The sequence below is a fragment of the Cytobacillus stercorigallinarum genome (assembly GCF_014836495.1).
GTDB classification, from domain to species: Bacteria; Bacillota; Bacilli; order Bacillales; family Cytobacillaceae; genus Cytobacillus; species Cytobacillus stercorigallinarum.
In genome coordinates, this window is sequence record NZ_JACSQT010000002.1 from 1 (window position 1) to 115,343 (window position 115,343).

The 115,343-nt window shown below is 35.9% G+C and carries 115 protein-coding genes, 4 pseudogenes and 2 riboswitches (1 of these 121 running past the window's edge); of the genes and pseudogenes, 91 read left to right on the forward strand and 28 right to left on the reverse strand.

Annotated elements, in window-relative coordinates; genetic code table 11:
- Positions 1-421: 421 nt before the first annotated feature.
- A complete protein-coding gene (locus tag H9655_RS04595) occupies positions 422-1,165 on the reverse strand; it encodes a 2-phosphosulfolactate phosphatase (protein WP_225230442.1) in 744 nt (247 codons plus the stop codon).
- A 556-nt stretch (positions 1,166-1,721) separates the two neighbouring features.
- Here H9655_RS04595 and H9655_RS04600 point away from each other — a divergent pair.
- Positions 1,722-2,120, forward strand: a complete 399-nt coding sequence (locus tag H9655_RS04600; RefSeq protein WP_191811410.1) for a sporulation protein — start codon at positions 1,722-1,724, stop codon at positions 2,118-2,120.
- Between the two features lie 103 nt (positions 2,121-2,223).
- On the opposite strand, the gene H9655_RS04605 is transcribed toward H9655_RS04600, so the two are convergent.
- Positions 2,224-2,577: a hypothetical protein gene (locus tag H9655_RS04605; RefSeq protein WP_191811412.1), complete on the reverse strand. Its 354-nt coding sequence runs from the start codon at positions 2,575-2,577 to the stop codon at positions 2,224-2,226.
- Positions 2,578-2,969: 392 nt separating this feature from the next.
- Between H9655_RS04605 and H9655_RS04610 the strand changes: the two are divergent.
- The 5 genes and pseudogenes from H9655_RS04610 to H9655_RS04630 form a co-directional block, all read left to right on the forward strand.
- Positions 2,970-3,122, forward strand: a pseudogene (locus H9655_RS04610) (GTP-binding protein); the annotation flags it as partial.
- Between the two features lie 204 nt (positions 3,123-3,326).
- Positions 3,327-4,649, forward strand: coding sequence for a hemolysin family protein (locus tag H9655_RS04615; RefSeq protein WP_191811416.1), 1,323 nt, complete (start codon positions 3,327-3,329; stop codon positions 4,647-4,649).
- Between the two features lie 2 nt (positions 4,650-4,651).
- On the forward strand, positions 4,652-5,698 hold the full coding sequence (locus H9655_RS04620; protein WP_191811418.1) for a hemolysin family protein: 1,047 nt from the start codon (positions 4,652-4,654) through the stop codon (positions 5,696-5,698).
- A gap of 191 nt (positions 5,699-5,889) precedes the next feature.
- Positions 5,890-6,291 carry an MFS transporter gene (locus H9655_RS04625; protein ID WP_191811420.1) on the forward strand — a complete coding sequence of 134 codons (402 nt, stop codon included), beginning with the start codon at positions 5,890-5,892 and terminating at the stop codon, positions 6,289-6,291.
- 330 nt (positions 6,292-6,621) lie between these two features.
- On the forward strand, positions 6,622-7,128 hold the full coding sequence (locus H9655_RS04630) for an MFS transporter (protein ID WP_191811422.1): 507 nt from the start codon (positions 6,622-6,624) through the stop codon (positions 7,126-7,128).
- Here the strand turns inward: H9655_RS04630 and H9655_RS22355 are convergent.
- The 3 genes from H9655_RS22355 to H9655_RS04645 are packed head-to-tail and all read right to left on the reverse strand — an operon-like array spanning position 7,059 to position 9,288.
- Positions 7,059-7,889 (reverse strand): helix-turn-helix transcriptional regulator, encoded by an 831-nt coding sequence (locus tag H9655_RS22355; RefSeq protein ID WP_225230443.1) that lies wholly within the window; start codon positions 7,887-7,889, stop codon positions 7,059-7,061. The genes H9655_RS04630 and H9655_RS22355 overlap by 70 nt on opposite strands.
- A 15-nt stretch (positions 7,890-7,904) precedes the next feature.
- A complete protein-coding gene (locus H9655_RS04640; RefSeq protein WP_191811423.1) occupies positions 7,905-8,822 on the reverse strand; it encodes a DUF2268 domain-containing putative Zn-dependent protease in 918 nt (305 codons plus the stop codon).
- 13 nt (positions 8,823-8,835) lie between these two features.
- Positions 8,836-9,288, reverse strand: coding sequence for a DinB family protein (locus tag H9655_RS04645; RefSeq protein ID WP_191811425.1), 453 nt, complete (start codon positions 9,286-9,288; stop codon positions 8,836-8,838).
- A 486-nt stretch (positions 9,289-9,774) separates the two neighbouring features.
- On the opposite strand from H9655_RS04645, the gene H9655_RS04650 reads away from it, so the two are divergent.
- The 6 genes and pseudogenes from H9655_RS04650 to H9655_RS04675 all read left to right on the forward strand — a co-directional run bounded on the left by H9655_RS04650 (position 9,775) and on the right by H9655_RS04675 (position 12,744).
- Positions 9,775-10,362, forward strand: a complete 588-nt coding sequence (locus H9655_RS04650) for a GNAT family N-acetyltransferase (protein ID WP_191811427.1) — start codon at positions 9,775-9,777, stop codon at positions 10,360-10,362.
- 103 nt (positions 10,363-10,465) lie between these two features.
- On the forward strand, positions 10,466-10,606 hold the full coding sequence (locus H9655_RS04655) for a hypothetical protein (RefSeq protein ID WP_191811429.1): 141 nt from the start codon (positions 10,466-10,468) through the stop codon (positions 10,604-10,606).
- Between the two features lie 57 nt (positions 10,607-10,663).
- Positions 10,664-10,852 carry a hypothetical protein gene (locus H9655_RS04660; RefSeq protein WP_191811431.1) on the forward strand — a complete coding sequence of 63 codons (189 nt, stop codon included), beginning with the start codon at positions 10,664-10,666 and terminating at the stop codon, positions 10,850-10,852.
- Positions 10,853-10,992: 140 nt separating this feature from the next.
- The gene (locus tag H9655_RS04665; protein WP_191811433.1) at positions 10,993-11,586 is read left to right on the forward strand and encodes a histidine phosphatase family protein; all 594 of its coding nucleotides are present in this window, start codon (positions 10,993-10,995) and stop codon (positions 11,584-11,586) included.
- Positions 11,570-12,043: an HAD-IIIA family hydrolase gene (locus tag H9655_RS04670; protein WP_225230444.1), complete on the forward strand. Its 474-nt coding sequence runs from the start codon at positions 11,570-11,572 to the stop codon at positions 12,041-12,043. The genes H9655_RS04665 and H9655_RS04670 overlap by 17 nt, the downstream gene beginning before the upstream one ends.
- A 56-nt stretch (positions 12,044-12,099) precedes the next feature.
- Positions 12,100-12,744: pseudogene (locus tag H9655_RS04675) on the forward strand (HAD hydrolase-like protein).
- 245 nt (positions 12,745-12,989) lie between these two features.
- Here H9655_RS04675 and H9655_RS04680 read toward each other — a convergent pair.
- Together H9655_RS04680 and H9655_RS04685 are read right to left on the reverse strand one after the other, a co-directional pair.
- Complete coding sequence (locus H9655_RS04680; protein ID WP_191811436.1) at positions 12,990-13,994, reverse strand: choloylglycine hydrolase family protein; 1,005 nt, start codon at positions 13,992-13,994, stop codon at positions 12,990-12,992.
- A 981-nt stretch (positions 13,995-14,975) separates the two neighbouring features.
- On the reverse strand, positions 14,976-15,680 hold the full coding sequence (locus H9655_RS04685; RefSeq protein ID WP_191811438.1) for a helix-turn-helix transcriptional regulator: 705 nt from the start codon (positions 15,678-15,680) through the stop codon (positions 14,976-14,978).
- A gap of 169 nt (positions 15,681-15,849) precedes the next feature.
- Between H9655_RS04685 and H9655_RS04690 the strand changes: the two genes are divergently transcribed.
- The 5 genes from H9655_RS04690 (at position 15,850) to H9655_RS04710 (ending at position 22,039) form a co-directional block, all read left to right on the forward strand.
- Complete coding sequence (locus H9655_RS04690; RefSeq protein ID WP_191811440.1) at positions 15,850-16,788, forward strand: alpha/beta hydrolase; 939 nt, start codon at positions 15,850-15,852, stop codon at positions 16,786-16,788.
- A gap of 85 nt (positions 16,789-16,873) precedes the next feature.
- Positions 16,874-18,487, forward strand: coding sequence for a flavin-containing monooxygenase (locus H9655_RS04695; RefSeq protein ID WP_191811442.1), 1,614 nt, complete (start codon positions 16,874-16,876; stop codon positions 18,485-18,487).
- 15 nt (positions 18,488-18,502) lie between these two features.
- Positions 18,503-19,999 (forward strand): aldehyde dehydrogenase family protein, encoded by a 1,497-nt coding sequence (locus H9655_RS04700; RefSeq protein WP_191811444.1) that lies wholly within the window; start codon positions 18,503-18,505, stop codon positions 19,997-19,999.
- 12 nt (positions 20,000-20,011) lie between these two features.
- Positions 20,012-21,064 (forward strand): zinc-binding dehydrogenase, encoded by a 1,053-nt coding sequence (locus tag H9655_RS04705; protein WP_191811447.1) that lies wholly within the window; start codon positions 20,012-20,014, stop codon positions 21,062-21,064.
- A gap of 222 nt (positions 21,065-21,286) precedes the next feature.
- On the forward strand, positions 21,287-22,039 hold the full coding sequence (locus H9655_RS04710) for a class I SAM-dependent methyltransferase (protein WP_191811449.1): 753 nt from the start codon (positions 21,287-21,289) through the stop codon (positions 22,037-22,039).
- Positions 22,040-22,115: 76 nt separating this feature from the next.
- On the opposite strand, the gene H9655_RS04715 is transcribed toward H9655_RS04710, so the two are convergent.
- Positions 22,116-23,069, reverse strand: coding sequence for a calcium/sodium antiporter (locus tag H9655_RS04715; protein WP_191812632.1), 954 nt, complete (start codon positions 23,067-23,069; stop codon positions 22,116-22,118).
- A 369-nt stretch (positions 23,070-23,438) separates the two neighbouring features.
- Between H9655_RS04715 and H9655_RS04720 the strand changes: the two genes are divergently transcribed.
- From H9655_RS04720 to H9655_RS04740, 5 genes are all read left to right on the forward strand, one after another.
- Complete coding sequence (locus H9655_RS04720; protein WP_191811451.1) at positions 23,439-24,104, forward strand: response regulator transcription factor; 666 nt, start codon at positions 23,439-23,441, stop codon at positions 24,102-24,104.
- On the forward strand, positions 24,092-25,000 hold the full coding sequence (locus tag H9655_RS04725) for a sensor histidine kinase (protein ID WP_191811454.1): 909 nt from the start codon (positions 24,092-24,094) through the stop codon (positions 24,998-25,000). Before H9655_RS04720 ends, H9655_RS04725 begins: the two co-directional genes overlap by 13 nt.
- Before the next feature lie 108 nt (positions 25,001-25,108).
- Entirely contained in the window at positions 25,109-25,798 is a 690-nt protein-coding gene (locus tag H9655_RS04730) for an ABC transporter ATP-binding protein (protein WP_191811456.1), read from the forward strand.
- On the forward strand, positions 25,782-28,148 hold the full coding sequence (locus H9655_RS04735) for an ABC transporter permease (protein WP_191811458.1): 2,367 nt from the start codon (positions 25,782-25,784) through the stop codon (positions 28,146-28,148). The genes H9655_RS04730 and H9655_RS04735 overlap by 17 nt, the downstream gene beginning before the upstream one ends.
- A gap of 481 nt (positions 28,149-28,629) precedes the next feature.
- Positions 28,630-29,373 carry an alpha/beta hydrolase gene (locus tag H9655_RS04740; protein WP_225230446.1) on the forward strand — a complete coding sequence of 248 codons (744 nt, stop codon included), beginning with the start codon at positions 28,630-28,632 and terminating at the stop codon, positions 29,371-29,373.
- Between the two features lie 299 nt (positions 29,374-29,672).
- On the opposite strand, the gene H9655_RS04745 is transcribed toward H9655_RS04740, so the two are convergent.
- Positions 29,673-30,008 carry a winged helix-turn-helix transcriptional regulator gene (locus tag H9655_RS04745; protein ID WP_191811460.1) on the reverse strand — a complete coding sequence of 112 codons (336 nt, stop codon included), beginning with the start codon at positions 30,006-30,008 and terminating at the stop codon, positions 29,673-29,675.
- A 137-nt stretch (positions 30,009-30,145) separates the two neighbouring features.
- On the opposite strand from H9655_RS04745, the gene H9655_RS04750 reads away from it, so the two are divergent.
- The 4 genes from H9655_RS04750 (at position 30,146) to H9655_RS04765 (ending at position 33,778) form a co-directional block, all read left to right on the forward strand.
- Positions 30,146-31,090, forward strand: coding sequence for an NADP-dependent oxidoreductase (locus tag H9655_RS04750; protein ID WP_191811462.1), 945 nt, complete (start codon positions 30,146-30,148; stop codon positions 31,088-31,090).
- 102 nt (positions 31,091-31,192) lie between these two features.
- Positions 31,193-31,639, forward strand: coding sequence for a VOC family protein (locus H9655_RS04755; protein ID WP_191811464.1), 447 nt, complete (start codon positions 31,193-31,195; stop codon positions 31,637-31,639).
- A gap of 229 nt (positions 31,640-31,868) precedes the next feature.
- Positions 31,869-32,615, forward strand: coding sequence for a dihydrofolate reductase family protein (locus tag H9655_RS04760; RefSeq protein WP_191811467.1), 747 nt, complete (start codon positions 31,869-31,871; stop codon positions 32,613-32,615).
- A gap of 617 nt (positions 32,616-33,232) precedes the next feature.
- Positions 33,233-33,778, forward strand: a complete 546-nt coding sequence (locus tag H9655_RS04765) for an NADPH-dependent FMN reductase (RefSeq protein WP_191811469.1) — start codon at positions 33,233-33,235, stop codon at positions 33,776-33,778.
- Between the two features lie 175 nt (positions 33,779-33,953).
- Here H9655_RS04765 and H9655_RS04770 read toward each other — a convergent pair whose 3' ends face one another.
- Both H9655_RS04770 and H9655_RS04775 read right to left on the reverse strand, forming a co-directional pair.
- On the reverse strand, positions 33,954-34,715 hold the full coding sequence (locus H9655_RS04770; protein WP_191811471.1) for a SurA N-terminal domain-containing protein: 762 nt from the start codon (positions 34,713-34,715) through the stop codon (positions 33,954-33,956).
- Between the two features lie 264 nt (positions 34,716-34,979).
- A complete protein-coding gene (locus H9655_RS04775) occupies positions 34,980-35,159 on the reverse strand; it encodes a hypothetical protein (protein ID WP_191811473.1) in 180 nt (59 codons plus the stop codon).
- A gap of 335 nt (positions 35,160-35,494) precedes the next feature.
- Between H9655_RS04775 and H9655_RS04780 the strand changes: the two genes are divergently transcribed.
- The 8 genes and pseudogenes from H9655_RS04780 to H9655_RS04815 form a co-directional block, all read left to right on the forward strand.
- Positions 35,495-35,977, forward strand: coding sequence for a GNAT family N-acetyltransferase (locus H9655_RS04780; RefSeq protein ID WP_191811475.1), 483 nt, complete (start codon positions 35,495-35,497; stop codon positions 35,975-35,977).
- 511 nt (positions 35,978-36,488) lie between these two features.
- The gene (locus H9655_RS04785) at positions 36,489-37,376 is read left to right on the forward strand and encodes a hypothetical protein (protein WP_191811477.1); all 888 of its coding nucleotides are present in this window, start codon (positions 36,489-36,491) and stop codon (positions 37,374-37,376) included.
- A gap of 27 nt (positions 37,377-37,403) precedes the next feature.
- Positions 37,404-38,180, forward strand: a complete 777-nt coding sequence (locus H9655_RS04790; protein WP_191811479.1) for a hypothetical protein — start codon at positions 37,404-37,406, stop codon at positions 38,178-38,180.
- A 7-nt stretch (positions 38,181-38,187) separates the two neighbouring features.
- Positions 38,188-38,706, forward strand: a complete 519-nt coding sequence (locus H9655_RS04795) for an NUDIX domain-containing protein (RefSeq protein ID WP_191811481.1) — start codon at positions 38,188-38,190, stop codon at positions 38,704-38,706.
- Positions 38,699-39,337 (forward strand): NUDIX hydrolase, encoded by a 639-nt coding sequence (locus H9655_RS04800; RefSeq protein ID WP_191811483.1) that lies wholly within the window; start codon positions 38,699-38,701, stop codon positions 39,335-39,337. Before H9655_RS04795 ends, H9655_RS04800 begins: the two co-directional genes overlap by 8 nt.
- Entirely contained in the window at positions 39,337-39,711 is a 375-nt protein-coding gene (locus tag H9655_RS04805) for a VOC family protein (RefSeq protein WP_191811485.1), read from the forward strand. The genes H9655_RS04800 and H9655_RS04805 overlap by 1 nt, the downstream gene beginning before the upstream one ends.
- Positions 39,712-39,755: 44 nt before the next feature.
- Positions 39,756-40,214 (forward strand): DinB family protein, encoded by a 459-nt coding sequence (locus H9655_RS04810; protein WP_191811487.1) that lies wholly within the window; start codon positions 39,756-39,758, stop codon positions 40,212-40,214.
- A 17-nt stretch (positions 40,215-40,231) separates the two neighbouring features.
- A pseudogene (locus H9655_RS04815) lies at positions 40,232-40,336 on the forward strand (BBE domain-containing protein); the annotation flags it as partial.
- Positions 40,337-40,434: 98 nt separating this feature from the next.
- On the opposite strand, the gene pdxT reads toward H9655_RS04815, so the two are convergent.
- Together pdxT and pdxS are read right to left on the reverse strand one after the other, a co-directional pair.
- Complete coding sequence (gene pdxT, locus H9655_RS04820; protein ID WP_318245458.1) at positions 40,435-41,025, reverse strand: pyridoxal 5'-phosphate synthase glutaminase subunit PdxT; 591 nt, start codon at positions 41,023-41,025, stop codon at positions 40,435-40,437.
- 2 nt (positions 41,026-41,027) lie between these two features.
- Positions 41,028-41,915 carry a pyridoxal 5'-phosphate synthase lyase subunit PdxS gene (pdxS, locus tag H9655_RS04825; protein WP_191811493.1) on the reverse strand — a complete coding sequence of 296 codons (888 nt, stop codon included), beginning with the start codon at positions 41,913-41,915 and terminating at the stop codon, positions 41,028-41,030.
- A gap of 114 nt (positions 41,916-42,029) precedes the next feature.
- On the opposite strand from pdxS, the gene pdxR reads away from it, so the two are divergent.
- Complete coding sequence (pdxR, locus tag H9655_RS04830; protein ID WP_191811495.1) at positions 42,030-43,445, forward strand: MocR-like pyridoxine biosynthesis transcription factor PdxR; 1,416 nt, start codon at positions 42,030-42,032, stop codon at positions 43,443-43,445.
- A 134-nt stretch (positions 43,446-43,579) separates the two neighbouring features.
- Here pdxR and H9655_RS04835 read toward each other — a convergent pair whose 3' ends face one another.
- The 4 genes from H9655_RS04835 to H9655_RS04850 are packed head-to-tail and all read right to left on the reverse strand — an operon-like array spanning position 43,580 to position 47,118.
- Positions 43,580-44,365: an energy-coupling factor transporter transmembrane component T family protein gene (locus H9655_RS04835; RefSeq protein WP_191811497.1), complete on the reverse strand. Its 786-nt coding sequence runs from the start codon at positions 44,363-44,365 to the stop codon at positions 43,580-43,582.
- Positions 44,362-45,927, reverse strand: a complete 1,566-nt coding sequence (locus tag H9655_RS04840; protein WP_191811499.1) for an ABC transporter ATP-binding protein — start codon at positions 45,925-45,927, stop codon at positions 44,362-44,364. Before H9655_RS04840 ends, H9655_RS04835 begins: the two co-directional genes overlap by 4 nt.
- Entirely contained in the window at positions 45,902-46,513 is a 612-nt protein-coding gene (locus H9655_RS04845) for an ECF transporter S component (RefSeq protein WP_191811501.1), read from the reverse strand. The genes H9655_RS04840 and H9655_RS04845 overlap by 26 nt, the downstream gene beginning before the upstream one ends.
- A complete protein-coding gene (locus H9655_RS04850) occupies positions 46,510-47,118 on the reverse strand; it encodes a YkoF family thiamine/hydroxymethylpyrimidine-binding protein (protein WP_191811503.1) in 609 nt (202 codons plus the stop codon). The genes H9655_RS04845 and H9655_RS04850 overlap by 4 nt, the downstream gene beginning before the upstream one ends.
- Positions 47,119-47,202: 84 nt before the next feature.
- A riboswitch (TPP riboswitch) is annotated at positions 47,203-47,306 on the reverse strand.
- A gap of 191 nt (positions 47,307-47,497) precedes the next feature.
- On the opposite strand from H9655_RS04850, the gene H9655_RS22360 reads away from it, so the two are divergent.
- The 8 genes from H9655_RS22360 (at position 47,498) to H9655_RS22630 (ending at position 54,362) form a co-directional block, all read left to right on the forward strand.
- Positions 47,498-47,704 (forward strand): hypothetical protein, encoded by a 207-nt coding sequence (locus H9655_RS22360; protein ID WP_225230447.1) that lies wholly within the window; start codon positions 47,498-47,500, stop codon positions 47,702-47,704.
- Between the two features lie 128 nt (positions 47,705-47,832).
- Positions 47,833-48,192: a hypothetical protein gene (locus H9655_RS04855; RefSeq protein WP_191811505.1), complete on the forward strand. Its 360-nt coding sequence runs from the start codon at positions 47,833-47,835 to the stop codon at positions 48,190-48,192.
- A gap of 155 nt (positions 48,193-48,347) precedes the next feature.
- Entirely contained in the window at positions 48,348-49,472 is a 1,125-nt protein-coding gene (locus H9655_RS04860; protein ID WP_225230448.1) for an NADH:flavin oxidoreductase, read from the forward strand.
- 438 nt (positions 49,473-49,910) lie between these two features.
- A complete protein-coding gene (locus H9655_RS04865; RefSeq protein WP_191811507.1) occupies positions 49,911-50,813 on the forward strand; it encodes a sulfurtransferase in 903 nt (300 codons plus the stop codon).
- A 120-nt stretch (positions 50,814-50,933) separates the two neighbouring features.
- Positions 50,934-51,608 carry a FadR/GntR family transcriptional regulator gene (locus H9655_RS04870; protein ID WP_191811509.1) on the forward strand — a complete coding sequence of 225 codons (675 nt, stop codon included), beginning with the start codon at positions 50,934-50,936 and terminating at the stop codon, positions 51,606-51,608.
- A 133-nt stretch (positions 51,609-51,741) separates the two neighbouring features.
- The gene (ilvD, locus tag H9655_RS04875; RefSeq protein ID WP_191811511.1) at positions 51,742-53,415 is read left to right on the forward strand and encodes a dihydroxy-acid dehydratase; all 1,674 of its coding nucleotides are present in this window, start codon (positions 51,742-51,744) and stop codon (positions 53,413-53,415) included.
- Positions 53,416-53,774: 359 nt separating this feature from the next.
- The gene (locus tag H9655_RS04880; protein ID WP_191811513.1) at positions 53,775-53,939 is read left to right on the forward strand and encodes a hypothetical protein; all 165 of its coding nucleotides are present in this window, start codon (positions 53,775-53,777) and stop codon (positions 53,937-53,939) included.
- Positions 53,940-54,236: 297 nt separating this feature from the next.
- Positions 54,237-54,362, forward strand: coding sequence for a hypothetical protein (locus tag H9655_RS22630; RefSeq protein ID WP_263600735.1), 126 nt, complete (start codon positions 54,237-54,239; stop codon positions 54,360-54,362).
- Between the two features lie 361 nt (positions 54,363-54,723).
- On the opposite strand, the gene H9655_RS04885 is transcribed toward H9655_RS22630, so the two are convergent.
- Positions 54,724-55,167, reverse strand: a complete 444-nt coding sequence (locus tag H9655_RS04885) for a RidA family protein (protein WP_191811515.1) — start codon at positions 55,165-55,167, stop codon at positions 54,724-54,726.
- A gap of 367 nt (positions 55,168-55,534) precedes the next feature.
- Here H9655_RS04885 and H9655_RS04890 point away from each other — a divergent pair, with 367 nt between their 5' ends.
- From H9655_RS04890 to H9655_RS04905, 4 genes are all read left to right on the forward strand, one after another.
- Positions 55,535-55,714 (forward strand): DUF6440 family protein, encoded by a 180-nt coding sequence (locus H9655_RS04890; RefSeq protein ID WP_191811516.1) that lies wholly within the window; start codon positions 55,535-55,537, stop codon positions 55,712-55,714.
- Between the two features lie 187 nt (positions 55,715-55,901).
- Complete coding sequence (locus tag H9655_RS04895) at positions 55,902-56,438, forward strand: GNAT family N-acetyltransferase (RefSeq protein ID WP_225230449.1); 537 nt, start codon at positions 55,902-55,904, stop codon at positions 56,436-56,438.
- A gap of 183 nt (positions 56,439-56,621) precedes the next feature.
- Positions 56,622-56,942, forward strand: a complete 321-nt coding sequence (locus H9655_RS04900) for a PadR family transcriptional regulator (RefSeq protein ID WP_191811518.1) — start codon at positions 56,622-56,624, stop codon at positions 56,940-56,942.
- A complete protein-coding gene (locus H9655_RS04905; RefSeq protein WP_191811521.1) occupies positions 56,935-57,651 on the forward strand; it encodes a DUF2812 domain-containing protein in 717 nt (238 codons plus the stop codon). Before H9655_RS04900 ends, H9655_RS04905 begins: the two co-directional genes overlap by 8 nt.
- Before the next feature lie 209 nt (positions 57,652-57,860).
- Here H9655_RS04905 and H9655_RS04910 read toward each other — a convergent pair whose 3' ends face one another.
- Entirely contained in the window at positions 57,861-59,045 is a 1,185-nt protein-coding gene (locus tag H9655_RS04910) for a NupC/NupG family nucleoside CNT transporter (RefSeq protein WP_191811523.1), read from the reverse strand.
- 938 nt (positions 59,046-59,983) lie between these two features.
- On the opposite strand from H9655_RS04910, the gene H9655_RS04915 reads away from it, so the two are divergent.
- From H9655_RS04915 to H9655_RS04980, 14 genes are all read left to right on the forward strand, one after another.
- Positions 59,984-60,400, forward strand: coding sequence for a PaaI family thioesterase (locus tag H9655_RS04915; protein WP_191811526.1), 417 nt, complete (start codon positions 59,984-59,986; stop codon positions 60,398-60,400).
- A 248-nt stretch (positions 60,401-60,648) separates the two neighbouring features.
- Positions 60,649-62,766, forward strand: coding sequence for an acetate--CoA ligase family protein (locus H9655_RS04920; protein WP_191811528.1), 2,118 nt, complete (start codon positions 60,649-60,651; stop codon positions 62,764-62,766).
- 28 nt (positions 62,767-62,794) lie between these two features.
- On the forward strand, positions 62,795-64,030 hold the full coding sequence (locus tag H9655_RS04925; RefSeq protein ID WP_191811530.1) for an acyl-CoA dehydrogenase family protein: 1,236 nt from the start codon (positions 62,795-62,797) through the stop codon (positions 64,028-64,030).
- An 18-nt stretch (positions 64,031-64,048) separates the two neighbouring features.
- The gene (locus tag H9655_RS04930) at positions 64,049-64,813 is read left to right on the forward strand and encodes an SDR family NAD(P)-dependent oxidoreductase (protein ID WP_191811532.1); all 765 of its coding nucleotides are present in this window, start codon (positions 64,049-64,051) and stop codon (positions 64,811-64,813) included.
- A 35-nt stretch (positions 64,814-64,848) separates the two neighbouring features.
- Complete coding sequence (locus tag H9655_RS04935) at positions 64,849-65,643, forward strand: enoyl-CoA hydratase-related protein (RefSeq protein WP_191811534.1); 795 nt, start codon at positions 64,849-64,851, stop codon at positions 65,641-65,643.
- 8 nt (positions 65,644-65,651) lie between these two features.
- Positions 65,652-66,413 (forward strand): SDR family NAD(P)-dependent oxidoreductase, encoded by a 762-nt coding sequence (locus tag H9655_RS04940; protein WP_191811536.1) that lies wholly within the window; start codon positions 65,652-65,654, stop codon positions 66,411-66,413.
- Between the two features lie 124 nt (positions 66,414-66,537).
- Positions 66,538-67,293, forward strand: a complete 756-nt coding sequence (locus tag H9655_RS04945; protein WP_191811538.1) for a carboxymuconolactone decarboxylase family protein — start codon at positions 66,538-66,540, stop codon at positions 67,291-67,293.
- Between the two features lie 146 nt (positions 67,294-67,439).
- The gene (locus tag H9655_RS04950; RefSeq protein ID WP_191811540.1) at positions 67,440-68,501 is read left to right on the forward strand and encodes an LLM class flavin-dependent oxidoreductase; all 1,062 of its coding nucleotides are present in this window, start codon (positions 67,440-67,442) and stop codon (positions 68,499-68,501) included.
- A gap of 42 nt (positions 68,502-68,543) precedes the next feature.
- Complete coding sequence (locus tag H9655_RS04955; protein WP_191811542.1) at positions 68,544-69,599, forward strand: TRAP transporter substrate-binding protein; 1,056 nt, start codon at positions 68,544-68,546, stop codon at positions 69,597-69,599.
- Positions 69,600-69,670: 71 nt separating this feature from the next.
- Positions 69,671-70,141, forward strand: coding sequence for a TRAP transporter small permease (locus tag H9655_RS04960; protein ID WP_191811544.1), 471 nt, complete (start codon positions 69,671-69,673; stop codon positions 70,139-70,141).
- 13 nt (positions 70,142-70,154) lie between these two features.
- Positions 70,155-71,462, forward strand: coding sequence for a TRAP transporter large permease (locus H9655_RS04965; RefSeq protein ID WP_191811546.1), 1,308 nt, complete (start codon positions 70,155-70,157; stop codon positions 71,460-71,462).
- Between the two features lie 149 nt (positions 71,463-71,611).
- Positions 71,612-72,553 carry a phosphotriesterase family protein gene (locus tag H9655_RS04970; protein ID WP_191811549.1) on the forward strand — a complete coding sequence of 314 codons (942 nt, stop codon included), beginning with the start codon at positions 71,612-71,614 and terminating at the stop codon, positions 72,551-72,553.
- 58 nt (positions 72,554-72,611) lie between these two features.
- Entirely contained in the window at positions 72,612-74,531 is a 1,920-nt protein-coding gene (locus H9655_RS04975; protein WP_191811551.1) for a sigma 54-interacting transcriptional regulator, read from the forward strand.
- Positions 74,532-74,701: 170 nt separating this feature from the next.
- Entirely contained in the window at positions 74,702-75,253 is a 552-nt protein-coding gene (locus tag H9655_RS04980; RefSeq protein ID WP_191811553.1) for an NADPH-dependent FMN reductase, read from the forward strand.
- A gap of 134 nt (positions 75,254-75,387) precedes the next feature.
- Here H9655_RS04980 and H9655_RS04985 read toward each other — a convergent pair whose 3' ends face one another.
- The 4 genes from H9655_RS04985 to H9655_RS05000 all read right to left on the reverse strand — a co-directional run bounded on the left by H9655_RS04985 (position 75,388) and on the right by H9655_RS05000 (position 79,705).
- Positions 75,388-76,482, reverse strand: a complete 1,095-nt coding sequence (locus tag H9655_RS04985) for a tyrosine-type recombinase/integrase (protein WP_191811555.1) — start codon at positions 76,480-76,482, stop codon at positions 75,388-75,390.
- A gap of 722 nt (positions 76,483-77,204) precedes the next feature.
- Positions 77,205-77,696 carry a 3-isopropylmalate dehydratase small subunit gene (locus H9655_RS04990; protein WP_191811557.1) on the reverse strand — a complete coding sequence of 164 codons (492 nt, stop codon included), beginning with the start codon at positions 77,694-77,696 and terminating at the stop codon, positions 77,205-77,207.
- The gene (locus H9655_RS04995; protein WP_191811559.1) at positions 77,693-78,937 is read right to left on the reverse strand and encodes a 3-isopropylmalate dehydratase large subunit; all 1,245 of its coding nucleotides are present in this window, start codon (positions 78,935-78,937) and stop codon (positions 77,693-77,695) included. Before H9655_RS04995 ends, H9655_RS04990 begins: the two co-directional genes overlap by 4 nt.
- Positions 78,938-78,943: 6 nt before the next feature.
- Positions 78,944-79,705 (reverse strand): IclR family transcriptional regulator, encoded by a 762-nt coding sequence (locus tag H9655_RS05000; RefSeq protein ID WP_191811561.1) that lies wholly within the window; start codon positions 79,703-79,705, stop codon positions 78,944-78,946.
- A 226-nt stretch (positions 79,706-79,931) separates the two neighbouring features.
- Between H9655_RS05000 and H9655_RS05005 the strand changes: the two genes are divergently transcribed.
- From H9655_RS05005 to H9655_RS05110, 22 genes are all read left to right on the forward strand, one after another.
- Positions 79,932-81,254, forward strand: a complete 1,323-nt coding sequence (locus H9655_RS05005) for an MmgE/PrpD family protein (RefSeq protein WP_191811563.1) — start codon at positions 79,932-79,934, stop codon at positions 81,252-81,254.
- A gap of 100 nt (positions 81,255-81,354) precedes the next feature.
- Positions 81,355-82,764: an FAD-dependent oxidoreductase gene (locus H9655_RS05010; protein ID WP_225230450.1), complete on the forward strand. Its 1,410-nt coding sequence runs from the start codon at positions 81,355-81,357 to the stop codon at positions 82,762-82,764.
- Positions 82,761-83,471 carry an isochorismatase family protein gene (locus H9655_RS05015; protein WP_191811567.1) on the forward strand — a complete coding sequence of 237 codons (711 nt, stop codon included), beginning with the start codon at positions 82,761-82,763 and terminating at the stop codon, positions 83,469-83,471. Before H9655_RS05010 ends, H9655_RS05015 begins: the two co-directional genes overlap by 4 nt.
- On the forward strand, positions 83,461-84,843 hold the full coding sequence (locus tag H9655_RS05020; RefSeq protein WP_191811569.1) for a dihydroorotase: 1,383 nt from the start codon (positions 83,461-83,463) through the stop codon (positions 84,841-84,843). The genes H9655_RS05015 and H9655_RS05020 overlap by 11 nt, the downstream gene beginning before the upstream one ends.
- A 21-nt stretch (positions 84,844-84,864) precedes the next feature.
- Complete coding sequence (locus H9655_RS05025; RefSeq protein WP_191811572.1) at positions 84,865-86,067, forward strand: ABC transporter substrate-binding protein; 1,203 nt, start codon at positions 84,865-84,867, stop codon at positions 86,065-86,067.
- A gap of 210 nt (positions 86,068-86,277) precedes the next feature.
- Positions 86,278-87,147 carry a branched-chain amino acid ABC transporter permease gene (locus H9655_RS05030; protein ID WP_191811574.1) on the forward strand — a complete coding sequence of 290 codons (870 nt, stop codon included), beginning with the start codon at positions 86,278-86,280 and terminating at the stop codon, positions 87,145-87,147.
- Complete coding sequence (locus H9655_RS05035; RefSeq protein WP_191811576.1) at positions 87,144-88,157, forward strand: branched-chain amino acid ABC transporter permease; 1,014 nt, start codon at positions 87,144-87,146, stop codon at positions 88,155-88,157. The genes H9655_RS05030 and H9655_RS05035 overlap by 4 nt, the downstream gene beginning before the upstream one ends.
- Positions 88,138-88,857 carry an ABC transporter ATP-binding protein gene (locus tag H9655_RS05040; protein WP_191811578.1) on the forward strand — a complete coding sequence of 240 codons (720 nt, stop codon included), beginning with the start codon at positions 88,138-88,140 and terminating at the stop codon, positions 88,855-88,857. Before H9655_RS05035 ends, H9655_RS05040 begins: the two co-directional genes overlap by 20 nt.
- Positions 88,857-89,567 carry an ABC transporter ATP-binding protein gene (locus tag H9655_RS05045; protein ID WP_225230481.1) on the forward strand — a complete coding sequence of 237 codons (711 nt, stop codon included), beginning with the start codon at positions 88,857-88,859 and terminating at the stop codon, positions 89,565-89,567. The genes H9655_RS05040 and H9655_RS05045 overlap by 1 nt, the downstream gene beginning before the upstream one ends.
- A gap of 46 nt (positions 89,568-89,613) precedes the next feature.
- Positions 89,614-90,351 carry an IclR family transcriptional regulator gene (locus H9655_RS05050; RefSeq protein ID WP_191811580.1) on the forward strand — a complete coding sequence of 246 codons (738 nt, stop codon included), beginning with the start codon at positions 89,614-89,616 and terminating at the stop codon, positions 90,349-90,351.
- 20 nt (positions 90,352-90,371) lie between these two features.
- Positions 90,372-91,700, forward strand: coding sequence for an MmgE/PrpD family protein (locus tag H9655_RS05055; protein ID WP_191811582.1), 1,329 nt, complete (start codon positions 90,372-90,374; stop codon positions 91,698-91,700).
- A 36-nt stretch (positions 91,701-91,736) separates the two neighbouring features.
- Positions 91,737-92,948, forward strand: a complete 1,212-nt coding sequence (locus tag H9655_RS05060; RefSeq protein ID WP_191811584.1) for a CaiB/BaiF CoA transferase family protein — start codon at positions 91,737-91,739, stop codon at positions 92,946-92,948.
- A gap of 12 nt (positions 92,949-92,960) precedes the next feature.
- Positions 92,961-93,899 (forward strand): hydroxymethylglutaryl-CoA lyase, encoded by a 939-nt coding sequence (locus H9655_RS05065; RefSeq protein WP_191811586.1) that lies wholly within the window; start codon positions 92,961-92,963, stop codon positions 93,897-93,899.
- 436 nt (positions 93,900-94,335) lie between these two features.
- Positions 94,336-94,440: riboswitch (SAM riboswitch) on the forward strand.
- A 164-nt stretch (positions 94,441-94,604) separates the two neighbouring features.
- Positions 94,605-95,324, forward strand: coding sequence for a phosphoadenylyl-sulfate reductase (locus H9655_RS05070; protein WP_191811588.1), 720 nt, complete (start codon positions 94,605-94,607; stop codon positions 95,322-95,324).
- A gap of 15 nt (positions 95,325-95,339) precedes the next feature.
- The gene (gene sat, locus H9655_RS05075; protein WP_191811591.1) at positions 95,340-96,485 is read left to right on the forward strand and encodes a sulfate adenylyltransferase; all 1,146 of its coding nucleotides are present in this window, start codon (positions 95,340-95,342) and stop codon (positions 96,483-96,485) included.
- Between the two features lie 14 nt (positions 96,486-96,499).
- Entirely contained in the window at positions 96,500-97,105 is a 606-nt protein-coding gene (cysC, locus tag H9655_RS05080; protein WP_191811593.1) for an adenylyl-sulfate kinase, read from the forward strand.
- Positions 97,106-97,108: 3 nt separating this feature from the next.
- Entirely contained in the window at positions 97,109-98,740 is a 1,632-nt protein-coding gene (locus H9655_RS05085) for a nitrite/sulfite reductase (RefSeq protein ID WP_191811595.1), read from the forward strand.
- Positions 98,724-98,927, forward strand: coding sequence for a DUF3906 family protein (locus tag H9655_RS05090; RefSeq protein WP_191811597.1), 204 nt, complete (start codon positions 98,724-98,726; stop codon positions 98,925-98,927). Before H9655_RS05085 ends, H9655_RS05090 begins: the two co-directional genes overlap by 17 nt.
- A gap of 13 nt (positions 98,928-98,940) precedes the next feature.
- Positions 98,941-99,717, forward strand: a complete 777-nt coding sequence (gene cobA, locus H9655_RS05095; RefSeq protein ID WP_191811599.1) for a uroporphyrinogen-III C-methyltransferase — start codon at positions 98,941-98,943, stop codon at positions 99,715-99,717.
- Positions 99,714-100,472, forward strand: coding sequence for a sirohydrochlorin chelatase (locus H9655_RS05100; protein ID WP_191811601.1), 759 nt, complete (start codon positions 99,714-99,716; stop codon positions 100,470-100,472). The genes cobA and H9655_RS05100 overlap by 4 nt, the downstream gene beginning before the upstream one ends.
- Complete coding sequence (locus H9655_RS05105; RefSeq protein WP_191811603.1) at positions 100,448-101,080, forward strand: NAD(P)-dependent oxidoreductase; 633 nt, start codon at positions 100,448-100,450, stop codon at positions 101,078-101,080. Before H9655_RS05100 ends, H9655_RS05105 begins: the two co-directional genes overlap by 25 nt.
- Before the next feature lie 44 nt (positions 101,081-101,124).
- Entirely contained in the window at positions 101,125-102,006 is an 882-nt protein-coding gene (locus H9655_RS05110; protein ID WP_191811606.1) for a sulfite exporter TauE/SafE family protein, read from the forward strand.
- A gap of 43 nt (positions 102,007-102,049) precedes the next feature.
- Here H9655_RS05110 and H9655_RS05115 read toward each other — a convergent pair whose 3' ends face one another.
- Both H9655_RS05115 and H9655_RS05120 read right to left on the reverse strand, forming a co-directional pair.
- Complete coding sequence (locus H9655_RS05115) at positions 102,050-102,337, reverse strand: SoxR reducing system RseC family protein (protein WP_191811608.1); 288 nt, start codon at positions 102,335-102,337, stop codon at positions 102,050-102,052.
- Positions 102,338-103,162: 825 nt separating this feature from the next.
- Positions 103,163-104,026: a LysR family transcriptional regulator gene (locus H9655_RS05120; RefSeq protein WP_191811611.1), complete on the reverse strand. Its 864-nt coding sequence runs from the start codon at positions 104,024-104,026 to the stop codon at positions 103,163-103,165.
- A 150-nt stretch (positions 104,027-104,176) separates the two neighbouring features.
- On the opposite strand from H9655_RS05120, the gene H9655_RS05125 reads away from it, so the two are divergent.
- On the forward strand, positions 104,177-105,220 hold the full coding sequence (locus tag H9655_RS05125) for an aspartate-semialdehyde dehydrogenase (RefSeq protein ID WP_191811613.1): 1,044 nt from the start codon (positions 104,177-104,179) through the stop codon (positions 105,218-105,220).
- Between the two features lie 186 nt (positions 105,221-105,406).
- Here the strand turns inward: H9655_RS05125 and H9655_RS22365 are convergent, their stop codons facing one another.
- Positions 105,407-105,583 carry a hypothetical protein gene (locus H9655_RS22365; RefSeq protein ID WP_404826069.1) on the reverse strand — a complete coding sequence of 59 codons (177 nt, stop codon included), beginning with the start codon at positions 105,581-105,583 and terminating at the stop codon, positions 105,407-105,409.
- 72 nt (positions 105,584-105,655) lie between these two features.
- On the opposite strand from H9655_RS22365, the pseudogene H9655_RS05130 reads away from it, so the two are divergent.
- The 3 genes and pseudogenes from H9655_RS05130 to H9655_RS05140 form a co-directional block, all read left to right on the forward strand.
- Positions 105,656-105,904: pseudogene (locus H9655_RS05130) on the forward strand (EamA family transporter); the annotation flags it as partial.
- Positions 105,905-106,287: 383 nt separating this feature from the next.
- Positions 106,288-106,470, forward strand: a complete 183-nt coding sequence (locus H9655_RS22880) for a recombinase family protein (protein WP_404826070.1) — start codon at positions 106,288-106,290, stop codon at positions 106,468-106,470.
- A 526-nt stretch (positions 106,471-106,996) separates the two neighbouring features.
- Positions 106,997-108,334 carry an FAD-dependent oxidoreductase gene (locus H9655_RS05140; RefSeq protein WP_191811615.1) on the forward strand — a complete coding sequence of 446 codons (1,338 nt, stop codon included), beginning with the start codon at positions 106,997-106,999 and terminating at the stop codon, positions 108,332-108,334.
- Positions 108,335-108,380: 46 nt separating this feature from the next.
- Here H9655_RS05140 and katG read toward each other — a convergent pair whose 3' ends face one another.
- The gene (gene katG, locus H9655_RS05145; protein ID WP_191811618.1) at positions 108,381-110,606 is read right to left on the reverse strand and encodes a catalase/peroxidase HPI; all 2,226 of its coding nucleotides are present in this window, start codon (positions 110,604-110,606) and stop codon (positions 108,381-108,383) included.
- Positions 110,607-111,030: 424 nt separating this feature from the next.
- Here katG and H9655_RS05150 point away from each other — a divergent pair, with 424 nt between their 5' ends.
- Positions 111,031-111,633 (forward strand): hypothetical protein, encoded by a 603-nt coding sequence (locus tag H9655_RS05150; RefSeq protein WP_191811620.1) that lies wholly within the window; start codon positions 111,031-111,033, stop codon positions 111,631-111,633.
- Between the two features lie 118 nt (positions 111,634-111,751).
- On the forward strand, positions 111,752-112,291 hold the full coding sequence (locus tag H9655_RS05155) for a Rossmann-fold NAD(P)-binding domain-containing protein (RefSeq protein WP_191811623.1): 540 nt from the start codon (positions 111,752-111,754) through the stop codon (positions 112,289-112,291).
- A 37-nt stretch (positions 112,292-112,328) separates the two neighbouring features.
- On the opposite strand, the gene H9655_RS05160 is transcribed toward H9655_RS05155, so the two are convergent.
- Positions 112,329-113,009, reverse strand: coding sequence for a YqjF family protein (locus H9655_RS05160; RefSeq protein WP_225230451.1), 681 nt, complete (start codon positions 113,007-113,009; stop codon positions 112,329-112,331).
- Positions 113,010-113,330: 321 nt separating this feature from the next.
- On the opposite strand from H9655_RS05160, the gene H9655_RS05165 reads away from it, so the two are divergent.
- Both H9655_RS05165 and H9655_RS05170 read left to right on the forward strand, forming a co-directional pair.
- Positions 113,331-114,743 (forward strand): FMN-binding glutamate synthase family protein, encoded by a 1,413-nt coding sequence (locus H9655_RS05165; RefSeq protein ID WP_191811626.1) that lies wholly within the window; start codon positions 113,331-113,333, stop codon positions 114,741-114,743.
- A gap of 566 nt (positions 114,744-115,309) precedes the next feature.
- Positions 115,310-115,343: the beginning of a Ger(x)C family spore germination protein gene (locus H9655_RS05170; protein ID WP_191811628.1), read on the forward strand. The gene runs 1,052 nt beyond the window's last position; the window shows 34 of its 1,086 coding nt (coding positions 1-34); the start codon lies at positions 115,310-115,312; its stop codon lies off the right edge, out of view.

Consider the following 115,343-nt stretch of genomic DNA (forward strand, 5'->3'; position numbering starts at 1 on the left):
AAGAACTAAAAAAATAGGATTTTATTACTTCTCCAAAGTTACTTTGCGGTCTACAGCAGGAACCCTGTCACTAGGCCCGGTAGGTGTGATAGATAGGCTCGTTGCCTGATGGAAAACATACTAAGCCTAAAGTATCAATTGTACCCACTGGGGGCTCAAGTCACGTCCTTAATACGTGTATCTATGACTACATGTAATCAACGATAAAAGGTGCATTCTTTCAACTTTTATGAGCTGATACTGTAGATAACTACCCAATCGTTGAATAATTAAATCCCAATTTCTCATTTAAATCACTGAGAGATTGGGATTTTTAATACTGGAATATCCTTAACGTTGTAAATCCGCGTTTTGCTGGCGGTACCCCTAAAAGCTCACGACATGGAGGAGCAACCGTAATAAACGATCGTTTATTGCTTCTTCATGTCCTTGTTGTATATTGACAAAAATGTTGGTTTTTTAATATAGGCACGGTTTGATAAATATTTAAACGGCTACAATGCTTCACATCTTCTTCAAACCCTCTTGCTCTTAATTCTACTCCACTTGTACAATCCCATATCAATCTACTAAGAGTAGACTTTGAATGCTGAAAAGCGCCAATACACACTTGCGCCTCAGCTGAATGCTTTCCTTCTATCCTGGAAAGAATGGCACCAGCCCCCAAGTAGTCTTCCATTGCAGGGCGGAGAGAGTCTTCAAATTCTTTCACACCATTCCATAATTCCCCACAAGGAACAACAGTAATATTAGCCTTTAAAGAAGCGGATAATTGATTTGCTACGGATGCTACTGCAGAAGCGTTTAATAAAGAGCCAATGAATAAGGCTGGTATATGGGAGGCAATCCAAGTACAAAAAGCACCGTTTAAGGAACTCAACACATATTTTTCGTTATTATGTGAGTGATTAAATGTCACAGGTGATAAAGTGGGTGAACCTAATCTCGCTGCTTCAGCTCTCCCAAGAATATATTGCGCCCCCAATGTTCGCGCGTATTCTTTGCCATTTAAATGAGGGGGATAAGGATAAATGATTGCTCCGTAGTTTAAACCGGTTACAACTGTAGAGGAAAAACTGAGGACATCAACAATAATCACAATATCTCCTCGAATAGCTGCTTCTCTTGCGCCACGTTTTCCCCATTCTAAATGACATTCAGGCAAGTATGAAATGATTATTCTCCTCTTTTCTAAAAGGCTTTATTTTGTGTTGCATTTTCCTGCTAAATCGTTAAGATGATGGTCGAAATGTGTTTCTGCTACATAGCTATCTACTCCTTCACTTTTTTCCTTGATAGCTGTTAGCAGATTTCTTGGCGAATGTTTTTTATGCAATGATCACCTAATGTAAAACCACAGTAAATTTTTTTAAAGCACACGCTTTTATCTTGTCAAAGGTAGTTGAGCATTATATAATTTAAATAACCATAACGTTGCACTTTTTCTTAAGGTTAATTAACTGAAGAAATGCTAAACAATTGTAACGTTTCACTTTCAAAAAGGGAGTTAATAATGAATCCGATTGATTAATTGTTTAGTAAATGGCGTTACTGTCTGAAAGCTTATGATACAAAGATTAATAGAAGGACAAATAATAAAAAAGATTATCATGTAAAAAAATTCTTTACCATTATTTATATCATATACTATTATAGGTTAGTACGATTACAATCAACAGTTATTAAACAATATATAAGAAGGTATAGGTGACATTGCTAGAATGCTTAAAAAATATGCTCTAAAAATGGGTATAGGAATGAAGAAAATTCATTTATCTACTAATGAAAAAGAATATAAAGAAGGCCATATTATTGAAGGTGGCATAAAATTTTTTGGTGGTCTCATCCCACAAAAGATTAGAAGATATGATATTGATCTGATTGCGTGCAACCAAGAAAATAATAAAGAAAAGATTGTGAGATCTCACTCTGTATTTTGTTCGATTCCTATCCAACCGAATGAGCAGAAAGAAACAACGTTTACTTTGGAAATTCCCTCAGCAAACGAGATGAATTCTAAAGATAATAATTACTATATCCAAGCTAACTTCATGCTCGATCATAAATTAGAGCAATCTGTGAGAGTAGCAGTGAAGATTAGTCCATTAACAACTATGTAAATTAAATAATCAAAGGATAGAGCGATCATACAATATGATGGCTCTTTTTTTATAAAGGAGTAAAAAACGTTTGTCAATCGTAGTAGTGTTTTATAATTTAATCTCATTCGGCTGACTTTAAATTTTTTTGCAGGGTATATAACAGTTCTTCGTTCATATCTGGTCGCTGCGCAATAATATATTCACTGTCTTGAATAGTTGAATATAGTTTAGTACCTTTTGGCAACTCATTAGAAGATAGGTGAGAATTAGGGATTTGTTCAATTGGAACCTTTCTTTCAATTTTTCCAATCTTTTTATCTCGATCATATTGGACATTTTCATTTTCAGGTTGAGTCAGAACATATTCAGTTCCATTTACCATAATAATAGATTGATAAGAACCAGGTGTAGTATCGTCACTACAACCAACTAAAAACATAATTGATAAAAGAATTGTATATACCAATACCTTCAATTAACTCACTCCTTTTAAAAACCACTTAAGTTAGTATAACCAATAATTAATGTTAGGAGATTTTTGGATATCATCAAATATCCAAACCAAATTACATTATAAAAATATCTTGAATCATCTTAAATCACACTCCTATTATTTAAAAAAGATATTTTATTTGGATAATTGTATGAATATTCCTTTTATTATAAGTATAAGAATGAAGCTACGGGAAAAGTCAACTTGCAAAGAAAAAATAGTTTAAATGAATGACTACCTTGAATATTTATACCTAAAATAATTTTTGGTTTATAAATAATATTATCTATTTTTTGTCATATCCAATTAATATTATATTGTTATTACTTGTAGTTAGAATAAGGTGAGGTTTTATAAGAAAACTCTAGGTTGTTGGTGATCGTCATACTAAACTTGTGTTTATAGGAATGGATATTGATGTAGATTTAATAACAAAAGAATTAGATGACTGCTTGTTATCACCAAGTGAGTATGATGCGAAGTGGGATGAACTGCCAGATCCATTTAGCTGGACAATCAATAGTTAGACATATCGGTCCAGTTATAATAGATGTAAATGCTGTCGAGGAGAGAAAAAGTATATTCTTTCCTCGTTTTTATTTTTTATTGGAGTTTTCATAGATCATTTAAACCTATGATATTAGATATTAACTAATCACTATAAAAGCATGAGTACATGATCAAAGAATGGACACATTAATATAAAACAAATTCTTTACTGGTGGTGCCCTATGGATCTTATTACAGTATTAAACTTACTGCTCCTTGCCTTCTTAATCTTCGCGACTGGTTTTTTTGTGGCAGCAGAATTTGCTGTTGTCAAACTAAGAATGTCACGGATTGATCAGCTTATTGATGAGGGAAATAAAAAAGCAATTACCGTCAAGAGGGTAGCTGATAACTTAGATTATAATTTATCAGCTTGCCAACTGGGTATTACCGTAACAGCTTTAGGACTTGGTTCCCTTGGTAAACCAACCGTCGAGAAAATATTATATCCTGTTTTTGATTGGTTAAATGTTTCACAATCATTAGCATCAGTTCTTTCATATGCCATTGCATTTATCTTAGTAACCATTCTACATGTAGTTGTCGGTGAAATGGCACCAAAAACATTAGCGATTCAATTTGCTGAAAAAATGAGTTTATTATTAGCGCCGCCTCTTTACTGGTTCGGAAAAATCATGTTTCCTTTCATTTGGTTACTCAATGGAACATCACGAGTGATATTACGTATGTTTGGCGTTCCAGCAAAAGCCGAAGAAGATTCCTATACGGAAGAAGAATTGAAAATCGTCATGACACAAAGTTATCAAGGCGGTGAAATAAACCAAACCGAACTCGAGTATATGGAAAATGTTTTCTCCTTTGATGAAAGGGTGGCCAAAGATATCATGGTTCCCAGAATTAATATGGCAGTGTTCGAGCAGAACATGACGAAGGAAGAAATTGCGCAAACTATGATAGAACATAACTTTACAAGATATCCTGTGATAGATGAAACAAAGGATCGAGTGATCGGCATCGTTAATGTTAAAAAAATGTTAGCAAAGATGGCAGGGAAAAGGGATTATCACTTGTCTGATTTTATTCAATCTATTCCGTTTATTTTAGAAACAACAAAAATATACGACGCATTCATCAAAATGCAAAAAACCGGTGTTCATATGGCGATCGTTGTAGATGAATACGGAGGTACTTCCGGTTTACTTACGATAGAAGATATTTTAGAAGAAATTGTTGGTGAAATCCGCGATGAATTTGACGAAGAGGAAGTCGAAGAAATTGAGTTCCGTGCACCTAACATATACTGCATCTCAGGACGTGTCTTATTGGATGATTTAGAAGAAAAATTCGGGATTACATTCGCAAATAGTGATCAAATTGATACGTTGGGCGGTTGGATTCACCAAAAATTATCAGGCATTGCAAAAAAGGGAGATGTCGTGGAAGAAAACGGTCTCACCTGGACAGTAATGAAAGTAAAACAACTGCAAATCCAAAGGGTACAATTGGAAGGACTTCATATTGGAGGTGAACCCAAAGGGGAGTGATGATGGACGGTATGATTATTTTAAATCTATTTCTTGTGGTTGTGTTTATTATTTTAACAGCATTTTTTGTTGGGGCAGAGTTCGCTATTCTTAAGGTGCGCATGTCACGACTTGACCAACTGATTGAAGAAGGAAATAAAAAGGCTATAATATCGAAAAAAGTGGTTGTCGGGCTCGATTATCATTTATCGGCGTGTCAATTAGGAATTACTGTTACAGCCCTCGTACTCGGTGCATTGGGAGAGCCAACAGTAGAAAAAATTTTACATCCCGTTTTCGAACGATTCGAACTTTCTCAAGCAACAGCCACTTTATTGTCGTATTTCATTGCTTTAGCTATTGTCACGTTTTTCCACGTTGTCTTTGGCGAATTAGCACCAAAGACATTAGCGATCCAATATTCAGAGAAGATGACATTATTACTTGCTCCTCCATTATATTGGTTTGGAAAAATAACAAAACCGATTATAAAATTTTTAAATGGTGCTTCACAAAGGCTTTTAAAATTGTTTGGAGTCGAGCCGTCAAAACACGAAACAGCACATACAGAAGAAGAGATTAAGTTGATTGCAACACAAAGCTTCGAAAGTGGTGAGATTAACCAAGCAGAACTTACTTATTTAGAAAATATTTTTAGTTTTGATGAACGACAACTAAAAGATATCATGATTCCTAAAGCAAGTATCATTACACTTGAAAAAAACATGACTCTTACAGTATTATTAGACATTTTAGAAAAACACACTTTTACTCGATATCCAGTTAAAGACAAGATAGATGGAAGGATTATAGGTTATATAAATGCAAAGGAATTATTAACAAAAAGTCTAGTGGATCAAGATGTATCTATCAGTGATTTTATTCATGAAATTCCCAACTTTCTAGAGAGTTCCCCAATTAAGGAAGCCTTACTAACGATGCAAAAAACAAGAATGCATATGGCACTTATTCATAATGAAGAAAAGCAAGCCATTGGTATTGTCACAATGGAGGATGTTTTAGAAGAAATTGTTGGTGAAATTGGTGAGGAAGGCTATAGCGTGACCTAAATAATATGATTTTATTTTATGTGAGAGAACCACCAATCTTAGGGTTTGTGTTGAAACGTTATTATCATTAAATCACCTTCCGTATTTCTGATCTTAATGCACTTAATGGTACGATATTGTGCAAAACATATGCAATATCATAGCAGAAAAATCCCTCGCTTGACTATAAGCTAGTAGGTGAGGTGATCGAGATGTATCAATCTATCCTGCGAAAAAACCGGGCATTCAGATTTTATTTACTAAGTAAGAGTTTCACCAGTTTAGGTAATATGATGATAAATATGGCTTTTTTGTTTTTTGCTTTCTCATTAACAGGTTCATCTAGTTATACTACTGCTATGGTGGCCGCTCAGGTGTTGCCATATTTGCTATTTGGATTAATAGGGGGCGTATTAGCGGATTGGATTCCAATTAAGAAATGGCTTATTCGAATGGAAATTATTAAAATACCGATAATCATGGTAGTGATTGTTTTATTTTATACTCAGCAATTACAGTATTGGCAACTAATTTTTCTCTGTTTATCTATACATACAATAGGTTGCTTATATGACCCTGCGAGTAGAGCGTTATTGATGAAAGTGACGGTTTAAGAAGAGAGAACAACGGCCAACAGCTTAGTTGACTCTATTACAAGAGGCGTTGTTATAGTAGGACCCGTTGGAAACCTCATCATTTTAGCTACGATTGGTAAAATACATTTTTTTACAGTTTCGATAATTAGCTATCTTGTTAGTGCAATATTCCTTTCATTTGTGCCGGTTTACATTCATAGTGACATCAAAAAGAATAACTTAAAAATTTACAGGTCCTTAAAGGAATTTTTTCGCTGGTTAATACAGCACCATATTCTTAGGAAAGTCATTTTCATCACTGTTGTGATTGTGTTTTTCCATACTTGGGTCTGGCAAGTAGGATTATTTTTGTTAGTAGAACAAATGGTTACAAAGGGAGAAGAATGGTACAGTATTTTAACCAGTTGGTATGGCCTATTTGTCATTGTTGTTAATGTAATCATTCCTTTATTTATCAAAAGGTTCACGATGATGCAATATGTAATTGGTTCTTTTATTTGGGGAGCTGGCATTAGTATCGTCGGTTTAATTAATGGGCACCCGTTTTTGTTTATTGGTGTGTCGATCGCAGCGATTGGTCTACCGATTTCGGGGCTTGCTAGAGTGTATTTGTTACAAAAACACCTACCAGACGAGATGTTGGGCCGAGGCTTTAGTTTTAGCGCATTTACTTTATATTGTGCGAATGCCTTTTCCTTATTATTATTTGGTTTATTCTCACATATTGTACCAGTAAGATTTCTCTTTACAATATGTGGCCTATTTATATGTCTCTTCACACTTTATTACTTCGTGAAGTTGTTTCGAAATGTCCGGGGTGAAATGCCATATACTCTTTTAAAAAGACGATTATAGACAGAAATAGATGAAAAACCTGCGTCAAGAGCCGTATCGAGAATAGTCGTATCATTCTGTTTCAATGAAAACAAACTTCGTTGCAGACGATAAATTTGTAACCACGAATAAGGTGAAACACCGACAACTTCTTTAAAATAATGAGAGAAATGATAGACATCCCAATCAATAATTGCCGCCATATCATTGAGTGACCATGGTGATTGATAGGCTTCTTTTAAAGAGGAAGTGACTTTGTAAATAGCAGGTGCTCCGGTTTGAAAATGTTCAGTTGGTAGCTGATGGTTATTCGTATGTATCGTGTGTTTTAAAAGAAGAATCGCTAACTGGGTATAGCTGTTCTCAAGGAATAACCGAAACATCGGCTGTTGATGATCTTCTTCTAGTGTCATCATTTCAATGACCAGCTCAATCCATTTCGTAATCATTGGATTGAGCTGAATGACCGCAGCAAACGCAATATCAGCAGGGTGATTACCAAAAGATTCATTGACATCTTTTAAAAAAGATGGATTGATTTCAATGAGAAATTTTTGCTTTTCAACAAATAATTGCTGATGAGGTGTAAAAGGATCAACTATAAGAAATTGATTAATCGTTAGTTTTTCTCTTTTTTTTGATAGATGATAATGGGTGGATCCATTTAACGCATATAACAATTTATACGAAGCATCTGAACGCCATAAGCTTTCTTGTTGAAAGGTGTTTTTATAGAGAAACAGTCCCTTCTTTGAAGGAATTAGTACATTTCCATGTTGCATAAATGCTCTCCTATCTTAATCATAGTTTTCCTCATGACTACCTTCTTTAAAAATAGTGGCAGCGTCTTGTTCTGTCCACTCTGGAATACTCAAATTCGGATTTTCCTCAAGGTAATTTTTCACCATTCGATAGCCTTCAGAATAGCCATACAATGATGGCAGTGGATCAAATCCGCCATAAAGAATCTGATTAGAGTGCTCGAGTGTTTCTTTTTCGAAATGAGGTGATGCATAATCCCATGCCTCTTGGTCATAAATCTCATTTGTATTTATCATTTGCTGGTGTGGATATATGATTTCTTGGAACATCACTGCCTTGCCTTCAAAGACCATATTATCAAGGACAGTCCATTTCTCAGAAGGCTTTCGATACTCAGCCTCCCAGGCACTATGATGATATTCATGAGCGAGTGTGACCTTAAAATGATCGATGGAAAAATACTCGTCAAACAAAATGAGAATCTTATCTGATCCTACTGCCATTCCAATACCAGGATAGGAAACAGGAAGTAAGCAGACATTGATTTCCTTTTCTATCGGTAAGGCAGTAGCAGAAAGCTCTAGTGCTTCGGACAAGCTATCTTTTACTTCCTTACTATTCATCCGTTCGATGGTTCTCATTAGTTTGTCGAAATTCTCTGGTTTTTGTGACAATACACCTTCAGCGATAGGAAGAAATTCACCGTCAAGAAAGCAATCATTATAAATAGGTTCAATGACCGCTTCTTTGTAATCTGCGAATACAACATCCTCTTCATCAATACCTTTTATGTAACTTTCCATTAAATGTTGGATTTCTACAATATTAAAAGATTGTCCGTTTTCAGTTTGGAACGACCAGTTCGTTTCTACTTCTTCTTTACTGCTCATTTCAGAACATCCGAATAATAAAAACGACATTGCTAAGCTAAGACAAACATAAGTGAAACGCATACATACCTCCGCATTAAAATTTTCGATCAATGTAGCTAGCTGAGACAGGATGTAAATTCAATTCTCTTGCCCAAATAGACAGCTGACCAATATGATGGATTTCATGGGCAATTATATGATGGAGAATCGCATTCACATTTTGGTAACTAGAGTCCCAAGGAATAAATACTTGTTGATCTAAAGGTACATCATGAGGAAAGTTTTCGATTATTTCAGTTCTTCGTTCATTTGAAAGATTTCGAATACGATCAAGTGTCTGATAGTCACTATAATCAAATAGGACATCTTCTCTTCCATTGATACAGCGTAGCCAGCTATACTCCACATCAATGATATGGAAGAAGGTATAAAGAATACTCCCGACACCACCGACTCTCTCCTTTAATAATTCATCAGGAGGGAGGTCTTTCAACAATGTCAACCATTCATCTCTCACTTGCCAATTGTATTGAAAGAAATGGAACAAAATCATTTCACTCCTTTTATAAAAATACATTTTTTCCAAAATATGATACTATTAATTATAGCAAAAAAAGTAAAAGGAAGTAGATTAATTGTAGAGGAAAATAAAATAGGGGATACATTAAATAAAGTAGTCTAACTATTTTTTAAAAAACGAAGTAGCCGATTACTATTGTTTTGATAGAAAATAAAGAGAGAATCCCTATGTAAGCTCCACGCTTCTCTTGGAAGTTAGAGTCAACATGTCGATTTCAAATTTGATAAAAATGATTATTAGATAAACACATGTTTCTCGTTAATCTTGTTCCATAGAATGGGGTAAAAGGCTGTTTAGCAAGTTAGTTCTAAACTCATGATGGCTGGACTTCTTGTTCGATTATTATTATCTTATATATTCTTTAATCATGAATGACTCTTATATAGAAATGTTTACAATGAATCAAACAAAAATTGCATGTAGGTGGTTATGGGCTTCTTTTAATTAAGGAGGATGAAAGTGGAAATTAGAGCATATAAACCGGAGGATGAAATAGGTTGGGTGCGATGTCGAGTACTTGCCTTTTTGGATTCAGCTTATTATGACAATGTTTTAACTGCAAAAGAGCGTTACGAAAATCAGGCGATAGAACTCGTAGCTATATTGGATCAAACAGTAGTCGGCTTGATTGATGTAGAATATGAAAATGAGGAAAGAAGTGTTTGTTCTCGTGGTACTGGACTCGGTGGCATGATATGGCATATTGCTGTCCATCCCGATTACCGAAGACAAGGGATTGCGCGCACATTATTGGCAGAAGCAGAGCGAATGGCTAGGCAAAAAAACCTCAACCGGTTTGAAGCGTGGACGAGAGACGATAAAGGTGTGAACAGATGGTACCAACAAAACGGATTCTCTAGTGATTATTCGTATCTTCATCTTTATATCAATGAAGAAGATTCTAGTGAGGTCATTCATAGCCAAGATAAAAATATCCTGCCAATGACAACCTTCGCGCATTATGTCGGTGATAACAAAGAAGAAGTGAAGTCACAGTATAAGCGGGCTTATGAATGTTTTTGTTATGAGAAGGTTCTATAATATTAAATTCACTACAAGTACGATAAAAATTGAATAATGATAACGGAAGGAATCATCTTGAAAGAAGATGGAATGTTGAAAAAATAAAAAAGAAGCTGCTGACTTGTTAGCCCTTGGTCCAGCTTTATGGGATTCAAGTACGATTGAAATGAAACGCTACTTTTTAACAGATGTATTAGACGATATATCTGGTGGCAATGATAGAGCAGAGGGGTTATTCATTGTGCAGACATTAGTTGAATGAATAGGAGAATTCTATTTACGAACGAAAGGGCAATAGATAGGCGATGCCAAATGGCTATTGCGCGCATTAAAAACATATGATTCTCATTTTGCTAATAAACTGACCGACTGTTTAGAAGAATATTATAAGAAAAATAGCAAAGCAGGTTTAATCGCACTTACTGATGAAGTATTGCTTCCATATGGGGGGAGATTGTTTGCAGGCTTTTCACGAGGGAAAGACAAACATGAGGGAAGAGTAGAGTAAAAAATGTCATTGTGATTTTGCGTAAAAAGGAGAGTGGCATTTTATTAAAAACGGTTTTATGAGGATTACCATCAACTTTAACACTCAAAATGATTGGAAAATATTTTGAGACTTATAGAGAAAGATAGAGGGGAATAGCTATGTTAACGACAATTTATATGGTTAGACATGCGGAATCGCCGTTTATATTTGGTGAGGAGAAAAAGAGAGGTTTATCGCCAGAGGGAAGAGAGGCAGCAAATAAAGTCACAAAAGTTTTAAAGGATAAAAAGATTGATAGAGTCATTTCTAGTCCATATACGCGTGCAATCGAGACTGTTCGAGAGGTTGCAGAAAATAGGCAACTACAAATCACAACATATGAAAATCTAAGAGAAAGACCAATTAAGGGACTCGATTACCATGCAGAAGAAAAGGAATTATTATCAGCGATTGAGCAGTCATTTAAAGACGAAAAATACTGTTTAGTTGGAGGAGAATCCACATTTGCCGCACAAGAACGTTCCATCCCAGTCATAAAAGAGATTTTGAACCATTACAAGGGAGAGTCCATTGTCATTGGGACACACGGAAATATTATGACGATTATAATGAATTACTTTCAAAAACAGTATGATTATCAATTTTTCCAACAAACGACTAAACCTGATATTTATGAGATGATTTTTGCTGAAGAGCAACTGCTAACGGTTAATCGCCTATGGGAGAACAATCACAATGAAGGAAAACAATAGATTACAAGCCGTTTTTTTAGATCGCGATGGCACAATTGGTGGCGATGACACCATCCACTATCCTGGAGAATTTACTCTGTTTGCCGGTGTAAAAGAAAATATAAGCAAGTTGCAGGAGAAGGGAATCAAGGTGTTTGCTTTCACGAACCAACCAGGAATTGGGAAAGGGTTAACGACAAAAACGGCATTTATGGACGAATTACTTTCTTTCGGATTTGATCAAGTGTATATTTGCCCTCATGCCCCCGAAGAGAGTTGTAAGTGTCGCAAACCAAATACTGAAATGCTCCAGCAAGCAGCAGATGAGTATAAGCTTTCACTCGCGCGAACTGTCGTAATTGGCGACCGCTGGAGTGATATGATCGCCGCATCAAAAGTAGGGGCAAGGAAAATATTAGTCAAAACTGGTGCAGGAGAGCAAACATTAAATGAGCACTGGGAGTGTCAAAGACATTGAGTTGGATGAGGTGGTTGAAGGGATAGCCGAGGCCATGAACATTATACATAAGGAGTATACATAAAGCGGTTATTTTCGATATGGATGGGACTTTATTTCAAACAGAGAGAATTCTAGAGAAGTCACTAGACGGTACATTTAATTACTTGAGGTCTCAGCAAAAGTGGCATGAGATCACACCGATTGAAAAATATCGTGAAATAATGGGTGTGCCTCTTCCTCAAGTATGGCAAACATTACTTCCGACATTTTCTCCATTCGATCATGGAGAAGTCGATGAATACTTCTTAAAGTGTTTAATCGCCAATATAAAAGAAGGAAATGGTGAACTTTACCCACATGCCATCGAAACGCTAACTTTGTTAAAGGAAAAGGGCTACGACATCTTTATCGCAAGTAATGGTCGAGCGAAATATTTACAAGCGATCGTCGATTTTTATGATTTCGCACATTTTCTAACAGAGGTATACAGTATTGAACAAATCGACTCATTAAATAAAACGGATTTAGTAAGAGAAATTGTTCAGACTCATCACATTGAAACAGGGCTAGTAGTTGGGGATCACCTATAAGATATTTTAGCAGCAAAGGAAAATGATTTGCTAGCAGTAGGCTGCCGCTTTGACTTTTCCCAGCCTGAAGAACTACAGCAGGCAGATAAAGTGATTGATGATTTACTTGAACTTGCCGACTTTCAATAATCTGTTAGGTAAATAGGGCCCTTGCAAGAAGTAATACACTGTAGATACGATTCACTATCTTATCAATCGAAGAATAAGCAGGTGTTCAGATCGTATAGAATACAAGATAAATCTATATGAAAATTATTTGTCATGGCGACAGACTATGGTCTTTTCGGATTAGACCTTCATCATAATGAATTTCACATATAACCATCTTTATCGAATCAAGGGCCCTTTAGATTGGTAGTTGATTTGATTTGATTTTATTTTGTTCTGTTTTGATAAAAGATAGATTGTTCTTGTGAAATAGGAAAATGTTTTACATCTTGGGCATCTAAATCTTCATTAGACAATTGAACAGCATTAATTTGCATATTATTATAAGTTTGATAATAATAAGTTTCTGATTCGCTACACATGGCACTTGTGTAAAGTGTATAAGATGGCTGATTGTCTTCAAGCTCTGCACCTCTAGCTACAGCACAATATTCTAGGACTTTCATAGCGTTGCGTAAACCGTCTAACTCTGTTTCAGCTTCTTCAATGTGATTTCGAAGGTAAGCAGCACGAACAAATCGGGAAGGCGAAGAATAATCACCAGGTATCCCATATACACCACTTACCATCTCAGGAGAGCGAACTAGATTATAGTCTCCCCAAATGGTTTCACCTGGATCAGAAGGGCTCAATGAAGTGTAAAGGTTTAAGTTAATTAAATGCCAGCGAAAATCTGGGCTGTTTGAAAAAGCACCTATTGGATTATTATAAACATTTACTCCATCTTTTGTGCTTTCTATAACAATTGTATTGTATTGGCGATCAGTAAAGATCCAATGAATGGGAGGTACCGTTCCGAGGAATTCTATTTCTTGTGCAATTAAATTAATATTTCTTATCTGCTGAGTGATTTGAGAAGTGGACGTAAACTGTGACAATATAAAAAGTAATAAATCATTAGCTGCTAAATTAAGTCGATTTCTTTGTTTCTCGGTCTGAAACTCTGCAAAGCCCTCAAAATAATGAATCACTCCCATTAAACCGTGTTCATTCATTCCATCAAATAAGCCAATATGAGTATTCTCCCCCTCAACCCCCATACCAATAATGCCATATCGGTTAGTTATATAACGATTTTCTTGTTGATTTAACCACCTGTACCTCCTTGGCAAAACCACAACATCATAATCAATAGGAAGGTCTACAAAATCCATATTTCTTGCTAAAAAATGGTGTTGGTTTGTCGTATGCATTGTCACTGTTGTACACATGTAAACGTCACTCCTTTATATTTTTCTGATCTATACAATATATATATCAAAAAAATTATATATACCTGAATTAGCACGTCATATATTCAGGATATCTTGTTCGTTTTTTATGAAAATTAGAAAAATTTAGCACTCTTTATATTTTTGTTAAAAGAATGAATCTAACTTCCATGATGCATACACTTGCACTTGGCCAAGTTCAATGCTTCTTTTGCTTTTACATATGTGGGGTAAAATAAAACAGATCGGCAAGAATTTCTTTAAACCAATATAAAAGAAAATTTATTTCGATAGACAATTTAAAGGGACATCAAGGATTAATACCTTTTTTTACAATCTTCCTTATGTTTGTAAAAAGTGGCTAATATGTACGGGAAATTTGAGATTTTCATACAAAACTATGCTTCTTAGAATAAAAAGGAGGGATTGGTATGAATATTCATACAACAAAAGGATAGCGAGCTTTTATCCATATTGCAGTCGATAAGAGCTTGCTCTAAGTAAAACGATTCAGTGAAACTATGAATAGATGGTTAAAAAGACAAGGATGAATAATTGTTTATACTAATAAAATTTAGTTAAAAGATTTTAGCATGATTGGAAATGAATGACACGAGGAAAAAATTCATTATGGAATTTAGCGCAAAATCTATGTTTGTTTCGTTTTCAATCCATTTCAAACTTGTAAAGAAAATTATAAACGTTTTACTTTAAAAATGACTTCTATACATCCACCTACATTAATTTAGCTATAGGCACATTAAATCCACCTCTTTTCCATACTAACTTGTCATAACTATAGTAAAAAAGCGAGTTAAGATAAATATAATACTAGAAACAAATATTAGGTTTCAATAATTTATTCTCCCTTTTAGATAGAATAAAAGTTTTAAACATAAAATTTTATTCTAAAATATAAAAATAACCTTTAATCAAAGGATTTTTTTACATGAATACAAAGTAATTCAAACGAAACTCCTCTTATTTAAGAATATTTTTTTGAATTAAAAACGCTACAGCATGTGTTCGATTTAATGTATTGGTTTTTGCCATGACACTTTTGATATATTGTTTAATCGTCGTTTCACTAATCTCTAATATATGGGCAATTTGTTTCGTACTATAACCGCTTGCAGTACATTTCATTACTTCGTATTCACGTTTCGATAGTTTAATTTCTGCCTCCTCGATAAAATTAAATTGATTGAATAAAATTTCTCCAATGTCCTTGCTAAACAAACTTGCTTCTATTAATAGTTTAAGGTCAAATGGCTTCTTAAATTGAGATCCTAGAAAATAGCCAATGACAACTTGGTTAAATATGATAGGAACGACCAATAAAGCATCTTGGTTATCTGCAATAATATATTTTTTTGATATATTTAAATGGAAATTATTTCCTTCATAATATTGTGGTGTTCTCATTTTAATAGCTTTGAATATGGCTGGAATGGAAGTGATATCATCCCGTATAGACGAAATATGTTTGAACTCTGACTTAGTAGCAGAAAGTATCCCTTCCGCTAAGTGGTCTATCGGAGAATATCGAAATAACATCGCTTCATTTAATGAAAAATCAGTAAGAAAGCTTTCCAATATTATTTTAATTTTATGCTCTTGATTGATAGCTGCCTTTATTTTATCTATGTTACTTTCCCAATTATCTAATTTAACCAATAAATACACTCTCCTTTTTTAATTTAGGCTTATATATTCATTACCTAATGGCATATTTGTATTTTGACTTAAAGTATGTACTGTTTTATCAAAAAGTAGGAATAGTTGTTAGAATATTTAGATTATACAATATCATTGTAAGCGATTACAATTTTCTAAGTAAAAAGGAGGAGATCATTTGGCAAGTTTATCTGAAAGGGCAAAATTGTATTTAGAGAGCTTTTATTCTGGTCCGAAAATCGAATCATTTGATCCAATTGAATTAAAGGAAATTCAGAAAAATGCCCCAATACCTGAACAAAATATTTTACCACATATTCATCTAAGAGAAGAGCGCTTAATTAAAGTCAATGATGGAGCAGAAATACGATTATGTATTTATTCACCGGAAGGAGAAGGGCCTTTTCCAGCACTAGTTTATTATCATGGAGGCGGTTGGGTCATTGGTTCTGTTGAAATGTTTGAAGCTGCCAATCGATTAGTAGCGACAGAAGCAAAAACGGTTGTTATCTCTGTGGATTATCGTCTTGCTCCGGAAAATCAATTTCCCATTCCAATGAATGATTGCTATGCAGCACTAGAATGGGTAGCTAATCATGCAGACGAGCTTAAAGTAGATTTAACGAAAATTTCTGTTGGTGGAGATAGTGCTGGTGGGAACTTATCTACGGTTATTGCCAAGAAAGCTTTAAACAATGGCCCATCCATTCAATCACAAGTTCTTATTTACCCAGTTACAAACTTAGAATTTAATACAGATTCCTATAACGAATTTGCTGAAGGATTTGGTCTCGATCGAGATTTGATGAAATGGTTTGGTATCCATTATGTAGGAGATGAAAAACTGTATAATCATCCCGATGTATCACCATTAAAATACGATTCCGTTCAAGGGTTACCTCCAACGCTTATTATCGCAGCGGAAAATGATGTTTTAAAAGATGAAGGAGTTGCTTATGCAGAAAAGTTAAGACGGGACGGTGTACCTGTTCAATATGAAGTGATCTCAGGCGCAATCCATGGTTATTACGGTAATATGGATTTCTTTGAAGAAGAAACAAAAGAGTCCGTTCAACATATTGTGAGATTTTTAAACAAAGTCGAACAAGGCGTATAAAAAGTGGTAATCAAGTAAATTAAGTTCAAATCTTACATTCTCTTTTTTTAAAAATTATCTATTACAGTACAAAGGAGGATAAGAAATGACTCAATATTTTGACGCGGTAGTGATTGGCGCTGGCTTTTCTGGAATCTATATGACGTATAAGTTACGTAAAGAAGGTTTTTCTGTGAAAACATTTGAAAAAGCAGCTGGAGTTGGTGGCGTGTGGAATGTCGCTAGATATCCTGGTGCCCGGTGTGATTCAGATAGTTTTTACTATAATTTTATGTTTTCAGAGGATTTATATAAAAAATGGTCATGGTCTAAAAGGTTTGCTGGCCAAGATGAGATTTTGAGCTATTTAAATTTTGCGGCTGATGAATTAGATGTTAAGAAATATATGCAATTTAATACTGAAGTAAAATCGGCAGTTTGGGTTGAAGAACATGCAGTTTGGCACATTACAACGGGAAACGGTGAAGAGTTCACAGCAACTTACCTAATTTCAGGTGTCGGCTGCCTATCCACCTCGAGTATTCCTAATTTTAAAGGAATTGAAAATTTCCAAGGTGAAAGCTATCATACTGGCGAATGGCCAAATACAACTGTTGATTTTAGAGATAAGCGTGTTGGAGTGATTGGCACAGGCTCTAGTGGTGTTCAATCAATTCCCGTCATTGCAGAATCAGCGAAAGAAGTCTATGTTTTTCAACGAACACCTCAATATTCTGTACCTGCACGGAATCGTTCATTTACAAAAGAAGAAGTTGATCAATTTAAAGATGAGTTTCATTCAGCACGAAGCGTCATGTTAACCTCACCTTCAGGGTTGCCCATTCCTAAACCAACGAAATCTGTAGTAGAGACGCCAGAAGAGGAACGTAATGAAATCTTAGAAATGGCTTGGGAAAAAGGCGGGATGATTTTAAATAATGCATTTAATGATATAACAACTGATGAGAAATCAAATGAGTTAATTTCAGAGTTTCTCAGAAATAAAATTCGTGCAAATATCAATAAACCTGAAGTGGCTGCCCATCTCCTCCCATATTATTACTACGCAACAAAACGGCCCATCTTAGATACAAACTATCATGATACGTATAACCAAGAACATGTAATGTTAGTGAATTTACAACAAGAACCGATTGAAGGTATTACTACAAATGGGATTCAAACAAAGGAACAAGAATACCCATTAGACATCATTATTTTTGCAACTGGTTATGATGCAATGACAGGAACGCTATTGAAAATAGATATAAGAGGGCGTGAGGGATTATCACTTAGAAACAAGTGGAAAAGTGGAAAAAAAGTTGAGACGTATTTAGGACTTGGCTTAGCAGGATTCCCAAATTTCTTTATGATTACTGGACCACAAAGCCCTTCTGTTTTAACGAATGTACCAACAGCCATTGAACAACATGTAGAGTGGATATCAGATTGCTTAAAGTATATGCGTGATCATCATGTAAAAACGATTGAGCCAACCGAGGGTGCGGAAAGGGAATGGAGCATGAAATGTCAAGAGATTGCCGATAACACTCTGTTTACGAAAACAGCATCCTGGTATACAGGGTCTAATATCGATGGAAAGTCCCAGGATTTCTTAATTTATTTAGGTGGATTAGACAATTATCGCCAAATATGTAACGAAGTATCACAACAAGATTACAGAGGATATGCTTTTGAGTTTAATAAAATTGAAGCTTAATTAGGAGGAATGAACATGGCTAATACTATTTTACAGATTAATCCGATTGTTCAAGAGTTTTTAAGAGGAACAAAGAAAATGTTTTTAAATGGAAAATGGGTTCCGGCAAATAAGGGAAAAGTGTATGAGTCCATTAACCCAACAACGAATGAAGTTTTGGCGAAAATTTATGAAGGTGATGAGGGAGATCTTGATATAGCAGTTAAGGCTGCCAGACGAGCTTTCGAAAGTAGCTGGAAAAACACAGCTCCAAGAGAGAGAGCAAGATTATTAAATAAGCTAGCGGACTTATTAGAAGAAAATTTAGAAGTTATTACGCAACTGGATGCCCTTGATTATGGGGGGACACTTGCAGTAGCAGGTGGCTTTGCTGAGAATGCTGTACATCATGTTCGATACTATGCTGGTTGGGCAACGAAGCTTTATGGAAATACGCTCGACCTTACTAGTGGTGGAAAGATCCATGCTTTTACTAAACGTGAACCTCTAGGTGTTTGTGGTCAAATCACATCTTGGAACTTTCCTGCTTTAGTTGCATGTTGGAAGATTGCCGCTCCACTTGCGGCTGGGAATACTGTTGTGATAAAACCTTCGCAACAAACATCTCTATCGACTTTATATATTGGTAAATTAATAGAGGAAGCTGGTTTTCCTCCTGGGGTTGTTAATATTGTTACAGGTGCAGGAGGGAAGCTTGGGGAAGCGATTACATCACACCCAGATATCGATAAAATTGGTTTCACAGGCTCAACAAGTGTAGGAAGACGGATTATGGAAAAAGCGTCGAAATCTTTGAAAAAAATCACGCTTGAACTAGGAGGGAAGTCGCCAAACATTATCTTTGCAGACGCTAATTTAAACAAAGCGATTCCTGGTGCAATTCAAGCGATCCTAATGAATACAGGACAAGTGTGTGCGGCAGGCTCACGTTTATATATTGAACGTTCTGTATATGATACTGTGAAAGCTAAGCTCGTTGAAATAGCGGAAAGCTTTATTTTAGGTGATCCCCTTGATCCAAACGCGCAAATGGGGCCACTCATTTCTAAAACACAAATAGCTACTGTTGAAAAGTATGTTGAACTAGCCAAAAAAGATGGAGCTACCATTCTTACTGGAGGCAAACGACCTACTAGTCCAAACCTTCAACAAGGGAACTTCTATTTACCAACAATTATCGAAGGACTTGATGAAAATTGTCAGTCTGTCTATGAGGAGATTTTTGGTCCTGTCCTTTGTATTATACCTTTCGATTCAATCGAAGAAGTCATAGAAAGAGCCAATGCAACAGAATATGGGCTAGCTGCAGGTGTGTGGACGACAAACATAGAGACAACGCATAAAATGGTTGATTCATTAAATGCGGGTTCTGTTTGGGTCAACGAATATTTTTTAACTGATGACAATATCCCATTAACTGGATTTAAGCAAAGTGGAATGGGATCGGAATTAGGTTTAGCAGGTATCGAAGCCTATACAAAAGTAAAAAGTGTTGCCATTAAACATGGATAGGGAGCTGATGTTATGAAGGCATTAGTAATTGAAGGAATAAAAAATGCAATTGTTCAAGAAGTACCTGATCCTACAATTGATGAAAATGGGGTGATTGTAAAAGTAAAAGCAAATGGCGTTTGCCGTAGTGATTGGCATTACTGGGCAGGAGATATACCGATTACCCAAAAAATATTAGGTCACGAATTTACCGGAGTTGTCGAAGAAGTAGGGAAAAATGTAAAAAACTATAAAAAAGGAGACCGCGTTATCGTTCCTTTCTCAGGTAGTGATGGTACATGCCCATATTGTCTACAGGGCCACTCTAACCTCTGTCATTCTTCTTATATTCCTGGATCGACTTATAATGGTGGATATGCGGAGTATGTAGGTGTTCCATTGGGTGACCGTAATATTATTCCTTTAGCAGAGGAAATTAGTTTTTTAGATGGTGCAGCATTAGGTTGTCGTTTAATGACAGCTTTTCATGGAGTAGTCGATCGAGCAAAAGTGGAACCAGGTGAGTGGGTTGTTATCTATGGATGTGGAGGAGTGGGCTTAAATGCCATTAATATTGCTGCTTCCATTGGTGCAACCGTCATTGGTGTCGATATTAATCCAAAGAATCTAGAGTTGGCTAAGCAAATGGGCGCACATGTAGTGATTAATAGTAAAGAAGTAGATCCGGTTCATGCAGTGAAGGAAATCACTGGTGGTGGGGCGAATGTATCTATTGACGCCCTTGGTATTGCAGATACATGTTTAAATGGGATTCATAGTTTAGCCAAACGTGGTCGCCACTTACAAGTTGGCGTGACAACAAAAGTTGAAGATGGAAAAATTGCCTTACCTATTGATCAAATGGTTATGCAAGAAATCCAATTTATCGGAACTTTAGGGATGCCGAATCACCGTTTTGATTCATTACTTCCTTTAGTATTGCAAGGGAAAATAACACCAGGTAAGATGGTAACAGCAGAAATCAGTTTATCTGAAGTAACAAAAATCTTTGAAGAAATGAGCAATTATAATACATCAGGAACCTACATTGTCACAGAATTTGAGAAAAGCACTGTAACTGCATAAAGTAATGGAGCGTCCTTTTTTAGGATGCTCTTTTTTGTTTTTTTTAGAAAAATTTTATATCTAACAACATAATCGAATGAATATGGCAATAGTAGGTGTAGAGAAATGAAAGGAATAAAAGAATAATAAAAAAGGATGTAGATTTCGCTTAAGGAAAAATACGAATAATTTGCAGGGTTTCACCACTTTAAGGTCGAATGTATGTTCTTAAGAGGTGAAAGAATGAATAATGAAACGTTAATACAAAACAAAAAAAGTTGGGATCAAGCTGCAGAGAGATTTTTTGCTAGAAACCCGCTGCCTGAATATGGTCCGTTCGCACCTACTGAAGAAGATTTACAGTTATTCGGTGAGGTGAAAGGAAAGAGGATATTGGAATTAGGATGCGGGAGTGGTCATTCAATCAAATATCTAGATGGAAAATCTCCTAGTGAATTATGGGGGCTTGATTTATCTCATGTACAAATTCAAACAGCTAAGCACTTATTAGCAGAAAGTAATACATTGATTCAATTATTTGAGTCTCCAATGGAAGCGAATCCTGGTATTCCGAGTGCATATTTTGATATCGTCTTCTCAATATACGCGATTGGATGGTCGACGAATTTAAGCAAAACGTTGGCCAATGTCTTTCAATATTTAAATGATGGTGGTTTATTTATCTTTAGTTGGGAACATCCACTATATAATAGAATGAGCCATCAAAATGGACAACTCGTTATGACTAAAAGCTATCATGAGGAAGGTGCATATGATCATCATGCATGGCAGGAACCAGCAACAATGCAACAATATAAATTAAGTACATATATCAATTTACTAATTACTTCAGGGTTTCATATTGAGCAAATAATCGAAGAGGTCTGTATATCAGAAGAAGATAAAGATAGACATAGTAATGGCTGGTATTCACCTGATAAAGCTAGTCTATTACCGACTAGTTTTATTATCAAATGTCGTAAGCCAACTATATAGGGCATACTAACAAAGACTTTCAAACTAGAAATGAAAGTCTTTTTTTATCATTCACATTTAATGATTTCATCGATTTTTAATTCCGAATAATAATATAAACCAAATAAATAATGTACGCGAAAACGAGTATTAATCCTTCTCTTTTGCCGATTTTAAAACGGGTCCGCGAGAATATAAATAGGACAACCGTCAGGATTATCATTAGAATGACGTCAATAAAGACTTTATCATTCACGGCTAATGGTGAGATGGTTGCCGATGCACCAAGTACAAATAAAATATTAAAAATATTACTGCCTACAATATTACCCAATGCGATTTCGCTTTCTTTTTTTAACGCTGCAGTAATCGAAGTTACTAGTTCTGGTAGAGAGGTACCTATTGCAACAATTGTTAATCCTACTAATGTTTCACTCATACCAAGGGAGTACGCAATTTCTGTACCATTGTTAACTACTAAATTCCCCCCAAAAATAATGGCGGCCAGACCTAAAGTCGAAATGAATATATTTTTACCCCAGGTAAGGTCTTGAGGAGTAGATGTAGTTTCTATATTTTGCCGACTTTTTAGGCCAATTTCAATGACATAATACATAAATATAGATAAAAATAATAAAAAGACAAGTCCGTCACTACGAGTCAGTAGATTACTGTCAAAACCCTGCAAAGTTATATCACTCATCAGAATGAGCAAAGTAACACTTGCAAGAAATGTGAAAGGGATTTCTTTTTTTATTGTCTCACTTTGTACTTTCAATGGATATAAAAAGGCAGTAGCCCCTACCACAAGTGTGATGTTAAAGATATTGCTCCCGAGCACATTTCCTAGTGAAACATCTGCACTTCCTTCAAGTGCGGCAATAATACTGACAGTAGCCTCAGGTGAACTTGTTCCAAATGCAACGATCGTTAACCCAATTAACATGGGTGGGACCCTTAGCAACCTAGCAATATTGGAAGAACCGTCAACAAAAAGATCGGCTCCTTTAATCAATAAAGCGAATCCAACAATTAATAAAATATAAGTCATCATCCGCACTCCCCTTTACATATATACATATCTTCTATTATTTTCTTCCTACACCTGTATATACTATGTAGTTGTTAAGGATGTATATTAAGTTTAGAAAAATAAAGCGCTTATCAATTACTCATAGGAAATTCCAAAGTTATGTTAAACAGTCATGATAGTTGTTTGCAGAAATTATGAGAAGTACTTAATATGTAAAGAAGATGAATCTACCTAATTGAGTGGCCAACTTGTAGTTTTCAATTAAAACCTTAAGAGATAGTGGATTAATTTTTGCTAACATCTTATAAAAGGCTAGTTAATCGTACCAAAAGGAATAATAAGAGGGGACAGATTGGTGTCAATAGTCTCTAGGAAGGAAGCGTAAGTATGAAAAAAATTCTAGTAATAGAGGATGATATCGCGCTGAATCAGGGCATTACTTTGAGTTTGAAACAAGATAATTATTCGTTTACTCAAGTATATACATTAGAAGATGCGACGGCTGCTTTACATAAGGAAATATTTGATTTAATGCTGGTAGATATTAATTTGCCAGACGGAAATGGTGTTGAATGGATTCAAGCTATGATGAAAAATGACTTGTGTCCTTTTATTTTTCTTACAGCTAATGATCTTGAAGTCGATATTGTGAGAGGGTTAGAACTTGGGGCAGATGACTATATAACGAAACCATTCAGTTTAATGATCTTACGGGCAAGAGTCTCGGCAGTGTTTCGTAGACAACAATCTCAACAGAATACAGATATTTATCAAATAGGAAATTTTTATTTTAACTTCGAAAAAATGCAATTTATGAATCAATCAAAGCCTATAGAATTAAGCAAAACGGAACAGAAATTGTTGCGCTTATTAATCGTCAATAAAGGGCAAACACTACAACGAGAACTGTTGATAGACAAAGTATGGTTGGATGAATCAGCATTTGTTGAAAAGAATGCACTTTCAGTTGCTATTAAAAGGTTAAGAGATAAGTTAGGGAAAGAGAATAGAATTGAAACAGTGTACGGGATAGGCTACTCATGGAAAAAATAGCTATTTTGTTAGTTGTAATTGTAGCCATTATAAGTACATGGCTAATTGGAAAATGGTATTATGAGCGAAAAATTAGCCGTATTTTAAATCGCTTATCTGAGATGATTGAATCAGCGAAGAACGGACAATTTAGAGAATCGACGTATGATGAGTCTAAATTATCAGCGGTAGAATCAAAGATGAGGCAGTATCTCTTAGAAAGTGGAACATCTAAAGAACAGCTTTCAAAAGAACGTGACGAAATAAAGACATTAATATCTGATATAGCACATCAAACAAAAACACCCATTGCCAATATTATGCTCTATGGGCAACTGTTAGATGAGGAAGGCTTATCAATGAATGGAAAAACATACATTAATCAATTAAACCATCAAACGACAAAATTAAGTTTTTTAGTACAAGCATTAGTTAATTCCTCTCGATTAGAAACCGGAATCATACATGTGACGCCAAAACAGCAGTTACTGAAACCTTTGCTACAAGATATTATTCAAGATTTGCGGCCAATATTTAACGAGAAGCAACAAAGGATTGATCTTCAATGTGGAATAGAACAAGCTAGTTTTGATTATAAATGGACAAAAGAGGCGTTATTAAATATTGTTGATAATGCTAATAAATATACGAAAGAAGCAGGAAAAATAACAATTAAGGTACTTGAATATGATAGCTTCTGTAGGATAGATATCCAGGACTCAGGCATTGGTATAAAAGAATCTGAAATTAACAAGATTTTTATACGTTTTTTCCGCTCTAAAGAGGTGTATCATATGGAAGGTGTAGGGATTGGCTTGTTTTTAACAAGAGAAATTATTATGCGCCAAGGTGGTTATATTAAAGTTGCCTCTAAACCAAATCAAGGATCGTTATTTTCCGTTTTTCTTCCAAAATAATAAATACTTTTCATTTCTTTCAATTGTGATAGATTTCAGAAAGAACATAGAAAGATTTAATTTTTACAATCACATTGTTAACGAACAAGTATTTTGGAGGAGAGACATATGAACATAGTTACGGCAAACGCTTTAAAAAAATACTATGGTAGTGGAACGAATATAGTAAAAGCATTAGATCATACTACCTTACAAATTGAGCATGGAGAATTTGTAACGATTATTGGGACATCAGGTAGTGGGAAATCCACTTTACTCCATATGCTCGGTGGTTTGGATTATCCAGATTCAGGTGAAGTCATTATTGATGGACAATCGTTATTTACCTTAAGTGCTGATGAATTAACCATTTTTCGTAGACGTAAAATCGGTTTTATTTTTCAACAATTTAACTTAATCCCCGTTCTGAATGTATATGAAAATATTGTTTTGCCAATAGAACTAGATGGTAACCAGGTGGATGAGGAATATGTCAAGGAGATCATTACACTATTAGGATTGAAGGAAAAAGTATACAATCTGCCTCATCAATTGTCAGGTGGACAACAGCAGCGTGTGGCTATAGCAAGAGCACTGGCTACAAAGCCGTCAATTATACTTGCAGATGAGCCTACAGGAAATTTAGATAGTAAAACGAGCTTAGATGTAATTGGTTTATTAAAAGTAACAAGTGATCGTTTTAAGCAGACGGTTATTATGATTACACATAATGAAGAAATCGCGCAAATGGCCGATCGCACCATTCGAATTGAGGATGGGCAGATCGTAGGTGGTAATGGTTATGCTGAAGGTCAATAATCAAAAGGTCATTAAAACATTATCCAAACGTTTACTTAAAGAAAATAAGTCTAGGAATAAAGTAGCTTTACTGGCGATTGTTTTAACAAGTTTTATGTTGAGTGCATTGATTCTTTTTGGCATGAATGCTAATCGGTTTATTGAAGTCAATTGGATTCAATCTGCGGGAACAGCAGCTGATGCGTATTTAACAAATCCGACTGAGTTACAGTTATCCACTTTAGATAAAGCATCTTCGGTTGAACGAATAGGACAAATCACACAAGCAGCAAGTAGTGAAATTGGTGATGACCGTATTGAATTAAGTTATTTATCAAAAGAAGCCTATCATATGAAACAAGATGCATTATATCCAATTAACGGAGAATACCCTAAAAAGCAAGATGAAATCATGCTCTCGAAGGAAGCAGTTGATTATTTAACTGGTTCAACACCGAAAAAGGGAATGGAAATTGAGTTGCCGATTTTGGATGAGCACGGGAAACAAGTGATGCAGGAATTTACTCTCACAGGGTGGTTTACTGATCCACTTTTTTCAAAGGATCCTTTTGCCAGTATGGGGTTTGTTTCAAAAGCCTACTTAGAAAGCACCAATCACACATTAGAAAATAACGGATATGCAGATATTCAGTTTAAAAGAGGAATTACCCCATTAGATGAAGTAGAACGGTTAGAACAGCAAGTGAATGTATTTGATTCGCAGCAATTCGCAACATATTTTAACTTATCTGGATCAAGTGATCAGATGATGATGCTTGCAGGTATTGGAGTGGTTGTTCTTCTTATTATGTTTAGCGGATACCTACTTATATATAATATCTTCTATCTATCGATTTCACACGATATTCAGTCATATGGATTATTGAAAACAATTGGTACTACTGCTAAACAGCTTCAACAGATTATTAGAGGACAAGCATTGAGACTTTCTGTCATTGGTATCCCAATTGGTAGTGCCCTAGCTATTGCTTTAGCTTTTGGTTTTGCTTTATATGGCGGTCTACCGAATTTCTTTAGATATTGGCAAGTACAGTTAGTACTTATTTTGTTAAGTAGTTTATTCTCATTTATGACTGTCTTTATTAGTGTATGGAAGCCGGCCCGAAAGGTTGGGAAGATATCACCAGTAGAAGCGACTCGTTATACAGATATAAAAGTTCAAAGTAAAAAAACGAAGGCAACAACCAATGGTGGAAAAATAGGGAAAATGGCATGGAGAAACATTTTCCGACATGGAAAAAGAACAACGGTGGTTTTTATGTCCTTATTCTTTGGATTGACAACATTTTTATCGGTTTTTACAATTGTTGAAAGCTTAGATATTGAGAATTATGTATCCAATTCAATGATAAGTGATATTGAAATTCGTAATGGCTATATGATGGATGATGAAGGAAATTATGAACCAGTTTACAATTTATCGCACAAACTAATTAAGGAGTTTGAAACAGTTTCTGGAGTGACAGACGTTAGTCCACAGTATGAATCAAAATATAAAGCGGAATTTTCGGATGCATTTTCCTCTTATTATCATTGGGCTAAGGATAGTATTTCAAAAGCAGAACTAGCAAAGCGATTTGAGGGTGAAATCATTAGCTTGAAAAATGAGGATTTTGAACGTTTATTGAGTCTTCATCCTGCTAAAGTAAATAGCAATAACGATTTATCAAGGGAAAAGACGGTGTATTTACGGCAATCACTTGAGGGAATCTATGAACTTCCGAGCAATTTTGTTATCACACATCCGATAACAGGTGAACAATTTAGAGTCAATTTTGGCGGCTACTTACCACTCAATCTAGATTCATCCGGACTCAATAACTGGGCCCCAACATTAATCGTACCGGAAAAATTCATGGAGAACTTCAATGGTAAATATCAACCCGAGATCGGTTCGGTCTATGTGTCTGTCGAAAAAGGAAAAGACAAGGAAGTCCAACAACAAATCCAACAGATATCCGAGGAATACGGTGTTTTCCAATTCGAAACAAAAGAAGCCATACGTGATAGTTTGCAGCTATCAAAAATTGCGATCTCACTTATTGGCGGCGGATTTTCTGTTCTTCTTGCCTTGATAGGCATTGTCAATTTTATTAATATCATGTTTACGGGAATCATTAATCGAAAACAAGAATTATCTGTATTAGAAAGTATTGGTATGACAAGAAAGCAAGTGAAAAAGATGGTTGCGACTGAAGGCGTATATTATGCTATGATCTCCTTGGGATTAGTATGGACAATAGGGAATGGAATAGCCTATGGATTATTCGTCTTATTTAATTCAGTCTCAAAATATGCAGTCTATCAGTTTCCACTCATACCAATGGTGGTTGTGTCAATAGTAAATTAATTATTTGTATAACAGTTCCATTGCTAACTTTCAAAAAAATGACAAAACAATCAATCACTGAGCGATTGAAGGAGAATATGTATTAAATGCGGATATGATACTAAGAATCGGACCGCTGAAACTGCCATGCAATAGCAAATTAGATTACAAATTCATTAATGCAAGAAAAATTGATAACCAGAACTCTCGATGATAGTAAATCTGTAGTAATTGTAGAATCTGCCGATTATACAATCTATCCTTTTTTTGCGAGCGAGTGGATGAATACATTACGGTTTCTGCTCTTGAAAAGATTGTAATTATGTTAGGGCAGATAAGAAACTCCATTAATAAAGTAATAGGAAAAAGAGCAAAAAATATCGAATAAAATCATAACACGTAAAAAATCGAGCTTCCTAGCCAAGAAAGCTCGATTTTTTGCTTCTAGAATATCGCTATTAGGTTTCTTCTTTCAAAAGTATTAAGGGAGGTGCAGTTAGAATTGCATAAAGTTTTTTCATTTCAATCAACAATTATGAATCAAACAAGAACGATTCGCATGTATATACCGAAACATTACTTTAATACAAATAAACGGTTACCAGTGCTTTACATGCATGATGGACAAAATATCTTTCGAGATGAGGATGCGATTGGTGGCGTCTCTTTATCTTTAGAAAAAGTGTTTAATGAACAAGATTGTCAAATGATTGTTGTCGGGATTGATTGTATCCAAGCACAAAGAATAGAAGACTATTGTCCGTGGCAAGGGGGTGAGTATAGTCAGCAATTTCACATCGATGACAGTTGGCAACCAGATGGACAAAGATATATTGAGTTTGTAACAAATGAACTGAAACCATTTATAGATAAACATTATCGTACAAAGTCTGATAAGACAGCTATAGCAGGTATCTCTTTAGGTGGACTTATATCTCCTTATGCGGTTTGTGTTTATCCGACTATCTATAATAGTATGGCAGTTTTCTCTTCCTCATTTTATCGAAATCAAGAAAAAATAGAAGACTTAATTAGAAAGTCAGATATCTCACATGTAAATAAAATTTATATGGATTGTGGTAGTTTAGAAAGTGATGATAATAAAGTCAATCAGGCTTTTATTCACTCTAACGAAGAAGTTGCGAAGGCATTTCAGACAGAATTAACCATTATCAATGGTGCTAAACATGATTATTCACATTTTAGGCATCGTGTAGGCAACGTATTAATAAATTTGTTTTCTTAAAAGGGAGAAAATTGTAATTTAATTGAATAGAGGGTTATGGTTTGTAAACTTACTATTTTTCTATAGGGGTTCTACCAACAAAAAACGCGGAAAACATACGCTAAGCAACTTTCATACTAAAAAAGTCACTTCATACTTAAGGATTCGACTTGTTTATGTTTGACAAAGTTAATGGAGCTCCGTTAGAAAAATAAGCTGTACAATTTCAAGGAAATATAAACCAAAAACAAGAGCATACTCAACTCTACATGTTGTGCTGCTCTTGTTTTATTTAATTATCCACTAGTTATAATAATGTATTATTTTTCTAATTTTTGATAATCCGTTGCCCACTCCTCTAGTGCTGTAAGAACTGGTAAAAAGTTAACTCCAATCTCTGTTAATGAATATTCAACTTTGGGTGGGACTTGTTTATAAACTTCTCGGTGAATCAATTTATATTCTTCTAATGCCCTTAATTGTTTTGTTAGTGCTGCTTGAGTAACATTAGGTAGTTTTTTTTGTAATTCGCCAAAACGCAGTACTCCTTGGCTCAAAAAATACAATATAACCATATTCCACTTTCCACTTATTATTTTTTGCACTGGTGCTATCGGACATTGTGTTATGTCTATTTCATCATTCTTAACTTTCATGTAATCACCCCATAGTATACTTTTTGATAGTATATATATTTTTTTATCGTACTTTTATTTTATTATTATACTAATTATACTATGAATAAGCAAAAAACATTATTCTTATAAAATGAAAAGAGAGGAATGTTTATACTATGAAAAAAATTCTAATGCGTGAGTACGGCTCTGAAGATGTTCTATTTGAGGCGAATGAAAACATACCATCTATTACTGCAAACCAAATATTAATAAGAATGGTGGCAGCAAGTATAAATAATATTGATACAGTGATTCGAAAACAGGGGCTACCAGCGTCAGTGCCCACAGGATTGCAACCTAAATTTCCCCATTTGCTAGGTCAGGACTTTTCTGGAATCGTTACGCAAATTGGTGAAAATGTCACAGAATTTCAAGTTGGAGATCACGTTATAGGTATCACTTTTACGGGGACATATTCAGAATATATTGCTGTAGATGAAGCTAGCTATGTTGCTAAAGTACCAAATGATCTCGATTTGATACCTCTTGGGGGCTTAGGGGTAGTTTCTAGCACAGCGTGGAGGTCTGTTATCGGTCATGGTCAAGTTAAGCCTAATCAAAGAGTCTTGATACATGGTGGAGCAGGGGGTGTGGGTAGTATGGCTATACAACTTGCAAAAAATGCAGGTGCCTATGTGATTACGACAGCAACCGAAAGTAACAAGGATTTCCTAAAAGAACTTGGTGCCGATGAAATAATTGATTATACAACAGTAAATTTCGAAGAAGTCATTCATGATATTGATCTGGTAATAGACACAGTCGGCGGGATAACTCAGGATAAAAGCTATAGAGTAATGAAATCTTCTGGTAAGATGTTTTCTACTGCTCAAGTACCTGACCAAAAGAAAGCTGTTGAATATGGCGTCGAAGCTCAATATATAAGCAGTGACATCAGAACAGAAACATTACATTCAATTATTAACTTATATACTGAAAAGAAGCTAATCGTTCGTGTTAATAAAATATATCCTTTTACATTAGATGGTATCAAAACTTCACACAAAGATTTCGAAAATGGCCCAAATAATGGAAAGAGAATTATTTCTTTTAATAAATAAAAATAAATTTACTTTACGAAGAAAATAATTATCTAATCTGTGATTTGACTATTCTACTTCTATATAGGTAGCAGAATGTTATAAGGAAATGGGGCGGTGGAATTGAAAAATGAACTTTTCCAAGGAACGATTGATCACACTGGGATCGTAGTACCTAACCTTAGGGAAGCAGTTACATTTTTTACAGAAGTTTTAAATTTCGAAGTATTATTTCAGGCTCAACCTATGAAGTTTGAGGACGACCGATTAAAACAAAGCTTTGGTGTTCATGAAAAAGCATTTGTTGAAGGTGCAGCATTCCTCCAATATGGTGGGAAGAAAATAGAGCTTGTTCAATGGACTGACCCTGAACAAAATAGTGGACCAAAGCCTGCAGATATCGGCACAGCACATTTAGCCATTTCAGTAACGGACCTCAAAAAAGCTTACACTTATTTTGAAAATACTCCTGGTGTATCAGTTAGAGTATTTAGTCCAATAGGATTCTTCTATATTACTAGCCCATGGGGCCTTGAAATTCAAATTGTAGGTACAGAGCAATCAAAATAGTATTAGTCTTATTTTTTTAAGTGAGATTCATCCAAATGAATTTTTATCAAGCTCATGTTGGATCCCAAAGTATTAAACGAATTGTACATTTATGTGGAATCATTCAAAGTTCACAAAATGGTTTACAGTCGCTGTTAATGATTTAAGAAATAAAGTAAGCACGAAGTGAATATTACCACATTCAAGAATCACTTGAAAGAACACATCAAATAATCAGGAGGAAACCATTATGACTAGACCCCATATTGTATGCCAGATACTCGCTACCATCGACGGAAGGACCAAGTACGATTTTTTAAGCCTTGAGGATGTATATCCTGTATCAAAAGTCTTTAACAGCAAGTTTACAGAATACAAGCCGGATGCATTTGCCGCCGGTCGCGTTAGTTTGGATGGCAGTTTTGCTTCCAACGACCCGATTGATTTAGCACCTTTTCATGGCAAGGAAATAAACCGCAACGATTTTATCGCAAATGCCGATGCAGGATTATATCTAATTGCTATTGATGCAAAGGGCAAGCTGAAATGGAAAACCAATATGACGAGTGCAGACTATGGCGTGAGCGGTAATGCCCATGTGGTGGCGGTGCTTTCCGAAAATGTAGATAACGCTTATCTCGCCTACTTGCAGAGTATTGGCGTATCGTATATTTTTGCAGGGGCAGAAGCGCTCAACTTTACTGCCGCAGCCGAAAAGCTGTACAAATACTTTGGTATCAAAAAAATGATTGTGGAGGGCGGACCGATGGTGAACGGCTCCTTTGCTTATGAAGGCCTGATAGATGAGTTGAGTCTCATTGTCGCTCCTATTGTGGACGACTCAGTGGAGAAATCATCTCTGTTTGAAAAAAGCCCTTCCCTTACCGGGAATATCCCTCCTATGGAGTTTTCCTTTGAAAAGATGGAACAAGTGGAACAGGATATTATTTGGCTGAATTACAAGAAAAAAGGTGTATCCTATTCATCCAAAGATTGAAAGTAGGCAACTCCAACATTCTTTATGTAGGGACAAGAGTTCAGACAAAAAAGAAGCTTAAATAGCCCATCCTTTTGTACAGTTTGTTTGATTTAAATTGAAAGCCGATAAGGAAAAAAGGAAGAAAGGATTGTAAAAAGCTACTTAATCCCTGGTAATATAGACAGGCTCAATCGAGGCAAAAGAGCCTGTCCTTCCTAATCAACGTTTCTACAAGCAGAAGTATATGTATATACAACAGGGTCAGAACGTAATACTTAGTTTTTAAAACAACTAGGAGGAGACGAAGTCATTAACTATAAAACCTCTGACAATAAAGCGCGACGATTTTATCGCAAATGCCAATGTAACATTATAACTAATTGCTATTGATACAAAGGGCAAGCTGAATGAAAAACCAATATGACGAGTGTAGACTATGGCGTGTACAGTTATGGTAAGGATGCTCATGCGGATATTTAAGAATTGAAACATTTAAAAAATTTTTTATAGCCTGAGAAGGATGAGCGAATATTTAAAGGTACCAGTCAGCAAATAAGCTTGGTCCGTTATCACATTATTATAATATGGGTAGCATGACATAAACAAAAGTTGACTAGAAATTAGGAGGATTTATTATGTCAGTAAATATCGGAATTATTTTAGGTAGCACACGAGTAGGTCGTTATAGTCCAGCAGTAGGCGAATGGGTTAAGCAAATTGCCGATAACCGTGAAGATGCAACGTTTGAAATAATAGATATCGCAGAATTTGATTTACCATTCTTTTGCGTGACATTAATGGAAGATGAGCGTGTGCTTCGTTGGAATGAAGCGATTGCGAAATGCGATGGATTCATTTTCATTGCACAAGAATATAATCACTCGATTACAGGTGCATTAAAAAATGCGTTAGATTTCGGCCGTGAACCTTGGAATAACAAAGCGGCAGGTATTGTATCTTACGGCGCACTTGGTGGAGCGCGTGCAGCAGAACACTTACGAGGTATTTTAGGGGAGCTTGCAATTGCGGATGTTCGTACACATCCAGGTCTTTCAATTTTCACAGATTGGGAAGAACGTACAACATTCAATCCAGCAGACTTACATGTACCAGTCGTAGAAAAAATGATGGATGAAGTCGTTTCTTGGAGTGCAGCACTGAAAACAGTACGTGAAAAATAGATGATGCCAAGACAAGGATTAAGGAATATTGATAGTATGATTCTTGTAGCGAAATAAATAGATTACAGACGTCTAGGAAGTCCTAGGCGTTTTTTAAAACAAAATAAAACTGCACCTCCACTGTTAGATCATGTCTAACAGATAGGGTACAGTTCAAAGTGGTTAGCGTTTAGTTTTAAATTTTAATATCAACTTTCCCTTTTTCTTTCAATTCATCAACATGTTGAGCAAGTACTTCTTGTTGTTTTTGTTGTTGGATAGATGCTTTAATTTGTTCTTTTACATCTTCAAGTTTAGGCACTTCTTGATCGGCACCTTCACTTTGTGTTTTTACTTCTTCATAAGCTTTTTTGATTTCATCTTCTGATACTTCGCCAGTAGGTACTTCTTTTTCAACGTATTGGTTGAATTGAATGCTATTAGCGATTTGTGCTTTTAGTTCTTTTTCATCTAATTGAGATTGCTCTAGGGCAGCAGCAAAGGCTTTTTCATCTTCAAATTGACCTTTTGTCTGCTCAAACTGTTCATTGATATCTTCTTCAGAAGCTTTAATCCCTTTTTTATCGGCTTCTTGAAGGATAAGTGTTTGTCCTACAAGGCTATCAATTACTTGAGTCTTCATTTGTTCAGATGTTTCTTTAGTCGTTGGGTCTTGACCCATTTGTTGCATTTGCCCTTGTAGTGTAGTAAGTGTCAAATTATAATCAACACCTAAGATTTTTTCATCATTAACTACAGCAACAGTTGAATCATCCTCAACCATTTGTTCGTCTAATTTCTTCTGCATTTCTTCTTGTTTTTTCTTATCTTCAGCAGATAGTTCAGTGTTTTGTCCTTCGTCCTTCTTCTCAGCATCTTTTGCTTCTTCGTCTCCTCCACAAGCAGCTAAGAATAGCACCATCAAACTTGTCATTAATAAAACTGTCCATTTCTTCATAATCAATCTCCTTCCTGCAAGCAGAATGATTTTTTGATTAAAATCATCTAGTGCGCATTATATAGTATGTTTGGCTAAAAAGAAACCAATAGACCCTCCAATTATGAGATGTAATCAAATTGAAAAATCAATAAAAATTTTTACTATTTACATATGATACCAGCAAAACGGGAGATTAGCCATTCTTTTTATACTAAAGAGGAGAAATTGCCTGTTCTTTTATTACAAAAGTAACAAGAATTATAAGAATTTTCAGAGGTAATATCACATACTTAAACCTAGATAAGTTATGATAGAAAGGAGAAGGATAGAGGATATGCAAATGGCTTTCTTTGCGCGACTTGCACCTTTCAACCAACCCCATCTTTTTCTATCCCTATCAAAGTAACAATAATCAACAGCTATAATTAAAAAGAGAAAAGTAATCATACCTAACAAATTCATTGGTAATAGACCTCCTAAAGTTAGAATGTAGTCTTCTATAATTATATGGAAGGTTTCTACTATCTATGAAGCTTAAGCAGAAAAATGAGTGATAAGAAGCAAAATGATATCCATTATTAGTGATTCTTTCATCATTCATGATATTTTGCTGACGCGACTTGTACTTTTCTACCAATCACATCTCTTTTCTATCCAAAGCCAAGTAAAAAATAATCAATCACAATGATTAATATTAGAAGAGTGATCATTCCATTAGAATATAAATTCTTTTCATATTGTACGGAAAGATTCCTTCTATCATGACATTAAGCAAAAGAGTATAAAGGAGCCAGATTATGTTAATAAAACCCGCAACGAGCGATGATGCTGCCATCATTACCGAAATTATGCAAGTTGCATTTAGAGAATATAATAATCCCCCAGCTAGTGCTTTAATAGAAACAACGGAAGAAGTAAGGAGTGCACTAGAGAATGGTGAACAAAGTTTAATTTGCTATGATCAAGATATTCCAGTGGCGATGGTCCGGTTAAAATTCACAAATAAGGAGCTCTATTTTTATCGCCTCTCTGTACTGCCAACCTATCAACGAAAAGGGATTGCAAAGCTATTGTTAAAGGAATTAGAATCCTATGCAGGTAATTATGTAGTTACCCAGCTTGTTTGCAAAGTTCGAATGACTGCCCCTAAAAATATCTTATTATATCAATCAGTTGGTTATGAGATCTTTGATCAAGTAATAGTCCGGAAAGCAAATGGCGTTGAAATCCCTGTTGTTCACATGAAAAAACAAATCCAACTAGTCAAGATAACGGGTTAAAGATGACGACGGTAACAGTCAATTGGGATGGAGAAATACAATTATCATGGAAAAAGAGTCAAACACTTCCTAATATAGAATACATCACAAGTACTTATGGGTTTTGTTTTAGAAACAGCAGTTATTACTTGTACATGTACAAAATCGGGGCTGGGATATTCCTGACAGTCATCCAGAAGTAGGGGATGTGAAAGAAAAATCTTTCTCTCTAGGATATAAACAATCTTAAGTGGACTGAAGAGAGTCTTTTTTCTTATGAACGTGGCCGAAGAACTACCATTAAAGGGGGAGATGAGTCTGTTCAACGAAAAGGGTAAATTTCAGATATCGCCATTGAAAGGTATTAGAAATTAGATAAGACAGATTGAACGATTGACCTTAGGAATATCTCAAAGTCTATTGTTTAGTTTTCGTTTTATCTTTGATGAGCAAAAAAATCAGGTGAAAAAATGGATGAACCACACGCAAATCGTATATACATTCAAGACACTATGATTAAGGAGGAAACAGAATGAATAATAAAACGAAGACCTGGATGCAGCGTAATGCTCGCCCACTTGAATTGGCGCGATGGGAATACCTATTTGAGGGAGGGTCGCGAGAAAGGGTCATTCAGTATTTAGCGTCCTATCAAAATGAAGATGGAGGCTTCGGTAATGGATTGGAATCGGATTTCTGGCTGCCAGCTTCTTCGGCTATCGCGACATGGTCAGCGTGCCAACAATTGCTAGAAGTACATGCCACTAAGGATGAAAAGATAGTAAGGAATCTCATAAACTATTTAGTACTCTCTTATAATAAAGAGGCGGAATTTTGGCTCACAGTAACACCCGAACATAACCTTTACCCTCATGCCCCTCATTGGCACTATACAAAAGATGTTCAGTCTATGTGGATGTATAATCCATCAGTTGAATTAGCCGCCTATCTGATACATTGGTCTAGCGAGGAGAGTGAAGCAAATAAGTTGGGGTGGCATGTAATCGAAAAAGCCTTTACCTATCTGCAACAAGTGGAAGACATGGGGTTTCATGAGATTAATAATTTTCAGAAGGCCGCCCTCTTATTACAGGACAAAATGGGTGAAGCCAAAAAGGTGCTCGCTAAAATCCATCAACTAGCAGAGAAAGCGATAAACAAAATACCAGATACATGGGGGAAAAGTTATGGTGCACTGCCACTAGATTTAATTCATAATAAAGAGGACCTTTTATATCATCAATATCGCGCTCTTGTTGAAGAAAATATTGTTTACTTACATAAAACAGTCACAACGGAAGGCATATGGAACCCTAATTGGGATTGGGGAGAAGATGAGCTAAACTTTGCTGTAGCCAAACAACAATGGATAGGCATTATTGCCATTAATAATCAGCGGAAATTGCAGATTTTCCAATAATTATTTGGCTTTTTAGGAGTTGACCATATGAACAAGGATAAAATCCAATCCATTCTATCCTATATAATGAATCTATTAACTACACTTACTTGCTTACTTATGCTACTTCATGTCTTCCTTCTAACTAGTGTTGGGTTTGATTTATATGAATGGAAGCAGTCATATCAGTCATGGGTTTATCTTTATTGCATCATTTATGCTCTACTTGTTGCTGTGATCATTGATGAGTTTTCAGCTAAGTTTTCTATATCCTTGGAAGCTCAGACTATTTTTTATACAGTTGCTGGTTTTGGCGCTTTCTTTCCTCTAACGGGTTTTACCGTTTTTACGGTTCTCGCTGGAATGGCAGCTGCCATTGTGGCTGGAATCTTTTTCATATGCTACAGGGTTGTGAAACATTACCATAAAAAGTTATGGGCAATTGTTCTTCTTCTGCCCGTGTTATTTGCATTATCCACCATCGATTATACAGAGAAGAAAGACTGGCATGAACAAACGTCAGAAAACTCATTTTCTGCACAATTTGCTCATTTTAACGGCATGCATTCGATTCCTATTACACTTGCTCGTGGTGAAAAAGTCAACATGACCATACACTTTTCACCTGAAAATGAGGGCGGCTATGGTTATTATATTTTAGACGGAAAAGGTCAAGATGTGTTTTTTCAAGTTATTGAAGCAAATGATCAAGACATGCACAATAGTTTACTCTCTTTTAAAGCGGATACAATAGGTGATTATCGTGTTATAGTAACGGGTTCAGATGTAAAGGGGAGAATAAAAGTTAATTGGGAAGTGGAGTGATTCCTGAGTGAGATTAAGACAAATGGCCGTTGCGTTTTTAATCAATCAAAATGATGAAGTTTTATTATTACAAAAACCTTCCTCTCACGCATTTCTTCCGGGGAAACTCGTACCAATCGGTGGTCATATGGAGCCAGAAGAGTTAAATGACCCAGAACGAACAATTATAAGAGAAGTGAAGGAAGAGACTGGTCTTATTTTAGATAAATTACAGTTAAAGTATATTGTTCATAGATTAAGAGCAGATGAAAATGAGGTAAGGGTTCAATATGTTTTCTTTGCAAAATTAAAGGAGGATGTAGCATTCATTTCAAGTGATGAAGGAGAATTGTGCTGGATCAGGATGAAGGATATCGAAAAAGAAAACGTATCTGAAACGTCGCGGGCTATTGCTAGTCATTATAATGAACATCCGGAAAATGAAAAGATCTATACCGGCACAATGAAATCAGACAACGGAAAAGCCACTATGACTTGGAGTGTACTAGAAGATTGGTTGAAAGGAAAGGACTGTATTCATGACTAAAGAATACTTGAAAATCTTTGATGAACAATACCAGGAAATTGGTATAGCAACAAGAGACGAAGCGCATCACAAAGGGTATTGGCATGAGGTCTTTCATTGTTGGCTACTAAGTCAAGAAGGAGAAACAGACTATCTCATTTTACAAATCAGAAGTGCGCAAAAGAAAGATTATCCCAACTTGCTAGATATTACTGCTGCCGGGCATTTATTAGTGGATGAGACAATTGAAGATGGTGTTAGGGAAGTAGAGGAAGAGCTAGGCATCAATGTCTCTATAAAACAACTTACCTCTGTTGGTATGCTTCACTATGCCATAGAAACGGAAAAGATGAAAGATAGAGAGCATGCACATGTTTTTTTACATAGCGGAGTATTCCACTTAGAACAATTTTCACTTCAAGAAGAAGAAGTAGCTGGTTTGGTAAAAGTAAAATGGGGTGACTTTTGTCAGTTATGGGCAGGAGAACTAGATAGCATTCCTATTATAGAACAAACTATCATAAAGCCATTACAAAAAGGTCAGTTGAAAGCTACTGTGACCAAAGAGCATTTTGTACCACACCCACCATCATTTTATCAAGATGTCATTAAAATGATTGCACCATTCGTAGTGAATAAAGGAGGCATGTGATGGCTTTCAAAATTGAACTCTTTGTAGAAGATTTGCACCAGTCGGTTCGTTTTTACAAAGAAATAGTAGCTTGCAGTCTTGTTAAACAGAGTGAGAGTAGTGCCTTGTTTAAGAATGAAGATACTTTCCTCTTACTCACAGCAGACTCCATCCTAGACGAGGACCATTACTTTAGAAAAAGGAATTTGGCAAATAAGGGCGTGGGCGTAGAGTTGATTTTAAGTGTGGAGGATGTCAATTATCACTACAAACAAATCACAAATGTCACACCAGAAGTCATAGAATCACCTATTAAACACCAAAGTTGGGGGGCAACTGATTTTAGAGTCATTGACCCAGATGGATATTATATACGGATAACTTCAAAAGGATAGACTCCAGTACAGTTGAATAAAAAAATTTTAGGGGGAAGAGCAATATGCAAAAGGTTGTTGAGGGGATAAATCATTGGATAAAAACATTACCAGATGCGTACCATTCTATGTCAGAATTAGAAATTTCTAATCGACCAATACCAAATAAATGGTCTAAAAAAGAAATTTTAGGACATTTATGTGACTCTGCGATAAATAATATTGAAAGGTTTATAAAAATTCAGTATGAAGAACAAGTGTATGTTATTCAATCATATAATCAAGATCAATGGGTAAAGGTTCAGAATTATCAAGATAGACCGCTGGGTGAAATAATAAACCTTTTTCAGTCATTAAATAAGCAAATTGTCATTATTGTTAAAAATGTTCCTAGCGAAAGCCTATCTAAACTTTGTGACATAGGAAATAATCAACATAAGACACTCGAGTGGCTTATTCAAGATTATCTTTCGCATATGGAACACCATATTCACAATCAAATTTTAATTAAAAATAACGATTGATAAATTTAGTTCTTATTGAAGCATATTACGGTAATAATTTTGAAAAGATACGAGAAGTAAAAACGAAATACAATCCAGAAAACTTGTTTCATTTTCCACAGAGTATACCCCCCTATGATTAATAGGGATGACTAAAATCACCCGGAAAAATTCCTTTTAGAATACAGCTCTTTTCCGGGCATTTCTTTTTAGATTATCTGTAGCACGGCTCTTTTTTTGATTAATGAATGGTAGTCTTTTGATGTGCTTGCTTTACCATCTCGATAAATAAATTCATCCAACGATTATCTTCTGTCAACTCAGGGTGGAAAGAGGTAACGAGTAAATGCCCTTGTTTGGCAGCTACAATTTGGTTATCATGTGTAGCTAATACTTCCACATTTTCTTGTACTTCTGTAATAATTGGTGCACGAATAAATACTGCCGGTACATTGTCTGTAAATCCTTTTACTTTTAACTTTGTTTCAAAACTATCCTTTTGTCGACCGAATGCATTTCGCTTTACCGTTATATTCATTAACCGTAAATGTGCTTCACTATCATCGGATAATTCATTAGCTAGTAATACTAATCCCGCACAAGTGCCAAAAATCGGTTTCTTTTCTGCTGAAAACTGTTGAATTGGTGATTTGAACTCATAATAATCAATCAGTTTTCTTATCGCCGTACTTTCTCCACCAGGAATAATCAAACCGTCAAGGGTGTGTAGTTCACTTGCTTTTTTTACAGCTACTGCGACTAGCCCGGCTGACTCGATTTGTTTGATGTGCTCAGAAACGGCTCCTTGCAAGGCGAGTACGCCAATTTTCAACATTACCAACCACGCTCCTGCATTCTTTCCTCTAAGGATAATTTAGAAATATCTAATCCTTTCATTGCAGCACCGAGTTCCTGCGAAAGCTTCCCGATTAAATCGTAGTCCTTATAATGCGTCGTTGCTTGCACAATGCTATGAGCAAACTTTTCTGGATTTTCAGATTTAAAAATACCGGATCCTACAAAGACACCATCAGAACCAAGTTCCATCATAAGAGCAGCGTCTGCTGGTGTTGCAATCCCACCTGCAGCAAAGTTTACAACTGGTAATTTGCCATTTTTCTTAATTTCACGAAGGATTTCATATGGTGCACCTAAGAGTTTCGCTTCTGTCATGAGTTCATCATCATTCATCAAAGTGATTTTCCGAATTTGTGCTTGAACTTTTCTCATATGTCTTACCGCTTCAACGATATTACCTGTGCCCGGTTCACCTTTCGTTCTTAACATGGATGCACCTTCACCAATTCTTCTGGCTGCTTCACCTAAATCACGACATCCACACACAAATGGAACTGTAAACTCACTTTTTAAAATATGGTATTCTTCATCTGCAGGGGTTAATACTTCACTCTCATCTATGTAATCAACACCCATTGCTTCTAACACTCGTGCCTCAACGATATGTCCAATTCTAGCTTTGGCCATGACAGGAATAGACACTGCCTGCATCACTTCTTCTACAATTCTTGGGTCCGCCATACGGGCAACTCCTCCAGCAGCACGAATATCTGACGGCACGCGTTCTAATGCCATCACAGCAACTGCGCCTGCTGCTTCAGCGACCTTTGCTTGTTCAGCATTAACGACATCCATAATGACCCCGCCTTTTTGCATTTGTGCCATCCCGCGTTTTACTGTTTCTGTACCTACTAATTGACTCATTTTCATTCCTCCATTGCATTTTTCAGATTTGTTTATTAGTATAAAAAGGAACTGATATGATTGTAAGTATCAGTTTTTGATAATTTTATGGTATCAGTTAGAGGGGGGATTTAGATGGATTACTTAGCTTGTGAGTTGTTAAGAGACAGTGAAGTACCGTTATACGAACAATTATATGACTATATTAAAGGCGAAATAACAGAGGGAAGATTACTAGAAGGCGATAAGCTTCCATCTAAACGGAAATTAGCTTCCTTACTAAAAATAAGTCAAAACACCATTCAAACAGCGTATGAACAGCTGGAAGCGGAAGGTTATATTGAGGTCCAAGCGCGCAGAGGCTACTTTATATTGCCTCTAACAGACTTAGAATATATTGAAAGTAAAATGAAGAATGAAAGTTCAGCAGTTGGCGTTTATCATAAAGAACAAACGGTCATCTATGATTTTCACCCGAGTCAAATTGATACAACTCACTTTCCGTATGATAAATGGCGAAAATATGTGAAACAACATATTGAACCCGTCCATCAGTCCTCATTGCTGCTTGGTGATAATCAGGGGGAACTTGAATTAAGGAAAGAAATTGCGCAATATTTATATCATTCCCGTGGGGTAACTTGTAAGCCTGAACAAATAGTTATTGGCGCAGGTGTAGAAGTTCTGTTACAACAGCTCATTTTTCTATTTAATAAAGATACGGTCTATGGGGTGGAAGACCCAGGCTACCATTTAATGATGAAGATATTACATAATTACGGATATGAAGTGTATCCATTGTTAGTGGATAGACAAGGAGTCGACATTCACGCCATAAAAAAATCACCTATAGATATCCTATATACAACACCTTCACACCATTTTCCTTATGGAACTGTTCTCCCGATTCAACGAAGACAACAATTGTTGAATTGGGCAATAGAGAAGAATGATCGCTATATTATTGAAGATGATTATGACAGTGAGTTTCGCTATAACGGAAAAACGATACCGTCTCTGCAAAGTATGGACAGAGGGGAGAAAGTGATTTATTTAGGCTCCTTTTCTAAATCTTTTATTCCATCATTGCGAATTAGTTATATGGTTTTGCCGAACACCCTTGTTAAATCTTATAAAGAAAAATTCTCTTTTTATCATTGTACAGTTTCGAGAATAGACCAAAATGCCTTAAGTGGATTTATGAAAGACGGAGAGTTTGAAAAGCATTTAAACCGAATGAAAAAGGTTTATAGAAGAAAGGTCGAAATAGTTCTAAACGTACTCAAGTACTTTCCACAATTAGAAGTGATAGGAGAGAGTTCTGGATTGCATGTCGTATTGATAGTCAAGAACGGTATGAATGAAAGCGAACTCGTCACCCGCGCAAAGCGAGAGAATTTGAAAATTTATCCATTATCTAATTACTCCATTATTCGAAGAGACGATAAAGAACCACAAATCATATTAGGCTTTGCAGGCATTCGCGAAGAGGAATTGGAACATAGCTTGAAAGCTTTGTTCAAAGCATGGGGGATGGATGATATTGATTAGATATATTTTTGTGTTATTCAAGAAATAAATACTATCAAGTACATTCAGGTAATTAACAACGAACAAATTCTCAATCATCAAACTGAACTTGTTCGTTGTTAACCTTACTTAGAAAGATTTCTAGCAAGGAAAAGTTAGGGCGTAATCCGATGACCGAATATGTTAAGTGTACCCAATCGATAGGAGACGTAATAGGCGATTATTAATATGATGAGCATGATCGATAAAAATAGGTAGTCTGTAAACTTTATTTTCATTACTGTATAATAGGTTCGTTCTTTTGATCCTGTAAAACCTTTTGATTCCATTGCAATTGCGACTCTTTCAGCCTTCCGAATCGCACCAGCTAATAGGGGAATAAAATATTGTTTCATTTGTTCTACAAGATTTCTCCATCCTTTTGCATGACCAAAGCCGCGAATACGATGAGCTTTCTTTAACATATCTAATTCGTGCCTGAAGGTTGGAACAAAGCGATAGCCAGCCAAAATACCGTAAGTCAACTTAGGTGAAAGGCGAGCTTGTTGCATTAAACTTAACATAAACTTTGTCGGATCAGTTGTAAAAGCAAAGAGTAAAGATAAACCTATAAAACACAATGACCTTAGCGCTAAACTTATACTAACTATAATGCTACCCATCCTGATATCAAAAGAAAGGAAGGAAAAGATAATAGGACCAGTTGCATATCTACCATCAGTATAAAGCATTGTCATCCAAGCAAGTCCGAGCGCAAAAAAGGACATAGGTATAAAGTAAAACAACCATTTCTTTATGTTCAATTTACTGAAGAAAAATGTAAGTATCAGGATATAAATAAACATAATCGCTGGTGTAATAATATCAAAGGAAAAGCTCAACAGAATAGCAGGCATAATAATCGTAATAGCTTTCATAGTTGGATTTAATGAGTGTATCATACTGTCATCTCTTCATTCATCGACCGTAAACGGTAAGGGATCCTTAATCTGGCTCTTTCTAAAAGCTCAGTTCTTCGCCAAAGTTCTTTAGGTGTACCGTTATAAACGATGTTTCCTTCTTGCATGACCAAGACATGATTACAATATGAATCAACTAAATCCATGTCATGGGTAACGAAAACGATGGTTGTCCCTTTTTCATTTAGTTGCATGACTATACGCATAAATTGAGATATTGTATAGGCATCTTGTCCAAATGTGGGTTCATCGAATAAGAGTAAATCAGGTGTGGAATGTAACATCGTTGCTACACTTAACCTTCTTTTTTGTCCACCACTTAATGAAAATGGATTTTTCCACTTATCAGATAAAAGATCAAAATCGGTTAATAACTGATGAGCCATTCTTTCTGTTTCTACTCTAGAATAGCCACTTAGTTTCATACCAAAACACACTTCATCGTATACAGTTTGGTTAATAAACTGATGCTCAGGATTTTGAAATACATAGCCTATCTTCTTATATAACTCATTTTCATGCCAGTCACTTAATGGGATGTTTAAAAAATCGATTGAACCTGATACAGGCTTATTTAATTTGGCTATTAATTGTAATAAGGTAGATTTACCAGCACCATTTTCGCCAACGATCGCACAAAACCTTCCTTTTTTGATCAAGAAAGAAAGTTCATTAAGGATTTGCTTATTTTTATAGTTAAATTGTATGTTTTTAAGATTTACAATTACTTCTTTATTTTCTTTTTCACTTGATGGTGGTCTTGCGATTTCCCTATTTACATATCTTTTAGGTACTCTTATACGATTACTTCTTAACTCCTGTAAATGATTGATAAAACCTTCCTTTGGCGTACTATCTAAAAGAATTTCTCCTTTTTTATTAAGTGCAATCAACCGATGAGCGTACGTTTCCCAATCATCGATTTCGTGTTCAATTACAAGCAGACCAAATCTTCGTTCTTTTTGAATCCTCATAATTGTCTCGATAAACTCAATGCTAGATATAGGATCTAAATTTGCTGTAGGTTCATCTAAAATTAAATATTGAGGGTCCATTAAAAGGATGGAAGCTAGAGCAACCTTTTGTTTTTGTCCTCCTGAAAGCTGGTGAATGTTATGTTTCTTATATTGTGATAATCCTACAATGTCTAGCACATGTTCTATTCTTTGTTTCATTTGGCTTCTGGGAATAGACAAGTTTTCTAAAACAAATGCTAATTCATCTTCTACACGAACCATACAAAACTGGCTTTCCGGATCTTGAAAGACAATACCTATTTCTTGGTTGATTACTCCTTTGGGATAGGAAGAGATCGATCTCCCTTTATATAAAAGATCCCCTGAAGTAAAACCATCAATCGCCTCAGGATATAGACCATTTAAACATAATGTAAGTGTACTTTTGCCAGAACCACTTGCTCCAAGTAATAAAGTCACTTCCTCTGCATATAAGCTAAAGCTAACATTATTTAAAGAAGGTTCATCGTGTTTATCAAAGGAAAAAGAGAAAGAGTCTAGTTCAAAAATTGGTTGATGATTTTTCATGCCTTGCTATTATCTCCTTCCCAATAGGATACCCATTTAACACACCTGTTTTCGCTAATTGATCCGCTAATATTTTTCCAAAATAACCAGCAATGATGGCTCCACTTAAGAGACGTATAACAAACATTGTCATAATAAGCCAGGATTCATAAGCATGAAAACCAGATACAAAGAAATGGTAAGGAAAACTAATAAATGCTGCACTAACACCGGAAAAAACGAGAATACGAGGTTGGTAATTTTTCCATTTTGTAACAGCGAAAGCGATTTCTGCACCTAACCCTTGCACCATTCCTGAAAGAATTAAAGCTGGACCAGATGTTGAACCGACAAGTACTTCGGTAATAGCAGCAATGGTTTCTGCTGTAAAAGCAACGCCTGGCTTTCTGATAATGTAAGCAGCTATGATTGATACAATAAACCATATGCCATAAATCAATTCATAACCAATGGGTCCAAGTCCAAACGGGGTAAGGATGGCAACAAGAACTTTACCGACCCCAAAAAAACCTAAATAAATGAAGCCAAATACTACCCCGAGGACTGACATGAGAACAATATCTTTCAAACGCCAAGATTTTCTCATGATACTTTCACTTCTTTAGCAGTTCCAGTAGGGCTGTTAGCTGACAATGTGAATGTCATTGTCACATGAGAAACCTCTTGCTTGGTCTGATCGAAAACGTTATGTAACAAGTTAAAAATATCATTCACATCTCCATCAAGCCTTGTGGCATAATGGCTATGGCTTACCTTTACTTCTGACTCCTTGGACCAATCAATTTGTTCATAAATTTTTTCCATATAATCTTCCCTCCCTAAGGGATAGAGGGCAAATTTGCAACCTGCTAACTGCTCTATTTCTTTTGTATAATCCTTGTTCAAAGCAATGTCAGTTTCGTCCATGTATACGTCTGCTGCTGAATCTCCTGGACAACCAATCGAAAAAGTGCCACTCATAGCAATGTGTTCTCCTGTTTTAGCCGCGTGTAAAAATATTGCTCTCACTACATCAAAAACATGAATTTGCTTCCCACGTATACAAGTAGAAACATCATCAGTATGAGACCACACCTTTGACATGTTCACTTCTTTAAGGGCAAATAAGATAATGTCCACATACCTTTCACTCATTACAGAAAGCGTAAACTGACAACCGACGATTCTACTTTTTCCACATAATTGATTCATATAAATATCCCCTTTAAACATTTTTTGAACAAAAAAACTGCACCCCGATGGAATGCAGTTTGGCTATGCAAAAAAAAGAGAATACACTGACCAACTGCACTTCCCCACGCTAGTATTATCTAGATCGGGTTATAAGGGTCAGGCAATTGCCTTCTCAGCCATTAAACATAGCTCCCCTAGCGCATTCGAAATATTTTGTTTGTTCATCTATCTAATCATAAGCAAAAAATCATCCCCTGTAAACCAAAACTTGTCAATCCATACTTGAAATAGAGAAAAATATATATTGATATATCAATTCATATGAAAGGCAATTAAAAATCTCAATATAGTAGAGGTGAGTAATTTCGAAATTCTAACATTAACATACTATTTTTGAATGAAAAATAACCGATTACTACTCTCAGTATTGATAATAGTCATTTCTTCTGGCGATTCTTTCACCCCATTCATTAACCATTTTTCAATGAGGGGAGAGCGTCTTGAAATGTGGTTATCTACCGTCCCCCTAATTGATATTTATTATGAAAGAAATTATACTTATATAAGTAATTTATGGCTAATAGGTAAAGAGATTGCCTATTAATATATAATAATAGGTGAATGGCGGGCTTATTGTATACATAGTAAAATATATACTTTAAGTTGTTCTGATTGGTGGAAGAACCGAATGGTTTAAGGACTCTCAACTCGTAAAGATAATAAAAAAAATAGGTGATTAAAATCGATATAAAAGAAATGTTAAATCAAGTTCCTGTTGTAAATGAAGAAGAAGGACGTTTATTATTAGCTAACTTACATCCACAAATGATTAAACTATTTCAGGAAAAGGAAATCGCAATCTATTATTCACTATTAGAGGATGTTTTGAAGGTTGCAAAACATTTAAATTTAGATACGGTAATTAAGTATTTCGGCATAACGCCTGTAGTGAAGGCAAGTGAAAGCATGCAGTTCCAAGAAATCTTTCGTTGCCTTCACACAAAAGAAAATAATAATAATTGGTTTTTAGATTTCTTTTCTTTGTATTTAGGTGTTTCTGTTATTTATGGCTTTAAACCTGAAGAAATGTAAAGAGCTGATTCTTAATAAAGAGAAAACATTTCAAATTCCTTTTTTGAAATGTTTTTTTTATGAAGCGGTAAGTGAATAAAATATTCTGTCAATTAAATGCTTTTTACTTGTATTTGCTATCATTCTTTGTAAAATGAAAGCAAGGAGTGATAAAGATGGTAGAAAAAATGGCAGGGCATAGTCTATTAGAAAAGGTTCCGTTTGGAAATGAGCAATTGAAAAGCAGGGTAGTAATGGCACCAATGACTAGAGGATTCTCACCAAATGGTGTACCGGATGAAAAGGTAGCACAATATTATCGTAGGAGAGCAGAAAATGGTGTAGGCCTTATTATTACTGAAGGCACAGCGATTAATCATCCGTCAGCGGTTGTTGGTGAAACAATTCCTCTTTTTTATGGTGAGGATGCACTAAAAGGTTGGGCAAATGTAGTAGCTCAAGTACATGAGGCTGGCGGTAAAATTATTCCACAATTATGGCATGTTGGTGCAGCAAGAAAAGCTGGAAGTTTACCAAACATCGATTCACCGCCTGTCAGTCCTTCGGGAATCACGTTAAAAGGAAAGAAAATTGATCAAATCAAGGTACTTTCCGATGAAGAAATACATGACCTAGTCGATGCATATGCAGAAGCTGCTAAATCTGCCAAAGAGATTGGATTTGATGGTATCGAATTACACGGGGCTCATGGATATTTAATTGACCAATTTTTCTGGGAACTGACGAATAAACGGACCGATCAGTATGGTGGAGACTTACAAGCACGCTCTACATTTGCAGCAGAGATCGTTAAAGCTTGCAGACAAAGAGTCGGTCCTGATTTTCCAATTGTGTTCCGCTATTCTCAGTGGAAAGGGACAGATTACAAAGCAAAGTTAGCGAATAATAGTAAGGAACTTGCCACCATATTAACACCTTTAGTTGAAGCGGGTGTCGATATTTTTCATTGTTCAACAAGACGCATATGGGAACCAGAGTTTGTTGAAGAACACCCTACATATAACTTAGCTGCTTGGACAAAGAAAATTACACAGAAACCAACCATTGCAGTTGGATCCATTGGCATTAATCGCGCCTATTTAAGTAGTGAAGATAATGCACAAATCACCATCGAAAAAAATCTTAAAATTGTCGATGAAAAGATGAATGCTGGTGAATATGATTACGTTGCTATCGGTCGTGCCCTACTTGCAGATCCAGAATGGGTTACTAAGTTAAAAGATGGGGCACTTGATCAGGCGAAAATTTACACAAAAGAAGAAGAAGGCATCCTCTATTAAGGGCAAATTATTTTAAAAACCGATTGATAAGAATCGGTTTTTTCCCGTTGTTTGTTCCCACTATAGAGGAGGGCCTTATGTAGCAAGATTGAATTGTAATGAGGAAGACGAATCGAAAAGTTATTTTTATGATTATTGGTCTGAATGTCGGATGCCTTTACTCTATTTCATTCTCTCTATTCAATGAAAAGGTTTGGGGAAGGTGTTTTTTTGCCCGAAAGCTTTCATTAGATAATGTTTTTATTGTTTGTGATTGTTATATGTTGACCTGATAATGATTTCTATGGTTGCGCTATTAACAATGTTTCTACCTTCAGAAAGATGGAATATGAAAGTGTAATGGTTGGGTCATGAAAATGAACATCACAAACCTAATTCCTTGTAAACAGATGGGTATAATGTTATATTAATCAAAAATCGATAGAGGAGAGAAAAGTAATGACCAAAACGATTCCATCAATTGTTTCAACCCAATGGTTAGAGGAACATTTAAATGATGAAAATATCCGCATATTAGACGCAACAACTTTTTTAAAGTTACCAGATGGTGATGGACTTTACTCTGTAACGAACGGACGAGACGCTTATAAAGAAGAGCATATTCCGGGCGCTGTGCATGCAGATGTAGTAAACGAATTAGCAAACCCAGATGATCCAAAAGCATTTACATTGCCATCTCGAGAAAGGTTCATAGAAGGCATTGAAAAATTGGGTGTCGGTGATGGTACACATGTGATTATTTATGACAAAATCGCTGAAGTCGGCTCACCGAATGCTGCGTCTGATTGGGCATCCCGTGTTTGGTGGCAACTTCGTTTCGAAGGATTTGATAATGTCTCTATCTTAAACGGCGGCTTTAGAAAATGGAAAGAAGAAGGTAGAGAAGTTAAGTCAGGGATTGAATATTATCCGAAAGCGACTTTTAATGGTAGAAGAAGAAGGGAATTATTGGCTACAAAAGAAGATGTCAAAAATGCAATCGATGATCCTAACATAATCATTATGAATTGTCTATCACCAGACGTCTTTAGTGGTAAGAAAAACACTTACGGCCGTCCCGGTCATATCCCTAATAGTAAAAATGTCTTCTTTGCTGACTTATCAGATGATGAATCTCTTCTCATTAAAGAGGAAGAAAAATTACGTGAAATTTTCGAGCCGACCGGTGTATTTGATCCATCTAAAAAAGTCATCACTTATTGTGGCGGTGGGATTGCTGCTACATGGAATGCTTTCATTCTATATACACTAGGCCGTAAAGATGTCGCTGTATACGATGGTTCCATGACAGAATGGGTGCAAGACGAAAACGCGCCACTAGTAACAACCAATAATGAATAAATTCTCTCCACGAATGTTCTCGCATTCGTGGTTTTTTCATATCGTTAAAAATAAGGATTTACATAAATGATCGTTTCCACTATATTCTATATTAATACTAAATAAGGTGTGGACAAATATATGACTCAAAAAAGATTATCCGATTCCATCGCTGATGATATTATCTCTATGATTGTCATTGAGAAACGTTTTCAACCTGGAGATAAGCTACCTAACGAAAATGAATTATCGGAAGAATTGAATATTAGTCGAACGACTTTAAGAGAAGCGATTAGAATCCTCGTTACAAATGGCATTGTCGAAATCAAAAGAGGTAGAGGGACCTTTATAAAAGAAGATTTGGATATTGACCATATGCAACATTTCGGATTGCTTACAGATGCAAAAATTAATGCGAAAGATTTGTATGAAATGCGCTTAATTTTTGAGCCAGAAGCCGCATACTATGCGACCATTCGTGCAAGTGATCAAGAAATGAAAAGAATCATCGATTATGGGTTGCAAATTGAAGAAAAGATTAAAAAGAAGCAAGACCGAACAGCTGAAGAGCAGAAATTCCATCAATCAATCGTTAAAGCGACCCATAATGAATTTATGGAAAAGCTCATGCCTGTCATTTATCAAGCCATCGATAAAGGTGTGATTTTATCAGTCGAAAAAGAAGTTGCAATTAAAGATACATTGAATGATCATCAAATGATTATGGATTTTATGAAGAATCGTAACCCTGAGGGAGCAAGAAGTGCGATGAAAATTCATATATTACATGCAATGAGTGAATTAGGAATTGAATAAAAAAGCAAAAAAGAGCATCTTTTTATAAAAGATGCTTTTTTTGTCTAACAACGTTATTGACAGCAGACAACATACGTTTTACAATACATTATACAAATAATCAAAATAATGAAAATTGAAGGTGTGGTTGTAAATGAGAAGAAGCGATACGATTAAACTTGGAGTAGATAGAGCTCCTCACCGTAGTCTTTTATATGCGACAGGAAAAGTAAAAGCAAAAGATTTAGAGAAACCATTTATTGGTGTATGTAATTCATATATTGATATTATTCCTGGACATGTTCATTTACGAGAATTTGCAGATGTGGTTAAAGAAGCAATCATTGAAGCAGGTGGCATTCCCTTTGAATTTAATACAATCGGTGTTGATGATGGAATAGCCATGGGGCATATTGGTATGCGTTATTCCTTACCTAGCAGAGAGTTAATTGCTGATAGTGCAGAAACCGTTATTAATGCCCACTGGTTTGATGGCGTCTTTTATATTCCAAACTGTGACAAGATCACTCCTGGTATGTTAATGGCAGCTGCACGTACAAATGTTCCTTCCGTCTTTGTTTCAGGTGGTCCGATGGAAGCAGGAACGAGTGCCAGCGGAAAACAACTTTCATTAACATCCGTTTTCGAAGGCGTAGGCGCCTTCAAGTCAGGAAAAATGACAGAAGAAGAGTTCAATGATATTGAAAACAATGCGTGTCCAACATGTGGGTCTTGCTCAGGTATGTTTACTGCTAATTCAATGAACTGCTTAATGGAAATGCTAGGTGTCGCTCTTCCTGGGAACGGATCGATTGTCGCTACAAGTGCGAAACGGAAAGAGTTAATCTATGAAGCTGCTAAACATTTAGTTCGGATGATTGAAGAAGATGTGAAACCACGTGACATTATTACGAAAGAAGCCATTGATGATGCCTTTGCTTTAGATATGGCGATGGGTGGTTCGACGAATACGGTGCTTCACACTTTAGCAATCGCAAATGAAGCTGGCATTGATTATAATCTAGAAGATATTAATAATATCGCTGCTCGTGTTCCATATTTAGCAAAAATTATGCCAGCATCAGATTATTCAATGGATGATATTAATAAAGCTGGGGGCATTAGTGCAATCATTAATGAACTAACGAAGATTCCAAATGCCATTCACCCAGAGAGAATAACGATTACCGGTAAAACAATGGGTGAGTTGGTAAGTGGACATGACATTACTAATGAACAGGTCATTCGTCCAAAAGATAATCCCTATAGCCCAGTTGGTGGACTTTCCATTTTATATGGAAATATCGCCCCTGAAGGTGCTGTCATCAAAGTCGGTGCAGTGGACCCAACTATTCAAGAATTCGAAGGAGAAGCGATTGTTTTTGAATCACAAGAAGAAGCACAACAAGCAATCGATAATGGAGCTGTAAGAGAAGGTCATGTTGTTGTCATCAGGTATGAGGGACCAAAAGGTGGGCCAGGAATGCCGGAAATGCTCGCGCCGACTTCAGCCATTATGGGTCGAGGGTTAGGCAGTTCAGTTGCTTTACTAACAGACGGCCGTTTTTCCGGAGCATCACGTGGGATTTCCATTGGTCATATTTCTCCAGAAGCTGCTGAGGGTGGGCCAATCGCACTTATTGAGAATGGAGATATCATTGTGATTGACTTACCTAACAGAACGATGAACGTAAAATTATCTGATGAAGAATTAGCTGAGCGAAAAAAATCATTACAACCATTTGAACCAAAGATTAAAAATGGCTGGTTAGGAAGATACTCTAAACTGGTTACAAATGCATCAAAAGGTGGCGTAATGAGCATTTAATTATAGTAAAGTAAGAAACTTCATTTGAGCTAATGAGGTTTCTTACTTATTATTTTTTAAGGCAATTACTACATTGATTTGGTTATGGGCGAACAAAGTAACTGGCAAGCCCAATATTCTGGAAATATTACAACATATCAGAGATTGGAGGGTGAGATTCCACAGAGTTATTTATTTCCGTATACTTTAATTTTGCTGAAAATCCCATCAGCACTCTCAAACTTGAGGGAATATGTTTTCTCTTTGTTTAAATATATATAACAATACGTTTAAATGTTTGGGCTGAATCTACACAAGAACATAAAAAATTTTTAAAAGTCTCATCTAAAAAGGGAGAACTCTTATAGTAAGGAGGACATATGGAAAAAGAGTATCTTGGTAAATGTAGCCGTTGTGGTGAAGGGATTTATTGTCATGGTGGATTTTTAGGTGGAGTTCTTGAAGAAGATGGTAAAATGACTTGTTTTTCTTGCATTGAGGAAGAAAAAGTTGGCTATCATTCAAAAGAAAAAATAGATCAATAATGCCATATTAGGCTAGAAGTTCTTTCATTAACTAGAAACGGGAACAAGATTAGAAAACGAACGAAAAAACTCCGGACTTCCACACCAATGGAAACTATTTTAATAAACGGATTCATAAAAACCACGAGTCTCGGAAGCTAATTTTAACAATTAATGACTTTACATCATCGTACATTTGACGTTAGTCACCTCGTGATTTGATAAGAGGAAAACTCGAGAGTGACTGTACTCTTTTTTCTTGTATAGAATTTTCTCGAACGGTCCACAATACTCCTTAATAGAAGGGAGTGAAGCAGTTTGACAAAAGTACCTAATAACGGCAGTAAGAACCAAAGTTCACCGCGAGGAAATCAAAGCGCAATAAGTGGTGATAATAGTAAGGGAAATAAACGAAATAAAGATCAAAAAAGCAAAACAGAATAGGATAATTTTTGGCTTGTTAGCTTTTGAAGTTAACAAGCTTAGTTTCACTCAATACGGACGTTTGATTGGCAGTCGGCATTTGGATGGTGAAAAGCTTAGAGTCAGCTAAATCTCGTAGTGTTGGTGCAAAAAGAAAATCCTACTAAATGACTCAATCCCAATACTGAGTCGGCATAGTTTAGAGTAATTAACTTACCATTTAGTATGATTGCCTCTCTTAATACATTGCATCCATTTGTTGAAGCTGAATATTTGTGCTCAGACGAAAATATAATTTAAGACATGGTAAGTAATTTATTTAATGAAATGCCATTGAGGAGTTGCTCCTCAATGGCATCTTTCTTATTCTCATTGGGCTTCTTTAGCTCTCACTACTATCAATTATCGCAGTTACTTCGATTTCTACAAGCATTTCTGGAACGGCGAGGGAGGAAACTTCTAGAAATGTGTGTGGTGGTCGTGGGGCGCCCTCTAGTTCCTCTCCTTGCACTTCAAAGTATGTATACATATTATTTCGATCAGTGACATACCCCGTCATTCGTACGACGTCGGCAAGTGTTGCCCCATGTGCGGCGAGTATGCTCTTAATCTTTCGAAATGCAATTTGCGTTTGTTTGCGGAAGTCGTTTTCTCCTAAGATTGTGACTGAATGAAGATCTGTAGCTTCTGGGTCTTCAGAAGAAACACCTGAGAGGAAAAGGAATTTTGTGCCATTGTTCTCAACAATAACAACGTCACTGAACAAATCACGCGCCCACCCCTTATTGTGATTAATATTCTTCTTAATTACGTTCTTTTGGCTCATAATGATCTCTCCTTTTCAGTTTGGTAGATACGAAATATCTCTGTACCCACCACAAATATAAAATAAATATCAAAACCTGAGTAAATGAACATTCTGTGAATTTTTCTGATGTTGTTTAATAAATAATCGAATATAATATGAAGCCAATAGTAATTGATTAGGAGTAGAACAAGGTAGCATAAATCAAGTAAGGGTTTACGCCACCTTTTCATTACTTATATCTGAAAACTGTCTATGTCGAAATATTCTTTGAAATGTGCATTGTTCAATAAGTTGTTTTATGGTAAAAATAAGTTAATGAAACTCATATACAGCTACATTACCTTAAGTGATACTTCATTAAAAAAAATGTAGGGAGCGGTGAGTTATGGAGAATAAACGTTTTGAAACAATATATACTCAAGGGAAAATAGAAACTTTTAAGATCATTCGGGATAATGAAACCGGAGTCATGTATATGTTCCATTATGCAGGTCCGACAAGTGGATTAACGGTCATGGTTGATCCAGAAGGTAAACCTTTAGTAGATAAGGACTTTAAGAAATAGTGTGTAATTTATTATGTGAAAATTCAGTTCATTTTTGTAGATAAGTGTATGGTTGAACATGCGAATAAATGAAAAGGAATTTCAGTTGTTCCCCTTTGAAACTGTTAAAATTCGGTAGGATTGCTCCGATTTATCTGCTTTTATACGTGCGAGATTTCACGCTATGTATTGAATAGGAGAGTTCGTGTTGAAAGAAAATGATTTATATATAAGGAAAATGACTAAACATGACTATCAGTATATGAGTAAATGGTTAAGTACTAAAGAAGTGTTGACATTCTACGGAGATGTTAATGAACCTTTTTCTTTAGAAATGGTGAAACAGAAATATGGTCCTCGTATAGACGGCGAAATCAATGTCCCTCCATTTATCGTAGAACTCAAAGATCAACCGATTGGATTTATGCAGTATTATCCTGTAGATAATGAGTATTTTGGTTTTGAGGGCAATGAAATTATCTATGGAATCGATCAGTTTATCGGTGAACCAATGCTTTTCGGAAAAGGTATTGGGACGAGAATGGTGAAACTATTTGTGGCATACATTGCGCAAAGAACAGAAGCAAAAATGGTTATTTTAGATCCTGCGACAAACAATCATCGTGCTATTGCTTGTTATGAAAAAGTTGGCTTTACGAAAGTGAGAAAAATGAATAATGATAGTAATTGGTTAATGGCATATTCTTTGATGTGTAGTGAACAATGTAATAGTAAAAGAAATTAAAATTATGTTCGATTACTTTAAGCGATCATATTGACTAAGCTTCTTCATGTTGAAGGAAGCTTTTTTTGTGAAAAGTTATATCACTTTATGATATAACTATAGACACTTATATCATAAAGTGATACATTAATAATATATCCATTTATGATATATCAAAAAAAGATACAATAAGGATGATGAAAATTGAAATCAGAAGGGCAGATAACCGATTCTATGTTTTATATAATGACGGCACTAACCCGTCCAAGGCATGGATATGCAATTATGTCTTTGATCGAAGAGACTACACAAGGAAGAATAGCCATTGGACCAGCCTCGATGTATACGATTATAAAGAAGCTCTTAAAACAAGAATGGATCTATTTGCAGGACGGTTCAGACTCAAGAAGAAAAGTATATGGACTGACCCAACAAGGTAAATTGGCTTTAAAAGAGGAAGTGGATGTGAGAAAGCTAATGCTTCAATTAGCAGAAGAGGGATTAGGAGGAATAGACAATGAGTAAAACAAAGTATATGATGTCAGGTGGATTGGCATTTGCAGAAAGTACCGATATGGAGAAACTGAGACAACAGTCTCTTAAAGGATGGCATGTTAAAAAGCTCAGTTTCATGGGATATACATTGGTGAAAGGTGAGAAAAAAGAGTATATATATAGCATAGATTACCGTACAGTGGAAGAAACTGAGGAAGAGGAATACTTAAGTTATTTTGAAGACGCAGGCTGGAAGCATGTTTTCTCAGAAGCAGGTATTCATTTATTTCGTGCCGCTCCTGGTACTGAACCAATTTATTCAGATAAAGAAACACTTGCCCAAAAACACGAGGAGTCTTTAAGTAACACGGCAAGATGGGTAGGAGCATTAGTGGTGTTTGCAATAAGTTATTGGACGGGTACAATACTTACAACAGGAATGATCGCAAATATATTAACGGTTGTAGCAGTAATATTAACGATTCTGGCAATACCAGCTGTTTGGACAGCGATGAAAATTCAATCAAATAAATGGAAAGTACAAGGGAAACAAAAAAGTGTATTTTTGATGAATACAATGATGATTTTAATTTTTGCTACATTGACAATTTCTCTGCTATATGTAAACGGACCAAATGATGCAATTAAAACGCTCGCTTATATGCTTATAGGAGCCACTTTACTACCAACACTTATCTGGTTTGTATTTTCTTTATACTATAAAGTTGCTGGGAGATAAGACTAAATTTTTCGTTAATTACAACTGAAGATCTCATCCATTTCTAAAGGAAAGTTATTTAGAAGAGGCACCCACCAGTTTATGTATTAATATTCATCTTTCAAGGTAGATTATTATGTAAAATAGGTTATTGAAAAGATCAATACCTCTTCAATAGTATTTCTTAGATCACGAAAAAAAGGCATACATGGATGCCTTTTTTTTCGTGGTTAACTAAATAATCCAACCATAATCGCGGTTAAAATTGATGCCATTGTCGCTGCTAATAAAATCTTTAAACCTGATTTGGCAACAACAGCCGCTTTCTCACCATTAATAGCTTGAATCGAACCACTAATAATACCAATTGAACTAAAGTTAGCGAAAGAGATTAAGAATGTTGAAATAATCGCAACTGTTTTCTCTGAAAGATCTCCAATTAGTGGTTGGAATTGTAACATTGCAACAAATTCGTTTGTAGCAAGCTTTGTTCCCATAATTGAGCCAGCTGTAATAATTTCATTTGATGGTATACCCATCAACCAGGCAACAGGAGCAAATATATAACCTAGTATCGTTGTTAGATCCATACCGAATATTCCATCAAACATCGCATTAAGTAAAGCCATTAACGCAATGTAGGCAACGAGCATAGCTGCAACGATTAAAGCCACTTTACCGCCGTCAAGTGCACCATTTGAAATCGCTTCAAATAATGATTTAGACCCGGTCACATCTTTTACATCAATTTCTTCTTTTTCGTTGTTTTTAATTGGAGCGATCATTGTCGCGATAATTAAGCCTGAAAGCGAATTCAAAATCATTGCAATTAAAACGTATTGAGGAGGAACCATTGTCATGTAAGAGCCCATAATACTAGCTGATACACTCCCCATTGCTGATGTACTAATAATGAATAATTTGTTATCACTCATTTTTGCCAAATGCGATTTAATCGCCAATAATGCTTCACTTTGACCAAAGAAAATAGAGTTAATACTATTGAATGTAACTACTGTTGATAGACCAGTGATTTTTGCTAAAAACCCACCAATGTACTTAATAGCTAGAGGTAAAACTCTAATATAAGTAAGAATGGATAATAGCGCTGAAGTGAAAATAATGAGCATGAGTACATTCATAAAGAAGACTGTTTGTCCTTCTTGTACCAAGCCACCTAATACAAAATCAATACCTTCATAACCAAAATTTAAAACAGTTGTTACGCCGTTAGAAACCCATTCAACTAACTTTAAACCAATGGTTGTTTGGAACATGAATAAAGTAATGATAATCTGTAAGCCAACCATAATAGCAATCGCTTTATAGTTGATATTTTTCTTATCATTGGAAATGAGGTATGCTAAGCCGAGAACGAGAAAAAAGCCTAAAATCCCAATTAAAATATTTACCATGATGTCTCCCCTTAAAAATTTTACTCCAATAGTATTGATGATAAGGTAGTATGACATCTGATGTCAAATGAATATTAGAAAACTAGAGAAATTTAAATATTCAATGTTTTGTATAATAAACCTACTTATTAGTATCCATAAAGTAGGTAATTAAAAATATTGCATGCTATTCACTTACCTTTCCTTCATCATTTATTAAAATTCAAAGTACAAAAGGTGAGAGTATTCCACATAGAAAAATAACCATCAAAGAAAAATTGCTCATATAAAATGGTAATTTAACAAACATAATGGATGTAAACAGACCAGCTGACCTTAGTTTATTAACATCTAACTCAAAGAAGACTACAATGAAACTTAAAGTAAGAGTATCCTTAAAGAGATATAGCATGTTTAATGTCAATTATTTAATGATCGAACTAGCATAAAGCTATGAAAAATAAATCTTTGAATTATAGCCAACCCCCATAATTTGATACACTTTTTTGCACGAACATCTAAAGAACTAGGCTATGAAGCAAGGAAAAATTAAGCCTATTTTACAAAAATTAGACGTTTATCCTTGTCCACTTCGTCTGCTTGTACATATAGTATAGTAATCCTTCTGAAAATTGATTCACCTCAAACGGAGAAAAAGGCAGCTCGCCCAGGCTGCCTTTTTCATTTACAACGTTTAAAGTTCAGTATCTGGTATTTTCCTTATTATAAAGGAATAGTGTTTTCCAGAAAAATACACCTGGATATCAGACTGCAAATATGGCCAATCTTCCTCATTATAGGAAGATTGGCTTTTTTTATATCCATTCATAAATGCAACCTGCTTTTTATCAGTTACATAGTTAAAAAATCTAATGCAATAATCTTAACTCAATAAGATAGGCATATAAATTGCATGCTACATAATTGTTTTTATAACTATGTGGGAAGGTGAGATTTCGATGAAGAAAGAGCTTTGGGATAAAGAAATAAATAGGATGAAAAACAACCATTTTCGTGAACTAATAGGGGTAAGGTTGGAACAAATTGACGATGGAAAGGCGACGCTAATTCTTCCAATAAGCCAAAAGTTACTACAAGCGAATCAAGTTGTTCATGGAGGAGTAATATCAGTTCTAATTGATTCCGTTGTTGGGACAGCTGTTAGAACCATTCTCGCAGATCATTTTAATGCCATGACAGCTGAAATGAATATTAATTATTTTCGCCCTGTTTCTTCAGGTGTAATTAAAGCAGAAGGTAAGATTATTAATAAAGGAAGGACACTAGTAGTTGGCGTAGCAGATATATTGGATGAAGAAGGTAAGCTATTAGCAACAGGGAGAGCAACTTATGTGTTAAAAAGAAAGAAACATTAAACTTAATAATATTCATTAATTAATGTAAATATTGGTCAAAATTACAGCGCTAAAAATTGTATCTGTTTCATTTTAAAAACCAAATATACTATTTTGAAACACAATTATCATTTTTTATTTGAAATTCAATTGCGAATCTTAAGGTCCCCTATAATAAGAGCAGTTATCTGTATTATTTTATTATTAAAAATGGTTTTGGCATAGCACTTGCAATAAGATTAATTATTACTTCATGAAAGGAGTCTTATATGCAAAATGAATTAAAATCAATATTTGAGCCAGAAAGTATTGCCATTATTGGCTGTTCTCCTGACAAAAAGAAAATTGGTGGCAGACCGTTAGATTATTTAATGAAGTATGGATACTTAGGAAGTATTTATCCAGTTAACCCTAATTATGAAATAATTGAAGATATGAAATGTTACGAGACCATTTTGCATGTCCCAAGTGATATTGATCTAGCAATTATTGCTTTGCCACAAAAATTAGTTCTCCCCACATTTCTAGCATGTATCAAAAAGAGTGTGAAGTCTGTTGTGATTTTTAGTGCTGGTTTCTCGGAAATAGGAGAAGAGGGAAAAAAAGACCAAGAAAAAATTACTGCCCTTGCAAAAAAACATCATATCAGAGTATTAGGGCCGAATTGTTTAGGGTTATTTAATGTAAGTAAAAGAATGTATGCTACATTTTCCACAATTTTAGAAAACGAAGAACCATTACCAGAAGGGAAAATTGGTTTTGTAAGTCAAAGCGGAGCGTTTGGATCACATGTTTTCACTTTAGCAAGACAACATCAAATCGGTTTCAGTAAGTTTGTTGCAACTGGAAATGAAAGTGATATCGATGTGGCAGATTGTATCGAGTATTTAATACATGATGAAAAAACAAGTGTAATTGCCTGTTATCTTGAAGGAGCAAAAGATGGAAATAAATTAATCAATATGTTTAAGTTAGCTGCGCAAAAGAAAAAGCCAATCGTCTTACTAAAAGTAGGCAGGTCAGATGTAGGTATGCATGCTGCAATGTCACACACAGGTTCTATGGTCGGTTCTGATTCGGTATATGACACAATCTTTAAACAATACGGTGTGTATAGGGCAGAGACGATTGATGAGTTTATTGATGTAGCTAACGCATATGCGGAATTACCGAGGATGAAAGGGGATCGAGTAGCAATCTTTACAGTCTCTGGCGGCGTAGGGATTATGCTTTCCGACCAAGTAATAGAAAATGGGCTTACTTTACCCGAGACTCCTCAAGATGTTCAAAATCATTTAAAATCCATTATACCTATCGCTGGAGTGAAAAACCCCTTAGATACTACAGCACAAGTATCTTACATGCCGACATTGTTAGAAGATTTTATGAAAGCGGTCTTAAAGAGTAGGCAATATGATGCAGCAATCGTATTTTTAGGGTTTTCTGGATTGAAACCGGATTCATTGTCAACAAAGCTTACATCGCTGATTCATATTAAGCAACAATTTCCTGATATTCCTTGTGTGATAGTTACATTAAGTAATCCTGAAGCAAAAAAAATAATCCACGATTCGGGATTAGTATCAAATGAAGACCCAACTAGAGCTGTAAAGATTCTTTCAGCTATGAATGAATTAAGAAAGTCAAAAATACATCTAGAAAAAGCTTGTGCTAATGAGGAAATGGAGGTGCCACTTGTTCAAATCAATCAACTCATGTCAAATCACAGAAAAGCGTTAACGGAATTTCAAAGCAAAGAAATAGTTCGTAATTACAAGATTCCTATAACAGTAGAAAAATTAGCACTAACCCCAACTGAAGCGGTGGAATGGGCAAATTCAATAGGCTATCCCGTGGTATTAAAGGGGATGTCACCGCAAATATTACATAAAACGGAAAAGGGACTAGTGCAGTTAAATATTAACAATGATCAAGAAGTAAAAGATGTTTTCAATCAACTTAAAACTATTATTGTTAATGAAGAAGAGGCAGCATTTGATGGAGTGTTAATACAGGAAATGATAAAGGATCATTCCATAGAAATGTATGTGGGTGCAAAGAGAGACCCCATTTTCGGGCAAATGATACTTGTCGGTTTAGGCGGAATTTTTATAGAGGTTTTTAAAGATGTCTCTATGAGAAAAGCGCCGGTATCGCCAATGGTTGCAAAAGAAATGGTAGAGGAATTAAAAGCAAGTATGATTTTAAAGGGTTTTAGAGGAAAAACTCGGTACGATATTGACTCATTATGTAACCTCATCTCACAGTTTAGTTTTGTGATTAGCATGCAAGAAGAGCTTTTAGAGGAAGTTGACCTCAATCCTATTATGGTGTTTGAAGGGAGTAAAGGTGTAAAGGTTGCAGACGCATTGATGAAATTAAGTTAAATAAATAACAAAGGAGGAGTCAGTGTTCATGAATTTTACCGTACCAGAAGAAACTTTAGAAATTATAAACGGCTTAAAACAATTTATTGATAAAAGGGTAATCCCTTTAGAAGAAGAAAACGCTGAATTACTCTACAATGAAAGAAATTATTATCTAGAAAATGGCAGACGTCATCCAAAAGTTGAGAGATTAAGAAAAGAAGTAAGAATGGCTTCAGCAGAAGCAGGTTTTTATACAATGTTCGGGGACAAAGAATTAGGTGGTGAGGAACTTGGACCTATTACTGCTTTATTAACGCAAGAAGCGATTGCAAAAAGCTATCCTAATCGAAAACTAATTGACCCTGTGGTTATTCCCTCTCCTTTTACCAATGGAATTACACCAGTGTTGAGAGGGCTAAAACAAGAACTAAAAGATTATTATCTGGATGGGATAAGAAAAGGAGAAAAAACATTATGTTTTGGATTAACGGAACCAGATGCCGGTTCTGATGTTTGGGGGATCAAAACAAAAGCTGTTAAAGTGAACAATGAATGGGTAATAAATGGAACGAAGCAGTGGATAACGAATGCACCTTATGCGGATTACTGTATGTTATTTGCAGTGACAAATCCCGAATTACATGAGAAGAGAAAAGGTGGTATTACTTGTTTCTTTGTTGAAACAAATAGCGAAGGCTTCAATGTAGATTCAGTAATTCCGGTTATGGGGGAATTAGGAGGGGATGCTGGAATTATTAGCATCGATCAATTAAGAGTCCCAGAAGAAAATATTATTGGAGAACTAGATCAAGGGTTTACAAAGGCAATGCACGGGATTAATAATGGAAGGTTAGGGATGAGTGGTAAATGTATTGGATCTGCTCAATGGGCATTGAAACAGGCAATAGACTATGCGAATATGCGAAAAACGTTTGGAAAAACAATAGGAGAGCACCAAACTATACAAAATATGTTGGCGGAATCTGCCATGGATATCTATGCGGCTAGAAATATGGCTTTACATTGCGCATGGAAAATTGAAAACACGAAAAAGCAACCGGTCAAAGAGATCTCGATGGTAAAGGCTTACTGTACGGAAATGTTAGGGCGTGTATATGATAAAGTCATCCAGATTCATGGAGGAGTTGGCGTTTCAAATGAACTAAAACTTGAAGCAGGATACCGTTATGCCAGAATTCTTCGAATCCCTGATGGTACCTCAGAAATCCATAGACGAACAATAGCTAGAAGCCTATTAAGAGGTGACCTGAACTTTAATTAAACAGAAGGAGGAGCTGAAATGGGTAAGCTAAATAACAAGATCGCGCTCGTCACTGGAGGAGGATCGGGAATTGGCAGATCAATTGTCGAGCGTTTTGTTCAAGAAGGAGCTTATGTCATTGTTTTAGATATAGACGAACAATCTTTAAATGAAGCTTGTAATGAAATCAATCACCAGTTTCCAAGCTCCTGTCTTCCGAAGATTTGTGACGTCACATCAAGTAATGAAGTGAACAATGTCATCAAAGATTGTTGGAAAAAACTAGGTACAATCGATATTTTAGTAAATAATGCAGGTGGAGGTTGCATGGAACACCCCATTCACTTATTGGAATTAACAGAGGACATGTGGAATCGTGTATTTGATTTAAATACAAAAAGTATTTTTATAGTATCGCAATCGTTTATTAGGAATCATGTCGAAAAAGGGACACAAGGAACAATCGTCAATATGGCTTCACAAGCAGGAATCAACCCAAATGAGTCGATGAGGCCACATTATAGTGCGGCGAAGGCTGCTGTTATAGGTTTAACCAAGCATATGTCAAAAGAGTTTTCTCCATCAGGATTTAGGGTTAACGCAGTTGCTCCAGGCTATTGTATTAGTGGGGATAGAATGCAGGAAATATGGAAGAATCGAGATATTGAATCTACATTAAGAAATGTTCCAATCGGGAGAGCATCAGTACCTCATGAGCAAGCAGCTGCTGTAACATTCTTAAGCTCAGACGATTCATCTTATATTACAGGTGTAACATTGGATGTTAGTGGTGGTGGATTTTAATAAAAAGATAATAGTAATTCATTGGAGGTTTTTAAATGTCAGAATTATCAGTATTAATGGAAAAGAAAGGAAAAATCGCCTATATCATATTGAATCGTCCAGAAAAATTAAATGCCTTAAATAAGCAGCTGTTAACAGAGCTTGATCAAGCGCTAACCGAAATTGAACAAGATGATTCTATTAGTGTAGTTATCATAAAAGGAAGTGGGCGAGCATTTAGTGTAGGGTACGATGTCGGTAAATACAATCATTCCACTGTCACTGAAGACCGAGATAAATTAGAGGAATTTACGAAAAGATGGTTAAGAATATGGGCGTTTCCAAAACCAATCATTGCGCAAGTACATGGTTTTGCATTGGCAGGGGGTACACAGCTGTTAGCTTCATGTGACTTTGTTATCACAGCTGAGAATGCACAGTTTGGCTTTCCTTCACTGCCTCTTGGAGGAGGGTTTGTAGGAATTTATTGGGGATGGCATATTGGGCACCAACGAGCAAAATTACTAGATTTAACAGCTGGGAGTAGAATTACAGGTATCGAAGCGACAGAATATGGGTTTGCCGCCCGTTGCTTTAACGAAGCAGAGTTAGAAGAAAAAACATTAGAAATTGCTAAAGGAATTGCAAAAACACCTCTTGATATTTTGAAGTTAAAGAAGCAAGCACATAATCGAGTAATGGATATTCAAGGATTTAGAACAAGTGTGATGTTCGGACCAGAGCAAGATGCAATTATCCATACGACCGAAGGGATTCAATCGATTAGAGACAAAATAAATGAGTTGGGTCTCAAGTCAACCATTCAATGGTTTAATGAACAAGAAATTTAAAAGGAGGAATGAGACATATCGGGACGTTCAGAGGGAAAGTAGCAATTATCACAGGCGGTGCAGGGGGAATAGGCGAAGCAACGGTGAAGAAATTGTTGTTTGAGAAAGCAAAGATAGTTGTTTTTGATTTACTACAAGGAAAATGGCAGGACTATTCAGACGATGTATATGAAATGAAAGTAGATATAAGTAATAGAAGAGAAGTTGAAGATGCTGTAAATTGTGTTTTTAAAAAGTTTAATCGAATTGATATTTTAATCAATTGTGCTGGAATATTAAAAGATCATTTAATTGATGATATGTTGGATGATGAGTGGGATACAGTGATAGATGTTAATTTGAAAGGTTCCTTTAATTGTTGTAAAGCGGTTACACCATTCATGAAGAGACAGCAACAAGGAAAGATGATCTTAATTTCATCCGTTGCGGCTTTAGGTGCAAAAGGAAGAGTCAACTATGCTGCTGCAAAAGCAGGAATTCAAGGACTGACAAAATCTTTAGCTATTGAACTTGGTCCCCATGGCATACATGTTAATGCAGTTGCCCCTGGTTATATCGAAACACAGATGAGTAAAGTGTCTGAAGCCGATGCACATAAGAGAGGAATTGATAATTTCAATCAAATGAAGGAGGCGATTCTTAATCGTAATCCAATAAGAAGAATTGGCAAACCAGAAGATGTCGCAAATGTAATCGAATTTTTAGCCACAGAAAAATCTGATTATGTTACAGGGCAAATCATCTATGTATCTGGATCACCGAGTAATTAAAAGACTATTTATCTTATTCGAAGTCTAACTAAAAATGGGAAGAAAAATGAATAAACCCCATTTTTTATTATAGAACCAGTTTTGCTAAATGAATCAATTTGATCTTAGGAAGGAGGATTTATCAATGGAAGCTAACAGCAATACTAATAAAACAATTTCTAATGCTCAATTAAAAGAAATGGGTTATTGGGATTCGACTATGGAATATTTATCGACTATCGATTCTAGTTTTTATACCATATACAAAGACTTCTTGTTAACCCCTTATACGAATAATATATTTGATGCAAAAACAATTGAGCTCATTCATATCGCAATAAACGCTTCTCCGACAAACCTCTGCCAAAGTAAACTAGAAATGCATATTAAAAACGCAATTATTCACGGGGCAACAATAGAGGAAATCTTCGAAGTTCTTAAACTAGTTAGTGTTCTAGGCATGCATACTTGTGCAGTAGGAATCCCGATTTTAGAAGATGAATACAATGCGTACTCGAACCATTCTATGTCAGTATGTTTGAATGAAAAGCAAACAGAGCAAAAAAATCAGTTTATAAAGAAAATGGGCTATTGGAACCGTTTTCGTGACATACTTCTAGTAAATGATGGTCAATTTTTTGAAAGTTATCTTAAATATTTAACAAACCCTTGGGAAAAAGACATAATAAGTGAAAAACTAAAAGAATTTATCTATATTGCTATCGATAGCTCCACTACACACTTATTTGAGAAAGGGTTGCGGATTCATATTAGAAATGCATTGAAGTATGGAGCTACATTTGAAGAGATAATGGAAATTTTTAAAATAGTCAGTACACAAGGAAGTAGTACTTTTCATATAAGCTTGCCTATTTTAGAAGAAGCGATTTCAGAAATATAATTATCAAACTTGATAGTTAAAGTAAGTCAGTTATTGGACTTAAGGAATGCTAACGACACAATAAATAACCTTTATTTAAATTTTTGTAATATTCAGTTAAGATTTTGTTTTTATGCCTGTAAATTAAAGAAATGGAGTGTTGGATAATGCCTATTTTAGGAAAAGATATGACATTTGGACTTTTCTTCTTGAATTCGGTTGCTCCTTGGAAAACTGATGCGGAAGAGTTACGTGATGGTTTAGAACAGATAAAGATTGCTGATCAATTGGGCTTTCATTCCGCATGGATTGCTGAACATAATGCTCGTGCTTATGGTGTTGTTAGTTCTACGTCTGTTTATTTGGCAGCCGCAGCCGCACAAACGAATACGATTATGCTAGGCTCTGCCGTTTCTAGATTACCTCTTCATCATCCATTACAATTGGCTGAAGATATGGCTTTAGTAGATATCATTAGTAATGGAAGATTGTATTTAGGCGTGGGTAAAGGATACGATGCATTAGAATATGAAGCATACAATATTGACTTTGATCAACGCCATGAAAAATACTTAGAATCATTAGATATTCTTACAACTGCATTGAAAAACGATAAGGTTACTTATTCAGGAAAATTCTATGATATCAAAGACATTCCTGTTTATCCGAGACCTGTGCATCGTTCAGGACCGCCGATATTTGTAATGGTTTCTGGTAATGATTCTTCAATCATTAATGCAGCCAAACAGGGGCATTCATTTGTTCTAGGAGGAATAACCAATGAAGATACGAATCACAAAATCGAATTGTATAAAAAGTCTGCACTTGCATCCGGATTATCATCTGAATATGTAGAAGATGCTGTTGCTAGATCAGGAAAGTTACTTTTCTGCTATGTTGCAGAAACGACTGAAGAAGCACAAGCGGAATATAGAGAAGGGCTTGAATGGTATATGAATGAAAGAGATAATCGACCGACGTTTGGTGTGATCGATAGAGAAAGAAATATAGATTACCAACGATTTTTACAATCGGAAAATACATTAGTTGGGTCACCAGAAAAAGTAATACAGGATATACAAGAATACAAGAGAATTACAGGATTAAATAATATTATTCTTTGGATGAATATTGGTGGTCAACCACAACAGAAAGTGTTAAAGTCTATGAAATTGTTTGCTGAAAAAGTGATGCCGTATTTTTCGAAGACGGAAAATTTCATTCGATAATACTTCATAATGAAAACGTTTACTAAAAAGGGGGGTACTTTTATGAGGTACAAGGCAGTAATAATCACGCTGATTATTTCACTCTTATTTATATCAGCCTGTTCTTCTCAAAAAACAGCTTCTGGGGAAAAAATATATGAATTAAACTTAAATGTTTCAGCCGGACCTGTACATCCTTTTACCAAACAAGTAGCAGAGCCATGGGCAAAAATGGTTGAAGAAGAAACGAATGGAATTGTTCAAGTTAACATTTTTCCAAGTGCTGCTTTAGGAGAGCTTTCTTCTGCCTATGAGGATATAAAATCGGGCCTTTATGAAGCTGGCATTGTATCACCTGGTAGACATATAGATACAGATCTTTTCCCGTTAACTATTGGTGATTTGCCTTTTCTAATTGATGACCCCGCAATCGCAGAATCCGTACTTACACAATTCAAAGATAAATATATGAAAGATACTTTTAAAGAAGGACAATTTATGTCTATTTCTTCTACTGACGCTTATCAATTATATAGTACACAACCAATTCGTACGATGGAGGATATGAAGAAACTGAAGATAGCCGATTCGGTTCTTGAAAGAATCGAATTATTCAAAGAGTTAGGAGCTATACCAGTATCTTTAAATAATACTGAATTATATGAATCTGTTGAAAAAGGTATAGTGGACTCCGTTGCCTACACTGCAGTCGGTGCCAATGGATTCAAATTAGAAGAAGTGAGCCCTTATATGACGAAATTGGATATTGGTGTGGCAACACAAATGTTAATGATGAATAATGATTTTTTAGAGAGCTTACCTGAAGAGATAAAAGAGATGTTTTATAAGAAATTTGGTCCGGCATACGCCAGCTTGATTACAGACCTTTATACACAAAGTGCAGAAGAGGCGATAGATATTTTTGAAGTTAATGTAAAAGGAGATGGAGGCGAAGTTATTGTTCCTACTGAAGAAGAACTAGCTACGTTTAGAGAACCTGCAAAAATCGTGATGGATGAGTGGATAGAAATTGCGAATAAGAGAGGATATCCTGGCGAAGAAATGATGGCGTATTTTACAAGTCTACTTGAAGAAGAAGGGATTATCATTCCAGAATAATGAAAAGGGGCTACTAAGTGAGCCCCGATAAATTTTAATAGTAATGATCATTTGTGATTGGAGGGTTAAAGATGTGGGCGAAAATAATTTCCAAATGTACTCAAATCAATAAATGGTTGGCATTCCTCTCATTGATAGTCATGATGATAATTGTTGCCTTTTCAGCTATATCAAGAGGTTTAGGCAGTCCGATTGTCGGAGATGTGGAGCTTGTCCAATTAACAATGGTTACATTGATCGTCGGTGCCCTTTCGTATACTGAAAATCAAAGAGCTCATATTTCGGTAGGGATCCTAGCAGATCATTTCCCAATCAAAGTTCAGTATGTGATTGATTTAATTTCTTCTATATTAATTACGATTTTTGCTTTTTTAGTTGCTTATGTTTTTGTCATCAAATTTGATCTCGCCGAAGCCTCTATCATTCTCAGGATACCTTTTTTCTACTTTAAAGCCCTATTAATATTTGGTTTCATCGGCTGGGGATTTGAATCAATCAAGCAAATAGTTGGTAACTTTAGGTTGCTCACACAAGGAAAGTAGGGAGGGGATTCGTTTGGATGTAACTGCTATAGGTGTGATTGTTTTAGTTTTTGTGTTTATTTTAATGTTTTTAAGAATTCCGATTGTAGTAGCAATGGCGGTACCTGCCTGTATAGGTATTTTATTCTTAAAAAGTGAAAATGCACTGTTTACTGCTATTGAAAGCATCATTTGGCACCATAGTTATAGCTATACATTGAGTACAATTCCTCTATTTGTATTAATGGGACAATTTTTATATGTTGCTGGATTTAGTGACGAATTATACACCGCATTCAAGAATTGGTTTGGAAAGCTTAAAGGCGGATTAGGTATAGCAACTATTGGGGCTTCGGCTATGTTTGCCGCTTCTTCAGGTTCTAGTTTAGCTACAACAGGTACAATTGGGGTAGTCGCATCAAAAGAAATGCTCAAAGCGGGCTATTCTAAAAGCTTAACTGGTGGATCTATTGTAGCAGGAGGAACATTAGGAATACTTATTCCTCCAAGTACCATGTTCATTCTTTATGGCATGATGACAGAGCAATCTATAGGTAAGTTACTTATGGCTGGCATTGTACCTGGGATTCTATTAACCCTTTTTTTTATGTTAACGATATGGATTAGTATATTGATAAAGCCTAGTTTAGTGTCTGGTACTTATGAGAACAATGTACCTTGGAGTGAAAAAGTTAAATCTTTAAAAACGAATGTATGGATTATTTTACTATTTATATTGGTTATGGGTGGAATATATATCGGATTTTTCACCGCTACAGAAGCAGCTGGTTTTGGTGCATTAGGGGCTTTTCTTGTAGCCTTATTAAGAAAAAAACTGACATTTGCCAGATTTCGTGAAGCGATTTTTAGTACAGTAAAAACGACTGGTTTTATTTTCGCTATTGTGATGGGGGCATTTCTCTTAAACTTTATTTTGACGATTACGAGAGTACCGAATCTATTAGCCGACTTTTTATTTAGTAAAGAATTATCACCAACAATGATTTTTTTACTCATTGTGCTTATGTATTTAATTTTAGGAGCCATTATGGATACAATGGCAATGATTGTCGTCACTATCCCGATCATCATGCCAATTATTCAAGCGCTTGAATTTGATTTGATTTGGTTTGGCGTCATTATTGTACTTCTCGTAGAGATGGCCTTAATTTCACCACCAGTTGGGATGAATTGTTTTGTGTTGAAGGGCGTCGTGGACGACCTTGACCTTCAATCCATTTTTAAAGGTGCGCTATTGTTCATGATTCCAATTCTATCATTAATCATATTGTTATATATTTTTCCTGAAATCGCTCTGTTTCTACCGAATTATGTAAGGTGATTTAATTTCCCCAAACATTAGATACAACTTGTTTCCAACAAGGGAGAAAGTTAAAAATGAAAACGTTTACTATAAAACGCCTCTCCCTTCTTTTATATTCAAATTTATAAATTTGTGAAATAATTTAAAAAAATGAATGGAGGTTGAATATGAAAGTAATTAATTCGGTTACGGGGCCAATTGAAATCAACAAGCTAGGTAAAACACTTATACATGAACATTTAAGAACAAGAGCAGAAGAAGTCGCTGTTCAATTCCCCCATTTATACAATCATGATGAAGAATATCAATTTGCTTTAGAACAAGTGCTTGGTGTTAAGAAACAAGGGGTTCAGACTATTTTTGACCCGAGTGTAATGGGACTAGATCGTGACGTCAGATTTATGCAAAGGGTTTCTATGGCATCAGGGGTAAATATCATTGCTGCTACAGGTATCTTTACATTTCATTATTTACCGACACGCTTTATGTTTAATAATACCGACTTTATGGTAGAGCAATTTGTACGGGACATTGAAATTGGGGTTCAAAATAGTGAGATTAAAGCTGGCTTTTTAAAATGTGCAACAGATATCCCAGGGCTTACTCCTCAAGTCGAAAAAGTTTTAAGGGCAGTTGCTCGAGCACACCTGCGTACAGGAGTTCCTATTATGACTCATTCAGTACCCTCCAAAGAAAATGGACTAAATCAAATTGAAATTTTTGAAGAGGAAGGAGTTCAATTGAATAAAGTCCTAATTGGCCATTGTGGGGACACCGATAATCTCGATTATCTTGAAAGATTGTTAGATAAAGGGGTTTATATCGGGATGGACCGCTACGGTCTTACTTCTACATTATCAACAGAGAGACGAAATGCAACAGTAATCGCTCTTGTTCAAAAAGGATATACTAATAGAATGTTTTTATCACAAGATTATTGTTGTACGACAGATAGATATAAACCTGAGAGTTTAAAAAAGGAAGTATACCCAGATTGGTCAATGACTTTTTTATTAGATAAAGTTGTTCCTATGTTGTTAGCCAATGGATTGAGTGAAGAACAAATCAATATTATGCTCTATGAAAATGTGAAAACATGGTTAAATTGATAGAAAATCAACATACCCACATGTTTTAATAAATATTCTTATATAAGGGGGGATGAGGATGAAGTTATTTGTAACCGGTTTTTCACCATTGGATGTATTTGTCGAAGAAGAAATCTCAATAAGAAAACGAAATTTCCAAGAATTAGTAGTGCAAAAATTAGAAGCAAAAGATATTTTAAAAAATCCTACCTATATACAAAATGATGATGTATTAATTTGTGGTGCTACTATATATGAAGAGTTTAAGCGGCGTCAGGTTAGAGGACATTTAATACCATTCCGTGTACAAACAAATGAATTTCTAAAAGCACTAAATCAAGCCGTAAGACTTGGAAATGAAATCAATATTATTAATTATAAAGAAAAATTTTTTAAGGAAGATTTATCGGATTTAGAAAATTTGCTAAATATAAAGATTAACCAATACTCTTATCCGAATGTAGAATCAATTGATGATTTAATAGATGAACTTGTTGCGAAAAAACAAAAAAGTGTTATTGGTTCTGGTTTAATTGTTTCTAAAGCTATAAAAAAAGGATTAAGTGGGTTCATTTGGTATGGAAGAGAAAGTGTAAAACAGGCAATCGATATTGCATTTAATGTATTAACTGGAAGGTTTGAAGAGCAAAGTAACTTAAAACGTCAAGAGTATATATTAGAACATTTTAATGAAGGAGTCATCAGTTTAAACGTAACAAACAGAATCCTCCAAATCAATCAAAAAGCAATTGAATTGTTATCTCTACAAAAATATCGGGATTTAAAGGGGATTTCTATTAATGAAATTGGTGAGTTTGGTTTTATTTCTAAAAGTTCAAAACAAAACGTTCCTTTAAAGGGGAAATTATTTGATTATAAAAATAAAACTTTATTTTTAAACTCATTCCCAATCTATGTTAAAGATATTTTTGATGGAACGGTTATCATTATATCGGATACCGACGAGATCCAAAAGCACGAAAAGAGTATAAGAAAAAAGTTATATGACCAATCCAATCGAGCAATTTACGATTTTCATGACATTGTCGGTAAAAGCACGCCGATTCAAAAGACAAAATTAAAAGCCAAAAAGTTTGCGAAAACCGATGCAAATGTTTTAATCATTGGAGAATCAGGCACTGGGAAAGAGCTATTTGCACAAAGTATACATAATGACAGCTCTCGCGCATCTGAACCTTTTATTGCTATCAATTGTGCAGCTATTCCAGAAAACTTAATTGAATCAGAGTTTTTCGGATATACAGAAGGTGCTTTTACAGGCGCAAAAAGGGGTGGAAAAGCAGGATTATTCGAACTTGCTCATAAAGGTACTGTATTTTTAGATGAATTAGGTGAAATCTCATTAAGCATGCAGTCAAAATTATTAAGAATTCTTCAAGAGAAAGTAGTTAGACGAGTGGGAAGTGCATCGATTATACCAATAGATGTTAGAATTATTGCGGCAACAAATGTAAACCTTCTGGATAAAGTAAAAGAAGGTGATTTTCGCTTAGACCTATTTTATCGTATAAGTGTATTAAACCTTATTTTACCTACATTAAATCAGCGCAAAGAAGATTTGGAAGATTTGGTATTATCTTATACATTTAAGAGATATCCTCATTTTTTTAATACTATAAATGAGCACATCCATGAAATGACAGAAATATTAGCTGAGTACAAATGGCAGGGGAATATTAGGGAATTGGAAAATAATCTCGAACGATTATTTGCCTACTTAGAATCACCAATAAAAGTGACTAGAAAAGAGTTGATTACTAATTTAATTGAAACATTAGAGGATAATGACTTTTCGCAATTAAATTCTGAAATTTATGCAGAAAATACATCATCTCAGGATCTGATAAAAAAGGCAGAGATGAATACAATTAAAGATGTTCTAAATAAAACAAACGGGAACAAAAGTGAAGCGGCGAAATTATTAGGAATTAGTAGAAGTACATTATGGAGGAAGTTAAATGAAGAAGAATTAATTTAAATATAATCATCCCCAATCTAAACACTCTTCAATGTTGCAAAAATCATCGTTTAGGTTCAAATTTGATACATATTAAATATGCTGTTTCATCTAATCACTAGGTTTTTGATTGGCATAGATATTGCATCTTTAATCTTATATTACCAATGATAAAAAAGGAGAGATTAAGCATGCGATTATTAGGTATTTCTGGAACAATAACAGGCTCGAAAACTTTAGTCGTAGTAAATAAAGTGTTAGATGAGATTCAAACCATTCATCCTGAAATTGAGGTAGAGTTACTAGACTTAAAGAATTTTGACATTCAATTTTGTGATGGAAGACATCCTTCTGAATACAATGATGATACAAAGCAACTTATTGAAACCATTTCTTCAGCTGACTTTTATGTTATCGGATCACCTATTTTTCAAGGATCGATAACAGGAGTACTTAAAAATTTGTTTGATTTAGTTCCTCCCGATGTATTTCGCAATAAAGTAATGGGATTTATTGCGACAGGAGGAACTTATCAGCATTATCTTGTAATAGAAAATCAATTAAAACCAATTGCAGGCTATTTTCGTGCATATGTAGCTCCAAGCTATGTGTATGCCCATATTGATCATTTCAATCATAAGAACGAATTGTTTGATAAAGATGTTTTATCAAGAGTGAAAAACTTAGCCAATGAATTGGTTTATATGAATCAAGCATTATACAAAGTTCCTTTTATTAAATAGTGGAGAGACTCATTAATTGCATGTGACCATAAATCCACCTGGGTATATCTGACTGTCCACAACGCTAAATAGGTGAACAGCCAAACGTTAACAAAAGCCATTGTATAAAATACAAAACAAAAATTTATGAATTTTTATTGAAATATAGATACTTTTTGTAAATGTTTAAATGAATCATCTTGATTAATCCTTTCCAAATAAATATTGGTTGTAGATATATCTGCATGGCCAGCCCAATCTTTGACAACGGCAAGCGGCACATCGTTTTCTAGTAACATCGTAACAAATGTATGCCTGAACCAATGGGGAGAGACATTTGATTGTTTTCCTGCTAAGGCAACTGCTTCCTTAACAATTTTATACAAGGCAGGATAAGATAATCTCTTTGGGTCTGTCTCAATATCATTCTTGTTGTATATGGAGAAGAAGAGAGGTGCAGTATCATTTGTATTCCATTCTGTGGGAGCAGAGATACTTTCTCTATAAGTGAATAGAACTGCTTTTACTTCTTCACGAATCGGTATGGAACGGTTTTTTTTCCCTTTTCCTATGACGTCTGCATAAAGAGCTCCGCGACGGTTGATACGAAAACTTCCCCAGTTTAAACTTAATAACTCACTAGCGCGCATGCCAGTTGTATAAAGTAAATAACCGATTAATAAATTGCGAGTTTGCAGTGCTTCACGATTTTTATTCGTTTTTACAATTTTAGGGAAGCAGGATATCAGATGTTCAGCATCATTGGGAGTTAACTCTCTTACCTGACTCCCATCTTGTTTTGTAATATGCCCCTTTTTACTAGATGGTTTTGAAACCCATGTAGATAAATGCGCAGCGTAAAATTGCGTCTCGTATCCAAAATCTAAAATTCGACGAAAGAATTCCAGTTTTCTAATTGCGGATTTCGGGGCGTATTTTTCATTAATATAATGATTATATGCTTTCACTTCAAGAAAACCGATCTCTTTAAACTTCAGCTGATGTTCATTCATAAATATTAACAATGTTTTAGCATCAGTCCGATAAGCTTTCAAAGTATGGGGAGATAACTCTTTATTACTTGTAAAAACCTTTACGACAAAAAACATTTCAAGTAATTCTTGATCACTGGCATTTTTCAAGTTGAGATTTCGATTTGAATCTAAGAAGTTACTATCCTTTAATCGATTTCGTAATTGAAGTAAATAAGCTTCATTTGAAAGTGTATGTAATAAAACTAATTCATCCATAAGAAGGACTCCTTTTTAATTAACAATAATATTATTATGTATAGTAAAGATAATGCGTAATTATCTTTACTTATATATTATCATACGAATCTAAGAAAATAAAATAATACTTTTCCATTAATTAGGATGCTTGAGAATCGCTCTCTGACGAAATTATCTTTTTTTATGTAGGTAATTGTTCATTCGCTTTCTATAAAATATATCTTGGTATATAGGGATATTATTCAGATAAATTTAGGAGTTAGATTTCAAAATTGTTTTTAGTAAATGTAACAAAAATACCTTATAATTAATGAGATTTAACTAAAAACCACAAGGGAGGGATGGAAAGGAAATGGAGAATGTGATTTGTGCTAGGTATGGATTCGGAAGGGGGCTATTCCTATTCTCCGAAGAAGAGTTTTTTGTTCATCAATTGTACAAATTAAAGTCAGTAATTAGTTGGCGATTTTCTATGAGTTCATTTTCATCATGTATTTTGATTTTAAAAAAGAGCTGAACCGTAAAATCATAATTCATTGCTTTTCGGATAGCAGTTTTTTAAGCTTAAAGTAAAAAAGCAATGTTTCTGCACAAATAGCTTGCGATTCGAGCAAGTGCATCTACGGGATTCTGATTCCAAAGGCCAATGCAATCTGCCTTAAAGACAAACAGAAAAAGGCATGATATATCTATGCCTCTAATCTCTTTTATACTTGTCAATCAAAAGTGATAAAATGGGATTAAGAATAAGTTTTATGTTCCTTCAAATAAGGAACTAACCCACCTTCATTTAGTATCTTTACCATTACCTCAGGGATTTGTGTCCCCTCATATACTTCATTTTTTGATAAGTTTATCACTTTTCCGTTCTTTAAATCTGCTTCTACTTCATCATTCATATTAATAGAGTGATTTTTCACCTCAATAACAGGTAAGCCGATGTTAATTGCGTTACGGAAGAATATACGCGCAAAGGATTGGGCAACAACGGCAGAGATCCCTGCTTTTTTTAACGCAAGAGGGGCCTGTTCTCTTGATGAGCCACAGCCAAAGTTGCTTCCTCCAACGATGATATCACCTTGTTTTACTCTTGAGCGAAACTCAGGATCTAAATCTTCAAGGACATGATCGGCTAAGTCTTGTAGATTTAGTGTTTTAGTATATTTGCCAGGTATAATCCGGTCAGTATCGATATTATCTCCGTATACATGTGTTTTGCCTTTAATAATCATGAAAACGCCTCCTTTAGTGTTGTAGGGTCAGTGATTTTACCATTCAAGGCGGAGGCTGCAACAGTTGCTGGAGATGCTAAGTATACATTGGAATGGCGATTTCCCATTCTTCCTTGGAAGTTACGATTTGTCGCAGAGATAACGTTTTCTCCGTTCCCAGGTACCCCTTGGTGCGTACCAACACATGGCCCGCAGCCTGAAGATATGAAAGATGCGCCTGCTGCAGTTAAGATCTCCACAGTCCCATCCTTTAGTGCATCTAGTAATACCTTTTGCGATGCGGGAGCAATGATTAGGCGGACATCTGGGTGAATGCGCTTTCCTTTTAGAATCTCAGCTGCCGCATGTAAATCTTGCAATCTGCCATTTGTGCAACTTCCGATAAAAGCCATTTGGATAGGTGTGTTAATGGCTTCAGCAATATCTCTTACATTATCTGGAGAATGAGGGGTGGCAATTTCAGGATTAATTTGGCTGACATTAAATAAATATTCTTTTTCATATGCTGCATCCTCATCACCATATATATGATCGAAATCGTATGGAAGCTCTAATCCTGTAGTATCAACAAAGCAAGCTTTAGCCCCCATTTCAATGGCCATATTGGAAAGAGTCATCCGGTCATCAAGTGAAAGTAATTCGACTGCAGGGCCTGTGAATTCGATTGCTTTATAGGTTGCACCTTCAATTCCTAGCTGACCGACGATATATAAAATTAAGTCTTTAGCAGACACACCTCGTTGCAGCTTTCCATTCAAAGTGATTTTGAATGAAGCAGGTACTTTTAGCCAAGTTTGCCCTGTCAACATGACTCCTGCCAAATCGGTTGAACCCACACCTGTAGCAAAGGCACCCAATGCACCATATGTACAAGTATGGGAGTCCGCACCTAAAAATAATTGACCTGGCTTCACATGATGATTTTCTACCATCAGCTGATGACATATGCCTTCACCGATGTCGTAAAGCTTTATATTCTGAGCTTTCGCAAACTCTCTCATGAATGTATGAAGATTTGCGATTTTTTCGTTAGGCGCTGGTGCAGCATGGTCAATAATAAGGAAAACCTTTTTTGCATCCCATACCTTCCATCCACCCATATCCTGAAAGGCCTTAATTGTAAGAGGGGCAGTTGTGTCGGTAGCCATCACACCATCGACATTGACAATTGCAATTTCATTTTGCTTAACTTGTTTATTTGCATGTGCTGATACGATTTTTTCAATAATGGTTTGTCCCATAATGAATCATCCTCCTAATTTTTGATAACCCATCATAGCTGATAATTTTTCTGCTGACTGTATGGCTGCTTTTATAAATAACTGTTTATTATTATCTAGCCTTGCTGATAGCCCTGAGATAGAGAGTCCGCCAATTAGCTGCTGCTGGCTATTTAAAATGGGGGTGGAAATCGCAAATGCTCCGATAATTCGTTCATCCATGCTGAAGGCAAATCCCTGCTCCTGGAAAAGTAAGAGGTCCTTTTTTAATTCTGCTGTTTCATTCTTCGTCAATCCGGATCCTTCAATAACTTCTTCAATTAGTTCGTCTTTAGAAAAGGCAAGCAGCAGTTTACCTGAAGCCCCTTTATAAAGAGGGTAAGGAATGCCTAAGTTGATAAACTGTCGAATATCTTCCTTTCCCTCTAATTTCTCAATACATATTCTCGAAGCTCCTTGTATGATATTCAAACTTATTGTTTCTTTCGTAATCTCATTAAGCTCATTCATGATAGGCAGGGCCATTTTTCTTAAATCTAGATTTTCAGTAACAATCTGGGCGAAATGTATAAAAGGTAGACCAAGTCGGTAAGTATTCATAGCTGCATTTTTATTAATCAGTTCTTTTTTCATCAAAGAAGAGAGTAATCGAAAGACCGTTGTCCGATTCAGCCCTGTGCGTTTGACGATATCATTGAGTGAAAGCTCCGGTGTTCGTGTTGTGAAGCAATATAATAGTTCAATCGCTCTTTCAACAGATTGAACCGTTTCAGTTTCATTTGTTTTCAAATTTTAATCCCCTTATTACATATTATGAACAACATGTTCACGATACGAACATACAAACATCGTAAGGGAAGTATTAGGAGAAGTCAATACAATTATCAGATTTATTAAAATTTAAAATTAATTCAAAACTTTTTAATGAAATTCATTGACTTAAAAATTTAAATAGTGATAGAATTTATAAAAAATAGAACACGTTTCATAATATGGAACAATAGAAGGTGGCTGAATGGAATATCAACAAGTATTAAGTGAGTACGCAACCAATTTTCAACTTCATGATGCATCAGAAGAAGTAAAACGGAGAGCGAAATTAATCATTCTTGATTCAATAACTGCCATTATCCATGGAAATCAGTCTTCACATATGCTCAAGCTACAAGAGGATATCAGTCAGAATGAAGCCAATAAAGGCTACGCAACTATTGTAGGCAGACAAGCTTCTATTAACCTTCAGATGGCAGCCTTTATTAATGGGATTGCAATGGTGAGTGAGGAGATGGATGAAGGTAATCCGATAGCAAAAGGGCATCCAAGTTGTCACTTCTTTCCTACTTTATTGGCCTATGCTGAAACGAGTCACTGCAATGGAAGGGATTTTCTAAAAAGCTTTATACTCGGCTATGAGATTGCAGCTAGAGCAGGGGCAGCTATCACCTTGCGAGACGACATACATCCCCATGGAAACTGGGGAGTAATTGGGGCTATTTTTGCTTTAGGTAAAATGAAAAACTATCATGCACATGATTATGAGCGAGGGTTTTATTTAAGTAGCTCATTGCCTAATGTCTCTTTATGGCAGCCGGTGTTAGAAGGTCATCGGTTAAGGGATGTATACGTTGGTTTGAATAATATGCATTCATTTTTAATTGACCATCTTATTACAGCTGGTTTTTCGAGCAGTCCTAACGCTATGAAGCAAATTTATGGTGGTGGAATATTAGGAAAGCGTTTTCAAAGCGAAAAAATAATTGAAAAGCTGGGCGATGAATACTACTTGCTGAAAACATATTTCAAATTCTATGACTTTTGCCGTTTTTGCCACTCTCCTATGGATGGAGTAAATAAACTATTAAAAATGGAAACAATTGTCCCTGAAGATGTGGAGAGAGTAGATATCTTTACCTATTCAATGGCAGCTATGCTGAATAATCAAAATGTGAAAAATGCATATGCAGGCAAATTTTCTATACCATATGCTGTGGCAAGCTTATTTTATCCAAAGAGAAATCAGAACGAAGAGAGGCTCAATTTTGCCGAGAAAGTATTTGTTCATGAAGATGTTAATATGACACAATTGCTTCCTGACCAACGGAATTCACGTGTTGTACTGAAAATGGTAGATCAAAGGCAATTTAATATGGCTGTTAGTGGAGCTAGCGGAGATGCCTATGAGGAAGGACTTGAAGAAAGAGTAATAGAAAAAAGCGAAAGAACTTTAGCAAAGGTGCTTAGCTGTCAGCGTGCGAAGAAACTTATAGAAGAAATCTTATCTATAGAAGATTCTGATGATATCGCAACAATCACAGAACTGATGCGACCGACTAATTAATTATCTAAAAATAAAAAATTTTGTAAATAAATATGACATCTTAGTTGTCATTATTTTATAAAGTGTTACCATGATAATTAAATGAAACAAGTTTCACAATATGGAACAAATTGGAGGATTTGAAATTATGTGGGATGCTGAGTTAGATGTAGCTGTAGCAGGTGCTGGTGGCTGTGGCTTGGTGGCTGCATTAGCAGCAGCTGAAAAAGGCTTAGAGGTAGGAGTTTTTGAAAAAACAGATTTTGTTTTGGGCAATACAGCTGCTAGTGCCGGAATGATTCCTGCAGCGAATACAAGATTTCAGAAAGAGGAAGGAATTTTTGAGACAGCAGAAGAGATGACAGAGGATATCTTAAGGAAAAATCATCATGAAAGTGACTATGATTTAACCTTAGCTTTATGTAAAGAGTCGGGGCCATTAATTGAGTGGATGGCAGATAAGCTGCAAATTCAGCTTTCATTAGTAAAAGAGTTTAAATATCCTGGGCAAAGGAATTTCCGAATGCATGCACCGCCCTCAAGATCTGGACTGGAACTAATAAAAAAGCTTAAACAAGCTGTTGCAAAGAGTGACAAAATATACTTGCTATTACAATCAGAGGTAAGCGAATTAATAACAAATGAAAACAATGAAGTAATTGGAATTGAAGTAAAAACAGATGATGGTGTCCAGCGAATTAAAGCGAAAAAAGTCATACTAGCAACAAATGGGTTTGGAGCAAATAAAGAGATGGTAAGTAAATATATTCCTGAAATAGCAGATGCGCTCTATTTTGGCTATGAAGCAAATACAGGTGATGCTATTAGAATGGGCGAGAAAGTGGGAGCATCATATGCCTCCTTAACAAGTTATCAAGGGCACTCTGCTGTTGCAAAGTCACAAGGTATTTTAGTTACATGGGGAACGATAATGATGGGCGGATTTATGGTCAATCAAAATGGCGAGCGATTTGGAGATGAATCTCATGGATACTCAGAATTCGCTGTTCAAGTATTAAATCAGCCAGGGCAATGCGGATATATTATTTTCGATCAGCACATATATGATCAGTTGATTAGCATTGAGGATTTTAAACAACTAGTTGAGATGAAGGCTTTTAAAACAAGTGATTCGATTGATAAGTTAGCGAAGATGTTAGACTTACCTACGGAAAATCTACAAAAAACCTTCAAATTAGTTGATGTAGCTGTTGAAAAAGGCATAGATGCATATGGAAGAACAGTATGGCCGAAGAAGCTTACTCCAACTTATTATGCGATCAAGGTATCGCCTGCTCTTTTCCATACACAAGGAGGTTTGCAAATAAATTCCAATGCTCAGGTGATAAATAAGAATGGTAATTCCATTAAAAATTTATATGCTGGCGGAGGTGCCGCGGTTGGAATTTCAGGTAACCATTCTTATGGTTATATGTCAGGAAACGGCCTCTTAGCTGCATTAGGTTTCGGGAAAATTGCCGGAAACCATGCGGCACTAACAATTTTAAATGAAGGGATAGAAATATTATGACTAGACCATGGGAAGATATGTTGACTGAGGTAGATAGAATGGTAATTCAAAAAGGAGGATATGGAAAAAAGAGAGGATTAGGGAAAAAGCCTGCTCTTGTTATTATAGATATTCAACATAACTATGTAGGGGCAAACCTCCCGATAGCAGATCAGCTTGAAACATGGCCAAGTGGGGGAGGTGCAAAGGCATGGGAATCGATCGAGAAAATAAAGAAAATGAAAAAGCTGACAGATCAATTAAATATACCAACAATCTATACAAGGAATGTGCAGAAGAAAACCATCAATTTTGATTCATTTGCGGTTAAAGCTGAACGAGATAATTCTAAGTACATTGACGGAAGACCTGAGGCGCAAATTGTTTCTGAACTAGAGCCAGAAAGCAAGGATCTTGTTGTTGATAAAAGCTATGCAAGCGCCTTTTTCGGTACGCCACTGATTAGTTATCTAGTAAAAATGGGCGTCGATACATTGATTATTGTAGGTGGTTCGACGAGTGGATGTGTCCGTGCGACAGCCGTAGATGCAGTCACGCATAATTTCAATGTGGCTGTTGTGGAGGACTGTGTTTATGATCGGATCGAACTGTCTCATAAAGCCGGTCTACTTGACCTATGGATGAAGTATTGCGACGTATCACCGTCAGAAGAAATTTACGATTATCTAAAACAATTTCAAGAAGGAGGAGTTAAAGTTGAAGGTTAATCAACTGATTAAAAATGGGTTAGTCGTCTTCCCTAAAGAAGGAGTTAAGGCGGTTGATATCGGTGTCATTAATGGTAAAATTGCTGGTATTTATAATCAGAACACAGAGATAGAAGCTGATGAAGTAATTGATGCAAACCGTTTACATGTGTTCCCTGGAGTGATCGATGCCCACCAGCATCTAGGAATCTATAACTCAATTGAAAAAGATTTTCTTGATACGAAACAGCATGCCGTTGGAGGTATTACAACGATTGTCAATTATGATCGGCAACCAGTTAGCTATTTGGATTTTTTTCCTAAAGTACAAGATATCGGTGAAAAACATAGTTATATTGACTTTACATATAGCTTAGGTATTTTGACAGAACAGCATATTGATGAGCTTGAAGAGACGGTTAAACGTTTCGGGCTGACATCATTTAAGTTTTTTAGGAATTATGAACGACAATTAAATGATAAATTCAAAATATCCAATGGCATTAACTTATCTTCTTATGATTTAATGCGTCTTCTGGAGAAGTTTAAATCTATCTCTCCTAAACTGCTATTAGCGATTCATTGCGAGAATATGGATATTAATCGCAGTTTGATTAAGAAGTATAAAGAAGAAGGTGCGGAAGAAGGATTAAAAACATGGTCTCTTACAAGCCCTGGTTTTGCGGAAGCAGAATCATTACTAAGCACATTGTATATTAATTCCATTGTTGGTGGAAATGTTTTTATTGTGCATTTGACTTCAGGTGCTAGTATCGATGTGCTTGAAAAGATGCCTTGGCTACTTGAAAAAGGGGTAAAGGTAGAAACTTGTCCCCATTATTTGAACTTAACAGAAGAATCTTCAACTGGATTAAAAGCAAAAGTAGGTCCACCTATTCATGGTCAATACGATTCAGATCGTTTATGGGAGGGGATTAAGGAAGGAATTGTGAATGCAATTGGAACAGACCATGTGCCTGGATCACTTGCAACCAAATTTTCTAAAGGGAATGGAGTATTTGAAGCAGAGTACGGATTCCCAAGTGCTGGTGCACTATTGCCAATGATGATTACTGAAGGTCATATGAAAAGAGGAATTCCGCTTGAAAGAATTGCTGATATCACTTCCTATCAAGTAGCTGAATCGTTTAATTTGGAAAATAAGGGGCGAATTGAAATAGGAGCAGATGCTGATTTCGCCATTGTGGATTTAGCTAAAGCCAAAACGATTTCGCCAGAAGTACTTCATTCGAATTCAGATTATTCTATATTTGATGGATTTGAGACCGTAGGATGGCCAGTGTATACCATCAGTAGAGGAGAAGTAATCGTAAACAATGGAATACCAACAAAGGAAAGTGGTAGAGGTAAATTTGTTAGAAGGTCCATTTAATGATAAAAGTGGGGGATGGAATTGAAAAAAATCGTTTTTCTTATGCTGGCGACGCTGTTCATATTGACAGGTTGTACTGGAGAAGCACAATCAGGCGATGAGAATATTGTGAAAATCGGCGCACTTCATCCATTAAGCGGTGCATTGGCTAATGAAGGTCAGGAAATGCGTGATGCAGCAAGACTTGCAGTTGAAGAAATTAATGAAGCAGGCGGAATCGAGTCTTTAGGCGGTGCAAAGGTCGAATTAATAGAAGCTGATCATGAAGGTGCACCAGAAAAAGGGATGTCTGAAATTCAAAGGTTAGATCGTGAAAAAGTAGTTGGTGTTATTGGTGCCTATTCAAGTGGTGTTACATTACCAGCAACCCAAGAAGCTGAAAGAGCAGGGATCCCATTCGTTGTCGATATTGCTACAGTCGAAGAAGTTACAAAGAGAGGCTTTAAATACACCTTCAGAGTTCAGCCGCCAGCATCGACTATGGCAGCGAACTTTTTAGACTATTTTAATGTGCTTAATGAAATGAGTGATTCCCCTTTAGAGACAGTTGTTCTTGTTCATGAGGACTCAGTGTTTGGGACCAGTATTGCTAGTTTGATAGAGAAAGGGGCAGCAGATCACGGAATTGAAGTGCTGGATAACATCCCTCACGCTGCAACAACAGCAGATTTATCATCGACAATCAATAAAATTAATCGGCTCAAGCCTGACGCAGTGATTGCAACAACCTATTTGCGTGATGGCACGCTACTGGTAAATGGCTTAAATCAATCTAACTTTCAGCCTAAAGCAATAATCGGTGTTGCTAATGGAGCATTTAGCAATACGTCATTTATTAATGATGAAACAGAAATCAATCAATATATTATGGATGTCAACTATTCTATCAATCCTCAAAGTAACCTGGCAATTGAAGTTTCGAAAAGATACGAAGACCAATTTAATAAACATATGGGGCCGAATGCAGCTTATTCTTATACTGCCACGAAAGTCCTAATTGATGCAGTAGAGAGAGCTGGTTCAACCGATCGGGCCAAAATTCAGAAGGCTTTATCCGAAACAAATTTAACAGAGCATATCCTTCCCCAGGATTCAATTATTTTTGATGAAAGTGGACAAAATGCAAATGCCCAGGCTGTTTTAAATCAAATTATCAACGGTGAAACTAAAGTTATTTACCCTGATGAATACAAGAATGCCGACGCTGTATTACCAACAAAGTAATAAAAAGAGGGAACGAAGAGAGGGTACTATGTATAGACAATGTTAAAATTTGAGGCCTTCAGTTGTGTTTGTAGCCGCTTGTAAGCTCACCTCATTTGGAAGCGTGCATCATACATAGGAAAACTCCACCCCAACTTTCAAAATTAGAATGATTGAGGGAACGAAATGGGTTCTCTTTTATAAAAAACACTAGGTATAGGAGGGAAGTTGATGCTCACTTTGATATTACAGTCCTTGGTGGACGGTATTTTAATGGGAGGTATTTATGGACTGGTAGCTATAGGCCTCACCTTAATCTTTGGGGTAATGAAAATTATTAATTTTGCTCAAGGGGCATTATTAATGTTAGGTATGTATATTTCATACTGGTCGTTTAGCCTTCTTGGACTTAATCCATACTTATCGATACCATTAAGCGCCATTTCCTTATTTTTCATTGGTGCGATCATTCAGAAGACAATCTTATCTAAAATGTTAAATGCGCCAGAGCATAATCAATTGCTTGTAACACTTGGAATTATGCTTGTTATTGAAAACCTTGCGTTAATATTATGGAGTCCTGATTTTCGCAGCGTAAAATTAGAAGGTTTTATTCAAACGTTTAATATAGGTGAAGTAGGAGTAAATGTCCCGAAATTAATTGCTTTTATTGCAGCGATTGTATTATCAATAGGCCTGTTTTTATTTCTTAAAAAAACGATGCTTGGGAAGGCGATACGCGCAACTTCAATCAATCGCAACGGCGCAATGCTATCAGGAATCAACACGAACCGCATAAACTATATTGCCTTTGGATTAGGCGCTTCTCTTGCAGCAATCGCTGGTTCGCTCATTACGCCATTTTTCTATACTTCGCCGACAGTAGGTGCCACTTTTATATTAAAGGGATTTGTTGTGGTAGTTCTTGGCGGATTGGGCAACTTTATTGGTGCAATAATAGGTGGGCTCATTATTGGCATTTCTGAAGCGTTAGGAGGAGCTTTTTTACCTGGTAGTTTAAAAGAACTCATGACCTATATTATTTTTGTCATTGTCCTTATGGCAAAACCTAATGGTTTATTTGGGGGGAAAGCACGATGAGAAAATTTCCTATTCTAATCAGCTTAGCATTACTTATTTTTACGTTCTTTCCTCTTATTGTCAAAGACCAGTACTACATGCACATTGCCATTCTCATTTTATATTATGCATTGGTGAGCCAAGCATGGAATATATTGAGCGGTTACTCAGGCCAGTTTTCATTTGGGCATGCAGCTTTTTTTGGAACAGGTGCTTATACATCAAGTATATTATTCACGAAGCTTGGTGTATCGCCTTGGATTGGACTTTTTGCAGGGGCCCTAATTGCAGCCTTAATTGGTCTATTCATTGGATATCTGTCGTTCAGATTCAAATTGAGAGGTGTGTTCTTTTCGCTTGGAACACTAGCATTTGCGGAAATTCTGCGAATCATCATTCAGAATTTTGACATTTTCAATAAAACACTTGGTGTACTTATTCCATATAAACCAGATCCCCTTATGTTTCAATTTAGCTCGCGTACCACTTATTATTACATCATTCTATTATTTGCGTTCGCAGTCACTGTTTTAGTTTATTATATTAGTCGTTCTAAGTTGGGCTATAACTTGGTTGCCATCCGCGAAAATGAAGATGCGGCCCAATCACTAGGTGTAAATACGTATAAAAATAAAATGATTGCTATTGCAATAAGTGCAAGCTTAACAGCAATAGGGGGAACATTTTATGCACAATATATGCTTTTTATTGAACCTGCGACGACTTTTTCTAATGATGTATCGATTAATATTTTGTTACCGGCTATCATTGGCGGGGCAGGAACGGTTTTAGGTCCGATTGTAGGTTCACTCATTATTATTCCAATTGGGGAGCTTACAACCACTTTATTCGGAAACTTTGTCGGAGCGAATTTAATGGCTTACGGGGTCATTTTAATTCTTGTCATGCTGTACTTGCCTGAAGGAATTGTTGGGTGGTTCCAAAATAAATTTGGGAAGGAAAAAAATGCAAAGAAAAAGAAAGATAACAGCATAAATGGGGGTGAAGACGTTGGAACTTTTAAAAATTAAAGGATTGACAAAACGCTTTGCTGGCCTAGTAGCAGTAAACAATGTCAACTTAACGCTCAATAAAGGAGAAATTGTTGGGCTAGTTGGTCCGAATGGAGCAGGAAAGACAACTTTATTCCATTCTGTATGTGGATTTCACACACCGGAGGAAGGATCTGTTAAGTATAATGGTAAAGAGATAATTGGAAATAAACCAGAGCATATATGTAAAGAAGGGATTGCGAGAACATTTCAGATTGTGCAGCCTTTTGGCAATCTGACAGTGTTAGAAAATGTCATTGTTGGCGCATTTAATCGAGAAAAAAGTTATAAAGAAGCAGAAAGATTGGCTTTGGAAAACTTAGATTTAATTGGTATTTCATCTCTTGCCTATTCCAGAATGAAAGACCTAACCTTTCCAAATCAAAAGAAAGTAGAAGTAGCCAGAGCTCTTGCTACAAGCCCTGAAGTTCTTTTTTTAGATGAAGTAATGTCAGGGCTTAATCCATCTGAGGTGAATGAATTCATTGAGCTTATTAAGAATATTAGAGATAGCGGAATTTCCATCTTCTTCATTGAACATCTTATGTCTGCGGTGATGGCACTATCTGATCGCCTAGCTGTTATGCATCTGGGAGAAAAAATAGCTGATGGAGACCCGCAGGAAGTAATGAAAATTCCAACTGTAGTAGAGGCGTATTTAGGAGAGGAAGTATCATGATGTTAAGAGTATCGAACCTGGATGCAGGTTATGGAAATTTACAGGTGTTAAGAAATATCACTTTTGAAGTGAACTCCGGTGAATTAGTCAGTATACTAGGAACGAACGGTGCAGGGAAAACTACTTTGTTGAGGACCTTATCTGGATTAATTTCTACTACCAATGGACAAATAGAGTTCAATGGAAAGCATATACAAAAAATGCAACCAGAAAATATTGTCAAGGAAGGATTAATACAGGTGCCAGAAGGCAGAATGTTATTTACTGAAATGACAATACGTGAAAACTTAGAGTTAGGTGCTTATTCTTCAGCGGCACGTAAAAATATGAAGAAAAATATCGAGTACTGCTTTAAGCTATTTCCGATTTTAAAGGAAAGGGAAAACCAGATGGCAGGAAGCTTCAGTGGAGGCCAGCAACAAATGCTTGCAATAGGTAGAGCGCTGATGGCTCAACCTAAGATTCTATTATTAGATGAGCCTTCTACAGGGTTATCGCCTTTATTAACAAAACAAGTATTTGACATTATTAAGGAGATTAAGCAACAGGGTGTCACTGTCCTATTAGTTGAACAGAATGCACATCAAGCATTATCCATGTCTGATAGGGGATATGTGATTGAAAATGGAGAGATAGTGATGTCAGGTACAGCAGAATCTTTGCTGCAGGATAATAAACTTAGAGAATCTTATTTAGGTCTAGCCAATTAAGACCCTTGCACCGAATAGTTTTTTGATAGACTGGAGAGTTCACAAAATGAAAATAATTGAAAAAATGGCTAAAATATTATCTTTGTACTCTATGAATAGAACAAGCTTATCTATTAGTGAGGTACAAGAGGAGTTGGGATATCCTAAAAGCACCGTCTTTCGTATCCTCAACGCACTAGAAGAATTTGATTATATTGAAAGGAACAAAGATACGCATAGATACTCTTTAGGTGTTAATTTTTTTAGGCTGGGTAGCATTGTTCAAAGCCAATTGGATTTTAGGCATGTCGCCATACCGATAATGAAAAAAATGGTAGAAGAAACGAGCGAAACAGTGGAACTTAATATTAAGGACGACCTTAATCGAGTATGCGTAGAAAAGGTTGATAGTCCACAGGATGTCCGAAACTTTGTAAGAATTGGAGAACGAAAGCCACTTCATTTAGGTGCTTCAGGTAAGGTATTGATTGCATTCGAGAAGGAAACCGACAGAGAAAAAACACTCGATAATCTAGCTATGCAAAACAGTCATATCCCTGTTCAAGCACTACAAGAAGAACTCAAACAAATCAACCAACGTGGTTTCTGTGTTACGAAAGGTGAAAGGGTTCCTGGGAGCTTTGCTATTGCTGCACCTATATTTGATCAAAACAAAGAGATGGTCGCAAGCTTAACGATTGCAGGTCCTATCCAGAGACTTACGCCAGAACATGAGGAGGAATTGATTGCAAAAATAAAGGAGGGAGCTAGACAAATCAGCAACAACCTAGGTTATTTTGAATAAGAGAAGGAGGAGAAGGCCGATTGATCAAGAAAGCTTCAGCAATATATGATGCAGTTTGGTCAGACTTTAATGAAGAAACAATTGATTCAGCTAAATGGATCTTCTTAGATACATTAGGGGCTTTGATTGCTGGCATGCAGCAACAAGATACGCTCGAATTAGCTAAGCAATTTTCTGGAACGGGTAGCTATCAGCTCCTTGGTACTACCCTCCATGCAGATATGTATAGTTCTGGACTTGTACATGGTACGGCATGTGTGGCTACAGAGATGGATGAAGGAAACCAATATAGTAAAGGCCACCCTGCGGCTCATGTGATTCCTGTTATTCTCACGATGCTGCAGAGAAGCAAAAATGTTTCTGGACAAGAACTGATTAGTATAATTATTAAAGGCTATGAATACTGCTCAAGATTTGGTCGAGCGACTACTCTATTACCAGAAGCACATGCTCATGGAACATGGGGAGTAATGGGGGCTGCAGCAACTGCGCTCATGATTGATGGAGCAGATGAAGCAACATTTCAAGAAGGTGTGAACCTAAGCGCTAGCTTCTCATTGCCAACCTTATGGACATCGGCATTAGAAGGTAAATTAATTAGAAATATTTACGCTGGCCATGCGATTGAAATGGGAATGAAGAGTGTGATATTTGCCCGTACCAATCATTTGGCACCGAAAAATAATGTTTCAACTGTGTTTTCCACTATTCTCGGCAGTGGATTTAATTGGACTGATTTAGAGAGGGGTAAGAATGTGCCCTGGGATATTGAACTCAATTATTTTAAACCCTATGCTTTTTGTCGTTATGTACATTCACCTATTGATGCCTTTAAGTCTATTATTGACAAACAGCAACTTGGTCCAGATCAGATAGAAAAAATAAACGTATATACCTATGCAAGAGCATCCTCTTTATCACATCAGGATTATGAAAATATACTGTCATCGAAGTTTAGCATACCTTTTGCTATTGCTGTACAGCTCTATTATCAAAAAGCGAATCAATCTGTTTTCATAGAACAGCTACACAAGGATAAAGAGATAAAAGAGTTCGCTAAAAAGGTATTTGTTCAATATTCTGCTGAGCTCGAAAAGGACTATCCTCTTCAAATGCCCGCTCGAGTGGAAATTATAGATTCATATGGAAATATATATAGCGAACGTGTAGACATTGCAAAGGGCGGGCCGGGTAAAAAACTATCTGAAAGCGAATTGATAGAAAAATTTAAGACCTTGACATCTGCCGTCTACAGCAGCAATCAACAGGATAAAATAATTGATTTTATTACCCATTTAGAAACGGAAACAAATATTGAGAAACTATTTGTTTTATTGGAGTTGAAATAAAAGTATATTTTTTAGACAGAAGAGAGGTTAAAAGTAATGGATAATAAACAGAAATATGGCCCTCTAACTGGTAAGAGAGTGCTAGATTTGTCTACAATGATTGCGGCACCTTTTGGCGCTACATTACTAGGGGATTTTGGAGCTGAGGTTATTAAAGTAGAGATTCCCGGTAAAGGGGATACATTAAGAGGCATGGGTCCTTTTCGTGAGGATGAACCATTAAGGTGGCCAGCTTTAGCAAGAAATAAAAAATCACTTACTTTAGATTTGCATAAAGAAGAAGGGAAAGAAATTTTAAGAAAGCTTGTTAGAGTGTCAGATGTAGTTATAGAAAACTTCAGACCAGGTACGTTGGAAAAATGGGGGGTTGGATATGAAGATTTAAAGAAAGAGAATCCGAACTTAATCATGACAAGGGTTACAGGGTATGGTCAGACAGGTCCCAATGCCAGTAAAGCAGGATTTGGTACACCGGCGACTGCCTATAGTGGATTTACTTATTTACATGGATACACGGATCGACCTCCCATTAGTCCGTCTTTTTCATTAACAGATTATGTAACGGGTATTTACGTTGCTTTTGCAACGGTTACAGGACTATATCATCGTGATACAGCAGAACAAGGGGAAGGACAATATATTGATATCGGATTATATGAATCTATGTTTAGAATGATGGAATTTCTTATTGCGGAATATGATCAAAAGCAAATCGTGAAAGAGCGTACGCCAGGTTTGAGCGGACACTCCAGTCCGGCAGGAACATTTCAAACAAAAGATGGTCACTGGATGTCTCTTGTCACTAGCTCTGATCGTACATTTGAACGTTTAGCAGCTGCAATGGGCAGGGAAGATATGCTTGAAGATGAGCGATATCATAATAATGCCGCCCGCCTTAGCCGTTTTGAGGAAACAAACGGAATTGTTGCCGATTGGGTGAAACAATTTAATAGAGAAGAATTGCAGAATCTGCTAGATGACTATGGGGTCCCAATTAGTCCAATATATAGTATTAAAGATATCTTCGAAGACACTCACTATAAAGAACGACAAAATATCATAGAGGTTAGCCACCCTCGTCTAGGAAAAATAAAAATGCCTGGTATCATCCCTAAATTCTCTGAGACACCTGGGGCTGTTCGTAATGTAGGCCCAGATTTGGGAGAGAACAATGAGGAAATCCTTTCTGGCATTCTTAATTATAATCATGAAGAAATTGAGATTCTAAAAGAGAATAATGTAATCTAAGGAGGGAAAAACATGAATTTGAAAGAAGAGGTCATTATTTCTGAAGTTTGCCCCCGCGATGGCTTTCAAAGTCTGGCAGAAATCATTCCTACAGAAGAAAAGGTCGAATGGATTAATTCAATGATTAACTGCGGTTTCAAGCAAATTGAGGTCACATCTTTTGTTCACCCAAAAGCGATTCCTCAGCTGTCGGACGCTGCTGAAGTACTGCAAAAAATTAAGCGCAAGCAAGGGGTAAAACTACGTGCGCTTGTCCCGAATTTACGAGGATTAGAAAGAGCGATTCAAGCAGAAGTAGATAAAGTAAAACTAATGCTTTCAGCAACAGATTCCCACAGTATCAGTAACGCTAATAGCAAAACGTTCGATGCAATGAAAGGTTTTGAACCTCTAGTAAAACGCGCAACAGAAGCTTCTATGGGTGTATCAGGCAGCATTTCTGTCATATTTGGATGCCCTTACGAAGGGGATGTACCTTTGGTAAGAATTGAAGAGATTTGCAAAAGATATATAGATATGGGAATATATCAGTTATCGTTAGCTGATACAACAGGGATGGCGAATCCAGTAAAAGTTAAGCGCATTATTGGGCATCTCACTAATAAATTCCCAAAATTATCCTTTTCCTTACATTTGCATAATACGAGAGGTATGGCTTTTGCCAATGCCGTAGCAGGCTATGAAATGGGTGTTCGAGATTTTGATAGCTCGATTGCTGGACTAGGTGGATGCCCTTATGCACCAAACGCCACTGGGAATATCTCCTCTGAAGACCTTATTCATGGTTTTGAAGAGATGAATATTTCAACAGGTGTAGATTTAGATAAAGTCATTAAACTAGGAAAAAAATTAGAGGTTAAATATCCCGAATATTCTGATAGTTTTATTTTGAAGGCTGGCAAATGTTCTGATTTACACCTGGCTCCAAAAACACAAGAAAAGTTGGGATAAAGCTTCTATTCTTATTAATTCTCCTTTAAGAGAATGAAGGTAGTTGAAATTTTACTTTTAGCTAAGTGAGAAGTATTATGTCTTTAATTTTTCTAGGGCAGCTTTTGGAGGAAATCTTTTAGTTGTAAATGCAGTATATGATTCTCCTAATATGATTATTTTCGATTTTAATTTCAAAGAACAATTGAGGCCATCAAAAGTGAAGCTCGTACCATCTTTTTTACTATATCTTTAACTAATTATTAACGGCAGTTACACCCTTTATAAAACGTTATTTCTTTTATGAGGATTTTTGGGAAATGCTCTCAAAAGAAATTAACTTTTTCTTAAAGTGTATATTCATCAGTTTCAGTTGAATAATTCTGATAAATGATAAAAATTAGATTTTTTATTGACTTTTATTGATAGTATGTTAGGATTTATCTTATCCAATATTTTCTTATCCAGAGAGGTGGAGGGACTGGCCCGATGAAACCCGGCAACCTGCTTACTGCAAGGTGCTAATTCCAGCAAAATGTTGATTCATTTTGAAAGATAAGGTGTCATGAATCGTTATCTCACACCTTTTCTTATTGAAAAGGTGTTTTTTGTATAAGAGGTGATTCTTTAATAATAATTAGTCATTCGCTGATTAGACAACTAAAGGCGGACATTTTCCTTCAATGGGGAAATGCCGTCTTTTTTTATCGGAAAAGGAGGGATGAAATGCAACAGGCAATTACTTATGAGTACTGGCAGGATATTTCTGCAAGCTTTACTACCGATGATCACTCGAAAGGCGCTTTGTCTGTTCTAGAGTGGGCCTATCACACGTACAACGAAGATGAAATTGTGTATGCTTCTAGTTTTGGCGCCGAAGCCATCGTCCTTATCGACTTAATTACGCAAATCAAAAGAGAGGCTAAGTTGGTTTTTCTTGATACGGATTTACACTTTCCTGAAACTTATCAAGTGATTGAAGACATAAAAAAACGTTTTCCAGCGCTTCAAGTTGAAATGAAAAAACCTCATTTAACATTAGATGAACAAGCCGCTCGTTACGAGTCGGCATTGTGGAAAAAAGATCCGAATCAATGCTGTCAAATACGTAAAATACTGCCTTTACAAGAAGCAATGGTGGGAAAAAAAGCATGGATTTCAGGTCTTAGGCGCGAACAGTCGCCGACAAGAAAGCATACTAATTTTGTTAACAGGGATGAGAAATTCACAAACATCAAAATTTGTCCACTTATTCATTGGCGCACGAAAGATGTCTGGGATTATATCAAAGAAAAACAATTACCCTATAACGCTTTACACGATGTGAACTATCCGAGTATTGGGTGTTTTCCTTGCACGCAACCAACAAATGAAGACGCTGATTCCCGCGCGGGTCGTTGGCAAGGCTTAACGAAAACAGAATGCGGGTTGCATACAAATTCATAAAAAAGGAGTAAACAGATGAGCATACCAAGCCCACATGGAGGTACATTAATTCAAAGATTTGAGCCAGAATTTGATATTTCTAAGGTGTCAAACAGTATAGGAATTGACAAAATTGCACTAAGTGATTTAGAGCTGATGGCTGTTGGGTTATTTAGTCCTTTAACAGGATTCTTAGGAAAAGAAGATTATGAATCTGTTGTTCAAGACATGAGATTAAGTGATGGAACAATATGGTCCATTCCCATCACTTTACCTGTTGATGGTTTGATTGCTACCCAACTTCAAAAAGGTGAGCAATATCGTTTGGTTTTAGAAAATACAACCTATGGCGTCATTACTGTTTCTGAGTGGTTTGAACCTGATTTAGAAACAGAAGCACAATCTGTCTATCGCACAAAAGATAAAGCTCATCCAGGGGTTAAACGACTTTTTGAAAGAGGCAATATCTATGTAGCTGGAGAGATCATCCTCATCAAAAAACCTGAGAAGAAAGACTTTGCAGATGTCTGGTTAGAGCCAAAGGATACAAGGGCATTGTTTGCTGAAAAGGGTTGGCAAACAATTGTTGGTTTTCAAACGCGTAATCCAATTCACCGAGCGCATGAGTATATTCAAAAAGCTGCGCTTGAAACGGTCGATGGCTTATTTGTGAATCCACTAGTAGGTGAAACAAAAGCAGATGATATCCCAGCAGATATCCGTTTAGAAAGTTATCGCATCTTATTAAAAGAATATTTTCCTCGTGAACGTGTTCATCTGGGTGTTTACCCGGCAGCGATGAGATATGCTGGGCCTAGAGAAGCAGTGTTTCACGCCATAGTCAGAAAAAATTTCGGCTGTACACATTTTATCGTCGGCAGAGATCATGCGGGTGTTGGGAATTATTACGGTACATATGATGCCCAATATATTTTCCAACAATTTGCTGAAGAGGAACTTGGCATTACCCCCTTATTTTTTGAACATAGCTTCTATTGCTACCGCTGTGAAGGGATGGCTTCAAATAAAACATGTCCTCATGAACAAGAAGATCGAGTGATATTATCTGGCACAAAAGTACGAGAACTATTAAGCAAGGGTGAACAGCCCCCTTCCACATTTAGCCGTAAAGAAGTAATTGATGTATTGATTAATGGCTTAAAGACTGATGTAAGCGTCTAGAAAGGAGGATAAATATGGCAAGCCGTCATCTTACTTGGTACGATACGCTCATTTCAAAAAAGGAACGTCGCTTAAAGCAGCAACATGGTAGTTGTACATTATGGTTTACTGGATTATCTGGTTCTGGAAAATCTACTTTGGCGAGTGCTTTATCAGCCAAATTGTTTGAACAAGGTATTAAAGAGTATGTCCTTGATGGTGATAATATCAGACATGGTCTAAATGCAGACTTAGGCTTTACTGAAAAAGATCGCACAGAAAATATCCGCCGTATTGGGGAGGTAGCTAAACTGTTTGTTGATAGTGGAACAATTGTCGTTACGGCATTCATCTCACCTTTCGCAGCAGACCGTGATCGCGTGCGTGAACAGTTTGCCTCCAATGAATTTTTTGAAATATTTATTGACTGCCCGTTAGCAGAATGCGAGAAAAGGGATCCGAAGAAATTATACAAAAAAGTGCGTAGAGGCGAAATAAAAAACTTCACCGGAATCGATTCCCCTTATGAGCCTCCTAAACATCCAGATGTAACAATTAGGTCCGACCGTTTATCAGTAGAGGAAGCAATAACTGAAATACTAACGTTTTTGCAACAACATCAAATCATTAAGGAGTTGTAGACAATGGCTTATACAAAGCATTGGTCAAGTAATGAAAAACTAAACAAAACCGAATTAGCAAAACTAGAAAAAGATGGCCTGAAAATTTATGAGGACATTCCACATTATGCAAAAAATGGCTTCTCATCTATTCCTAAAGACCAATGGGACCTTTTTAAATGGGCAGGCTTGTATTTGCAAAAGCCTAAAGAAGCTGGGTATTTTATGATGCGTGTGAATGTACCTTCTGGAATTTTAACGAAGGAACAAGCGAATATTCTAGCTGGTATTGCCAAAGATTATGGTCGCGGAATTTTCGACATTACGACGCGACAAGCGATTCAATTTCACTGGTTAACGATTGAAGAAATCCCTGATATTTTCACAAGACTAGAAAGTGTCGGTCTTTCCAGTGCTGGTGCATGTGGGGATATAACAAGGAATATAGTCGGAAATCCAATTGCAGGTATTGACCCTGACGAATTATTTGATACGAGAGATATTGTTAAAGAAGTGTATGAGTACTTCCAATTTAATGAGGAATTTTCGAATTTACCAAGAAAATATAAAATGTCTATCAGTACAAACTTACAAAACGCCGCTAATGCAGAAATTAACTGTGTCTCTTTTACACCGGCTGAAAAAAACATCGATGGTGCCGTAAAACAAGGCTTTCATTTAAAAGTAGGGGGAGGCCTATCTGCTAAGCCATTTCTAGCAGAAACCGTAGATGTTTTTGTAGAAAAAGAGCAGGTGTTACAGGTTGCTATTGCCGTAACAACTATATTCAGAGATTACGGTTATCGAGATAAACGCCATCGTGCTAGATTAAAGTTTTTAATTGCTGATTGGGGTGTGGAGAAATTTAAAGAAAAACTTGAAGAATATACAGGAGTACTGCCTTCTAAAGGGGTTGAACCCGTGAAGAAATGGAATGCAGGGTATTTCTATGGTGTCCATGATCAGAAACAATCAGGGCTTAAGTTCATCGGTTTCAATGTACCTGTCGGCCGGTTAACCGCGGATGAAGTATTTGAGCTTATTCGAATCTCTGATCAATATGGTCAAGGTGAAATTAGAACATGTAATTCACAAAACTTGATTCTTCCACATATCCCAGAAGAACATGTAGAATCGCTACTTGCCGAACCTATTTTTAATAGAATTACAGTGAATCCGAATTCTTTTATCGGCCATTCCGTTTCTTGCACAGGTATCCAATTTTGCAACTTAGCTTTAGTTGAGACAAAAGAAAGAATGCGCCAAATTGCAGAAGAACTTGACCGTCGCTTAACTGTTGATGTTCCAGTACGCATGCATATGATTGGTTGTCCGAATTCCTGCGGTCAACGGCAAATTGCCGATATCGGTTTACAAGGTGTGATGATACGAAACAAGAATAAGGAAATGGAAGAAGCTTATGAAGTGTATGTTGGAGGGACGTTAGAATCTGGCGGAGAGTTTAACAAAAAATTAAAAGGGAAAGTACCAGCTAACTTCCTCACAGATACTCTCGAACATCTACTGCATTTTTTTAAAAAGGAAAAAATAGCAGGAGAGAATTTTTATACTTTTGTGCAAAGAAATGGCACACAATCTTTGCAAGAGCAACTAAATATTGTATTGGAGACTCATAAAGATGGCCTTTCTATATAGGTTTGAATTGTCATTGGTAAATAAGGAAATTCCAGCAGTCATTGTAGCTGATTCTGATGATGAAGCATTTACCCAGTTAGATATTGAACTAGAAAAATATTATTTAAATTTGCCAGAGATAAACGAAGTAACGCTAAGAGAAAAGAAACGGATAACAAAAAAAGTCGGTTTTATATTAGATGAATGATGGAGGCAGATAAATGAAGGGGCATGTTTACCTTGTTGGTGCAGGTTGTGGCGATCCCGAATTACTTACATTAAAAGCAATTAAAAAAATTCAGCAAGCGGATGTCATTTTATATGATCGACTAGTCAATCGGGATATTTTATCATTTGCGAGAGAAGAGGCACAATTGATTTATTGTGGAAAGCTTCCTCATTATCATACGATGAAACAAGAAACGATTAACAATTTTCTCGTAAAATATGCAAAAAAAGGATTAGCCGTTGTTCGCCTTAAAGGTGGGGATCCCTTCGTGTTTGGTCGAGGAGGAGAAGAGGCGCTTGAATGTGTTAAACATCGTATTCCATTTGAAGTGATTCCTGGGATTACTGCTGGCATTGGTGCTGCGAGCTATGCCGGCATTCCTGTCACCCATCGGCACATCAGTCAAAGCTTTGCATTTATTACCGGTCATCAAGCGGGTGACTCAGTTGCTGACCAAAAATGGCATCACTTAGCACATGGGGTCGATACACTTTGTATATATATGGGCGTTTCACAATTGCCTGTCATTGTTAATCACCTCATAAAAAGCGGAAAAAATAGTGATACCCCAATTGCTATTGTGGAGTGGGGAACAACAGTAAAACAACGGACGATAACAGGAAAATTAAATACAATTGTAAGGTTAGCGGAAGACGAAGCAATCATCAATCCAAGCATGATTATAATTGGAGAAGTTGTTAAATTACGAGACGATCTGAACTGGTATATTGAAAATGGCACAGCCCTTCAGAAGGTTCATAGCGAATGAAAGCCATTCTTTATATTGCTCACGGCACAAGGTCAAAAAAAGGGCTACGGGAAGTAGAAAGTTTTTTGCAGACCATCATGAAACAAGTAAATGTCCCTATACAAAAATGGTCTTATTTAGAAATATGTGCCCCCACGATTGAACAAGGAATAGAAGCTTGTGTTCATCAAGGGGCGCGAGAAATTGATGTTATTCCGTTACTTTTATTAAAAGGAGGTCATTTCAAGAAGGATATTCCTACCATTCTTCTATCATTGAAGAAGCGATTTTCAGCTATTAAAATCCATCTCCATCCACCTTTTGGCGTTCAGAACTATATCTTAGACGGAATAGGTGATTTGTTAAACGAAAAATTATCTCCCATTACTGAAAAAGATCAATTACTTGTTGTAGGAAGAGGAAGTAGTGACGTGAACATCTATGCGGATTTTGAATTAATAACAAAGGGGCTAAAGGCAAAGTTAGCAGTGAACAACGTAACTTCCTGTTTTCTTGCGGCTGCGACCCCTCGACTTGAAGAAGGCTATCATTTATTAGAGAATCGTACAAAAAGCAGAATAATCATTATCCCTTACTTATTATTTTCAGGTTTATTACTAGATGAATTGCAACAATTTACTGAACAGAAAAGAGCTTTAGGAGATCAGACTTTCATCATTGACCCATTAAGTCATATCTCCAGCATACAGCTTCGTTTGGTTCAATATTTAAATAAAGGGGGTCGAGAAGAGTGCAACCACTCGTCATTGATTTAAGTAATCAAGCAGTTGTCATTGCGGGAGGTGGGAAGATTGCCGCACGCAAGGCAAAGGTTTTATTAGAACAAAGGGCCAACATTACTTTCATTGCACCAACATTTTCAGATGAAGTATTGGAATTAGCGCAACACAATCAATTTCAATGCATAAAAAGAGAGGTTGAATTGGCTGATTTCGAGGATGTGTTTCTTTGTATTCTTGCAACCAATAATCGAGCGATTAATAAGCACTTTGGCGAAATATTAACGCAGAAAAAGTTAGTTTGTGTAGTAGATGAATTAACGGATGGCAATACCCTCTTCCCTGCGACTGTAACGAGAGGACACCTCCAAGTAGCCGTTACTTCAAATGGGAGTAGTCCAAAGTTAACAAGAGCATTAAAACAACAGTTAAGCAAACAATTTGATGAAAGTTGGACGGAATATACAACTTTTCTCGCGGAGTATAGACAATTGGTTAAAAAATTGCCAATTAGTGAGAGTGAAAAGAATGACTATTTACAAGAAGTACTAACAGATGAATGCCGTTTAAATAAAGAACAACAAAGAGAGAGCTTAGAAGCCTTACATATAGCTGCTGTTCGGTCAACCGAAGGCAAAATCTAGACAATAGATTTTGCCTTTTTTATTTAACGAAAGAGGGGTTACCTATGAAAAATTTATTAATCTTTATTTTTATTGGCTTATTCGCACAGTTAATTGATGGTGCTCTCGGAATGGCATATGGCGTGACTTCTACTTCGCTTTTACTTGCTTTTGGCATTGTTCCTGCCGTTGCTTCCGCTTCGGTCCACCTTGCTGAAGTGGTCACTACAGCCGCTTCAGGTATTTCACATATAAAATTTGGCAATGTTGATAAACAAACTGTATATAAGTTAATTATCCCTGGTTCCATTGGCGCGTTTTTAGGTGCCACGTTTTTAAGTAATATCCCAGGTGATCTAGCGAAGCCATATATAGCCCTTTTCCTTTTACTATTAGGTGTTTTTATCTTTATACGATTTTTATTTAAATATAAGGAAAGTAACCACCAGTCATCAATCAATCTCAGTAAAAAGCAATCGATTCCATTAGGTTTTATAGCAGGATTTGCTGATGCAACAGGTGGTGGCGGTTGGGGTCCTGTTACAACACCAGTATTGCTTTCAAAAAAAGGGGTTAGCCCAAGGAAAGTGGTTGGTACTGTCGACACGAGTGAATTTGCGATTGCCCTCTCTGCATCCATTGGTTTTCTTATTTCATTAGGGTGGAACGAAGTAAACTGGCTTTGGGTGGGCGCACTCATGGTAGGCGGTGTGATTGCAGCGCCGATTGCTGCTTGGCTTGTACAGAAATTAAATCCACAATTAATGGGGGTGCTTGTTGGGGGATTCATCATTCTCATCAACATTCGGACAATTGCACAAACATGGATTAGCAATGAAGAGATTCACCCCATTGTGTATAGTGCTGTCGTACTCATATGGCTAACAGCGATAATCTTCACACTCATTAGAATCTACCATAAAAAAATGCTCCATTTTAATTCATAAAACAACCGTAAGGCTGGGATAAAATGACCCCAGCCTAGTGTATTTACTCTTTCTCTTCAATTACCATCGTCAATCCACCAAATTTTCCAGCTAACCAATTATAAATAACGGTCATGAGTGCAATTAAGCCAAAATAAATGGCCGCATACAATACAGATAATAAAAGCATAAATAAAATGCCCGTAAAGGCGATCACCCCGTCTTCGGTAAATAATAATAATGAGGAAAATAATCCGAAAATAATCATGCCAATAATGGGGATAAATAATAAGTACAAAGTGCTTTTAACTACACTCCCAACAGACAATCTTTTTATCTCTATCGTCTTCATGTAAATTCTCCTTTCTTATGACATATCCACTTTATGTAAGCAGCAAACCTTTTAGACTATAATACTATAAAAATGGCTTAAATAGTTTACGGGATATATTTTATTCAGTTTGATTCCTCCTATTACAATAAGTGTAAATTGTAAACTGACATTAAAGATATTACTACAATACATGTTGAAAAAAGCAAGTATAATCCTTTGGTTATGGAAAATCACGTTGCATAATTATACTTTTGAAGGGATATTATTACAAAATTATCGGGGCTATCATATAATAAAATTTATTATTATACAAATTTACAACAAATCCGGTAATTTATCCTTATTTGCTTCACTGTAATAATTTTTTGTTTACATGACAATCTGAAGGGGTATTAGTTTACATAATAATTTTATAGTAACTAATGTTATCAAGATACAATAATTTTCAAAGTAGATGAATGAAGCTGTTATTATTCATAGTGGAGTTGCTCGGATCGAAGTGTTTAAATCATTAGATATAGAAAAATTATTACGATTATAGATGAGAGTACTTTTTGCATACTCTGAAGTAGATTGGGCTAATTATTATCATATTATTGATTTTTTTGAGTTCGAGTTCATTATATTTCAGAGGACATTGGTCTCTTCCAAATCAAGGGGGCCTGATAGTAATACGTGGAAAACATCCGCTAAGCAAAATTTGATATTAAGAAAGTCGATTTTGGTTATTTAAATTAACTATATAAGCAAGAGCTTTACTACATTTTATACATAGTAAGGCTCTTTAAAATCGTTACCAACTGTTTGAAAAAATAATAGTATTTAATCATACATTAAATTATTCTACTTTTCTAATATACTAAGAAAAGATTGTAGTACTGGAGAGATCCATCTGGATTTATGATAAATCACATTACTTTTAATAAATTGTGGTGCTTCAATTGGCTTAAAGATTAGTTCGTTATTGTTACAATTTTCTTTCACAACAATATAAGGAAGAATAGCAAGGCCCAACCCACACAAAACTGATTGTTTAATCACTTCAATACTTGAACTTTCAAATGTTCTGTCAGGCATCTGTCCACTCATACGTATGTAATTATCCACCATGGCTCTGTACCCACAATTTCTCTCTGTATAGATAAACTGATAATCCTTTAATATCTTTAATGGATTATCACATGAAGCTAAGTCAGGCGGTAAAACCCAACCTAAGGTCTCATCAAACAAAGGAGTCGTAATGAGCTCATCGTACTCCATTGATTGTCCAATCAAAAAAATGATATCTGTTTCTCCGTCTCTCAGCTTCTTAATTGCTTGTTCATTTGTTCCCGTCTCAAGAACAATATTTACTTTAGGATTTATCAATTTATATTTTTGTAGGATATTTGGTAATCGATAGACAGCTAAAGATTCATTCGCAGTAATCGTAAGCGTACCTTCAGGATGATTGCTATCTTTTGGGATTTCTTGTGCTTTTTCGTAAATCGCAAGTAACTCTAACGCATAAGGATGAAAATGATGCCCAGATTTTGTTAAAAGTACTTTTTTCCCTAACCGATCGAAAAGTGGAGATTGTAAGTCGTTCTCCAAAGCCTTAATATGCGTTGTTACAGTGGATTGTGCATAATCTAATTCACGCGCTGCTTTTGAGAATCCCCCATATTTAACAACAGCACAGAAAGTCTTAACATGTCTCATCTCCATAGCTAAACCTCTTTTTAGTATCATAATTTATGAATGATTATATCATATATTTCAATTTATCAAATAATAACTCTTCCATTATAGTAAAAGTAGGAATAAAAAAATGTACCTATTCCACTTCATAAAATTAATTAACGGAGGAGAATAATTATGAGGAAAAAGAGCTATCATATCGCTGTTGTGGGTGCTACTGGTGCAGTCGGCCAGAAAATTATTAACTTGCTGGAGCAGATAACTCAATTTGATATAAACGAAGTCACTCTTCTTTCATCGAAGCGCTCTGCTGGTAAGAAAATTTCTTTCAAAGGTCGAGAAATCATCATTAAGGAAGCAGAGGAAGCAAGCTTTAAGGATGTTGATATCGCATTTTTTAGTGCTGGCGGAAAAGTTTCCAGACAATTAGTGAGATTCGCGGTCGAAAGTGGGGCAGTGGTGATTGATAATACTAGCGAATATCGTATGTCAACTGAAGTCCCACTTGTTGTTCCAGAAGTGAATGCACATACTCTTATTAAACACAAGGGGATTATCGCAGTACCCAATTGTTCTGCTTTACAAATGGTGACAGCACTTCAGCCGATTAGAAGACTATTTGGTTTAGAAAGAATTATTGTCTCTACATATCAAGCTGTATCAGGAACTGGAATACATGCCATCAATGAGTTAAAAGATCAATCAATGAAATTACTCGCAGGTGAAGAGGCTACCGCATCTATAATGCCTGCAAAAAAAGATAAAAAACATTATCCAATTGCTTTTAATGTAATGCCGCAAGTAGATGTATTTACTGAAAATGATTACACCTTTGAAGAGGTAAAGATAATTCAAGAAACCAAGAAGATATTCGAAGATTCTAACCTAAAGATGGCTGCCACTTGTGTCAGAGTGCCAGTTGTAACAGGGCACTCTGAATCTGTTTATATTGAATTGGAACGAGTAGCAACTGTTGATGAAATTAGAGAAGTATTATCTTCGGCACCGGGCGTTGTTTTGCAGGATTCTCCAAGTAATCAACTATACCCAATGCCTATTTACGCAGTCGGAAAAACCGAAACGTTTGTTGGAAGAGTTCGAAAAGACCCTGACAATCCATATGGTTTCCACCTCTGGATTGTATCAGATAATTTATTAAAAGGAGCTGCTTGGAATTCAGTGCAGATTGTATTGACAATGGTCGAAAAAGATATCATTTGATCTCAACCTACTTGAATTGGAACAATAACAATAATAGCAACACCAGAATCTGTTTCATTAAAATTTTATAAAAAAATTGAGGAAAATACCCACCACATACAGACTTCATAATTTTTTTCAAAAATCAACAGACAGCAAGCGTAAACAAAATCCTCAACCAATTTTCTATTGGAAGAGGATTTTTTATTAACACTTTACTAATTCACGAATGATTTGACTCATTTTAAGGATTCCCTTTTTAAGATCTGTTAATGAGGCATACGCATAGGAAATGCGAATATAACGGTCCGATTCTTGAGCATATATATTCCCTGGGTTAAGAAGAATACCTTCAGCTAATGCTTTTACATAAAGATCCCTCATCGATAGTTTAGGCAAAATGTTTAACCAAATAAAAAACCCTCCCTTTGGTGCATCCCAAAGGGCTATATCTTCTTTCCTAAGGCTATTCCTTATCTTGCATTAGCTTATGTAACATCTCGGGTAGGAGCTTCAGAGGCGACAAGCTCCCTTTACTTAACACCAGCTCTTACATTTGTGATTGCTTGGGTTTGGCTTGGAGAGGTACCGACTACCCTTTCTGTAATAGGAGGAATCATAACGCTATTTGGGGTTTTGTTCATTCATATAAAGAGAGATAAATTACCGGAAAGAGTAAAACGAAATATACAAATTGAAGATTAATTTGTTTTTGAGTTCAGTCCGGAAAGTCATCATTTCTGTACACAATATTTTGTCATCTAGTTTTCTATATTTAATTATAAATAATTTACATTAACTCTATTAATAAATCTATGTTTAAATACCTCTTGCCTAAGTTATGGTACAATTATTTTTGGGAATAATTAGAAATGATGGTTCTATATGATAGTAGTTATGCTTGTGGATCAACTGGTCTTTAGAAGTTGGACTTGCAATAGACGATTTAAAAAACTCATGGTTGTGAAGAAATTTTAACTGACAAAATGAGTGGATCAAAAGAGTAAAGAAAAGGATTTGAGGAATCTCCGGTTTGTTCGTCCAGGTGAGACTGTTATTGTTTGGTGACTTGACCGTTAGAGTGAAACATGCAACATCTCTTAAAAATTGTCAATGATCTTAATAGTAGAGGTATTAGCTTTCACAGGTTACAGGAAAAAATTACGATGGATAAATCAACTGCAACCCGCCAGTTGATGTTTCATTTATTCGCAGCATTTGCAGACTTTGAACGAAATCTTATTCAAGTACTTCAGCAAGCTGAAGGATAGCAGCGAAGGCTAGAGGTAGATGAGGATAAAGATCAGTAAAATTAGATAGGAAGCAAATAGTAATGCAGAAAACAATTGTGGTAAACGGACCACCTATAAAGGATGTTGCTAAATGGGGGGATTTCTTGATCAACTATCTATTTTTATTTAGATAAGGAAGCAGGCTAAAAAAATAAATTAAAAGGGAAACATAAAGACATTCCTGTTTCGACATCAATGCCAAGCAATATTGTAAGATAGTAAAACAATGTCGTTAAGAGGAAAATTATAACTTACATCAGAACCAAGGTTAGCGTTTGTTAGCATTACAGATGATATAAGTGAAGAAGTTTGCGTTTTGCTACTAGGCACCCATCAATGAGTGTAAATTACTTAATCAATTATTATGGTTTCTTAAAATGAACTAAAGGGTATTCAATTAAGAACTTTACGAGTGGTGGAAGACGATAAAAATCGTTTCATTGTAGGTGAAAAATTGTGTGAAAAACACAATGTTGAGCAAAACTAGTGAAGGGAGGAATGAAGAATGAAAATAATTATTATTGGTGGCGATGCTGCTGGGATGAGTGCAGCGATGCAAATCATTCGCAACAGCAAGGAAAATCACGAAATTACTGTGTTAGAAAAAGGAACGATTTATTCTTATGGACAATGTGGTCTGCCCTATTATATTAGTGGTGTAATTCCACAAAAGGAAGACTTAATTGCCCGTTCTGTTACAACTTTTCGCGAGAAATATGGAATAGATGCCAAAGTACAGCATGAAGTCACTAATATCAATACACAGACGAAAACCGTTGAAGGTTATAACTATATTGATCAACAACGATTTCAACTTACATACGATAAATTATTAATTGCGACTGGTGTTAGTCCTATTGTGCCCGATTGGGAGGGGGCTGATCTTCAAGGAATATTCACTTTAAAAACCATACCTGACGCAAATGAAATCATCCAGGAAATGAATAATCGAACGATAAAACATGTGACGATTATTGGTGGTGGATACATTGGTTTGGAAATGGCTGAAAGCTTTGTGGAGTTAGGGAAAAAGGTAACAATTATCGAGCGGAATAAACAACTTGCTACGATTTTTGATGAAGATATGGCACAGCTAATCCATCAAAAGGCTAAAGAGCGTGAAGTGACTTTAAAATTAGGTGAGGAAGTCCAATCCTTTTCAGGAAACACTTTTGTCGAAAGCATTACGACTGATAAAGGGGCATACAAAACTGATCTTGTCTTAGTGGCAATTGGTGTCAAGCCAAACGTAGCATTTCTCAAGCAAACAGATATTGCACTGAGTCAGCATAGTGCTATACGGGTAAACAATTATATGCAAACCAATATTAAAGATGTCTATGCAGCAGGAGATTGTGCTACGCAATATCATCGAATTAAAGCGTTAGATGATCATATTCCTTTGGGGACACACGCAAATAAGCAAGGGCAAATTGCAGGTCTGAGCCTATTAGGAATCGCTAAGCCGTTTAAAGGAATCGTAGGATCATCTGTTATTAAATTTTTTAACTTAACATTAGGAAGAACAGGAATTTCTGAAAAGGAAGCTAATGAACTTAATATTCCTTATGAGTTTGTTGTAACAGACGCGCACGATATTGCTGGTTATTACCCAGATGCTAAAAAAATGAAGGTAAAACTTTTATATCATAAGAAATATCGTACGTTACTTGGGGGACAAATAATCGGAGAGCACGGGGTAGATAAGCGGATAGACGTTCTTGCTACTGCTTTATACAATGAAATGTCCATCGATGACTTAATGGATTTAGATTTATCTTATGCGCCACCTTACAATGGGGTATGGGACCCAGTGCAACAAGCCGCTCGCAGAAGTAAATAAGAAGAACGCCGTCTACATATGTAGCGGCGTTCTCTTTAGATTCATATTACTTGCTTAATACAGCATCCTTGATTTTTAAATCAAAACGATCGGCATTCATTACTTTAACCCATGCAGAGATAAAATCATTGACAAACTTTTCTTTATTATCCTCTTGTGCATACACTTCAGCAATTGAACGTAACACTGAGTTAGAACCGAACACTAAATCCACCCTTGAAGCCGTTCGAACAACTTCACCTGTTTGACGATTACGACCTTCAAAAATACCGCCTTGAACTGGCTTCCATTCAACACTCATATCAAGTAAGTTCGTAAAGAAATCATTGGATAGTGTGCCTACATTTTCAGTAAATACGCCATGGTTCGTACCACCATGATTCGTACCTAATACACGCATACCACCAACTAATACAGTCATTTCTGGAGCTGTTAAGTTAAGCAGTTGTGCTTTATCTACTAATAACTCCTCTGAAGATACACTGTACTCTTGCTTTTGATAGTTACGGAAACCATCAGCAATTGGTTCTAATACTTCAAAGTTTTCTACATCTGTTTGTTCTTCTGTCGCATCTCCACGACCTGCAGAGAATGGAACGGTGACGTCAAAACCAGCATTCTTTGCCGCTTGTTCAAGCGCCGCACTACCACCAAGGACAATCAAATCAGCTAAGCTAACTTTCTTATCTAATCCCGCTTGTAAACCTTCCAATGTATGAAGCACTTTAGAAAGTTGTTCAGGTTGATTCACTTCCCAGTTCTTCTGTGGAGCAAAACGGATTCTGGCACCATTTGCACCTCCACGATTATCAGAACCACGGAATGTACTAGCAGATGCCCATGCAGTTGTAACAAGCTCACTAATTGATAAACCTGTATCTAGAATTTTGGCTTTTAACTCAGACACTTCAGCATCTGTTAAATCATAATCAACTTTAGGGATTGGGTCTTGCCATACTAATTCTTCTTCTGGTACTTCTGGACCTAAATAACGGTCGCGTGGACCCATATCACGGTGAAGTAGCTTAAACCAAGCTCTTGCAAAAGCATCGGCGAATTCTTCTGGATTTTCATAGAACCTACGAGAGATTTTCTCATAAGCAGGGTCCATACGTAACGCCATATCAGCTGTTGTCATCATTGTTTTTACACGGACAGAACTATCTTCGGCATCAGGAGCCATATGTGCTTCATCTTGACCTACCGCTTGCCATTGATACGCACCAGCAGGGCTTTTAGTTAACTCCCACTCATATCCAAATAATTGCTCGAAGAAACCGTTATCCCATTGCGTAGGGTTTGCAGTCCATGCACCTTCGATACCACTTGTAATTGTGTCACGACCTTTACCACTGCCATGTGAACTGATCCACCCAAGTCCTTGCGCTTCAATCGGCGCTGCTTCTGGTTCTGGACCTACTTGTGCAGCATCTCCAGCCCCATGTGCTTTACCGAAAGTATGCCCACCTGCAACAAGGGCAACTGTTTCTTCATCATTCATACCCATACGTGCAAATGTTTCCCGAATATCTTTACCACTTGCTAAAGGATCAGGTTTTCCATTTGGACCTTCCGGGTTCACATAAATCAGACCCATTTGTACAGCCGCTAACGGATTTTCTAATTCACGATCTCCTGAATAGCGGTTGTCACCAAGCATTTCTTTTTCATTACCCCAATATACATCTTCTTCAGGGTGCCAAATATCTGCTCGGCCACCACCGAATCCAAATGTTTTACCACCCATCGATTCAATGGCAACGTTTCCTGCTAATAGAATTAAATCTGCCCAAGAGATTTTGTTACCGTATTTTTGTTTAATAGGCCATAAAAGACGACGAGATTTATCAATGTTGGCATTGTCTGCCCAACTATTAAGAGGAGCAAATCGTTGTGAACCTGTACCGCCACCCCCGCGGCCGTCACCTGTACGGTAAGTACCTGCAGAATGCCAAGCCATACGAATAAACTGTGGTCCATAATGACCGAAGTCTGCTGGCCACCAATCTTGGCTATCCGTCATTAATTTATGAAGATCTTGCTTTAAAGCATAGTAATCTAGTTTAGTAAATTCTTCAGTATAATCGAAATCTTCACCCATTGGATTAGACTTTTTATCATGTTGGTGAAGAATATTTAAGTTTAATTGATTCGGCCACCAATCTTTGTTAGTCGTTGCTTCAGATTGCTGCTTAGTGACACTTCCATGATGAAAAGGGCAGCCACCTCCGCCTGAATGGTTTGCTTCAGAAATAATATTATTTTCGCTCATACTGATTCTCCTTTATTGTGAAATGAGGTAATTATCATTATCTACTAATTAATCTTAGATAATAATAATTATTATATAATGATTATAATAAAATATAATTAAAAAAGTAAAGGGAAAAGATGAAATTTACGAGAAAATTATATTCTAAGAGGATAAACAATGGAATATTAGGGTGCTTTTATTCTTGTAAAATAGAAAAAAGAGAAGGAGGATATGAGAAAATGTAAATGAAATTGATAAAATTAATATGTAAATGAAAATAAATCAGTAAAGGGTATTATCAGTCAATAGAGTTCATAAAATAAAGATAGAAAAATCAGACTATTCATCTTTTATTGTAAATGAAAGTAACTAAAATGGAAAGTATTAGCCTATGATAAATATAATCTTTCTTAATAATCCTCTTAAATAGGTGGGGTAGGCAATGATTCATCAAAAGGAAAACAGCTTCTTAATCATCATCATTACTCTATTACTATTATGTATTACATTGGTTCTAGGGGCTTGTTTACATATCATGTTTGAATGGGACTTGACCATTATAGCTGGTTTGATCGGATTTGTTGGAGCGATTATTGGCGGAATGATTACCTACTACGGTGTTAGAGTAACCATTTGGCATCGTGATAAGGAAATCTTTCTATCTACCGCCACCTCAAAACTACTTTTAATAACGACGAAGATTGAACCTAAATATAAAGAGATTGCTAATGAAGCATTACTATACTCTAATGTTTTTAATTTAGATATTGATTACCATCTAAAAGCAAAAAGATTACACGAATTAATGAAACGGTTCATCTATACATCATATGAAGATATGGAAACACTCTATGACATTATGGAATATGAAGACATTAAAGGTTTTCATCAATCACTTAAAGAGATGAGAGAAGAAGTAATGAATGAATCGGATGTGCAACTAAATGATTTAATTCAGCTTATTCAGCAAAGCTACCAATATATCTTTGCAACTTCTGCAAAACTAGAAAAGAAATATTTCCGATACAAGAAGCAAGTTCTTTAAACTGTCAAAATTCTTCAAGGAAATTTTGTAAAAAAGAGGGTTTAATCGCTGATAAATGGAAGTTTTATGTATGCGCTCGCAGTAACATCGCAGTTAATTAGAAGGAGGGAGAAGCAATATGAAAAACTTTGGACATACGCTCATTTTTGGAGGAACAGGTATGTTAAAGGAAACAACACAATGGTTAATTGATCGCACGACTCAAACAAGAATCTATGGAAGAAAGAGCAAATCCCTAGAGCAATCAAATACAACTTATCGTCTTTTAGATTACACTGATACTGACAAACTTATTGAAGAGATTACCCTTGCTCACAAAGAAGGCGGTCCCATTCACACTGTTTTAGCATGGATTCATAATACAGCCCCCAACGCTATTCCTATAATGAACAAACAAATCGAGCAATTACAAAATGAACCTTGGACACTCTATCTTGTAAAAGGTAGCAGTTCAGACATCGAAAGTATCAAATCCTCCCAACAAAACTACAAAGACCAATGTAAGCTTAAAATCATCCAACTAGGCTTCAAATATAACGGAACATCTTCCAGGTGGCTCACACACGAAGAAATATCAGCAGGTACAATTGACAGTATGCAATCAGCGAGGGATTTCACACTCATTGGCTCACTTAAGCCTTGGGAGGCGCGACCTTAATGTTACTCTTTTAAAAGAGAGTCTACGTCTTCTTAATTTAATGTAGCTTCTTAATATTCCAAATAAGAGAATCAACTCCTTTTGAAAAATGAGATATCGGTTCTTTATTAGAAAGATCAATATTAAAAGGTGAAAAAAGTGTATTCACCTCTATATCTATATCTACTTTCTGTAACGGCCATGGCCCATGATGAATTTCCCCACAATAAATGGTGCCATTAGAATCGGTACTATATAGGCAATACCTCTCTGTAAGCCAATGATCAAGAGTGCCTGAATTTGCAAAAATTACTTCTTGTGAATGTCTAAACGTCCCACGAAACGCTATTTGGGCTTTGTTATTTTTTCTGACACTCGTACAATGAAAAATTTGATCGTCATTTCGAAAAGTAATTTGTGCAGGATAATAAGGCAAACGATACCATTTTTTTGCGATTTTATAGGAAGCCCAGTTCTCGACATCTAAAGAAAGAAAATAGACTCCTGGTTTACCATTATATTTAACATAGGTTCTTAAATTGACTTCAGGAAATTTAGGGGTTATTGAGACAGCAGGTATTCCGCGAGGATAGATTCCTTCCATAACAAATGCAACAATTCCTAACCAAGCATAGTTATTAAAGGTATCAATTTGTAATGAATCAGGAACATGTGCACGTAGCGCTTCAATTGGGACAGGCCAATGAAGAAAATATAGGTTTCTCCATGTTTGTCTCATTATCCATTTTTTTGAATATATTGAAAATGGTCGATGACTGGTATCTTTTAAAATATTCAAGAAAATCTTCTCCTTTCCATGTTAGATGGCAACACTATAATCCATGAGAAAATGATGTTAATAAAAATTACCCGAAGCACGTCTTATTACATTAGTAATTGTTCAATCTTAAAATCATTTCTAGCCTTCCCCTTAAGATGAATTTTATTAGAACTACATATGTACTACTTGCTAGTGTTCTATATCAATATGATAATAAATTTTAATTTGGGCAATAATGGAGATGATGGTTGTTTATTAATACAAAGTGGAGAAGTGATTATGCCGAACATCTTATACTATTTTTCTTTTGTGATGATTTCAATATTATTTATCTTTTTCATCTTCATCCTTATTGGTTGGCGTTGGATGATAAAAAAAATAGCGAAAAAAATGGGGAAAATCATACTAACCGATGGATATCAAGAAAATCTTATGGAAATATTGCCGGGTTTACGCCATATGGGAATTCAAAATATGCTAGAAAACAGCTTGCGTGCCGAAACAGGCGATGTCCTCCATCGTCCATTAGGCTCTTCAAAAAAGTGGCCACATTTTGATACGATTAACTTTATCCCTACACAAACAACACCATTTCCTATAGATGGCGAAGAAGAGGTAGATGTCAAAGTAACAATTGGACCAAAAGCAAAGAAGCCAATGAAAATAAAAATACCATTACTGATCAGTGGGATGGCTTATGGCATCGCACTGAGCGAAGAAGTAAGGCTTGCATTGGCAGAAGCAGCTAACAATACAGGAACAGCAATTAATTCAGGAGAAGGAGGCGTTTTACCTGAAGAATTAAACGCTGCAGGGAAATATATATTGCAATTTTCAAAAGCGGAATGGTCAAAGGACGAGGATTTAATTAAACGTGCTGATATGATTGAAATTAAACTTGGACAAGGTGCACTATTCGGTGTGGGTACGAAAATTTCACCAAAAAATCTAACCGGACGTGCTCGTGATGTAATGGGACTGAAAGAAAATGAAGATGCTGTGATTTATGATAATTTCTATGAAGATCAAACGATTGATGATATAAAAGAGCTTGTTAATGAACTTCGAACTGTATCTGGGGGTGTTCCTATAGGTGTTAAAATGGGGGCAGGCGGAAAGATAGAAGAGGACATCGATCAATTAATTTATCTAGGTGTGGATTTTATTTCGATAGACGGTGGTCAAGCAGCTACAATGGGTGCACCGCCAATTTTATCTGATGATATGGGGATTCCAACCTTACATGCAATTGTTCGTGCTGTTAATCATTTAAAGAAGAGAAATATGAAAGGAGAAATTAGTTTAATTGTTTCTGGTGGACTTTTTGTTCCAGGACATTTTTTAAAGGTACTGGCATTAGGTGCTGATGCTGTTTATTTGGGATCTGCTATTTTATTTACGGTGGCACATAATCAAATATTTAAGGCAATTCCTTTCGAACCACCTACACAAGTTGTATGGAATGAAGGTAAATTCAAGGATCAGTTTAAGGTTGAAGATGGGGTAAAAACTGCTGAAAAATTTTTAACAGCGAGCATTGAAGAAATGAAAATGGCCTTAAGAGCAATGGGGAAACGCTCATTAAAAGAACTTTCAAAAAAAGATTTAGTATCCTATGATGAGTTAACAGCTAAAATGGTGGGAATTCCATTTTCATTTGAACCTTGGAAAGTCAACCATAAAGAGAAATAATCATCAATTATTTTATTAACATAAATAAGTTTGAGTATAAGATGGTTCCAGATAGTATTCTAAAAATTATTGGTTCACAATATTGGATTTTAATAAAATTATTAAATCCTTTTTTTAAATACAAGTTAGTTAAAAATAGGTATTTGATCATATAGAAAAAGAGCCTGATTTACTAATGAAGGGGTATAAATGTATTGGTATATTTTCAATATATCTTGTCATAATTTACGGCAATTAACAAAGAATAATTTATAACAATTGAGATTATTTTTTGTATATAATATTTAATCTATTTTTAAAAGTTAATGTTCTTTCTAAATTCACCTATAGTTTTAGGGATTTTTCCAATAAATTTAAAATATACCATTATTAAATTTACTAATATATTTAGTATTAGTACATGAAACTATGCAATCTCTGCACTTGCAACAAAGTCCAATAATATATGAATAGTTGTCATTATATAAAGGTTTGTGCGGAATAATGATATTGAATCAATGTCACTATCGAATATCTATGATAACCTGACCTTAATTTGGTAAATTTTAATGTCAAGGAGTATATTAATGATAATTAAAAAGTCGCTCATCCCTCTCTGTT

Coding starts and splice junctions, on each gene's coding strand:
- H9655_RS04650 (WP_191811427.1), top strand. CDS start 9,775: ATGAAAGTGGAAATTAGAGCATATAAACCGGAGGATGAAATAGGTTGG.
- H9655_RS04960 (WP_191811544.1), top strand. CDS start 69,671: ATGTGGGCGAAAATAATTTCCAAATGTACTCAAATCAATAAATGGTTG.
- H9655_RS04910 (WP_191811523.1), bottom strand. CDS start 59,045: ATGGTAAATATTTTAATTGGGATTTTAGGCTTTTTTCTCGTTCTCGGC.
- cysC (WP_191811593.1), top strand. CDS start 96,500: ATGGCAAGCCGTCATCTTACTTGGTACGATACGCTCATTTCAAAAAAG.
- H9655_RS04955 (WP_191811542.1), top strand. CDS start 68,544: ATGAGGTACAAGGCAGTAATAATCACGCTGATTATTTCACTCTTATTT.
- H9655_RS05125 (WP_191811613.1), top strand. CDS start 104,177: ATGAGGAAAAAGAGCTATCATATCGCTGTTGTGGGTGCTACTGGTGCA.
- H9655_RS05120 (WP_191811611.1), bottom strand. CDS start 104,026: ATGGAGATGAGACATGTTAAGACTTTCTGTGCTGTTGTTAAATATGGG.
- H9655_RS04885 (WP_191811515.1), bottom strand. CDS start 55,167: ATGAGCCAAAAGAACGTAATTAAGAAGAATATTAATCACAATAAGGGG.
- H9655_RS05065 (WP_191811586.1), top strand. CDS start 92,961: ATGAATTTGAAAGAAGAGGTCATTATTTCTGAAGTTTGCCCCCGCGAT.
- H9655_RS05050 (WP_191811580.1), top strand. CDS start 89,614: ATGAAAATAATTGAAAAAATGGCTAAAATATTATCTTTGTACTCTATG.
- H9655_RS04975 (WP_191811551.1), top strand. CDS start 72,612: ATGAAGTTATTTGTAACCGGTTTTTCACCATTGGATGTATTTGTCGAA.
- H9655_RS04920 (WP_191811528.1), top strand. CDS start 60,649: ATGCAAAATGAATTAAAATCAATATTTGAGCCAGAAAGTATTGCCATT.
- H9655_RS04790 (WP_191811479.1), top strand. CDS start 37,404: ATGAACAAGGATAAAATCCAATCCATTCTATCCTATATAATGAATCTA.
- H9655_RS05035 (WP_191811576.1), top strand. CDS start 87,144: ATGAGAAAATTTCCTATTCTAATCAGCTTAGCATTACTTATTTTTACG.
- H9655_RS04705 (WP_191811447.1), top strand. CDS start 20,012: ATGAAGGCATTAGTAATTGAAGGAATAAAAAATGCAATTGTTCAAGAA.
- H9655_RS05060 (WP_191811584.1), top strand. CDS start 91,737: ATGGATAATAAACAGAAATATGGCCCTCTAACTGGTAAGAGAGTGCTA.
- pdxR (WP_191811495.1), top strand. CDS start 42,030: ATGGATTACTTAGCTTGTGAGTTGTTAAGAGACAGTGAAGTACCGTTA.
- H9655_RS05160 (WP_225230451.1), bottom strand. CDS start 113,009: ATGAGACAAACATGGAGAAACCTATATTTTCTTCATTGGCCTGTCCCA.
- H9655_RS04640 (WP_191811423.1), bottom strand. CDS start 8,822: ATGCGTTTCACTTATGTTTGTCTTAGCTTAGCAATGTCGTTTTTATTA.
- H9655_RS04935 (WP_191811534.1), top strand. CDS start 64,849: ATGTCAGAATTATCAGTATTAATGGAAAAGAAAGGAAAAATCGCCTAT.
- H9655_RS04715 (WP_191812632.1), bottom strand. CDS start 23,069: ATGACTTATATTTTATTAATTGTTGGATTCGCTTTATTGATTAAAGGA.
- H9655_RS04870 (WP_191811509.1), top strand. CDS start 50,934: ATGACTCAAAAAAGATTATCCGATTCCATCGCTGATGATATTATCTCT.
- H9655_RS04985 (WP_191811555.1), bottom strand. CDS start 76,482: ATGGATGAATTAGTTTTATTACATACACTTTCAAATGAAGCTTATTTA.
- H9655_RS04725 (WP_191811454.1), top strand. CDS start 24,092: ATGGAAAAAATAGCTATTTTGTTAGTTGTAATTGTAGCCATTATAAGT.
- H9655_RS04930 (WP_191811532.1), top strand. CDS start 64,049: ATGGGTAAGCTAAATAACAAGATCGCGCTCGTCACTGGAGGAGGATCG.
- H9655_RS04850 (WP_191811503.1), bottom strand. CDS start 47,118: ATGAATCAATTATGTGGAAAAAGTAGAATCGTCGGTTGTCAGTTTACG.
- H9655_RS22365 (WP_404826069.1), bottom strand. CDS start 105,583: ATGAGGGATCTTTATGTAAAAGCATTAGCTGAAGGTATTCTTCTTAAC.
- H9655_RS05165 (WP_191811626.1), top strand. CDS start 113,331: ATGCCGAACATCTTATACTATTTTTCTTTTGTGATGATTTCAATATTA.
- H9655_RS04780 (WP_191811475.1), top strand. CDS start 35,495: ATGTTAATAAAACCCGCAACGAGCGATGATGCTGCCATCATTACCGAA.
- H9655_RS04770 (WP_191811471.1), bottom strand. CDS start 34,715: ATGAAGAAATGGACAGTTTTATTAATGACAAGTTTGATGGTGCTATTC.
- H9655_RS04840 (WP_191811499.1), bottom strand. CDS start 45,927: ATGAAAAATCATCAACCAATTTTTGAACTAGACTCTTTCTCTTTTTCC.
- H9655_RS04750 (WP_191811462.1), top strand. CDS start 30,146: ATGAAAAAAATTCTAATGCGTGAGTACGGCTCTGAAGATGTTCTATTT.
- ilvD (WP_191811511.1), top strand. CDS start 51,742: ATGAGAAGAAGCGATACGATTAAACTTGGAGTAGATAGAGCTCCTCAC.
- H9655_RS04695 (WP_191811442.1), top strand. CDS start 16,874: ATGACTCAATATTTTGACGCGGTAGTGATTGGCGCTGGCTTTTCTGGA.
- pdxS (WP_191811493.1), bottom strand. CDS start 41,915: ATGAGTCAATTAGTAGGTACAGAAACAGTAAAACGCGGGATGGCACAA.
- H9655_RS04905 (WP_191811521.1), top strand. CDS start 56,935: ATGAGTAAAACAAAGTATATGATGTCAGGTGGATTGGCATTTGCAGAA.
- H9655_RS04765 (WP_191811469.1), top strand. CDS start 33,233: ATGTCAGTAAATATCGGAATTATTTTAGGTAGCACACGAGTAGGTCGT.
- H9655_RS04735 (WP_191811458.1), top strand. CDS start 25,782: ATGCTGAAGGTCAATAATCAAAAGGTCATTAAAACATTATCCAAACGT.
- H9655_RS05140 (WP_191811615.1), top strand. CDS start 106,997: ATGAAAATAATTATTATTGGTGGCGATGCTGCTGGGATGAGTGCAGCG.
- H9655_RS05090 (WP_191811597.1), top strand. CDS start 98,724: ATGGCCTTTCTATATAGGTTTGAATTGTCATTGGTAAATAAGGAAATT.
- H9655_RS05115 (WP_191811608.1), bottom strand. CDS start 102,337: ATGAAGACGATAGAGATAAAAAGATTGTCTGTTGGGAGTGTAGTTAAA.
- H9655_RS04980 (WP_191811553.1), top strand. CDS start 74,702: ATGCGATTATTAGGTATTTCTGGAACAATAACAGGCTCGAAAACTTTA.
- H9655_RS04810 (WP_191811487.1), top strand. CDS start 39,756: ATGCAAAAGGTTGTTGAGGGGATAAATCATTGGATAAAAACATTACCA.
- H9655_RS04915 (WP_191811526.1), top strand. CDS start 59,984: ATGAAGAAAGAGCTTTGGGATAAAGAAATAAATAGGATGAAAAACAAC.
- H9655_RS04700 (WP_191811444.1), top strand. CDS start 18,503: ATGGCTAATACTATTTTACAGATTAATCCGATTGTTCAAGAGTTTTTA.
- H9655_RS04600 (WP_191811410.1), top strand. CDS start 1,722: ATGCTTAAAAAATATGCTCTAAAAATGGGTATAGGAATGAAGAAAATT.
- H9655_RS22880 (WP_404826070.1), top strand. CDS start 106,288: ATGCAACATCTCTTAAAAATTGTCAATGATCTTAATAGTAGAGGTATT.
- H9655_RS04625 (WP_191811420.1), top strand. CDS start 5,890: ATGTATCAATCTATCCTGCGAAAAAACCGGGCATTCAGATTTTATTTA.
- H9655_RS04760 (WP_191811467.1), top strand. CDS start 31,869: ATGACTAGACCCCATATTGTATGCCAGATACTCGCTACCATCGACGGA.
- cobA (WP_191811599.1), top strand. CDS start 98,941: ATGAAGGGGCATGTTTACCTTGTTGGTGCAGGTTGTGGCGATCCCGAA.
- H9655_RS04835 (WP_191811497.1), bottom strand. CDS start 44,365: ATGATACACTCATTAAATCCAACTATGAAAGCTATTACGATTATTATG.
- H9655_RS04970 (WP_191811549.1), top strand. CDS start 71,612: ATGAAAGTAATTAATTCGGTTACGGGGCCAATTGAAATCAACAAGCTA.
- H9655_RS05045 (WP_225230481.1), top strand. CDS start 88,857: ATGTTAAGAGTATCGAACCTGGATGCAGGTTATGGAAATTTACAGGTG.
- H9655_RS04925 (WP_191811530.1), top strand. CDS start 62,795: ATGAATTTTACCGTACCAGAAGAAACTTTAGAAATTATAAACGGCTTA.
- H9655_RS04615 (WP_191811416.1), top strand. CDS start 3,327: ATGGATCTTATTACAGTATTAAACTTACTGCTCCTTGCCTTCTTAATC.
- H9655_RS04805 (WP_191811485.1), top strand. CDS start 39,337: ATGGCTTTCAAAATTGAACTCTTTGTAGAAGATTTGCACCAGTCGGTT.
- H9655_RS05100 (WP_191811601.1), top strand. CDS start 99,714: ATGAAAGCCATTCTTTATATTGCTCACGGCACAAGGTCAAAAAAAGGG.
- H9655_RS04670 (WP_225230444.1), top strand. CDS start 11,570: ATGAAGGAAAACAATAGATTACAAGCCGTTTTTTTAGATCGCGATGGC.
- H9655_RS04710 (WP_191811449.1), top strand. CDS start 21,287: ATGAATAATGAAACGTTAATACAAAACAAAAAAAGTTGGGATCAAGCT.
- H9655_RS04995 (WP_191811559.1), bottom strand. CDS start 78,937: ATGGGACAAACCATTATTGAAAAAATCGTATCAGCACATGCAAATAAA.
- H9655_RS04945 (WP_191811538.1), top strand. CDS start 66,538: ATGGAAGCTAACAGCAATACTAATAAAACAATTTCTAATGCTCAATTA.
- H9655_RS04860 (WP_225230448.1), top strand. CDS start 48,348: ATGGTAGAAAAAATGGCAGGGCATAGTCTATTAGAAAAGGTTCCGTTT.
- H9655_RS04775 (WP_191811473.1), bottom strand. CDS start 35,159: ATGAATTTGTTAGGTATGATTACTTTTCTCTTTTTAATTATAGCTGTT.
- H9655_RS05155 (WP_191811623.1), top strand. CDS start 111,752: ATGAAAAACTTTGGACATACGCTCATTTTTGGAGGAACAGGTATGTTA.
- H9655_RS05110 (WP_191811606.1), top strand. CDS start 101,125: ATGAAAAATTTATTAATCTTTATTTTTATTGGCTTATTCGCACAGTTA.
- H9655_RS04865 (WP_191811507.1), top strand. CDS start 49,911: ATGACCAAAACGATTCCATCAATTGTTTCAACCCAATGGTTAGAGGAA.
- sat (WP_191811591.1), top strand. CDS start 95,340: ATGAGCATACCAAGCCCACATGGAGGTACATTAATTCAAAGATTTGAG.
- H9655_RS05085 (WP_191811595.1), top strand. CDS start 97,109: ATGGCTTATACAAAGCATTGGTCAAGTAATGAAAAACTAAACAAAACC.
- H9655_RS04845 (WP_191811501.1), bottom strand. CDS start 46,513: ATGAGAAAATCTTGGCGTTTGAAAGATATTGTTCTCATGTCAGTCCTC.
- H9655_RS04720 (WP_191811451.1), top strand. CDS start 23,439: ATGAAAAAAATTCTAGTAATAGAGGATGATATCGCGCTGAATCAGGGC.
- H9655_RS04880 (WP_191811513.1), top strand. CDS start 53,775: ATGGAAAAAGAGTATCTTGGTAAATGTAGCCGTTGTGGTGAAGGGATT.
- katG (WP_191811618.1), bottom strand. CDS start 110,606: ATGAGCGAAAATAATATTATTTCTGAAGCAAACCATTCAGGCGGAGGT.
- H9655_RS04890 (WP_191811516.1), top strand. CDS start 55,535: ATGGAGAATAAACGTTTTGAAACAATATATACTCAAGGGAAAATAGAA.
- H9655_RS04950 (WP_191811540.1), top strand. CDS start 67,440: ATGCCTATTTTAGGAAAAGATATGACATTTGGACTTTTCTTCTTGAAT.
- H9655_RS05015 (WP_191811567.1), top strand. CDS start 82,761: ATGACTAGACCATGGGAAGATATGTTGACTGAGGTAGATAGAATGGTA.
- H9655_RS04680 (WP_191811436.1), bottom strand. CDS start 13,994: ATGTGTACAACAGTGACAATGCATACGACAAACCAACACCATTTTTTA.
- H9655_RS05150 (WP_191811620.1), top strand. CDS start 111,031: ATGATTCATCAAAAGGAAAACAGCTTCTTAATCATCATCATTACTCTA.
- H9655_RS04990 (WP_191811557.1), bottom strand. CDS start 77,696: ATGATTATTAAAGGCAAAACACATGTATACGGAGATAATATCGATACT.
- H9655_RS04940 (WP_191811536.1), top strand. CDS start 65,652: ATGAGACATATCGGGACGTTCAGAGGGAAAGTAGCAATTATCACAGGC.
- H9655_RS04745 (WP_191811460.1), bottom strand. CDS start 30,008: ATGAAAGTTAAGAATGATGAAATAGACATAACACAATGTCCGATAGCA.
- H9655_RS04620 (WP_191811418.1), top strand. CDS start 4,652: ATGGACGGTATGATTATTTTAAATCTATTTCTTGTGGTTGTGTTTATT.
- H9655_RS05070 (WP_191811588.1), top strand. CDS start 94,605: ATGCAACAGGCAATTACTTATGAGTACTGGCAGGATATTTCTGCAAGC.
- H9655_RS04665 (WP_191811433.1), top strand. CDS start 10,993: ATGTTAACGACAATTTATATGGTTAGACATGCGGAATCGCCGTTTATA.
- H9655_RS05030 (WP_191811574.1), top strand. CDS start 86,278: ATGCTCACTTTGATATTACAGTCCTTGGTGGACGGTATTTTAATGGGA.
- H9655_RS04800 (WP_191811483.1), top strand. CDS start 38,699: ATGACTAAAGAATACTTGAAAATCTTTGATGAACAATACCAGGAAATT.
- H9655_RS22355 (WP_225230443.1), bottom strand. CDS start 7,889: ATGCAACATGGAAATGTACTAATTCCTTCAAAGAAGGGACTGTTTCTC.
- H9655_RS04785 (WP_191811477.1), top strand. CDS start 36,489: ATGAATAATAAAACGAAGACCTGGATGCAGCGTAATGCTCGCCCACTT.
- H9655_RS05010 (WP_225230450.1), top strand. CDS start 81,355: ATGGAACAAATTGGAGGATTTGAAATTATGTGGGATGCTGAGTTAGAT.
- H9655_RS04730 (WP_191811456.1), top strand. CDS start 25,109: ATGAACATAGTTACGGCAAACGCTTTAAAAAAATACTATGGTAGTGGA.
- H9655_RS22360 (WP_225230447.1), top strand. CDS start 47,498: ATGAAAAATAACCGATTACTACTCTCAGTATTGATAATAGTCATTTCT.
- H9655_RS05005 (WP_191811563.1), top strand. CDS start 79,932: ATGGAATATCAACAAGTATTAAGTGAGTACGCAACCAATTTTCAACTT.